Genomic DNA, 88,132 nt, shown 5'->3' with positions numbered 1-88,132 from the left:
CAAGTAGCAGTCCTTACGCAGTTGGCAGATCCGTATTACGCGTTGCACGCGTCCGCGAGGAACGAAGGGCTATGCCCGCATAGTGACAACCACCAGCTTCGCTGGTGGATGTGTTCATTGTATTTATCCCCAACGCACCTTGTTCATTCTCCCATGAATTGCTATAATAATACAAATAACACAATACATTGGGGAGGATTTCTACCATGGCAGAAACCAACACCAGCAGCATTGGCTTTGAAAAGCAGATCTGGGACGCCGCCTGTGTGCTGCGGGGCAATATCGACGCCTCGGAGTATAAATCCGTTGTCCTGGGCCTGATTTTCTTAAAATACATCTCCGACCGCTTCGAGGCCAAGTATCAGGAGCTTGTGGATGAGGGCGACGGCTTCGAGGAGGACAAGGACGAGTACACCGCCGAAAATATTTTCTTTGTGCCGGAAAATGCCCGGTGGCGTGTCATCGCTGGGGAGGCCCATACGCCGAGGATTGGCACCGTCATTGACGATGCCATGCGGGCCATTGAGCAGGAGAACAAGCGCCTCAAGGACATCCTGCCCAAGAATTTCGCCCGCCCGGAGCTGGACAAGCGCCGCCTGGGGGATGTGGTGGACCTGTTCACCAACATTCAGATGGTGGAGCACGGCGACAGCAAGGACATCCTGGGCCGCACCTATGAATACTGCCTGTCCAAATTTGCCGAGCAGGAGGGCAAGCTGGCCGGGGAATTTTATACCCCAGCCTGCGTGGTCAAAACCCTGGTGGAAATCTTGCAGCCCTACAACGGCCGGGTGTACGACCCCTGCTGCGGCAGCGGCGGTATGTTTGTGCAGTCGGCCAAGTTCGTGGAGAACCACGGCGGCAACATCAACAAGATTTCCGTCTTTGGTCAAGACTCCAACCCCACCACCTGGAAAATGGCCCAGATGAACCTGGCCATCCGGGGCATTGAGGCCGACCTGGGCAAGTTCAGCGCCGATACCTTCTTCAATGACGCCCACCCCCAGCTGAAGGCTGACTTCATCATGGCCAATCCGCCCTTCAACCTGTCCGGCTGGGGGCAGGACAAGCTGCTGGACGATGTGCGCTGGCAGTACGGCACACCTCCTGCGGGCAACGCCAACTTTGCCTGGCTCCAGCACATGATCTGGCACCTGGCCCCCAACGGCCGCATGGGCATGGTGCTGGCCAACGGTTCCCTGTCCTCCCAGAGCGGCGGGGAGGGAGAGATTCGCAAGAACATCATCAACGCCGATCTGGTGGACTGCATCGTGGCCATGCCTTCCCAGCTGTTCTACACCACTCAGATCCCCGTCTCCCTATGGTTTTTGGCGAAAAACAAGAAGCAGAAGGGAAAGACCCTGTTCATTGATGCCCGGAAGATGGGCACTATGGTCACCCGCAAGCTGCGGGAGCTGACCGACGGGGATATTCAGAAGCTGGCGGACACCTATAACGCCTATGTGGACGGCACCCTGGAGGAGGTCAAGGGCTTCTGCGCCGTGGTTACCACCGAGGAGATCGCCAAGCAGGATTATATTCTGACCCCGGGCCGGTATGTGGGCATTGAGGAGCAGGAGGACGACGAGGAGCCCTTCGAGGAGAAGATGGGGCGGCTGACCCGGGAGCTGTCGGAGCTGTTCCAGAAGTCCCATGAGCTGGAGGCGCAGATTAAGGAGCGACTGGGGGCGATTGGGTATGAAGTGTAATATTTGGAAAGACTGCCCCAAAGTTCCGATCACAGAGCTTTTATCCTTTGTTGTAGATAATCGTGGTAAAACGGTTCCTACTGCGCCTTATGGGCACAAATTGATTGCAACAAATTGTGTAACAAATAACACTCTTTTTCCGGTTTACGAAAAGGTCCGATATTTGAGTGATAAAACCTATAATACATGGTTTAGAGCTCATCCCATTCCTGGGGATATCTTATTTGTTAATAAAGGAACCCCCGGACGGGTGTGTATGGTACCAGATCCAGTCGATTTTTGTATTGCACAAGATATGATTGCGTTAAGAGCGGATGCCACAAAAATCTACAATAAATATCTGTTTGCCGTTTTGAGAAGCAGAGAGATTCAGCAGCAAATATATAATACTAATGTCGGAGACGTTATTCCCCATTTTAAAAAGCAATTTTTGGATCAACTTTTAATTCCTGTTCCGAATTTTTCAATTCAAAAAGATATTGGAGATTGTTATTACCTTTTTAGCTACAAAATTGAACTGAACAACAAGATTAACGAGAATCTATATGCTCAAGCAAAGACTATCTTTTATGAGAGTTTTATTAACATTGACACTATTCCTGACGGATGGAAGAAAGGCAATCTTTTGGATATTGCCGATTACTTAAACGGTCTTGCAATGCAAAAGTACCGCCCGAAAGAGGATGAAGATGGTATTCCGGTATTAAAGATTAAAGAACTGCGCCAAGGCTCTTGCGATAGCAGCAGTGAACTGTGTTCTCTAAATATCAAACCTGAATATATCATCAAAGACGGCGATGTTATCTTCTCTTGGTCGGGCAGCCTTCTTGTCGATATTTGGTGTGGGGGAACTTGCGGATTAAATCAGCACTTATTCAAAGTAACGTCTGATACCTATGATAAATGGTTTTACTACCTATGGACGGCACATCATCTTGACAGGTTTATTGCTGTTGCTGCTGATAAAGCAACTACTATGGGACACATCAAACGTGGGGAACTGGCCAAAGCAGAAGTTCTTATTCCGTCTGAAGAAGACTACAAGAAAATTAGTGCAGTCATGAATCCCATAGTTGAACTTATCATTGCCAACCGAATTGAGAACCGAAAACTTGCTGAACTTAGAGACGAACTTCTTCCCAAACTCATGTCTGGTGATATCGATTTAACAAGAATTGAGGAAATGTGATGGAAAAAGATATTATACAAAAGGAAATAGAAAAGGCCAAAAATGCGAAATGCTTTTTTGCCGAGCTGGCATTGGCGTTGACCATACCAAGTGTATGTAGTCGTTATGGACTGGATGATGAGGAGTTAAAGAACCAATGGGAATCTAAAAGATATCCAGATTGGTATGATAAATATGTGTACCCTGAATATGAGTTTTTAACTGGGCAGGAATGTTATGCAGTCCGATGTGCGATCTTACACAATGGAGATATAGATTTATACAGTCAATCTATACTGCGACATGAAAGCAAGGTCAATAACTATAGGCTTATGATTCCTGAGTACGGAGATAATTTTTGCCTGCAGTATGAAGAAAATTCTCAGTTACAGGACAGACCGTTTTGTGCAGCAGGATTAGCTATGAAAATTTTAGATGGATATAAGCAATTTAAAATAGAGCACCCAGAGTTTAAATACCCATTGGATAGTTATGTTTTCGAACAGCAATAAACTATTTTAGGTTTGAAAGCGCCCCACCAATAGAATATCGACTAATTCCTGTAGAGTGAGTGTAAACATATTGGATGTGATTACTTGAAGAAGTTCATCAAAGGAAAATGGTTTCCTGTAATAGTAGCAATAGCTATACTTGTCTTGGCGGCTGGTGTAGTATTGACAATGGTGCTATTCGGTTGGCGTTTTACCTATGCTCCAGAGTTGGAAAACAGTTGGGTTGCTATCTCTGCTGTGGCTGCTTGGGCTGGAGCAATTGGAACAGTCGCCGCCGTGTTTAGCGCCATTCATGTGGCAAATCAGCAAAATAAAATAGCATTATTCGAAAAAAGATATAAAATATTTCAATTATATGACTCGTGCAAGATATTTTCTGAACTGCTCCAATCTCTTAAAGGCAAAAATGGTTTGAATTCAAATGATATACAAGTGTTATTTTTAGCTGTGTTTTGTGGTATTCCTATGGGAGAAAAAATAAATGATTTTCGTTTTCTTCATACACAGTACATTATGATGCTAGAACAGCTCAAGCAATCACAATTCTTGTTTGAAAAAGAGATTGAGTTATATTTACAAATAATAGCTGGTGCCCTGCAAAGGCTAATCAAATCCATTTGCCATTCAGCACCAGAAAGTGAACTAGAGAGCGTTGTACAATCCTTTATTGTTTTATTTCAGGATGAGAATTCCGAGATAATGCTGAAGAAGATGATGAATAAATTGACCTTACAATGAGGTGATCCTATGCCCTTCACCGAATCCAACTATGAAAACGCCGTGTTGCAGCTGTTTACCCAGACCCTGGGCTATTCCTACGCCTATGGCCCGGATATCGAGCGGGACTACCACTCCCCCCTGTATGAGGATGAGCTGCTGCCCGCCCTTCGGGCCGTCAACCCCACCCTGCCCAAGGCGGCGCTGGACGACGCGGTGTATAAGCTGAAAAACTTTGAGTCCGGCACCCTCTTGCAGAAAAACATGGTCTTTACCGACTATCTGCAAAACGGCGTGCCGGTGAAGTTCGTGGTGAAGGGCGAGGAGCGCTCCGGCCTGGTCTATCTGGTGGACTACCAGCACCCGGAGCGCAACCAGTTTACTGCCGTCAACCAGTGGACGGTGATGGAAAACAGCGAAAAGCGGGCCGATGTGGTGCTCTTTGTCAACGGCCTGCCCCTGGTGGTGGTGGAATTAAAATCCCCCTCCCGGGAGGAAACGGATGCCTCCGCCGCCTACCGACAGCTGCGCAATTATATGTATGAGATCCCGTCCTTGTTCATCTATAACCAGGTCTGCGTCATGAGCGACCTGACGACCTCCAAGGCGGGCACCATCACCTCCGGCGAGGACCGCTTCATGGAGTGGAAAACCAAGGACGGCAGCTATGAGAATACCCAGGCTGCCCAGTTTGACACCTTCTTTGAGGGCATTTTTGAGAAAGAGCGGTTCCTGGATATTCTCCAGAATTTTATCTGCTTCAATGTGGACGGGGCCAACACCTTTAAGATTCTGGCGGGCTATCACCAGTATTTCGCCGTAAAGAAGGCCATTGCATCCACCAAGCACGCCACCGTCACCGACGGCAAAGGCGGCGTGTTCTGGCACACCCAGGGCAGCGGCAAGTCGTTGTCCATGGTGTTCTATGCCCACTATTTGCAGCAGGCTCTGGAGAGCCCCACCATTGTGGTGATCACCGACCGCAACGACCTGGACAACCAGCTCTATGGACAGTTCTCCCGCTGCAAGGACTTCCTGCGCCAGACGCCCCAACAGGCCGAGAGCCGGCAGAACCTGCAGGAGCTGCTGGCGGGCCGTCAGGCCAACGGCATCATTTTTACCACCATGCAGAAGTTTGAGGAGACCGGGGAGCCTCTGTCAGAGCGCCGGAATATTGTGGTCATGGCGGACGAGGCTCACCGGGGGCAGTACGGTCTGACGGAAAAGGTGGTCACCAAGCAAAACGAAAGGGGAGAGCTGGAGGTCAAGACCTCCATCGGTACCGCCCGCATCATCCGGGACAGCTTGCCCAACGCTACATACATCGGTTTTACTGGTACGCCCATTTCCGCCAAGGATCGCAGTACCCGGGAAGTGTTCGGTGACTATATCGACATCTACGATATGACCCAGGCAGTAGAGGATGGCGCTACCCGCCCGGTCTACTATGAGAGCCGGGTTATCCATCTGAAACTGGATGAGGCAACCCTGCACCGGATTGACGTTGAATATGAGATTATGGCCCAAAATGCCGATCCCTATGTGATTGAGAAGAGCAAAAAGGAACTGGGTCAGATGGAAGCGATTTTGGGCGCTGACCAGACCATCGCCTCTTTGGTGGACGACATTCTGAACCACTACGAGAATTACCGGGCCGATCTGCTCACCGGTAAGGCCATGATCGTGGCTTACTCCCGCCCCATTGCCATGAAAATCTACCGGCGTATTCTGGAACTTCGCCCCGACTGGACAGAAAAGGTGGGCGTGGTCATGACTCAGGGCAACAACGATCCGGAGGAGTGGCGGGAGATCATCGGCAACAAGGCCCACAAAGAGGACTTGGCCCGGAAATTCAAGGACAACGATTCCCCCATGAAAATCGCCATCGTGGTGGATATGTGGCTCACCGGCTTTGATGTGCCGTCCCTGGCCACCATGTATGTGTATAAGCCCATGTCCGGCCACAACCTGATGCAGGCCATCGCCCGGGTCAACCGGGTTTTTAGGGACAAGGAGGGCGGCCTGGTGGTGGACTACGTAGGTATCGCCGCTGCCTTGAAACAGGCCATGAATGACTACACCGTGCGGGACAAAAAGAACTACGGTGACCCGGACGTGAGCAAAGCGGCCTATCCCAAGTTTTTGGAGAAGCTGGAGATATGCCGGGATCTGTTCCACGGCTTTGACTACACCGCATTTTTGACCGGGGATGATCTGGAGAAGGCCCGGATGATCAGCGGCGGCGTCAACTTCCTGCTGGGTAAGTCGGTGGCTGAGCATGACCTGCCCGACAAGGAAAAGACCCAGAATGTCTACATTAAGGAGGCTCTGCTGCTCAAGCAGGCTCTTTCTCTATGCGGTAGTCTGGTGGACAGCAAGACTCGGATGGAAGCGGCCTACTTTGAAGCGGTGCGAACCATGCTTGTCCGTTTGGCCACCGGTGGTACGGGAAAGAAATTTACTTTGCCGGAGGTCAACCAGCGGATCAACGAGCTGCTGAAACACAGCATCAAGAGCGAAGGAGTCATCAATCTGTTCTCCGATGTTGATACGGAGTTTTCCTTGTTTGATCCTAAGTTCCTGGAAGAGATCTCCCGCATGAAGGAGAAGAACCTGGCGGTGGAGCTGCTGAAAAAGTTGATTGCCGAGCAGGTCTCCGTCTACCGGCGCACCAATGTGGTGAAATCGGAAAAGTTCTCTGAGATCATCCAAAGTGCCATGAACCGCTATCTTAACGGGATGCTGACCAATGAGGAGGTCATTGAGGAACTTCTGAAGCTGGCAAAGGACATTGCTGCTGCCAATGCGGAGGGAGAGAATCTGGGTTTGTCCGCTGAGGAGTTGGCTTTCTATGATGCGCTAGCCAAGCCCCAGGCTATCAAAGATTTTTATGAGCATGACGAGTTGATTGCCATCACAAAAGAGCTGACTGATCTGCTGCGGAAAAACCGCACCATCGACTGGCAGAAGAAAGAGAGTGCCAGAGCTGGTATGCGCCGTTTGGTGAAGCGCCTGCTGAAAAAGCACAAGTACCCGCCGGAGGGAATGGAGGATGCGGTAAAGACGGTCATGAGCCAGTGTGAGATGTGGACGGATCAGGGGGCTTGACTATAAATACGGGTTATAGCAATAATGGGAAGTTAATTTTCTATGAAGATAACTCTGTGGATTTCGATAATAGTCCTATATATCCCATAGTATTTGGACGCATCATTCAAATTTGCACTTTCCGATCTGAAACACCCCCAGAACATCATTAATAAACTGATAAGGGAGAAATTATTAATGGACAATACTAATACCGCAAATGAGGAGAAAAAAACAGATGAGATTAAGCAGGCTTTCTTATCCAGCGCCATTTCCGATATTTCGGCCTATATACAATTAGCTGATACTAAAGTATCTATAATTATGGCTGCTGCTGTTGCTCTCATCGTTGGGCTTTTTGCTTGCTACGAACCTATCGGAAAGCTCATTGCTTCGGTGAAACCTTGTAGTTGGCAAGGGGTGGCTCTTTTTGTTTTGGCTGCCTTACTTGCTGTAAGTACCATCAGTATGTTTGTGTTTGGTATCTTGACAATTCGAAGCCATGTATCAAAAATTGGGTATAAATCGAAATGGTTCTTGCCTCAATCTACGAAGGAATATTCGTTCGATGCGTATAAGGCAGATGTCCTTTCCATGAGCGATGAGGATGTCATCGTAAATATGGCAGCTGAACTTTACAAGTTAAATGATATTAACCGGCAAAAACAAGCCACTAACAAGTGGGCCTTACGTTCTTTTTCTGCGTCCTTAATAATTATTGCGGCTATCGCCGTGTTATTTCTCTTATCTGCATTATAAGGAGGGCTACCATGGCTGTTGATATTTCCGCTATTTACCAAAGTACTTTGGAACATTTTAACCAAGCACGCAATAATATTCGGAACACGAGAGTATTGTTTGAGCATAGTGCTGCCGCTATTTCAGACGTGATCCCTGGTTTTGAAGCAGATAAACTCGAATTTGGATCATACGACAAGGAAAACTATGCTGTTCTATTTGTGGATATGAGGCGATCTACGATGCGTGCGCAGCAAGTAGGCCCGGAAAAGACGTTCCTAACAATGCACGTCTTTCTCACGGCACTATTAGAAGTCGTCAAACACTATCAAGGGAAAGTAATTGATATTATGGGTGACGGGCTAATGGTTTTTTGGGGAGGGAAAGCCGCACGTGAAAAAGATAACATGGTGAAAACACTGGCAGTACAAAATGCTGGTTTATGTGGAAGAGATATGCTTGCTGTTCGTGAGGACGTAATTAATCGTATTATTCAAGAAGAAAATCTTGGTCCGGACATTAGCATCGGAGTGGGCGTTACATTCGACAGTGTAATCGTGACTAAAATTGGAATTGCTGATTCGTATGATGTTAAAGCGTTTGGAGATTGCATAAACGTAGCATCTCATTACGCAAACGAAACTGAAAACAAGGTGAAAGTTTCTAAAAAAGTAAAAAACGAATGGCCTTCCAGCAAGGGTGGGAGAATACATTTTACTTCAATAGGGAATGGTGAGGCATTTTATCTGGAGTCAAATCATTAACCGCAGGAGGCCCCATATGAGTGAAGACAAAATCAAGAAAACAGAGGTTGACCTGCTGTCAACGGCTATTAGTAGGATTATTTCGTCCGAAGTGCTTCAAAGTATTATGTCTAACCAATTGCCGTTAACAAACGATCTTACTGACTCCAATAAGATTTACTGTGGGAAAGCATCCATTCTTTTTGTTGATATGCGTGAATCAACAAAACTTCCTGAAAAATTCAACGCCGATCAACTTGTAAAAATATACAGAAGTTATATTCGCACTATTGTGCAGGCGATTCGCTATTCTGGTGGCGTTGTGAGAGATTTCATGGGAGACGGAGTCCTTGCTGTATTTATCGATAGTGAGGATGGAAAATCAGAAGATAAAGCCGTTCACGCAGCGAGATATATTACAACTGCGGTCGATAAACTGCTGAATCCAGCCCTGGATCAGGCAATTAAGCATAGGATTTCCTGTGGGGTAGGTATACATACCGGTAAAATTACTTTATCAAAAGTTGGTATGAAAGGAAAAGAACAGCAGGAGAATGCGGAAAACGAGTTTGGTATTGCTTGGATTGGCAACAGCACAAATCTTGCCTGCAAATTTAGCGGAGCCGTAGGAAATGGAACGATATTTATTAGTCCCTCAACATACTCTGCACTCACGGATATTGATGGTAAACAGGAGTGGAAATGGATTGAAATTGCCAAGGGCAACAATATTCTAAATGGGTATATAGCAAAGCAGTATTACTTACAACTTGACGATGATATTGCACCCTGTGTTGCAGAGGAATGTAAGCCGGTTTTGGGTTTAGTTGATGAGTTAAAGATGCAATATCAAAACCAACTTGCCGAACTTACAAAAAAATCTGAGGAGTTAGGGAAAAAAGAGCAATTTCTTTCTGAAAAAGAAAGCCAATTAAGCAGAACAACGGCAGAGGTAAATAAAAAAGCAAAAGAGCTTATCGCTAAAGAAAAATTACTTAATGTACAGGCGTACCATTTTTATCTTGATGTGTTGGGGAGCGGACATTGTAAGGCTGCTTATGTTGTAGAAATGGGGCAAGACTTCTGGGAAGACAATTTAGATGAACTTATTCTTGCAGGAGCTCAGATAGGCAAAGATGAGCATACGGTAAAGCAAGAAATCAGCTATGCAATGGTCAGTATTTATGAAAGCTTGAAAAAATATGATAAGGCATATGATTTTTTGGTTGAGCAAGCCACTGGGTATTCTTGGTTGTTGCTATCTACGGTACAAAATATTGTTCCTAAAGTAGGATACTGTGAGCGATTGAAAACGGCTTTATACCAACGTCTTGTAAAAAATGATTTACCTCTTGAGGAAAGAGAGGAATTTACTAAAATTAAAGACTGGCTTGTTTTTGTATATAAGAAATAAAAAGAACAGATTTATTTTTGCTTTTGTTCATTATTAACTTCCCATTATGTCCATACTGAAAAGTATTTTCTTGTACGACAAAAGGATAGGAGAGACAACAATTCATGTTGCCTCTCCTGTGAAAGGTAGCTTAAAAGTTATTGTATAAATGCTGTTTGATCCAGCGCAGCAAATCTTCCTCTTTTGCGGAACCGTCAGCGATGGCAATAAACAAATCCGCCAGTTCGCCTTGCTGTAGCTGGAGGATATAGCCGTTCCATTTGAGTAGAAGCTGTACCACCATAGCCCCGATGCGCTTGTTTCCGTCTAGAAACGCATGATTGGCTGCCAGTCCAAAGCCGATCCTGGCGATCTTCTCAAGATCAGTGGGAAATAGTTCCTTTCCGCCAAAGGATTGGAGCGGTGCGGAAACTGCAGACTCCAGAATGCTCCTGTCCCGCAGTCCATCCAAACCGCCGCTTTTTTCGATCACACGGGCGTGGATGGCAATCACATCATCTGCCGTGATCCAAATCATTCCGCCATCCTCTTGTAATCCTGGGCAAAATCGCTCAAGATATCGTCTGCATCGGCCAGCATCTGGGACCGGGTTACTGTTGTGGGCGCTGGAGTGTCCAATTTAACGGGGAAGGGCATGCCGTTGGCTCGGACAAAGGCATTTGCAAAGATATTAAAGGCGGTAGATGTGGTCATACCCAGATTAGCACAAATTTCGGTCATTTTTGCCTTGGTTTGACTGTCCATCCGAAACGTCATATTGGTGTCCATGTATCGTACCTCCTTGCACTACGATTATAGTGCAATTTGTGTGCGTTGTCAATTGGCTGGATATCAATAGGACGATCAGTCCTGTACCATTGATCTACTGTGCGGTTCTCAGGAAGTTAAATCAGGAGATGTCAGTGATCTGGCTTCATAACAAAAATTTAGCGCATTAGCTTGACAGAGAATTGTTTATGATGTATTCTTAGACTATCAATTCATTGATTGCAATCTGTGATTGAAATTTGATTGTGCACAGTTTGAAATGAATTGGGAATGAAGATAATACGCTCTCTCAAGATACCATGACAGCCAAAACTAAACTAAATTTGTTTTAGTTGTTGTTTCGGTTGAGGAGTGGGAATGATTTCAGAGGCCCGGAAAAGCCCGTGATTACTGGGTTTTTCAAGACTTGATGCCCTCTGTGGCAACGATTTGGCAACAGTTTTCATTATTCCAAAGATAAAGAGCTACCTGATTTGTGAAAGTCAGGTAGCTCTTTTCGTTTTACTCATCTTTGTCAGGCTGCTTCTTCAATTCATCCACCAGCAGATCGCTGAGGCTCTGGGAGGGGACAACCTTGTGCCAGTGGCCTGTAGTATCAAACTCCGGGTAGCGGTAACGCCAGCGGTCGTAGTCCTCTTTGCTGATCTCCCCCGACTGCAACTTAATCGCCTGTTTGCCCCAGGCACAGAGCATCTCATGGAGTCTGGCCGCGTCTTTACCTTGGAACACGTCCACTCGAAGATGTATTTCTCCGTCGCATTCGCAGATTTTTAGGCCGTAGCGGTCCTCCAGGGTAAAGAGTGTGTGCATAAGCCCCACATAGGAATCAATGTCCGGTACGGCCAGCGCATGGGGGGAGACATCCAATATCTGTGCCAGCGCGGCAGTCAGGTCCGCTTTGGGTGTCCGCGACCCGTTCTCATATTGGGCAAGGCGGACATCGGCGGACTTCTCCGGGAAGCCCAGCGCCATACCAAGATATTTCTGTGTCATGCCCCGCAGGGTACGGAAAAAGTGAATGCGCTCTCCAATCGCCATAACGGCCAACTCCTATCTAGATTCTTGATAGATTCAGCATAGCAGAAATGTTTAGGATAGTCAAGAAAATTTTAAACAAATTTATTTAATATTTTTTTACAAGCCGCTTGACTTTAACTGTTATGCTTAGTACAATGAGAGTAGTATAAGCAAATAAATTTAAGTCACGGAAATTTTACAAATTGGACGCCCTCAAAACGGCGAAAAAATGTCCGTTGTAAAGTGAAAGGGGGAATTTCAAACACTGAAAAACTGAATGACCGTCCGACAGATACTTTCTCCGGGGAAGCAGGCGACAATATGAGCGTGCCAAGGAGAAGAACAAACGGCACAGCGCCGGGAAGGGTTGCCTGCCAGAGTCTGAAGGGTGAAACGGCAAACAAGAAACGATTACAGCAAGGAAAGGAAGGTATTTTTGTGTATGGCAGAAAAACAGTCGTTTATGCGAGTCGATGAAGTGGCGCAGGAATTGGGCGTTTCCAAGTCCTATGCTTACAAGATCGTACAGAAACTCAATGCGGAACTGAAAAGCCTTGGTTACTTGACCATATCCGGCAGAGTGAACCGAAAGTTCTTCTATGAGAAGATGTGCTACGGCGAAAAGGAAGGGAGGGGTATCTGATGGCGGTCTATAAGGAAGAAAAGACCAACACCTGGCGGGCGGTCTACCGCTATACAGACTGGAACGGCGAGCGCAAGCAGACCCAGAAGCGGGGCTTCAAGACCAAGCGGGAGGCACAGGCATGGGAGCGGGAACAGCTCAATAAGGCCAGTGCCGACCTGGACATGACCTTCAAGAGCTTCGTGGACCTCTATACGGCGGACATGAAAACCCGGCTCAAGGAGAACACCTGGGCCACCAAGGAGCATATCATCTGCACCAAGCTAAGGTGGAAAGAGAACAGGCGCGGCTGGCGGAGCTGCAAACAGAAAAATCGGAGGTTCAGGCGGAGATCGGCCAGCTTCGGACAGATAAGGCCGAAGCCGAGAAGGCGGCCAAAGAAGCGCAGACGGAACTCCGCCTATTAGCGCCTAAACTAAAACACATGGAGAAATTGGCGGCCGAGTATTCCTCCGACCCGGAGGACCTGCTACCGCTCCCTGATCGTATGGAGTCCGCCAAATCCTACCGGGAGAAAAAGTCCAAACCGCTGTTGGAGAAAATCGTCAAGGTGGTGCGCTCCGTTTACCGGGCTTATCTGGATGTCTGCCAGAAATTTGAGTTGTTGCAGCGCAAATATGATACGGAGGTTCCGTATTTAAAAAAGCAGTTGGCCGAGGTCAGGGACGAAAACGCGGAATTGCAGGAAACCGCCAGAGACTATGACCGGCTGTGCCGGGCCTATGGGCCGGAGCGGGTAGCCGAAACGGTGGCCGCTGTTAAGCGGCAGGAACAGGCGGAAAAAGAGCAGAAACGCAGTCAAACGCGGCGGTATAACCGGGATGAGCGGTAATCCCGTGTAGACCTGTGAAAATAGGATTTTTGGGGATAGAGGCATCTGAATCCTACTAAATATATTAACAATGCATACGACAAGAGTGAAAACGATGCCGCAGGATATGATCTTGTAAAATAGCGCTAAGCTGGCGAGGTAAAATGAGATGATGGGTTATAGTAACTATGACCTGCATCCGTGGCAACACAATGGCAACAAAAAATCAGATAGCCCTTACTATCTGAATAATGAAAAGAATACCAATAATCTGAACTAAATCTCATAAACAAATCTGTTTAGAAAACTTCTGACAGGAGCGAGTGGAAATGAGCCAACAAAGCCGGCAAAGCATTGCGTCGCAATGCTTTGCCGGCTTTTATAATGCGATATGGAGGTAAAGTGGAAATCTGGCAGAAGAATCCGACAAAGCAGATGAAACGCAGCCTGCAATGTGATATAATATGGTCCGTTAAGCAGGGGCGATATGGGGACCGCTGTTTCCCTGATTTTTGCCATGCTCTACTCTTTCTGTTAAAGGATGAAACCGTATGATTCAATATGATCCTCAACGCCGTACCATCACGCTGCACACCCGCAGCACCAGCTATCAGATGAAGATCGATGCCACCGGCGTGCTGCTTCACACCTATTATGGTGAGAAACTGCGAAAGGGAGATCTTTCCCGGCTGATTTGCCCCGAGGACCGGGGCTTCTCTCCCAACCCGGACGAGGTAGGGATGGATCGCACTTGGTCGCTGGATACTCAGCCCCAGGAGTATTCTTCCAGCGGTGTGGGTGACTTCCGGCAGCCTGCCCTGGAGGCCGACCTAGCGGATGGCAGCCACATTGTGGACCTGCGCTACGTCAGCCACACGGTTGCCGAGGGCAAGTATGCGCTGGAGGGTTTGCCCGCCTTCTACGGTGAGGGTGTGACCGCCCAGACGCTGACCGTGGAGCTCCAGGACAAGTGCAGCGGCCTGACGGTGGAGCTGCTGTATGGCGTTCTGGAGGAGTACGATATGATCACCCGGGCCGTCCGGGTGCGCAATAACGGGGCCGCCCCCATCCGGCTGACTCGGGTAACCTCCGCCTGCCTGGATTTCCCCGTTGGCAATCACGATTTCATTACCCTGGGCGGTGCCTATGCCCGGGAGCGCGAGCCGGTACGGACTGCCCTGACCCAGGGTGTCCACACCGCGGGCAGCGTCCGTGGTTCCTCCAGCCACCAGCAGAACCCCTTCCTGGTACTGTGCGATCCGGATACTACCGAGGATACCGGCCGCTGCTGGGCCATGGCTCTGGTGTACTCCGGCAATTTCTTGGCCTCGGTGGAGCACACCCAGTTCCATGAGACCCGGATGACCATGGGGATCCATCCGTTCCACTTCTGCTGGCAGCTGGCGCCCGGCGAGACCTTCACCGCGCCGGAGGCCGCTATGGTGTTCACCCGGCAGGGTCTGGGCCATATGAGCCGCCTGTTCCACCGGGCCATCCGCCTCAATCTGTGCAGGGGCCCCTGGAAGGACGCCCGCCGTCCCATCCTCATCAACAACTGGGAGGCCACTCTCTTCGACTTCGATGCGGACAAGATCTATTCCATTGCCCGGGCTGCCAGCAAGGTAGGCGTGGAAATGATGGTGATGGACGATGGCTGGTTTGGCCAGCGCAACGACGATTTTGGCGGACTGGGAGACTGGAACGTTAACCAGGAGAAGCTGCCCGGCGGACTGGCACCTCTGGCGGAGCGCATCAAGGGCCTGGGTATGAAGTTCGGCATCTGGGTGGAGCCGGAGATGGTCAATGAGAATTCCGACCTCTATCGGGCCCACCCTGACTGGGCCTTCCAGGCCCCCGGCCGTCCTGTCACCCGGGGCCGGTACCAGCTGGTGCTGGACCTCACCCGTGCCGAGGTGCGGCAGTATATTCTGGACAATCTGCGGACCATGCTCAAGAGCGCTGACATCTCCTATGTCAAGTGGGACATGAACCGCAGCCTCACCGATGTGTGGAGCGCTGGTCTGCCCGCTGAGCGCCAGGGCGAGGTGTACCACCGCTTTGTGCTGGGCGTATATGAGATCCTGGAGGCCCTCCATCAGGAGTTCCCCAATCTGCTCATTGAGGGTTGCTCCGGCGGTGGCGGCCGGTTCGACTGCGGGATGCTCTACTATACCCCCCAGATCTGGTGCTCCGACAACACCGACGCCATGGACCGGCTGCGTATCCAGTACGGTACCTCCTACTGCTACCCCTGCTGTACCATGGGTGCCCATGTGTCCGCTGTACCCAACGGCCTGACCCACCGGTCCACTCCCCTCCATACCCGGGGCGTGGTGGCCGCTGCCGGTACCTTCGGCTATGAGCTGGACCTGAATGAGCTGTCTCAGGAGGAACTGGAGGAGGTGGCGGTCCAGATCGACGCCTTCCGGTCCTACTGGGATGTGGTGATGCGGGGGGACTATTACCGCCTGACCGACCCCTTCCGGCATGAAAGTTTCTGTGCCTGGATGCACGTCTCACCCGACCGGGAGCGGGCGGTAGTCAGTGTGGTCCAGACCCAGCGCCACGCCAATCCGGTGCGCCCCCTGCTGCGGATGAAAGGCTTGGACCCGGACAAGGACTATCTGGTGGAGGGTAAGGTATACGGAGGCGACGAGCTGATGTACGCGGGACTGGCCCTCCCGTTCCTGGACGAGTGCCAGGCGGTACAGTATCAGATCAAAGCGGTATAAAAAAGAGGATCTGCTGCATTGTGCAGCAGATCCTCTTTTTTCATTGGTTACTCCAGCACCCAGGCGGCGGCCTGCCAGGGCTGGAACTCCAGCGTCCCGGGGACGGCGGGCGCTTCATCCCAGTTGGCGATGAGCAGGCGGCTCTTCCGGCCCGCCAGCTCTTCCGGCAGGGCGAAGGCCGCCGACTGGCCGGACAGGTTGCACACGGTGAGCAGGGTCTTGCCCTCCAGGGTGCGCAGGTAGGCAAACAGCTGGGGATGGTCCGGCAGGATCAGCTTGTAGCTGCCGTACACGATGAGCTCGCTGTCCGGGGAATTGCGGCGCAGGGCGATGAGCTTCTGGTAGTAGCGGAACACGGAGTCCGCCCGGCCCAGCTGTTCCTTGGCGTTGATCTCCCGGTAGTTGGGATTGACCATGATCCAGGGATCGCCGGTGGTAAATCCGGCGTTGGGGGAGTCGTCCCACTGGAAGGGGGTGCGGGCGTTGTCCCGGCTCTTGTAAGCGATGGCCTCCAGCAGTTCCTCCGGCTGAAAGACGCCTCGGGCGGTGAGGTCATGGTAGGCGTTGATGGACTCCAGGTCCCGGTAGTTCTCAATGGGCCCAAAGGGCACGTTGGTCATGCCCAGCTCCTCCCCCTGATAGACGTAGGGGGTGCCCTGCATCAGGTGGAGGCAGGTGGCGATGCACTTGGCCGACAGTTCCCGATACCGGGGGGAGTCGTCTCCCAGCCGGGAGACGATGCGGGGCTGATCGTGATTGCAGAAGTAGAGGCTGTTCCAGGCCACGTCCTCCAGCTCGTTCTGCCACCGGGACAGCAGCTTCTTGAGGGCTACCAGATCGATCTTTCGGGTACTCCATTTGCCGGTGACCGCGTCGCCGCCGTCCAGGTCTACGTGCTCGAACTGGAATACCATGTTCAGCTCGGTGCCCTGGGCGTTGGCGTACTGCTTGGCCTGGTCGATGGTTACACCGGCGCACTCACCCACGGTGAGCAGGTCATACTTGGAGAGTACCTTCCGGCGCATCTCCTGCAAATACTCGTGGACGTGGGGGCCGTTGCAGCAGCCCAGATTGCAGGAGGCATAGGGGGCGCCGCCGGTGGGCATATCGGGCAGACCCTCCCGCTTGGAGATCATGGAGATCACGTCCATGCGGAAACCGTCGATACCCTTGTCGCACCACCAGGTCATCATGTCAAAGACGGCGTTACGCACCGCTGGATTATCCCAGTTCAGGTCGGGCTGCTTGGGGGAAAAGCAGTGGAGGTAGTACATATCGGTGGCGTCATCATAGGTCCAGGCGGAGCCGGAGAAGGCGGAGCCCCAGTTGTTGGGCTCTTTACCCGCCTTGCCCTCCCGCCAGATGTAGAAGTCCCGCTTGGCGTTGTCACGGGATTGGCGGCTCTCCACAAACCAGGCGTGCTCGTCAGAGGTGTGGTTGACCACCAGATCCATAACGATCTTGATTCCCCGGGCGTGGGCCTCGGCCAGCAGGCGGTCAAAGTCGGCCATGGTGCCGAACTCCTCCATAATGGCCTGATAGTCGCTGATGTCGTAGCCATTGTCGTCGTTGGGAGAGCGGTAGACGGGGGAGAGCCAGATCACATTGGCGCCCAGCTCCTTGATGTAGTCCAGTTTGCTGGTGATGCCGGGCAGGTCGCCGATCCCGTCGCCGTTGGAGTCACAGAAGCTGCGGGGATAGATCTGATAGATAACGCTCTCTTTCCACCATGTTTTGTTCATGACCAATCACTCCTCCGTGTGCAGGTACCAGGCAAAGCCGTAGGGGTAGAGCTTTACCTGCCTGAGATCATCAAAGGTCCCGCCGTAGATCAGCTCCTCAAAGGGACCCTGGTCAGCGTTGGAGACGGTGACAAATTCCTGGCTGAAATTGAAGAAGGCGATGAGCTTGCGGCCCTGGTACCACCGGCCGATGCCCAGCACCCGGCTGTCCCCGGTGTCAAAGGTCCACATCTCCGCCCGGGCGTCGAAGGCGGGCTCTGCTGCCCGCAGCTCCTCCAGACGCCGCAGGCCGATGAACTGCTTGCCCTGGCGGGTGGTGGGATCGTGGCGCATCTTGGCCAGGTCCCACTGGAAGTCGCCCCGGTGGATGTAGCGGCTGTCGTCCCACTTCTCGCCGTCGTGGTGGTAGGAGTAATCGTTGAGCTGCCCCACTTCGTCCCCGCTGTACAGCACGGGGATGCCGCTCTGGGTGAGCATCCAGGCGTGGAGCATCAGGTCGCAGGAGATTGCCCGCTCCAGCTTGAAGGGGTCACGCTCATAGTCGGCGGCCTCCACTCCGCACAGGGAGGCGGTGGTGCCGCACAGCCGGGCGTCGCCCAGCCGGGGATCGTCGTTGTAGAGTTCGCCCCGGCTGTTGCTGCCGGGCAGCTTACCGGTAAAGAAATCATTGAGATACTTCTTGTGGGCGACCTCGTCGGTGCCGAAGTGCTCCTTCAGCCAGGGGTAGTCCAGGCCCCAGCCGATGTCGTCGTGGCAGCGCAGATAGTTGAGGAAGAGAAAGTCCCGGGGCAGGGCGCACACCGCGTCCACCTGGTGGCGCAGCAGGGACACATCGGCGGTGGCCAGGGTGTGCCAGGTGGTGGCCATGGTGGTCACGTTGTAGAGCATATGGCATTCCGGTTTGTCGGTGGAGCCGAAGTAGGGAGCCACTTTGGCTGGCTCCATGACCACTTCGCCCAGCAGCAGCACGCTGGGGCAGACGATCTCGCACACCATGCGCATCATCCGTACCAGGGTGTGGACCTGGGGCAGGTTGCGGCAGTCGGTGCCCAGCTGCTTCCAGATGTAGGGCACCGCGTCCAGCCGGATCACGTCGATACCACGGTTGGCCAGGTAGAGCAGGTTCTCGGTCATGTCGTTAAATACCATGGGGTTGGCGTAGTTCAGGTCCCACTGGTAGGGGTAGAAGTTGGTCATGACCACCTGCTTGCAGTCGTCCAGCCAGGTAAAGCTGCCGGGGGCGGTAGTGGGGAAGACCTGGGGCACTGTCTTTTCGAACTCCCGGGGGATATCCCAGCTGTCATAGAAGAAATAGCGCTCCCGATAGCCAGGCTCACCGGCCCGGGCCTTTTTGGCCCACTCGTGGTCCTCGCTGGTGTGATTCATGACGAAATCCAGACAGAGGCTGATGCCGTCCTTCCGGCAGGAATCCGCCAGATGCTCCAGGTCGGCCATGGTGCCCAGCTCGGGCTGTACCTTCCGGAAGTTGGAGACGGCGTAGCCGCCGTCGCTGCGGCCCTTGGGGCTCTCCAGCAGGGGCATCAGATGGAGATAGTTGACCCCGCACTCCTTCAGATAGGGCAGCTTCTCAGCCACCCCATTGAGGGTGCCGGCAAAGGCGTTGGTGTAGAGCATCATGCCCAGCAGCTCCCGGCGGCGGTACCAGTTGGGGTCGGCTTCCCGCTGGGCGTCCTGCACCCGCAGGTCCGCCTTGCGGTCCTCCCAGCTCCGGCGGAGCATCTGGGTGAAGTAGTCAAAGGCGCCCAAATCGCCGTGGTACAGCTCGCAGTAGAGCCACTTCAATTCATCGTAGTGCCGGGCCAGACGGTGCTCAAAGACGGAGGAATCTTCTCCGATCCCCACCTGGGCGGGGGTCAGGGGCGCTGCCGCCTTAGTTTTCTTTTTGGGTTTGGACGCCTTGGGGGCGGTTGTCTCCGCCGCCTGCTGGATCAGCCGGTCGGTCTGTCCGGCAGTGGTCGGGGCGGCTTCCTTGGTCTGCTTACGCTTCATGGGCGTTGTCTCCTTCCTCCAGCTCCGCCATGGTGGGCATGGCGGGAATGGCTCCGCTGCGGGAGCAGGTCTTGGAGGCCGCCCGGTTGGCAAAGGCAAGGATGGCTTCCAGTTCCGGGGCAGTCAGGCCCTCCAGAGGCTTTTCACCCCGGCGTACCAGACGGCTGAGCACCGCGCCCAGGAAGGTGTCCCCGGCGCCGTTGGTATCGGCCACAGTGGTGGCTACGCCGGGCACCAGGCCGGTCCGGCCCTGCCAGCGGTAAAAAGCGCCCTTGTCGCCCAGGGTCACAAGGATCAAGCGAATCCCTTCAGCCTCCAGCCGATGGGTTCCCTCTTCGGGGGCGTCGGTGCCGGTGATGAGAGGCAGCTCCTCGTCGGACAGCTTGAGCACGTCCACCAGGGGCAGGGGCTTCTTCATCCATTCTACCGCCTCCGCCTGGCTGTTCCACAGGGCGTCTCTGTAGTTGGGATCGTAGCTTACCAGCACACCGGCCTCCCGGGCTCTCTGTGCGGCAAAGAGGGTGGCCTCCCGGGCGGGACCGGCGGTCAGGCTGACCGAGCCAAAGTGGAGCACTTTGCTTCCGGCGATCAGCCCAGTGTCCACCTCTTCCGGCTTCAGGTTGCAGTCTGCCCCCCGCACAAAGCGGAAGGAGCGCTCGCCGGTGTCGGACACGGCCACCACAGCCATGGTGGTGGCAGCATCGTCGGTCCGCAGGCCAGACACGTCTACCTGGTTCTCAGTCAGTACCCGGGTCAGGTAGGCGCCGAATCCGTCCTGGCCCACCTTTCCGATAAACGCGGTATTGGCCCCCAGCCGGGCGGCAGCCACTGCTACGTTGGCAGGGGCGCCGCCGGGATTGGCGGCAAACAGCGGTACCTTTTGTTCATTGACCCCGGTCTGGGTCAGGTCGATCAATACTTCTCCAATGGCGGTAATATCCATCATGGACAATCCTTCCCTTTCTCCTTGAAATAGGTCCTCAGCCGTCCTCCCTGAGGGTAAGCAGCTGCTCCACCGGACCTTCCAGCCGGTCCTTCAGGCCGTATACCACATGGCTGACCACATAACGGCCGCCGTCCACAAATATCTCGATCAGATGGTCGTCTACAAATATATCCAGCTGGCAGCAATCCTCGCCCAGCGCCGGAGTCTGGGCGGTGGTCCGATAGTTGGGCAGATGGGGGAATACCTGGCTGCGGTCAGTGACGATCCGGCCGTCCTCCAGCGCAATCCGGTAGCCGCACACGTCCAGCACGTCCCCGGACCGAAGGGTGGTTTTCAGGCGGAAGGGACGGTTCCGCACCGCCTGGTCCCAGCTGCCGTCCACAGGACGGAAAAGCCCTTCTACATTGGGATGGGGGACAAAGCAAAGCTTGCCCTGCCGCAGCTCCAGTACCCGGGGCAGGCTCATCATGCCATTCCAGGGGCCCCGGCCGTCCCCAGGGTCCTCTGCCGCCTGGGGCATCCGCATCCAGGCGATGAGCACCCGACGGCCCTCCTGATCCACAGCGGTCTGGGGGGCATAGAGATCCAGACCATAATCTACAAACTGCATCGGCCCCTTGAGGGCCAGGGTGCAGGTCCGGTGGTCGAAGTCCGCCAGTCCCCACATGGCGTGGTGGGCATATTCAATCTCCGGTTGGGTGACGCCCATGGGGGAGCCCAGAAGCACAAATTCCTCCCCCAGCCGGACCAGATCGGGGCACTCCAGCATGGTGCGGAACTCCGGAGAGGAGTACTGGTTCACATAGTCCCAGTGTAGAGCGTCCCGGCTGCGGTAAAAGAGAGCCTTGCCCTGTTCCTTGCGGAAGGTGCTGCCCAGAATCATGTAATACTGTCCATCCTTTTCCCACACCTTGGGGTCTCTGGTGTCCTTGGGGTCACCGATGGATTCGTCGGTCAGTACCGGGATGATCTGCTGCTTGGCCCCCATGTTGTCAAAGGTCCGGCCGTCGTCGGAGATTACCATGGCCTGACTGGTCACAAATGCGTCGTTGGGGGGAATGTGGATATCCTCCTCGTTCTGCTGGAGGTAGCGCACGGCGGAGTAGTACAGATACAGCTTTCCGTCCCGTTCCAGAGCACTGCCCGAAAAAACGCCGTTCTGATCGTAGCTCTTGGTGGGATAGAGGGCTACCCCCAGGTGCTCCCAATGGACCAGGTCGCGGCTTACCGCGTGGCCCCAGTGCATGGTGCCCCACCGGGGGGCATAGGGGAAGTGTTGATAAAAAAGGTGGTACTCACCTCGATAATAAATAAAGCCGTTGGGATCGTTGATCCAGTTTCCCGGCGCTTTCAAATGCAGGGTATCTTTCCGCATGGGTGTGCTTTTTCTCCTTTCCCTGTAGCCCCTGAGGGCAATGCTGAAAGCCAGTATAACCGAAATTCTACCACAAGGGCAAGAGACCCTTGTGGTAGAATTGAACGGGTTTTGTTATTTGACTGCGCCGGAAACAACGCCGCCGATGATCTGCTTCTGGAGGATCACATAGAGGATGAGAATGGGGATAACGCACAGCAGCAGGCCGGCCATGATGGTGCCGTAGTCGGCGGAATAAGTACCGTAGAAGCTGTAGGTGGACAGGGGCAGAGTGAGCAGCTCCTTGTCGGTCAGCACCAGGGAGGGCAGCAGGTAGTCGTTCCAGAAAGCCAGGGAGTTGAGGATCACCATGGTGGCGATGATGGGCTTGAGCAAGGGGAAGACGATCTTGAAGAAGGTTTGCCGGTGGGTGCAGCCGTCGATGTAGGCCGCTTCCTCCAGGGCGATGGGGATATTGCCCTTGATAAAGCCGTGGAACATGAACACCGACATGGCCATGGAGAAGCCGGTGTGCATGAAGATCAGGGTGATGCGGTGGTTGAGCACGTTGAGGGTGCCGCCGTAGATGCTCACCAGGGGGATCATGATGGCCTGGAAGGGGATGATCATGGAGGCCACCATCAGGGCAAACGCGATCTTGGAGATCATATTGTTGCGGCGGACGATGTAGTAGGCCAGCATGGAGGACAGCAGGGTGACCAGCACGGTGGCCGAAACGGTGACGATGAGGGAGTTCTTAAAGGCATTGAGGAAGTCCATCTGGGTAAAGGCCTTCACAAAGTTGTCGAAGGACAGGCCCTTGATGGTAAACAGCCAGGAGAAGGGGTCGGTGATGATATCCCGCTTTTCCTTCAGGGAGTTAATGACCACCATGATGAAGGGGAACATATAGGCGATGAAGATGATGATCATGCCGGTCATGGCCAGCGCGTTGGCGACCTTGCGCTTGGTGCCGCCGATGGTCGAATTATTCATTACGCATCCACCTCACGTTTCTTGGTCAGGTACACCTGGATACCGCTGATGATGGCCACGATCACAAACAGGATCAGAGCCTCGGCCTGGCCCACGCCGAACTGACGGGAGGTAAAGGCCTTCTCGTAGACGTGCATGGCGGCCATCTCGGTGGTGCCGTAGGGGGCGCCGGCGGTCAGGGACAGGTTGACATCGTACACCATAAAGGCGCGGGACAGGGTGAGGAACAGGCAGATGGTGATGGAGGACATCATCAGGGGCAGGATGATGTGGCGCAGCTTGGTCCAGCCGGTGGCGCCGTCAATGCTGGCGGCCTCCATCACGTCCTTGTTCAGGCCCATAAAGCCGGCCACATAAATGAGGATCATATAGCCGGACAGCTGCCAAACGGAGACGAACACCAGGGCCACAAAGGCCAGGGTGGGGTCGGACAGCCAGGAGGCGCCGAAGAGCTCCCAGCCGGTGGCCTCGCCGATGCCCACGAACACGCGGGAGAACACGAACTGCCAGATGTAGCCCAGCACCAGGCCGCCGATCAGGTTGGGGGTGAAGAAGCCGGCCCGGAAGAAGTTCTGGCCCTTAAAGCCACGGGTCAGCAGGTAGGCGATGGCAAAGGCCAGAATGTTGACCACCACTACCACGACCACCACATATTTGAAGGTCAGCAGCAGGGAGGACCAGAACTGGCTGTCTTTCAGTACGCTGAGGAAGTTGGCGCCGCCGATGAAGTTCTTTGTATCAGAGACGCCGTTCCAGTCGGTCAGGGTCAGGTAAATACCGTAGATAAAGGGGATGATTACCACTGCCGCGAAACAGAACAGGCCGGGCAGGGCAAATCCGCAGAAATCTTTTCCTCCGCTTTTTCTTTTCATCCTAGCTCCTCCTTATTGCTGCTCGTCCCAGTAGGCCACGATGGAATCGATCAGCTCCGCCCGGTCGCTTCTGTCGGCCAGATACTTCTGCAGGGCGGCGCCCAGGACGGACCAGTGGTCGTTGGGGACAATGGCGGACGCGTTGAAGGCCTTGCCCTCATGCACCCGGCTGTAGATATCCCGGCTCAGGGGATCGGAAGGCTCATAGGGGTTGTTCTGGAAGGGGGGGATGATCTTACAGGTCTTGACCAGCATCTGCTGGCCGATCTCGCTGAACACGATCCAGTTCAAAAACTCCTTGGCCGCGGCCTGCTCCTTCTCCGTGGCCACAATGCCGTCCAGCATGATCTGCTTGGAGGGAGAGGCCTGGATCTGCTGGTTGACAAAGTCGTCGGGGTCGTTGTTCATGAAGTAAGGCAGGAAGCCGTACTCGTCGTCCTCCTCGGCGTCGGCCTCGGCCAGGTTGGGCCAGGCCCAGTTGCCATTGAACCAGAAAGCCGTCTTGCCGTCGGCCAGGTCAATGGCCATCTCGTCATAGTCGGCGCCCAGGGGGTCCCGGTAGGCCACGTTGTACTTCTTCAGGATGTCAAACATATCCAGGAACTGGGACATACGGTCATAGGTGGTCAGATCCAGCTGACCGCCCTTAATGAGGTTGATACACTCGGCAGCGCCGTCGGAGGTGCCGTCGTAGGTCTCGTAGATGTACTGCAGGTGATGGGCGCCCAGGGACCAGTCCTCCATAGCCAGGGAGATGGGGTGCTCCATGCCGGCTTCCACCAGCCGGTCCAGCAGGGCCACAAAGTCGTCCTGGGTCCGGATGGTGGTGGGATCAAAGGGCTCGCCCAGAGTCTCCTCGATGACTTCCTTGTGGTAGATGATGCCGCGGCCCTCAATACAGAGCGGGAAGCTGTACACTTTGCCGTTGATTTCAGTGGTATAGCCCTCTGCCTCGGCGATCCAGGGCTGGTCGGACAGGTCAGCCGCCTTTTCCTCAGCCAGGGCGATGACGTCAGTGGTGTCCAAAATGGACAGCGTGGGGGGATTACCGGAGTTGTACAGGCTGACTACTTTGGTATAGGGGGAGTCGCCGTCAGTGACGGGCATGACTTCCACGTGTACACCGGACTTTTCCTCGAAGGCCGCCGCCATTTCCACCAGAGCGGTCTGGATCTCGGCCTTGGAGTTGAGCAGGGTGATGTTGGTGCCGCTCAGGGACGGGTCGTACTCAAAGGTGTCCACCGACATATCGATGGGCTCCACCGCTTCCACCGCGTTGGGGTCGTCCGGATCGCTGGCAAAGCCGAACCGGCATCCCGACAGCATTCCAGCCATCAGGGAAGCCGAAAGACCCAACGCAATGAATTTGGTCAATGCGTGTTTCTTCATTGTCTCTCCTCCTGTTTCCTCTTTTTTTCTTTGAATTTGTGACGAAAGAATATAAAAACCGGTTATGTAACCGGTAATGGAACCGGTTATTCTTAAATAATATTACTCCTTGTGATGAGCTTCCGTCAATGCTTTTCCCCCGCTGGAAATATTTTTGTAAAATCCGCCTCATTTCCAGTGCTTGAAATTATGCACAATTACACCCAGCTTCCCCGAGACCAAGGGATTGCATCCATTTCTTCTCTTTGCTATAATAAAATTCAATCAATTCCGAGAAGAAATCGCGCATTTATCTTCAAGGTTTTACCAGCCGTGTGTTCTGTCTGCGCCAAAGCAGATTGGTACATGACCTCGGCAGATTGAAGGGCTTGATATGGAAGAGAAAAAAAGAGTGACCTTTGACGACATTGCCAGATATACCAATTTTTCCAAGACAACCATATCCAGATATTTTAACGACCCGGATTCTTTGACGGAGAAAAGCCAGCAAATCATTTCCGATGCACTGGAGAAGCTGGATTACCATGAGAACCGGGTGGCCCGCATTCTGGCCATGGGAAAGACGGAATTCATCGGCGTCATCGTCCCCGAGTTTTACCACCGCTTTTATTCAGAGGTGCTCAACCAGATTCTGGCCACTTACGAGACCTTTGGCTATAAATTCCTGGTGTTTATCGGCAACAATAATAAGGAGAGCGAGCGCCGGTACATCAAAGAGCTGCTCTCCTATCAGATCGAGGGCATGATTGTATTGAGCCACACCCTCTCCTCCCAGGAGTTGGCTCAGTTTCAGATCCCGGTGGTGGCCATCGAGCGGGAGGACCAGTTCGTGTGCAGCGTGAATACCGACAATGAGGCGGGAGGACGGCAGGCGGCTGCCCTGCTGGAGGAGCAGCAGTGTGATATTCTCATCCATATCAACTCCCCTACAGATCCCCGCATCCCTGCCTACGGGCGCATCCGGGGGTTTGAGGATTATTGCCAGACCAACGGTCTGGCTCATGAGGTGATTCTGCGGGAGCTGGACCGGTCCTATGAAGAGGACCAGGCCATCCTGCAGGACATTCTGAGGGAATGGGACAAGAAATACGCCCGCAAGAAAATCGGTGTGTTTATGGCCAACGATACTACGGCCAACACCCTGCTGAACCTGATTATCCGGCGGTATGGTTATCTGCCCAAGGAGTATTGCATCGTTGGGTTTGATAACTCGCCCACGTCCAGAGAGGCCATTATTCCGCTCAGTACAGTTGGGCAGCAGGTGGACCGGCTGGCCCATGAGGCGGTCCAGCTGTTGGTGGACCAAATCAAGGTCCGCAAACAGGGAAAGCCGCTGGCGGAGTCGGCCCCCGTCCATAAAATTGTCCCTCCTGTCCTGTTCCGGCGGGCCACCGCCGGAGGCGTGGATGTAATCTGAGGGCTGAACGATAAAAACCGGCGGACTGCTGTAACAGCAGTCCGCCGGTTTTTTATCGCACGTTCTGGCCGGAACTTCCGGGGCGGCAAGAGACAGTCGAAATGTTCCGCTGAATGAAGGGAAAGGAATGGAAGCAGCAGACGAAGAGGAACTGTCTGATATTTGCCGCAGCGGGGAGGCAGTTCCGGGGGCACAGCGTCAATATTCCATGACGATATTGCCTTCCAGATCGACGATCACACGTTGTTCATCCTGGGTTTCCGCCTTGGCATAGCCGTCGGAATAATAGGCGCTCACATCCTGGATACCCTTGTCGTAGGGGACATACAGGATCTCCATATCCTCATTGACAGCAACAGTGGCGTAGTCCTCAGTGCCGCCAATGCCGGTGATGTTGCCCTGATCATCCTTGAGGACGGGCGCCGGACCCACATAGACCCCGTTCTTGATGGCCAGGGAGCCGTCCATGTGGGAGTGCTCGTAGGCGTCGGTGGGGAAGAAGGTCTCGCCTTCGGCGTTGATGAAGTTGAAGTCGGTACCGCCCCGGCTGGAGAGGTGGGAGGAGACCTCCACCCAGTCGGTGTTGTTGAAGTTGCTGGTGATGGTGGAATAGTGGCTGTCGGCTACATCAAAGACCACGTTGCCGCTCTTGTCGATGAGTTGGTTTTCCACCACCGCGATGCCGTTGTCGGCGAAGGGACCGCCCCGGGAGCTCAGGCCCCGGATGACGATATTGCCTTCCACATCCATGTAGCCGTACTCAGAGTACCCCTTCGGGGTGTTCTTGAAATCAAAGCTCACCATGCCATTGGATACCTGGACCAGATAGTAGTCCTCCTGGGGTTCAATGACATACTCAAACTGATCGTTGATGACGGCCTTGTTGTCCACCACGGCGTAACCGTCGTCGGAAAAGGCGGTGAAGCTCTCTTCCTCCCGGGGCTCAAAGACGATCTCCCCGTCCTCCAGGTAGAAGTAGCCGGTGCCCAGTTTGGTGCCGTCGGCCTCACATACCGTCCCCACGGCGATGCCGTTGGCGGAGAAGGCCAGCTCGTCAAAAAAGCGCATGAAGATATAGTCCGAGACAAAGTTGCCCTCCCGGTCAATGAGGCGGAACTCGTCGCTGTTGCTGCCGGTGCGCACAAAGGCGGTACCGTTGACTTGGAAATCACGGGCAAAGGTATACTGAGGCTCGATTACCCATGTCCCCTGGAGATTTTTGTAGCCGTATTTTCCTGTCTCGCTGTCCTTGGCGGGGGTCATGCCGTACTGGAACAGGGCGTCGGGATCGTAGGTGTCGGTGTAGGAGGCGTTGCCGCCGGCCGGCTCCGATCCGCTGGCGGAGCCGGAGGGGGACTGGCCGGAGGACTGTCCGCAGGCGGAGGCCAGCAGAAGCAGGCTGCTCAGCGCTGTCAGTGCAAAAACTTTTCCGGTTGTGCGCTTCATAGTGTCAGATCTCCTTTTCAGATAGGGTGGCTTACTCCAGAAATTGGGGTAGCTTTTTCAGGGCTCGCTGGGCCCGTTTTTTGACCCGCTCGTAGTCGATATTCAAGCGAATGGCAATTTCTCTGATGGTGTGTCCTTCAAAGTATTTCAGCTGCAAGATCTCACGGTCCAGTTCGGGGAGCCGGGCCAGCGCCTGACGGAAGTGCTCCTGTTGTTCCCAGACTGCGATGGGATCATCAGGTGGGTCTGCCGACTGTGCTGCCAGCCATTGCTGCTGATTTTGCCTCCAGCGCCGAATGGCTTTGCGCTCGGAGATGGCCGTCAGATAGGCTCGCAGACTTCCTTTTTCCGGATCGAACTGCTTTCTTTGCAGATAAAAGTCAGAAAAGGTATCCTGCACGCAAATATGAATATCCTCGTCGCAATCCAGCTTTTGAGCGGCGGCAAAGCGAACCGGCTCCCCGTAGCGCTTCCACAGCAGGTCCATACCTGCAATGGGATCAGCATCCAACAGTTCCAGCAGCTGTCGATCGTCCAAGTGTGTCCCTCCCTTCCACATACTAATTGCAGGCAAAAGGGAAAAAGGGGACAGATGGACAAAAGATTGGGAAAAATCCGCCTCCTTCCAATGGGGGAGGAGGCGGATCTGATAGAGGTACTATGGAATGGTGACGGGGATATCGAAGGGGTGGTTCCAGCGTAAGACAGGATCGGTAAAGGTAAGGTCTGTGGCATAGAGGCCGGGTGCGTGGCGCAGCAGCAGGCTGGTCAGCCGGGGTTCACCCTCCTCAAAGACATATTGTCGCTCGCAGGCGCCGGAAAAGTAGGCCTCGTCGGTCAAAAAGAGCTGAAGACCCACATCTACCAGGGTATAGTCCTCCATGTCGGAGTGGAGGGAGAGGTCCAGCCGGGATACCAGAGGGGCCTCCTGGGGCTGGTTGATTCCGCCGGAGGGGTAAGTGATGACGGCGGCGGCAAACTGCTCCAGGATGGACGGGTCGGTCCCTATCCCGGTGATGGATGACAGCTCGATCCGGCCTGAGAAGCAGGTATAGACCGGTCCCACAGGCAGAACCTGCCCCTGCTGCTGGGGCAGGGGAATGGCCATATGCCAGCTTTCCGGCGCCGTCAGGTAGAGGTAGGGGACATGGAGGGTGTAATCCCCGGCGGGGATGTCTCCAAAGTTCCAGTCACTGGCGTCGTTCTGCCGTCCGGGCTGATATTCTCCCTCATATACGGTGCCGTCGGCGGCCGTCAGGGTAATGGGCGCGTCCGTGGCGCCCAGAGCAGTCAATGGGCTGCGGGTCAGCGTGCTGGTGGGAATCATATATTTGTCGGAGGAGGCGGGGGACAAATTAAGAACCACTGCGCCGTCGGTCCGGCGTGGCGTGGCGGTAAGGCTGTAGTTTCCCGATGTGCCGGTATAGGAAGGCCGCTCCGGTTCCGGCTGTACCGTCATGGAAATGGTGAAGGGGTGGTTCCAGCGGTAACAGAGTTTTTCCGCAGGCAGAGAGAGGGTGGCCTGATCCAGCCCGTTCAGTGTGCCTACCACATAGCCTCGGAACTGGGTATATTGCCCGTCCGAATCATAGACCGGCTCTGTCCATAGACCGGCCTCCACATTGTGGTAGGTCGTATTGTTCAGTATCACAGTGCCGGCCCCGTCCTCCAATACCGGAATGGCTGCCGGGACACGCTCCGGGTCCTCTCCCTCCCAGGTGGCCTCCGTAGCCCACCAGGTGTAGCCAGCCTCGTCATAGGAGTGGGAAATGGTGCTACAGTAGGCGGTGACGTCGTCAATGGAGAAGGGGCGATCCAGAGTCAGCGTACCGCCGGGCAGGGAGAGGGAGGCCGGTGCTCCGTCAGAAGCAGAGAGGGACAGCTGTACCGTGGGGGAGTCTGTACCGGCGGCTGGATATTGATAGACATAGGGGACGTTGAGCACATAATCCCCCGGCTCAGCAGGGCCGAAATACCAGTCCAGATAGGTATCGCCATTGAAGGTAGAATAAGAGGCGGGCTCGCCCTCCAGTACGGTGCCGTCCGGCGCGGTAACGGTGATAGGCAACTGAGGTCCTCCGTAGTCGCTCCAGATCCCTTTGGTCAGGGAGGGAGAGGTCTTGAATGGGCCGGTGTTCAGCGGGTGGATGGAGACCACCAGCTCCCCATTTTCAAGCCGGGGCACCGCCAGCAGGCCGCCGTCGGCCTCAGTCACCGAGTAGAATCCGGCCTGCTCCAGGGCAGTTTCCTCCGCGGCCACCAGGGTGATGGGCAGGTCGGTACCATCCAGGGTCAGAATCAGCTCCAGGGAGGAGGCGGAGGACTGCGGCAGATCTCCCTCATAGATCAGCCGCAGGGAGTAAGCTCCGAGAACGTCCAGCCCGTTCTGGCTGATGGAGATGGGCTGGAGGTTATCCAGGCCGCTGAGAGAGATATCCAGAGGCGTGAGGTAGGGACTGGTTTGGCCGTACAGGCTCAGATCGGCCAGGAAGGAGCCGTTCTGCCAATAGGCGTCCTCCAGATGGATCTCGTACAGCTCACCCTGAATGACAGCGCTTTGCTCCAGAATGTAGGTGCCGGCCTGAGGATCGGAGTCAACGCCGTAGCCGGACACGAAGCCGAAGTGGCGCAGGATCATGTAGGCGCAGGCAGCCAGCGCGGCCAGGATGAGGGCCACCAGCAGACCCAGGGACAGCGCCCGCAGCAGCTTTTTCAGACTGCGCTGCTGCCGCTTTTTCACCGTCTCATAGGGCAGGCCCAGGGAGGCGGCGATCTCACGGGCCGTCAGTCCGCCGTAATATTTCAGGTGGATGATCTGTTGGTCTACCGGGTCCAGCTCCGACAGGGCCCGCTCCAGTTCATCCTGCTGTTCTATATGTGCGAAGGGGTCCGCTGGTTCCTCCGGCGGTGGTGAGGAGGAACGCTCCCAACGGCAATTTTCCTGGTACCGGCGGATGGCACACCGCCGGGCGATGACGGCCAGGTATCCTTTCAGGGTGCCCTTGCTGGGATCAAAGTGGTCCCTCTGTAAGTAGAATTCCGAGAAGGTCTCGTTGACACACTCCTTGATATCTTCGGCACTTTGAAGATAGGTGCGGCATACTGACCAAAGCAGGCCGCTGTACCCTTCGATCAAGTCCGCCATGCCCTGCTCCGGATCCCGGTCCAGAAGGACCAGCAGCTTCCGGTCCTGCTCCATGAACACATCGCCCCTTTTCCTGAGAAGCTTTATTTATGTATTATCTCATAAGCTGGAAAATGGGACAAGTGCTGGAAATCAGAGCGCAAAAAATAAAAAGACCTGCCATCCGCAAAATGCGGATGGCAGGTCTTTTTAGAAAGCTTACAGATAGCTCTTCAGCTTCTCCACCATGTCGGTGTGCTCCCAGGGCAGATCGATGTCGGTACGGCCGAAGTGACCGTAAGCGGCAGTCTGCTCGTAGATGGGACGGCGCAGGTCCAGCTTCTCGATGATCTTGGCCGGACGCATATCAAAGCACTCGTTGACGATAGCGGACAGCTTCTCCTCGGAGAGGACGCCGGTGCCGTAGGTGTCCACCAGCACGCTGACGGGGTGAGCCACGCCGATGGCGTAGGCCAGCTCGATCTGGCACTTGCGGCACAGGCCGGCAGCCACCAGGTTCTTGGCGATGTAGCGGGCCATGTAGGCAGCGGAGCGGTCCACCTTGGTGGGGTCCTTGCCGGAGAAGCAGCCGCCGCCGTGGGCAGCGGAACCGCCGTAGGTGTCCACGATGATCTTACGGCCGGTGAGGCCGGTGTCGCCCACAGGGCCGCCCACCACGAAGCGGCCGGTGGGGTTGACGTAGAACTTGGTGTCCTTGGTGATGTACTGAGCGGGGATGATGGGCTTGATGATCTCCTCCACCACGGCCTCACGCAGGTCCTTCAGAGCGATATCGGGGTCGTGCTGGGTGGACACCACGATGGCGGGGCAGGAGAGCACCTTGCCGTTGTCGTCGTACTCCACGGTGACCTGGCTCTTGCCGTCGGGGCGGAGCCACTTCAGCTTGCCGGCCTTGCGCACGTCGGTGAGCTGGCGGGACAGCTTGTGGGCCATGGAGATGGGGGCGGGCATCAGCTCGGGGGTCTCATCGCAGGCATAGCCGAACATCATGCCCTGGTCACCGGCGCCGATGAGGTCGGCGGCGTCGGTGCCGCCCTCCTGGTGCTCAAAGGACTGGTTGACGCCCATGGCGATGTCGGGGGACTGCTCGTCAATGGCGGTCATAACGGCGCAGGAGCGATAGTCAAAGCCGTAGGCGGGATCGGTGTAGCCGATGCGCTGCACGGTGCGGCGGACAATGGAGGGAATGTCGGTGTAGTGGCTGGTGGTGATCTCGCCCATTACGGTGACGATGCCGGTGGTGGTGAAGGTCTCACAGGCCACATGGGCGGTGGGGTCGGCGGCCAGGATGTCGTCCAGGACAGCGTCGGAGATCTGGTCGCACACTTTGTCGGGGTGACCCTCGGTAACGGACTCCGAGGTAAACAGACGGTTTGCCATTGGTAATTACCTTCCTTTCTAAGCTGGAGCAAAAACGCGCTCCGCCGGACGGCGGAGCGCATTGGGCTCTTCCATCCTCATCTTTCGATTTCCTCGCCGGATTTGGCACCTTGCAGCAAAGCAGGTTGCCGGGCTTCATCGGGCCGTTCCCTCCACCACTCTCGATAAGGCTATTCAATTGACTGTGGGTATTTTATCGACTTTTTCCCACTTTTTCAATAGACAAAAACCGGGCTTTGTATAGAGTTAGAAGAACTTGCTTCCTCAGGCCTTCCAGCCATTGAGATAGTCCACCTGCTCCGGGGTGAGCTTGTCGATGGCAAAACCCATGGCGGCCAGCTTGACCCGGCCGATCTCGTCGTCGATCTCGGCGGGCACCTGATAGAGCTTCTTCTCCAGGGTGTCCTGATGCTTGAGAAGCCACTCCAGAGCCAGGGCCTGGACGGAGAAGGACATATCCATGATCTCGGCGGGGTGGCCGTTGCCGGCAGCCAGGTTGACCAGGCGGCCCTCGCCGATGACGTTGAGCACCCGGCCGTCGGGCAGGGTGAAGCCCTCAATGTTATCCCGGCGCAGTTCACGCTTGACAGCCATTTCGGCCAGTCCCTTCACATCCACCTCGCAGTCGAAGTGACCGGCGTTGGTGAGGATGGCGTTGTGCTTCATAACGGCAAAGTGGCGGGGAGTGATGACGTCCTTGCAGCCGGTGACGGTGACAAAGACATCGCCGTACTTGGCGGCCTCATCCATGGGCATGACCCGGAAACCGTTCATGGTGGCGTCCAGTGCCTTGAAGGGGTCCACCTCGGTGACAATGACGTTGGCGCCCAGACCGGCGGCCCGCATGGCCACGCCCTTGCCGCACCAGCCGTAGCCGGCCACCACCACGGTCTTGCCGGCCACCACCAGGTTGGAGGTATGCATGATGGCGTCCCACACGGACTGACCGGTGCCGTACTTGTTGTCATAGTAGTGCTTGGCCTTGGCGTCGTTGACCGCCATCATGGGGCAGGGCAGGATGCCCTCCCGCTCCCGGGCCTTGAGGCGCAGAATGCCGGTGGTGGTCTCTTCGCAGCCGCCGATGAGGTTTTCGCCCAGATCGGCGCACTTGCCGCCCAGCAGATCCACCAGATCACCGCCGTCATCGATGATGAGATGAGGCTTGAACTTCAGGGTCTCAATGAGCAGATTCTCATAGTCCTCCCCCATAGCGCCGTGGATGCCGAAGGTCTCTACGCCCATATCGGCCAGACCGGCGGCTACGTCGTCCTGAGTGGACAGGGGGTTGGAGCCGGTCAGATGTACCTGAGCGCCGCCCTTGGCCAGCACATAGCCCAGATTGGCAGTTTTGGCCTCCAGATGGACGGATACGGCCACCCGCAGACCGGCAAAGGGCTTCTCCTTTTCAAAACGGGCTTCGATGCCGCCCAGAGCGGGCATAAAGTCCCGCACCCAGTTGATTTTGCGGCGTCCAGAGGGGGCCAGGGAAGGATCTTTTACAATACTCATGTCATTAACCTCCTTGGGGGGGCGCTGAGGGGCTGGGCCCGTCCCAGAAATCAAGGGTAAGCAGGGGCTTGGTTTTCCGGAAAGCCTGGACCCGCTGGTGCAGGTCCAGCAGCTGCGCCTGGGTGGGTGAGGTTGGCCCGCCGTAAGCGGGGCAGGTAAAGAACCAGCAGAACTTGGCTCCGCTGCCGATGATCCGATCGTAGTACTCCTCAGTGGCTACCCGATCCGCATTTTCCGCCGTACAGCGGCAGGCCACGCCAAAGGGGAGCCTGTGCGTCCGCAGCAGTACGGAGGCACGCTCGGCGTCCAGCGGGTCCACATCCACCTGAATGGCGGGGAAGAGGTTGCGTACCCGCAGCAAATCCTCACACAGTGAGGGGGTAATGGAGGTGGGCGGTGTAAACACGGCGAATACACAGTCGGTGTGCTTGTTGCACAGAGCAATGATCTCCTCCTGGCGGGCCAGGGGATTGCCGCCGCTGAAAATAAACAGGTGGCAGCCTCTGGCCTTGCGGGCCTCCAGCTCCTCATCCAAACTGTCGAACTCCATGGAGGGGCGCACGCCGAAAATGGAGGCGCCGCAGCCGGTGCAGTCCATGGTGCAGGGGAAGGAGGGGTCAATGATCACCGACCAGGGTGCCTCGGACTGCCCAAGTTGACCGGACTCTTTTTTTGCCGGCCAATCCAGCAGGTGGCCGTGAATGATAAAGTTTTCAAAGATCTTTTTCAGGATACTATTATCAATATCGGTATACATACTGCGGATCAACTGGTGCCAGTTGTTGTCCGGGTCGGTCATAACCTGGTGGAACAACGCCTGATAGGGAGGAGAGAGTCGTTCCCCAGCGTATTTGTCCAGCCACTCCATCAGCCTGGGGAGGTTGGCATCCGGGTCGCGATCCAGATAATCCAAGGCTTTGGAGATGCCAAACGCCTTGAGCCGGGCCGGAATGCTCATTGATGTATACCCTCCTTTCGCCCTGTAGTAAGAAGAAGGCCCGTCCCCCAAAAAGGGCAGGGGACAGCCTGTCCATAATAATCTATAGCATATCATACCGGTTTGACGTCCGCAATGCCATAGACAAAATGGGAATCCTGTCAATATTTCCGACAGAAGGAGCGGAATGTCTATGAAAGCAGCGGATTTCCATTCTGACGATATACAACAGCCCATTCCTGTGGTATACTAAATAGAATCATTACGGATAGCCTGCAAACGAGGAGTGAGCCTATGCGCACCGGTCTTATCACATTCCATTTTGCTCATCACTACGGCGCTCAGCTCCAGGCCCTGGCCACCATGAAGGCCATTCAGCGCCTGGGGCATGAGTGCCAGATCATTGATTACCGCCTGCCCCATACCACCCGCACCAATCAGCTGTTCAAGAAGAGCACCTCTGTGCGGGATATGGCGTCAGACGCCCATACCGCCCTCCATTACGCCGCCTTCCAGCGCCGGTTCCAGCGCTTTGAGGCCTTTGTGGCGGAGGAGATGGAGCTGTCTCCCCAGCGGTATACCGATTTCAGACAACTTCAGGACGCGCCTCCGGCCTACGATGTCTATGTGTCGGGCAGCGATCAGATCTGGAATCCTTACATTTTCCAGACCAAGCAGTTTGACCCCGCCTTCCTGCTGGACTTTGTGCAGGAGGGCCGCCGCATTGCCTATGCCCCCAGCCTGGGCGTGCCCCAACTGCCGGAGGACAAGGCAGCGGAGCTGAAGCGCTTTCTGGCACCCTTCTCCGCCCTGTCGGTCCGTGAGAAGCGGGGCCAGGTGCTGGTGCGTCAGGCAGCCGGCCGGGAGGCCCGGGTAGTGCTGGACCCCACCCTGCTGCTGAACGGCGAGGACTGGGGCAAGCTGGCCGCGGCCCCCAGACACCAGGGGCCTTACATCCTGTGTTACTTTGTCTCCGATCCCGGAGAGGCGGCCCCCTATGCCCAGGCGCTGTCCAGACAGACGGGGTGGCCCATCGTCCAGCTGGCGGGAGCCCGCCGGAAGATCGACGGGGCCAAGGAGATCGTCTTTGACGCCGGCCCCCGGGAGTTCCTGGGCCTGTTCCAGCACGCCGCCGCAGTGGTGACCAACTCCTTCCACGGGGCGGCCTTCTCCCTCCAGTTCAAGAAGGATTTCTTCACCTCCATGTCCCCCAAGGAGCGGCGGGAGCCCACCTTCTCCCGGATCTACAGCCTGCTCTCCCGGCTGGGGTGCGCCGACCGCATCATCGGTCTGGATACTACTGCGCCCATCGACGCCAAGATGGACTATGACCAGGTTTACGAAAAGCTGGAGGCCGCCCGGGCGGACTCCCTGGCCTATCTGAAAGCGGCGGTGGAGGGCACCGCTCTTCCGGAGGAAATGGGCGCGGCCCAGGAGCGGGCCAAGCCCAATCTGTGCAAGGCGGAGGACTGCACCGGCTGCACCGCCTGTGCCGCTGTCTGCCCGGTTGGGGCCATTGAGATGAAACCCGACCATGAGGGCTTCCTGCGGCCTGTGGTGGGGGAGAAGTGCATCCTCTGCCGCAAGTGTGAAAACGCCTGTCCCGCCCTGACTGAGCCGGTAAAGGGCCCCGATCCCAACTGCGCCCACGGGGTGTGGAACAAAAATGACGAGGTGCGCTCGGGCAGCTCCTCCGGCGGCGTGTTCTCTCTGCTGGCCGGCCATGTACTGGACCAGGGAGGCGTGGTGTACGGCGCTGCCTTTGACGGCTACATGGCAGTGCGCCATACCTGTGCCGCCTCCATGGAGGAAGTGGCCGCCATGCGGGGCTCCAAGTATGTTCAGAGCGATCTTGGGGAAACCTTCCATCAGGTGAAAGAACAGCTGGAGGCGGGTAAGCCGGTGCTCTTTACCGGCCTTGCCTGCCAGGTGGACGGTCTGAAGCATTACCTGGGCCGGGATTACGACAACTTGCTCACCTGCGATCTGGTGTGTAACGGCGTACCCTCTCCGGCGGTGTTCCAGGCCTATCTGAAAAAGCTGGGGATGGAGCACGGCGCGCCGGTCACCGGGCTGCGGTTCCGGGACAAGGCCCACGGCTGGTCCCACTCCCATATGACGGTCCGCTTTGCCGACGGAGGCAGCACCACTACCCCCCTCCATCGTACCACCTTTGGCCGGGGCTTCGGGATGCAGCTCTTCCTGCGGCCGGTATGTGCCAAGTGCCGGTATACCAGCGCCAGCCGTCCGGCGGACCTGACTCTGGGTGACTTCTGGGGCCTTGACCCCAAGCTGAAGCTGCCCACTGACCGGGAGAAGGGTGTTTCTCTGGTTCTGGTCAACAGCGCCAAGGGACAGAAGGTCTTTGACGCTCTGGCGGACAAGCTGGGCCAGGTGGAGCGGCCTCTGGCCGAGGCTGTGGCGGGCAATCCCCGGCTGGCCTCTCCTCTGACCCACAACGCCAAGCGTGGGGCCTTCTTCGCTGCCTTTGCCGCCATGCCCTTTGAGCAGGTGGAGCAGAAATACCTGACCCCGCCTCCGCTGCCTTACCGGGCGGCGGCCAAGGTTCTCACCCCCAAGATGAAAGAGAAGATCCGCAAGATCCTGAAATAACGGATGGAAAGTTTACAAATTGTTTGGGAATTTTCTCCCTGGCCCTGCTAAACTGGGCACATTGAAGATGGGGCGGGTATTCCGCCCATCGGGAGGTAATGATCTTTGAGTGTGATTCAACGCTGGCTGGACCGGTTCTGTTATAAGCATCCCCGGTTCGGTATCCCCAACCTGATGCTGGTGGTGGTCATCGGCAATGTTCTGGTGTGGCTGCTGGATCAGTTCAGTCAGGGCTTTTCCCTGTCGTCCGCCCTGTGCTTTGCGCCCTACTATATCATCCACAAAGGCGAGATCTGGCGGTTGCTCACCTTTATCTTTGTGCCTACGACCAGTAATCTCTTTTTCCTGGCCATCTCCCTGTATTTCTACTACTGGATCGGCTCCATCCTGGAGCGGCAGTGGGGCGTGACCAAGTTTACGGTGTTCTACCTGCTTGGGGTGGTGCTTAATATCATTGCGGGCTTCCTGGTCTATCTGTTTATCCCTCTGCCCGTGGAGACCGCCACTATGCACTACGTCAACCTGTCCATGTTCTTCTCCTTTGCCACCCTGTACGGGGAAATGCAGGTACTGCTTTTCTTCGTGATTCCGGTAAAGGTCAAATGGCTGGCCTGGCTGGACGCCGCTCTCTTTGCCTACGACATCATTTACAACCTGGTGCAGCTCCCCACGGTCGGGATGTTTGCACTGGCGGGCATCGTGGCTCCCATCGTGGCCATCCTCAACTACCTGATCTTCTTCTGGGACGACCTGATGGCCAGCCTGGGACGGGTGAAGCGGCAGACGGCCCACCGCCATTCCCGCCAGACCGTCAACTTCAAGCAGGCTACCAAGCACGCCCAGCAAACCAAGGGTTATATCCACAAGTGCGCCGTCTGCGGCAAGACCGACACCGACTACCCCGACGAGGAGTTCCGGTACTGCTCCAAGTGCAACGGCTACTACTGCTACTGCTCAGAGCATATCCACAACCACGTTCATATCGAATAAAAGATACGCAAAGGGCTCCCATCGGAATGTTCCGATGGGAGCCCTTTTTCATGCCGTTTTACCGCTTGCTGAGCCGGAGCACCAGAGCGGCGCGGTCGTCCGCCGCGCCGGCCTGCTGATCGCTCTCGTCAATAAGCTCCTGGGCCAGTTCCCGGGGGCTCTGGCCGTCAAAGGCGGCCAGCTTGTCCCGTACCCACTGGTCGGGCTGTCCGCCGGTGACTCCGTCGCTGATAAGCAGTACGCAGTCTCCCGCCTCCAGTTTTAGGTGGGTTACATCGGGGGCGCCGCCCTCGCCGCCCGCCAGCCCGGCGGGGAGGGCGCAGCCGGTAACCCGGCTGACGGCGGTCCCTTTTTTTACATAGCTGGGGGCCGCGCCGTATTTGTAGATGTCGCCTTCGCCGGTGAAAAGATCCACCCGCAAAAGGTCGATGGTGGTGAAGCCGATTTCATCCTCACCCCGGAGGGCCAGGGCGGAGCTGAGAGTCCGCAGGGCATTTTCCGGCCGCACGCCCGCCCGGAGGAACTGCTCCAGTAGCCGCACCGCCAGGGTGCTCTCCCGCTGGGCCAGCCGTCCGGAACCCATGCCGTCGCACAGCAGCACATAGAGGGCGCCGTCGTCGTGTTTAAACCAGGCCCCCGTATCACCCGACACGGTTTGCCCGTCCTTCTTTCGGGCGGCCACCCCGGCCACCGCCATCAGCGGCTCGCTTTGCACCAGCACCAGCCTGTCCCGGCGGCCCTCCTCCACCAGCCGGAGGGGGAAGTTCATCAGCTTGGCCAGCTTGTCCACCTGGCTGCTCTGCCGCAGGGGAGAGAGCCCGGCCCCCTCCAGCTCTACCCGTAAGTGGCCCGCTTCGTCGTAATACACGGCTAGCTCGCACTCCACGCCCTGGGCGGTGAGATATTGCCTCAGCCGCTTTTCCCGCAGCGGGTCGGGGATGAGCTCGGCGCTCAGCTCCGCCGCCGCCGTGCCCAGCACCTCAGCCAGCTCGCCGTACTGCCGGCAGACCGCCGCCCGATTCTCCCGCAGACGGCTCTGGTACTGCCGCCGGTAGAGCAGTCCTGCCAGCTCCTCGTTGACGGCGGTGAGGAAGTCGGCAAACTTCATGCAGCGGTTGGAGAAATAAGCGGGGAAGTCGCCCCCCTCGCCCCGGCCCCGCTCCAGCATGGCGGGCAGGGCGTCGTTGAGGGCGTTGTAGGTGGACACATAATCCCGCTGCCAGCAGGAGGTCTGGAGCGGGCAGCGCTTGCACACCCGGTCCGCCGCCCGGTCAAAGATAGCGGCAGTGTCGTTATCGTTGGGACGTCCGGTGTGGAGGGTACCCCGCATGGATTCGTACAGACTCTTGAAGGCGGCGGCGGTGTCCTCCATCCGGCCCTTTACATAGGCCATGGCTCGCTCCTGAGTGCCGTGTTTGGGCTCCCGGGCCACCAGGGCGCCCACCTGCCGCAGCAGCTTGTCCGGCAGCAGGAGAAAGACTACCGAGGCGGCAAACACCTCATAGAGCAGAGGAATGTGCAGTCCGTCCTTCCAGGTCCACAATACCGCCAGAGCGTTGGACAGTACATAGGCCAGGGTGGCGGCCAGCTTGCCCTGGCGGTGGAACACGCCGGTCATCACCCCGGACAGGGCGTAGGCCATGGCGTAAAAGGGCATCCCACCGGTGGACAGGTCCATACCCAGACCAACCGCCACGCCGGCGGTGGCGCCGATGCTGACGCCTCCCTTGTAGGCCACCGCCATCACCGCCACCGCGGCGGCAAAGCGGCCTACCGACAGATCCCCCAGCAGGGTCAGCTTGGACAGGGTGAGCAGCAGGGTACCTAACAGCAGCAGCAGGCTGATGGTCTGCCGGGCGGTCAGCCCCTCCTCCTCCCGCTTTTCGGTCCAGGGGGTGAAGGCAATGCGGTAGAAGTATACCGACGCCCCACACAACAGCAGTTCAGTGCCGAAGAAGATCAAACTTTCCGGCGTCCAGCCTTGGTCGGACAGGTAGATGAAGCCGGTAGCCCCGTCGATGGCGGCGGCGGCCAGCGGCATAAACCAGCTCTTCCGGTAGGCCCCTACGTCAAAGAAGGCGAAGGCCACCGAAAAGACCAGCACACAGGCCGCCGCGTACCGCAGGCCCTCCACAAAGCCCTCCATGGTCAGGTAGCCGAAGCAGGCCCCCAGCAGGGCGCAGAAGCCGTCCAGCCCGGAGCCGGAGGCTCCCACCAGTCCCAGTCCAAAGGGGGCGTACCCCCCGAAGATTTCCGCCCCCGCCAGCAGGGCCCCCAGCAAAAAGCGGATGACGCATTCGGCAAAGCGCACCAGCGCCGGGGCACGGAATACCACCTTTCCCGTCTCCCGGGCCTCCTCCCGCAGCCGCGCCGCCTTGGTTTTCAGCTTCTCTTTTGTTGCCATGGTCCCTGTCTCCTTTGCTTTGGGGCGTATTTGCCCTTCCGGTATCAGAGACAGTGTAACCCATAAGCTGGAAAAATATGGTCGGAACACGGCGCGGTTTTGGGTTTGGTCTGTGTTGGTTGAAACCAGATGCTCGTTTTTTGTGTTAAGATAGGTGAAAGCGCTTTCAAGTGTGGAGGTGAGCGGATGGAGGAAGGAGAACTGATCCGGCGGATGAAGCGGGGTGACCCTGCCGCTCTGGAGGCTTTGATGGACCGGGACATGGCCTTTGCCTGCGGAGTGGCCTCCTCCATTCTGCGGGACGCCCCCAGGGATGTGGAGGAGGTGGTGTCCGATTCCTTCCTGGCCCTGTGGAATAACGCCCACAAGCTGGTGCCCGGCCGGGTGCGGGGCTATCTCAGTGCGATTGTCCGCAACAGAGCCAAAAACCGCCTGCGGGAACTGGGGAAGGAGCTGCCTCTGGAGGAGGATCTTCTGGACCTGGAGCCCTCCGGCGATCCGGGGCCCCGGCAATCTCTTTGATTCTTTTTTACCATTGAAAGCGCCCCCCCCTGGACGAGGGGCAGAAGGCCCTGCTGGACGAGATGGGTACCACCGATCTGGCCCCCTCCACCAGCAACGGCATTACCATTACCCCGCTGGCCTCGGTGGCCGATGCGTACAACTGTTACCTCCGCCTGCGGGTGGAGGCCCCGGAGGGCACGGTCCTGCCCGATATGGGTACTCAGGAGGATCATGTGTTCCTGGATGTGGACCTGCGGGACACCGCCACCGGCGAAAGACTGGACTGGGGAGTGCAGAAAGCGCGGTTCCTGCCTGACAGCACCCCTGGGGACAATGTGGTGGAGCTGGTCTTTATCCTCTATGGCCGGCCGGGCGGTGTAAACTGGAACGATGGCGTATCCAAGACGCTGTATCTCACCGATCTGGCGCTTATCCCTAGGGAGGGTACCTCTGGAGAGGAGCCTATGATTCTGGAGGGAACGTGGAGCTTTGCACTGGATCATCTCTACCGGAGCAAGATTCTGGAGGTAGACCCAGCCGGGGCTGTCCGCCTGGACACAGAGACCCAGACTATGGTCACGCTGGAATCGCTGACCCTCTCCCCGCTGTCGGTCAGCTTCACCCTCTCCTATCCGCAGGACGCGGGATCCTTTGTCCACTATGAATTAACGCTAGTCTGTAAGGATGGTTCCACCGTCACCATCAACGGGGCAAACGGATATGGCGATCCAGGTCCGGATGGACCAGGAGGACGAGATTACTTCTACGGCGTCTCGGCCTTTGATATCCCCATCCCGCTGGAGCGGATCGACCACATCCAGTTTGGGGACTGCTCCATTTTCCTGCCGGACACAACGCAATAGGCAAAAAAGGTCCCGGACCAGCGGCCCGGGACCTTTTTTATTTACTTCACCACAATATCTACATAGGCGGAGGTGGTGGCGTCCAGCACTGCCATATAGCCGCACCGGAATTCCAGCCAGTCGCCCACCTGCACCTGGCCGCCGCAGTCCTCCACGTCCACGATCAAATGGTCGGAACTGGCTCCAATCATCTCCGCCCCCGGCAGGGTGGGGGTGAGGGCGGCCCAGGCTACGTCCTGTTTTCCGGCGGCGCAGATGGCCCGCAGGCGCACACCACGGTCAGGATACTCCGGGGTGTCCCCCTTGCCATCCCGGCCCAGCTCACCGATGGGTACCGAAGGCTTGCGCCGCAGCTCTACCACCTGGGCCTTGAACAGGAAGGCATCCTGATGATAGCCGTCCAGGAACCGGTTGCCGGTGGTGTCCTCGCCGAAAAGTACCGCTTCACCCACCCGCAGCTGATTGATTCCGGCGGGCATAACGCCGTCCTCCAGCAGCTTGAGGGCGCAGGTGCCTCCTGCCGACAGCACCGAGATGGAGCAGCCGTAGGTCCTGTTGAGGTAGTCCCGCAGCTCCACCAGAATGGCGGTGTTGTCCACCGAGGGCAGCACACTGCCGTAGCACCCCACGTTGGTGCCTAACCCCACTAATTTCACACCGGGGCAGTCCAGAATCTGGGGTACGATCTCGTCCAGCTGCTCCCGGCCGAACACCCCCTCCCGCAGATCTCCCACGTCAATCATCAGGATGATGGGGTGGACCTTGCCCTGCCGGAGGGCGGCCTCCGATACTGCCCGGATCACCTCGATCTGGCTCTGGAGACTCCAGTCTGCCCAGCGGACCACCTCCTCGGCCTCCAGGATAGCGGGGATACGGATGAGCAGGTACTTGAGGCCGGGGATAGCCTCCTTGGCGGCCATGATATTCTTCATCCGGCTGTCGGCAAAGGAGGTGATGCCCCCTGCCATGGCCGCCCGAATCACCTCCGGCCGGGCCGAGAAGCCTTTGGTGGCAAAGACCAGCTCCACCCCCTTGGATGCACAGAAATCATGGAGCTTTTTGGCGTTTTCGGTCACTTTTTTTGTGTTGATCTCCAGGATAGGCGCATACATGACACGTTCCTCCTTTGATGATCCTCTGTCCCCATCATACCGGTTCCAACTCTTTCTGGCAAGAAAATTTTTCCCGCCCCTTGACAACTGCGTATCTATGTGTTATTACTGTATATGTCAAGTATATACAGTATGACAACGAGGTGCACCATGGATATCATCATCAGCAACTCCGGCGGCGTGCCCATTTACGACCAGATCACCCGGCAGATGAAGGGCCTCATCCTCCGGGGAGAGCTGGCCGAGGGGGAGGCCCTTCCCTCCATGCGGCTGCTGGCCAAGGAACTGCGTATTTCTGTCATCACCACCAAACGAGCCTATGAAGAGCTGGAGCGGGACGGCTTCATCACCACCGTGCCGGGGAAGGGGTGCTTTGTAGCCCCACGAAACCTGGAGCTGGTCCATGAGGAGACCCTCCGCCGGGCGGAGGAGCATCTCTCCCAAGCGGTGGACATCGCCAAGACCGGCGGCGTCACCCTGGCGGAGCTGACCGAGACCCTCAGCCTTCTGTATGGAGAGGAAACAGTATGAGCAATGCATTGGAAGTATGCCATCTCACTAAGGATTACGGCTCCTTCAAGCTGGACGACGTGTCCTTCACTGTGCCCGGCGGCACCATTATGGGTCTGATCGGGGAGAACGGGGCAGGGAAGTCCACCACCATCAAATGTATTCTGAACCTGATCCACCGGGACGGCGGGGAGATCTCCGTCTTTGGGCTGGACGCTGTCCGTGACGAGCGGGCAGTAAAGAGTCAGGTGGGGGTGGTACTGGACGAGTCCCTCTTCCACGATACCCTCAACCCGGTCCAGATTGGCAAGATCCTGTCCAAACTCTATCCCAACTGGGATGGAACGTGCTACGGGAGCTATCTGCGGAAATTTGAGCTGCCGGAGAAAAAGACCGTCAAGACCTTTTCCCGGGGCATGAAAATGAAGCTGGCTATTGCGGCTGCCTTTGCAGCCAAACCCAGGCTGCTGATCCTGGACGAGGCCACCTCCGGCCTGGACCCGGTGGTGCGGGATGAGATTCTGGATGAGTTTCTCAACTTTATTCAGGACGAGGAGCATTCTATCCTCATTTCCAGCCATATCACCAGCGACTTGGAGAAGGCCGCGGACTATGTAACCTATCTCCACAAGGGGCGGGTGGTTCTGTCCGGCGCCAAGGACGAACTGCTGGACTCCTACGGCAAGCTGGTGTGCAGCCGCGCCGATCTGGAGCGGGTGGACCGGTCCCTGCTGGCGGGCAGCCGGGTGGGACAGTTCGGGTGCGAGGCCCTGGTAAAGGACCGGTACGCCTTTGCCCGCCGCTATCCGGGCCTAACGGTGGACCCCGCTACCCTGGAGGATATCATGGTCTTTACCGGAAAGGGGGATGCCCAATGACCGGGCTGATCTATAAGGATATTGTGGCTTTGCGCAAGCAGCTTTCCACCCTGCTGCTCTTTCTCGTCGTGTACGGAGGCTTCTGCGTGACCGGGGTGTTTGATTTCTCCATCTTGGGGGCTCTGGTAGCCGTATTCGGTCTCACCATTCCCGTGTCCTCGGTGGCACTGGACGATGCCGCCCATTGGGACCGGTACGCGGTGGCCACCTCCGCCGGACGGCGGGGGGTGGTGGCCGGGAAATATGTGTTCACCCTGTTGGTAATCGTGGTCAGTGTGGCGGTGGCGGCGGGCCTGATGGTGTGCCTTTCCTTGGCCGGACTGACCGAGACAACGCTGGATGATCTGGTACTCATTGCCCTGTCCTGCGGCGTGCTTACGCTGGTGTTGGACGCCATCATTCTGCCCTTCCTGCTCAAGTATGGGGCGGAGAAGGCCAGAGTGATCAGCATGATCACCTTTGTAGTGATTTTTGGCGGCGCTGTGCTGCTTGGGGGACTGGACAAGAACCAGATCACTCTGCCCACGCCTCCGGCGTGGCTGCTGACCGCCCTGCCCGTCCTCTTGGGATTGCTGGCTATTGGCGGCTACCTGATCTCCTATTTTATCGCACAGGGGATCTACGCCAAAAAGGAATTTTGAAGATACGGATATAAAAATGGGCCCGCTGCGCTATGCAGCGGGCCCAAATTGATTCTGTGCAGATTACATCCGTACAAACTGGTTCCGGTCCGGATCGTACTGGCAATCCAGCACGGCCAGCTTCTGGGAGATCTCGTCCTTATCTGCCTGGAGATCGTCGCACAGGGCGTCCAGGGAGGGATAGAAGTCCCGCAGTTTGGTGTTGACATAACTGAGCAGAATCATGGGATCTTGGGGAAACATGAAAAATGTGCCTACTTTCTGTGTCTAAAATACTTCAAAGTGGGGGTGATTTACAGCCCCAGCTTCTCGGCCGCCCCACACGACCCTGTCGTGTGGGGACCCTGTTATTTTATCTGCGCGGGGCAAGTGAATTGTCCCGGCATCAAGGTTTTGCCTTTGGCAAAACGCTTGGAACGCCGCACTTGCGGCGGGGCTAAACGACGTCCGCTAGGACAACTAGATGACTTACAGTCCCAGCTTCTCGGCCACAAAGTCGTCCACTTTGGCGAGAGCGTCGTCCAGCTTGAGGACGTCGGAGCCGCCGCCCATGGCACTGTCGGGCTTGCCGCCGCCCTTGCCGCCGCAGCAGCAGCACACCTGCTTCACCAGGTCACCGGCCTTGATGCCCTTGGCCACGGCGTCCTTGCCGCACACGGACAGGAAGGTGATCTTGCCGTCCTTCACGCTGGACAGAACGGCTACTACGCTGGAGTCCTTATCCCGCAGGAAATCGCCCATCTTGCGCAGACGGTCGGCATCGGCATCGTTGAGGGTGGCGGTAAGCACCTTCAGGCCGCCCACGTCCTTGGCGCCCATCAGGAAGTTGCCAGCCTGATTGATGGCTTCTTTGGCCTTGAAGCCCTCCACCATGTGGCGCAGCTCGCGCAGTTCGCTGATGGTCTGCTCGGCCTTCTCCCGCAGATCGCTGGGCTTGGCCTTGAGCACGGCAGCGGCCTCAAACAGCTTCTGCTGGTTCTGGTTCATAATCTTCAGGGACTGAGCGCCGGTGGTGGCCTCAATACGGCGGACGCCGGAGGCCACGGAGAACTCGCTCTCGATGTGGAACACGCCCACCTTGGCGGTGTTGTCCAGGTGGGTGCCGCCGCAGAACTCCACGGAGTAGCCCTCGCCCATGTCCACCACGCGGACGGTGTCGCCGTACTTCTCACCGAACAGGGCGATGGCGCCCTTCTTTTTGGCCTCCTCGATGGGCAGCACGTCGGTGTGGACGTCGTAGCCCTCCAGCACGGCCTCGTTGACCATGGCAGACACCTGGCCCAGCTCCTCGGCAGTCATAGCGGAGAAGTGGGTGAAGTCGAAGCGCAGCCGGTCGGGCTCTACCAGAGAACCGGCCTGATGGACGTGGTCGCCCAGCACGGTACGCAGGGCCTTGTCCAGCAGGTGGGTAGCGGAGTGAGCGCGCATGATGGCTTTCCGGCGGGACACGTCGATGGAGGCAGTGACAGTGTCGCCCAGCTTGAGGGTGCCCTCGGTCAGCTTGCCGTAGTGCATATACTTGCCGCCCTTGTTCTTCTGCACGTCGGTGACCTGGAACTGAGCGCCGCCAGCGGTGGTGATGGTGCCATGGTCGGCCACCTGGCCGCCCATCTCGGCGTAGAAGGGGGTCTTATCCAGCACCACGATGCCCTCCACGCCGGGCATCAGCTCTTCGGCCTGCTCGTTCTCCACCACCAGAGCCACAACCTTGGCGTCGTCAATGGCAGTGTTCTCGTAGCCCACAAACTCCGTCTCGGGCACGTCTTTGCCGAACTCCACGCCGGCCCAGCCCAGATCGCCCAGAGCCTCGCGGGCCTTACGGGCGCGCTCCTTCTGCTCCTGCATCAGCTTCTGGAAGGCGGCCTGATCCACGGTCATGCCCTGCTCCTCCACCATCTCGATGGTCAGGTCGATGGGGAAGCCGTAGGTGTCGTACAGCTTGAAGGCGTCAGCGCCGGAGAACACGGTCTCGCCGCCGGCCTTGTGGCCCTCCAGCATATCGTTGAAGATCTTCAGGCCGCCGTCGATGGTGCGGGCGAAGTTCTCCTCCTCAGTGCGGATGACCTTGGTAATATAGTCCTGGCGCTCCCGAAGCTCGGGGTAGTGGCCCTCGTTCTCGTGAATAACGGTGTCGCACACCTCATACAGGAAGGGATCGTTGACGCCCAGCAGCTTGCCGTGGCGGGCGGCCCGGCGGAGCAGGCGGCGGAGGACGTAGCCCCGGCCCTCGTTGGAGGGGAGCACGCCGTCGCAGATCATAAAGGTGGCGGAGCGGATGTGGTCGGTGATAACGCGAAGAGACACGTCCTTGGCGGCGGTCTCGCCGTAGTGGGCGTGGGTGATCTCGCTCACCTTGTTGGTGATGTTCATGACGGTGTCCACGTCAAACAGGGAGGCCACATCCTGGCACACGCAGGCCAGACGCTCCAGGCCCATGCCGGTGTCGATGTTCTTCTGCTTGAGCTCGGTGTAGTGGTTCTCGCCGTCGTTGTCGAACTGGGAGAACACTACGTTCCACACCTCAATATAGCGGTCGCAGTCGCAGCCCACGGTGCAGCCGGGCTTGCCGCAGCCCCACTGCTCGCCGCGGTCGTAGTAGATCTCGGAGCAGGGGCCGCAGGGACCGGAGCCGTGCTCCCAGAAGTTATCCTCCTTGCCGAACTTGAAGATGCGGTCGGCGGGGATGCCGATCTCCTCGTTCCAGATGCGGAAAGCCTCGTCGTCGGCGGGGGTGGTCTCATTGCCGGCGAACACAGAGGGGTAGAGGCGGTTGGGGTCCAGGCCCACCCACTCGGGGGAGGTCAGGAACTCCCAGGCCCAGTGAATGGCCTCCTTCTTGAAGTAATCACCGAAGGAGAAGTTGCCCAGCATCTCGAAGTAGGTGCCGTGACGGGCGGTGTGACCGATGTTCTCAATGTCGCCGGTGCGGATGCACTTCTGGCAGGTGGTCACACGGTGGCGGGGGGGCTCCTGCTCGCCGGTGAAGAAGGGCTTCATGGGCGCCATGCCGCTGTTGATGAGCAGCAGGGAGGCGTCGTTCTGGGGAATCAGGGAAAAGCTGGGCAGGCGCAGGTGTCCCTTGGTCTCAAAGAAGGACAGGAACATCTCGCGCAGTTCGTTCAGACCGAACTTCTTGGGCATATGATTCAATCTCCTCTGCAAAAAAATAAGCCCCGCCCCCATGTCAGGGGCGGAGCAATGTTCACTCCACGGTACCACCCTGATCTGCGCCCAAAGAGCGCATCTCATTGCATCCGGTAACGGGGATGAATCGTCCCGGTCCTCCCGGGCCGCTCAGAAGTGGCGCGCAGGCTCGTGTCGCGGAGGGCTCTCACCGTCCCCTCTCGCTCGTCGCGGCGTGGTCTGCTTGGCTTCGTCATTGCGCTTCAACTGCCTTATTCTATCACATTTTTCGCCGTTGTCAACCGCCTTTTCGGGGAGAACCGGCGCCGAGCGGTCAGAGAAAGGATTCCAGGCAGTAGAGCCGGTTCCGTTCCGCGTCCCAGAAGAAGATGATTTCGCTGTTGTCCGACTTGGCGCGATACCAGTTGGAACAAGCGTCGTAGTCGGGGCGGTACTCAGCCGGGACCTCAATCTCGTCCAGCCAGGTTTCGGCGGCCTGGGTGAGGCTGTCGCAGTAGATGGTCTCCCGGTCCACGCTGGCCCAGGCGAACATCTGGTCAATGAAATCCTCGTACTGATAGGAGAATATATGGTATCGGATACCGTCCCCCAGAAAACTGGGGCCGGAATCCTTTTCATAGCATGGAACGGGACGGGCCCAAAAAGGAATGGAGATCCCCCAGTTCAGGCGCAGCGCCAGGGTGTAACTGGAGAGAACCCTCCAGCCGATGGCTCCGGCCACAAGGAGGAGACAGGCGACGGTCAATAGAATGTGTTTTCTTTTCATAGCGGACCTCTTTTCCAGGGGGCGTATCAGTTGCGGACCGTGCGGACAGGGCGGGGCAGCAGAGACCCCAGAAAGAAGAGCAGCGGCGGCAGCAGACCGGCCAGAAACATGGAAAAATACCAGGTGAAGCCGAAGGTGCTCCAGGCGGTAAGATCTGCATTCTGCCCCAGGGCGGCCAGCATGAACACAAAGGAGGGGCACGCCAAAAAGTAGGTGCTTGTCAGCATCCAGAAGCCTATGCCGGAGAGAAGGGAAGGACAGATAAGCAGAAGCCACCCTCCAAAGGCCCAGCCCCAGGCAAGCAGGGCGGGCCAAAGAACAGCCTTTACGCCCTCTTTCGGTGTGGGCCGGTTCCAGCTGCGGACGGCAGCCATGATCCACCCGGCGGGAAGATAGAGGACCATCATCCACAGTGCCTGAAGCGGTGAGGAAACGGATGCAAACACTTGGGGCCCTAAGAACAACAGCGGAGCGCAGAGGGCAGTGATCACAAAATGTCCCGCTGCAAATCCCCCCAACCGGGAGGCAGGTGACGGAGTCATAAGAATCGCTCCTTTCGAGGCCATCCTACCATGCGGGAAACTGAAAGTCAATATAAATTTATTGAAAAACGATAAAATGAAGGGACGACAAAGCCGGGCGTGCCTTGAGGCACGCCCGGCGGAGATTCTTATTCGCCTTCGTAGGCCCGGCGGTAGATCTCGATGATCTGGGCCTTGGTGGCCTTGCGGGGATTGGTGAGGCAGCAGACGTCCTTCATGGCGTTTTCCGCCATAATCTCAAAGTCCTCCGGCTTGACCCCCAACTGCTTCAGATCAGAGGGGATACCCACCTGGCGGCTGATGGTGCGGATGGCCTGGATGGCCTTGGCCGCGGAATCCCCGGTGGACAGGCCGTCGATCTGTTCCCCCATGGCCTGGGCCAGATCCCGGAAGCGATTCAGGTTGCCGATGAGATTGAACTCCTCCACATAGGGCAGCAGGATGGCGTTGCATACGCCGTGAGGCAGGTTGTAGTAGCCGCCCAGCTGGTGGGCCATGGCGTGGACGTAGCCCAGAGAGGCGTTATTGAAGGCGATGCCTGCCAGATACTGGGCGTAGGCCATCTTGTCCCGGGCCTTCATGTAGTCGCCGTTGGCCACTGCCTTGGGCAGGTACTGGTAGATCATCTTCACCGCCATCAGGGCGGCGGAGTCGGTGAGCACGTTGGCGGCGGTGGAGACATAGGCCTCAATGGCGTGGGTCATGGCGTCCATACCGGTGGCGGCGGTGAGGGAAGCGGGCATCCCCTTCATGAGGACCGGGTCGTTGACGGCGATCTTGGGGGTGACTCGCCAGTCCACAATGGCCATTTTCACCTTGCGGGTGGTGTCGGTGATGATGCAGAAGCGGGTGATCTCAGAGGCGGTGCCGGCGGTGGTATTGATGGCCATCAGGGGAACCACGTCCTTGGAGGCCTTGTCCACGCCCTCGTAGTCGTGGATGGTGCCGCCGTTGCTGGCCACCAGGCCGATGCCCTTGGCGCAGTCGTGGGAGGAGCCGCCGCCCAGAGAAATAATGGAGTCGCAGCCGTTCTGCTGGAAGAAGGTCACGCCTGCCTCCACGTTCTTGTCGGTGGGGTTGGGCTCGGCTCCGTCAAAGACCACCGACCGGATGCCAGAGCCGGACAGGATCTCCTGGATGGAGGCGGCCATGCCGGACTGGGCCAGGAACTTGTCGGTGACGATCATGGCGTGACTGACGTTCAGGCTGCTCATCAGCGCGCCGATCTCATTGACGGCTCCTTCACCGAACACATTGCGGGTGGGCAGGAAGTAGTAAGTGGACATAGCAGATTTCCTCCTTGTGCCGGGCGCCTGCGCCCAAATGATTGACGCAAGTATAATCTGCCAGATGAAAGCTGTCAATAAGTTTTAAAAAGTTTATTTTTTAACGAAATATCGTTATATTTGTAACGTATATGTTAAAAATATGACAATAACATTTTAAAACGAAACCGATTGGTTTAGATTTGAAAATGTGGAAAACTGAGAACCATTTTCTCCTTGTTGTGACAATAACAACAATCTGTTTCCAACACGAAATAGGCGGCCCGCCTGCCGGTCAGAACCGGTAGAGGTAGAGATAGGTTTCGTTGTAGTCCTCCTTGCCGTGGGCGGTGATGGCCACCCGGTCCTCGTCGAACCAGCTCAGAGAGCCCTCCTGCAGGGCGTCGTAGTTTTCCCGGTCCAGCAGGGTGAACACGCCTTTTTCCAGGTCCATCACCCCCAGGCTGGAAATTCCCAGCCCGTCGGCCTGGCCGTCATAGCTGGCAAACAGGACCTTGGTGCCGGAAGCATTGGCGATCAAGGTGGCGTTCTCCTGCTGGGACAACGAGAAATCCTCCACAATGGTGGTCCCGCCGGTAACCAGGTCCAGCACCGATACCGTGCCGTCCTCCGCCACATAAATGCCCCGTCCGCCGCCAAAGAAGAACTGAAAGCCGTAAGGGTTCTCCTCCCGGGACTGGTAGACCGGCAGCTGGGAAAAGGTGCGTTTCAGTTGGCCGTTCTCCGGCTGCCAGGTCCAGACATCGTAGCAGTCCCCCTCCGACCCGGAGAGGGTCAGCAGGATCAGGGCGCCGTCCTGACCAAACCAGGCGCTGAATACCTCCAGGCCGGTGAGCTCGTCCAGGGCGGTGGTGGTCTTGGCTGCCCGGTCACAGTAGAACCAGCCCGTGCGGTCGCTGGACAGGATGGCGGCGGACAGATCGTCCGTCCACCGCACATCGGTTAGGGGGGCGGCCTTTTCCCAGCCGGTGCCGCCCAGCAGGTCGGTGACTTCACCGGTTTCCAGGTCCAGCAGCACTGGGTACTGCCGGTAGTCCATTTGGCTGCCCTGGCTGAGACGGAGGATGACGCTGTCGGCGGAGCCGGGGATGGCGATGGTATTACAGTCGTAGTCCAGGGCATAGCCGGCGGTGCCGTTGCAGTAGCAGGAGATGGACCCCTCATACTCGCACCAGTAGACGGTGTCGGTATAAGTCACGCCCTCCCAGGTGGTGGAAAATTCGGTGGTGCAGGTCTCCAGGGGGACCAGCTGATCCCCTTCCGCCGCCCAGTAGTGGAAGTCCAGGAGAGAACCGTCATCGGCTCGTTCCGCCTGAAACAGGGTGCCGACGCCGTAGTCATAACCCGCCCCCGCATTGGGGAGACGGATATACTGGGCCTCCACCAGATCGTCAATGGTGGTCTGGGTCATTTCCGGCTCCTCCGGCGCCTCGCCCACAGGGCCGGGCACCTGCTCGGTTTCCTCAAGGTGGAAGAAGGTGAGCACCGCCGCCCGCAGTTGGGGGCTTACCGCTATAGCCACCATAAAGGTGCAGGCGATGGCGGCCGCCGCCGCAAGAGCTTTGCCAGCCAGCCTGCGGGGGTGGGCCTGCCGCCTGGGGGGCAGATTCAGTTGCCCTTTGATGCGCTCCTCCAGCTCGGGGGCGGGGTTCAGCTGGTCCATTGCGTTGCGATAATTCCGGGTGTTCATACGCTTCCCTCCCATCCGGTGTCCAGTTCCAGTTTCAGCAGCTCCCGGCCTCGCTTTAGCCGCATTTTGACCGCCGACTGGCTCAGCTTCAGGATCTCGGCCACCTCCGCCACCGAGTAGCCCTCGTAGTAGTGGAGGTGAATGGGGCCCTTGTAGGTCTCGGGCAGGGCCAGAATGGTCTCCAGCACCGCCCGATCCGGCCCTGACCGCACAGGGCAGCTCTCATCCAGGGCCACTGTCTGCCGCCGCCAAAAAGTTTTCAGCTGGTCCCGGCACAGATTGGCGGTCACCCGCAGCAGCCAGCGCTTTTCGTGTTCCCCGTCGGCAAAGGCGGGGGCCTTGTACAGCAGCTTGAGAAAGACCTCCTGAGTCACATCCTCGGCGTCCGCCGGGCGGCCCAGATAGACCATGGCCAGCCGGTAAACCGAAGTACCATGGGCGGAATAGGCGGCTTCAAACCGGCGGATCAAAGGGTCGTTTTCTTTCATCGTACCGCCTCCTTTCACCCATATAACGACTGGGCGAGGGCTCAGGTCACAAAAAAGTCCAGGCGAACTTCGCCTGGACTTTTTATATCAGGAATTTTCCCGGCAGGCCCGAAGGATGGACAGGGGGGGCACCGGACGGGGCAGCTTCATGCGGAATATCATCTGGGGGGTGCGGGGCTCGGTGAGGGGCCAGCCGTTTTCGTCCTCCATGGCACCGGCGGCAAAGGGGGTGGCGGACACGTTGGGGCCCACCAGCTCCAGCGTGTCCCCCACGGCAAACTTGTTGCGCAGGGACAGGGTGGCGTTGCCCTCGGAATCGCAGGCGGTGACGATGGCCACCACCTGCCACTCCCGGACATAGCGGGCGTCGCCGGTGTACTGGCCGGGCTGGCCGAAGTAGAAGCCGGTGGAGTAGGGGCGGTGGCTCACTTTCTCCACCTCTTCCCGCCACACCGGGTCCAGAGGACGGCCCTCCGCCGCCGCGTCGATGGCGTGGCGGTAGGCGGCGGTGACGGCGGCGGCGTAGTAGGCGCTCTTGGCCCGGCCCTCTACCTTGAGGGAGTTGAGCCCGGCCTCCATCAGCTCCGGAATATGGTCGATCATGCACATATCCCGGGAGTTCATGATATAGGCGCCCCCTTCGTCCTCGCCGATGGGGAAGTATTCCCCGGGGCGCTTCTCCTCCATCAGGGCGTACTTGTAGCGGCAGGGCTGGGCACAGGCGCCCCGGTTGGCGTCCCGCCCGGTCATATAGTTGGAGAGCAGACACCGGCCGGAGTAGCTGACGCACATGGCCCCGTGGACAAAGGCCTCGATCTCCAGTTCCTTGGGGGCTTTGGCCCGAATCTCCCGGATCTCGTCCAGAGACAGCTCCCGGGCCAGAATCACCCGGCTGGCCCCCAGCTCATACCAGGCCCGGGCGGCCTGATAGTTGGAGATGCTGGCCTGGGTGGAGATATGGGCCTTGACCTTGGGGGCGTGCTTTTTCAGCAGGGAGAGCACCCCCACGTCGGCCACGATGGCGGCGTCCACCCCCAGGTCCTGGAGGTACTCCAGCCACTGGGGCAGCCGGGCTACCTCGTCGTTGCGGGGCATGGTGTTGCAGGTGACGTGGATGGACACGCCCTTGCTGTGGCACAGCTCCACCGCCTGGCGCATCTCGTCCGGAGTGAAGTTGCCGGCAAAGGCCCGCATACCGAAATCGTTGCCCGCCAGATAGACCGCGTCCGCCCCGTAGGCCAGGGACATTTTCAGCCGTTCCATGTCCCCGGCGGGGGAGAGCAGTTCGATTTGTTTAGTCATTCTTGTACAGCTCCTGGCTCTTGAGGAAAGATTGGTGCTCACTGCTGGAGCGGAAGAAGTGGTGTACCCCGTCGTCGCCCAGGGCGTAGTAGTAGTAATTGGTGGAGTCGGGGTTCACCGCCGCCTTCAGGGCGTCCACACCGGGACAGGAGATGGCGGTGGGGGGAAGCCCCTTGTGGGTATAGGTGTTATAGGGGGTATCCGCCTGGGTGTTTACTTGGGTGCCTCCGGTGACATACAGGATGGTGGCATCGATGTTCAGATAGCCCGCCGTCTCGCTGGTGGGCTTGTTGAGACGGTTGTAGATCACCGAGGAGATCTTGCCCTGATCGGTGCCGTCGGTCTCCTTCTCAATCATGGAGGCGATGATGACGGCGTCGTTGACGCTCATGCCCTTGTCCGTCATGGTCTGGCGCATCTCATCGGTGAAGATCTCGTCAAAGCGAAGGATCATCTTGTTGAGCACGCTCACCGGGTCCTCGCCCATATAGAACTCGTAAGTGTCGGGGAAGAGGTAGCCCTCCAGACGCTTGGCGTCTCCCAGAGGCAGCACGCCCTGGAGGAAGGAGAACTTGAAGTCGTAGTTGGCGGCAGTCTCGGTCAGATCCTCCACCGTGGCCACGCCTGCCTTCTCCAGCATTTCGAAGATCTGGGCCTCGGTGGTGCCCTCCGGGATGGTCACCGTGGTGGTGAGCCGGTTGGCGGAACTGGAGCCCATGCTGCTGATGAGGGCACGGTAGTCCATATCAGTGTTCAGCTCATAGCTGCCCGGGGTGATCTTGGCGTCGTCGTCTCCGGCCTGGCCCGAGACGTGGGTAAAGCTGCAGAAGAGCTTGAATACAAATTTGTATTCGATCAGGCCCGCATCCTTCAGCTTGTCGGCCACCTGATCCACCGTGTCGCCCTCCTTGATCTCCACCACGGCGGTGAGGGGGGCCTTGTTCAGGGCGAGAATGTCGTTGGCCCACATCCAGCTGACCCCCGCCAGCAGGACGGAGGCGCCCAGCACGCATACCACATAGATCAGAATACCCCATGAGCCCAGACGTTTGCGCTTCTTGCGGGGCCGGGGCTGAGTCTGATGCTCCGGGTCGGAGGAGGAGCGGCCGGACGGGCGGTTAGACGGACGGCTGGAAGGGCGGCTGGAAGGTGCCAGGCGCTTTCCACCGTGATTGGCGTGGGAAGGGGGCTCCCGGCGGCCCTCGTTGCGATAATCTTCCTGAGACATAGGTTCAACTCCTAATCGAATGAAAAACAGTAGCTTGCCGGAACCAGGATCTCCGCCCCTGCATAGAATAGGTCAGTTCAAGCAAGTGAGGTGAGACGACAATGTGTTTCGGCAATAACGGTTTTGGCGGCAGCAGCTGCCTGTGGATCATCCTGATCATCATCCTGCTGTGCTGCTGCTGCGGCGGCGGGAACAGCTGCGGCAACAGCTGCGGCTGCAACAACAACTGCGGTTGCAACGACGGCTGCTGCTAAGCCGTACGTACCGCGGGGAAGCGGGGCCTCAGGCCCCGCTTTTCTCCTATCCCGGTGCGGACGGGCCGTACAGGCTGGTTTCAGTGATCACCAGATCCACCCCCAGGTCGTGGGGGAGACGGGGAATGGCCTCCATCAGCAGTCCATCCCGGCACAGCGCGGCAGTGACGCCGGAAAATCCGGCCAGCCAGCGGTCGTAATACCCGCCGCCACGTCCAAGACGGCCGCCGGAGCGGTCAAAGGCCAGTCCAGGCACCAGAACCAGATCGATCTGGTCCGGTGGGATGAGGGGACAGTCCAGGCCCGGCTCCAGCATTCCGTAGGGATGGCGGATGAGGGTACTGTCCCTTTGGACGAGCCTGGCCTCCATTTGGTTCCCCGGCAGGCACCTGGGCAGACACACCTGCTTTCCTATATCCCACAGGGGTGACAGCAGCCGGACGGTGTCCGGTTCGGTGTCCATGCCGTGGTAGAGCAGGACGGTCCGGGCGGACTCTATCTGAGGCAGGGCCAGAAAACGGCGAAACAGGACTTCATCTCCGGCAATCCGCGCCTGAGATGACAGCGTGGCCAGCCAGTCCAGTGCCTGACGGCGCAGGCGGGCCTTCTCAGCCGTGATAGTGGACGGCATCCTTTACCTGGGCAGCAGCGGCAGGCCCCTTCAGAATCTCTACCAGCTTCAGGCCGAAGGGGAAGGCGGAACCGGCGGCCTCGCCGGTGACGATGTGGCCATCCACCACGACGGAGCAACCCTTCTGCACCACAGCGGAACCCATCAGATCCTCCATACCGGGGTAACACACCGCGTTGCGGCGGTCCAGCATCCCCAGGTTGGCCAGAATGGTGGGAGCAGCACAGATGGCGGCCAGCCAGCAGCCGTGATCATAGCAGCGCTGGATGAGGGCCTGAGCCCGCATATCACCGCTGATGGCCTCTACGCCGCCCAGTCCGCCGGGAAGCATGAGCATCCGCAGCTGGTCGGGCTCCAGTTGGTCCAGCGTGGTGTCCGCCGTGACAGTGATCCCGTGGCTGCCGGTGACCTGAAGTCCGTCCAGGCCCACCAGAGCTACCTTGACACCAGCCCGACGCAGCAGGTCGGCGGGGACCAGAGCTTCGCTCTCTTCAAACCCGTTACCCAGTAAAATAGCTACCATTCAACAGCACCTCATTTTATGATTTGGGCCACCATAGCCCAGATGTCTTGGTGGATTTCTTCCGTGGAGCGCAGACGTCCTGTCTGGTCCACGCAGGGGACCTTGTGCCAGCCCAGGCAGTCAGCCGCCCGCAGAGCGGTGCGGCGGCACAGGGCCAGATAATCGGTATCTACTTCGTGAATATCGCCTTTGGTATGGGTGGCCGCCTCCCGGCTGCGCAGCAGCTCCACGGCCCGTTCTGTGGGCATATCCAGATAGATCACCTGGTCGGGGAAGGGCAGTCCCAATTTGCTACATTCAAAGTCAAAGAGCCAATGAAAGAACTCCTCCCACTGGTCCTCAGGTAGCTTGCTGGCCTGGTGGACGGCGTTGGAGGTGGTGTACCGGTCAGAGAGTACCAGCCCGCCGTTCCGGTAGTAGTCTCCCCACACCTTCTTCCAAGATGCGTACCGATCCACCGCGTAGAAGGTGGAGGCGGCATAGGGATTTACGTCAGAGGGATGGGAGCCAAACTCACCGCCCAGATACATCCGCAGCAGGGCGGAAGAGGGCTCCTGATACTGGGGAAAGACCAGACGGCGGAAGGAGATATCCTCCTGCTCCAGCCGCTGACACAGCAGCTTGAACTGGGTGGATTTGCCGGAGCCGTCGGTTCCTTCAAACACAATCAGCTTTCCTGCCATGTCAGCGCCTCCTGATCCGGGCGCCTACGGCATACCACAGCACCAGAGGGAGCTTGGCCATGCGCCCGATGCGCTTGGGCTCCTTGATGAGCCGGTGGAGCCACTCCAGCCCCAGCTTTTGAAAGGCCTTGGGAGCCCGTTCCACCACGCCGGCAAAGACGTCCAGGGAGCCGCCCAGGCCGATCATCAGGTGCGCGCCGGTAGCGGGACCGTTCTGTACCATCCAGAACTCCTGCTTGGGCGCGCCCAGACAGACAAAGACCACATCTGCGGCGGCGGCGCGGATTTCCTCCACCACCGGACCGTCCTCCTTGAAGTAGCCGTCGTGGGTACCGCAGACAATAAGTCCGGGATAGGTACTCTTCAGGTTGGCAGCGGCCAGCTCGGCCACGCCGGGTTTGGCGCCCAGCAGAAAGAGCCGCTTTCCGTGTTCCGCCATCCATGCCACCAGCCGCTGGGCAAAATCGATGCCCGGCACTTTGCTTTTCAGGGGGCGGCCCAGAATCTTGGCGGAGTAGATCACACCGATGCCGTCGGCCAGCACCAGGTCAGCCCCCAGCAGGGCCTGCTTGAATTCGGGGTTTTTCCGGGCGGCCAGGATAAATTCCGGGTTGGGGGTCACAGCATAGTGAAAGCCGTCCGCTTCCACCAGCCCGGAGCCAGTCTGTACCGCCTCATCCAACGTCAGGTCGTCGAAGCCGACGCCCAAAACATCTGTCCTCAAAATGAATTGCCTCCGATTGGATCAAGTCCACAATTTCACACCATTCTACCATAGCGGAAGAGAAAAGTCCATGCGGAAACAGGGAGAAAGGAGGGTGGAAATGATAAAGTTTCTGTGAAGAAAGCCGGAAAAGCGCCCTTCGCACAGCGAAGGGCGCTTTGGCTCAGATCAGGGAGGGAAGCAGATTCAGCTTGCACAGCAGAGTGCAGGTCAGGGCGGCAGCCTCCTCCCGGGTGGTGACTCCGGCGGGATCGATCTCACTGGGGGCGGCCCAAAGCAGGCCGTCCTCATCCTGTGCCAGCAGCCATACCGACTCCCAGGACCAGGAGGAATAGTTCTGATACTCGGCGGACGCCGCCTCCGGACGATTCTGCCAGGTCTGGATCAGATCCAGATCAAGTTTCCTGCCCAGGCGGGACAGAATGGTGATAAACTGCTCGTGGCTCACAGGATCGTTGGGGGCGAAGCGGCCGCCGCCTACGCCGTTTACCAGTCCCATGGAGGCCAGGGCATTGACGGAGGGACCGTACCAGTCGTCCATGGACACGTCGGTAAAGGCGCTCTCCCCGGTAGGAACCTTGCAGTTCAGGGCCTGGGCCAGCAGGGTACAGAGTTGTCCCCGGGTCAGAGCTTCCGCGGGACGATAGGTGCCGTCTCCCGCGCCCAGTACCACGCCGTAGGTGGCCAGCAGGCCGATTTCATCGGCATAGGGGGACTGATCGGTGTCGGAGAACCCCCGATGATGATAGCCGCTGAGGCCGCAGGCGGCGGCCAGATCGGCGGCGGTGGTGGCCTCCCAGCCATCACCGGTGCCTGTCCGCAGCAGGACTCCGTCGGGCAGAGCCTCCAGCAGCGCGGTAAAGGCAGCCTGGTAGGAGGTGGAGCAGGCTTGTTCCAAATCGATGTACCAGGCACCGTTCAGATCAATGCGCGCCGTACCGGAGGTGTCTCCCTGGGGCTCGGGACTGGAGAGAAGCACGGCGGCCTCGTCCGCCAGGGACGGATTCAGCAGCAGGTGCGGCATGACGCCGATGGTGTCGTTGCTGGTACCGGCAGGCCCGAAAAAGCGATAGGCGGTCATTTTCAGAGCATCGCCCTCGGAGAAAAAGGCAGGAAAGAGGGTGCTGTCCAACAGGATCTGAGCGACTCCTTTTCCGTAGGTGCGGTCTCCCACCAGCAGGCCGGAGCCGGTGTCCCGAATGGCGGAGGCAAACAGCTCGGAGGCGCTGGCCGAATAGAAGTTGGTCAGGACGATGAGCGGTTCATCGGTGATCTGGGCGCTCTGACTGCCCTGGGCGTTGATGGAGCCGTCGCTGGCCCGCATATAAACCAGCTGATCGTTGGGACCAGCAAAATAGCTGATGGTGTTGAGGGCGGCGGTCACTTCTCCGCCGCCGTTGTTGCGCAGGTCCATGATCCAGTGGTCGGCCTGACTGCCATAGGTTTCCAAACCTTCCTGCACATGACCGGCGGTTTCAGGACCAAAGGCGTCGCAGGCCACATAGCCGATGTGGTCCTCCCAAAGTTCAGTATAGGCGGTGGGCACCACAAAGGCGCAGCGGGTCAGGGTGACGGTGTGGGCCTGGCCGTCCCGCAGATAAGTCAGCTGGAAGGAGGTCCCCACCTCGCCGCCCAGCAGAGCGGAGGCCTGCTCCAGGCTGATTTTCATACAAGACTGGCCATCGATGGCGGTAATTACGTCTCCTGCCAGCAGACCACCCGCCTCTGCGGCGGAGCCGGGGATCACGCGGGTTACCAGCAGACCATCGTCAGCCAGCTGAATGGAAACGCCGGCGCCTACCAGCTCAGAGTCGGAGAGAGAGGCGTGAAAGGCGGCATACTCTTCGGCGGTAAAATATTCGGTGTAGGGGTCTCCGAGGGCCTGGATAATCCCGTTCATATCCGTTTGCTCAAATACCTGGTCGGGAAGAGGGTCCAGGTAGTACCAGTTCAGCAGCGTCAGAGCCTGCGAGGGATTGAGCGCCTGGGCAGCGGTTGTCAGCAAAAGGCTTGCGGCCAGCCCGACGGCCGGCAGGCGAAAGCGAAGTTTCATAGTACGCCTCCCGTAATATTATGTAACCCCATTTTAGAGCAAAGCGGGGGCGGGCGCAAGGCCCGTCCCCACTTTGTAGCAATTTGTCATTTTTCCTCCAGACTGCGGAACAATGCGGGCCCCTGGCGCACAAGTGCAAGGAAGGAGAGGACGGCCGCAGCGGCCAGAATAACGGCGTATACCAGCAGCAAACCCACGCTGCCCAGAGGCTCCAGAAGAAAGAACCACAGCAGGAAAAGAAGCAGGACCAGAACCATGGGCAGGAAGGTGGACAGCATGGCGGAGGCCGACTGCTTGACCACCACGGCGTCGTTGACCGCGTCCAGCTTGGGAAAGTGGAGGTTGATCCACAGCCCGAAGGGGGCGCACATCAGGGCAAAGAGTAATCCGTCAACCAGCAGGAGTACCCACTCCGCCGGAGCTAGGGCAAAGGCCAGACAGAGCATGAGCCACCCCACTGCCAGACAGGGTAGGATGACCAGCAGCTGGAAGGCCACCTTCATGCCCAGAATGGTGGTCACCGGAACGGGGGCGCACTGGAGCAGCCAGAGCTGTTTGCCCTCCAGGCTGATGGAGGAACCGGTGATGGCAACGGTGGACAGGCAGAACGTAACGCCTGCCAGCAGCAGCGGAGCCAGAGCTAGGCCGCCAGCCATCTCTAAAAATTGTGCGATGGATTCCCGGTAGATCAGAGCGGCCACCCCAGCCCCCGGCAGCAGAAGCAGACCGATACCGGTGTTGAATACATAGCTGGGTGTGCCGAACCACCGGCGGGCTTCCTTTCGCAGCAGAGCCCCTAGCTGGCCGGAGGAGGACAGCTTGCCCAGCTTGTAATCCGAGCGGGTCCGGTGGGTGGACAGCCGGGTGATGATGGCCTTATACTGCCAGGCCAACAGCCACACTACCACCAGGAAGGGGACCAGGCACAGGGCCCACAGAGCCGCCAGCTGGAGCAGATTTCCGCCGCTCACCCCCTCTGCCAGCAGCAGGAAGGGCCGGCCCCAGCCCTGGAAGAAGGATAGAATGGCGGGAACGGCGGTCTCCACGTTGTTGATGGAGCTGCTCAGCCAGAAGGAACCTACCAGAATCAGAGCCAGTAGGAGCAGCTGGAGCAGGGTAGAGGCCAGGGCCTTCCGGGAAAACCGGCCGGACAGCCAGGCCAGCACAAAGCCTATAATGAGGGTGAGCAGGGTGGGCAGCAGGTTCAGAAAGAGGGCGGAAACCAGCAGCAGCGGGAGCACCGCCCAACCCCCCGGCCCGCCGTACCACAGGTAGATCACCCCGGCGGGGAGGAGCACGAACACGGTGGATACCAGGTTCTCCAGATAGAGGGCCAGGGTACGGGAGAGCATGAGGGTAAAGGGGGAAATGGGCAGGGAGAGCATCAGGTCGTTGTCCTTGGCTCCATATACCACGCCCTGGGCTGCAAAGAGGGAGAAAAAGAAACCCAGCAGGACCGCCACCAGGGACATGAGCACCAGCAGCAGGGGCAGGGCCCCCACCGCCGCCAGCTGTCCGGCCAGCAGAGAGCTGTACACCCCGGAGATATAGAGCGACAACCCGGCCAGAAGGGCCAGGGCGCCTATGCCGGAGAAGGAGCGCTTTTTCCGGCCCACCCGTATGGCGGAGAGCAGGGCCCGGAAATTCAGCTTCAGCAGGGCGAGGAATTTAGCCATGCCCGTCTCCCTCCAGTTCCAGGAATACGTCCTCCAGGGTGGAGTCTCCCACCAGTTCAGCGGTATTGCCCATGCGGATCAGCTTGCCCTGCTTGATGATAGCCACCCGATGACACAGCTTCTCCGCCACCTCCAGCACATGGGTGGAGAAGAACACCGCGCTGCCGGCCGCGCACAGCTCCGCCCAGAACTGCTTGAGCAGGTGGGCCGCCGACGGGTCCAGGCCCACAAAGGGTTCGTCCAAAATGAGCAGCTTGGGCTGGCGGATGAGGGCGGAGATGAGAGCCAGCTTCTGCTTCATGCCGTGGGAATAGCTGCCGATGGGGCTGCCCAGATTGCCGGTGAGTTGGAAAGCGTCGCCGTACTTGGCGATGAGATTCTGACGGGTATCCCCGGAGATTTCGTATAGATCGGCGATGAAATTGAGAAACTGGATGCCGGTGAGAAATTCATAGAGGTCGGGGTTGTCGGGCAGGAAGGCGGTGACCTTCTTGGCAGCCAGGGCGTCGGTGCGGACGTTGTGCCCGTCAATGGTGATGGTGCCCTCTGTAAAGTCCATGACGCCGGCTACCGCCCGGAGGGTGGTAGTCTTGCCCGCACCGTTGTGGCCAATGAACCCGAAGATCTCACCGGGAGCCACATGGAGGCTCAGGTCGTCCACCGCCCGCTTGTGACCGGGATAGCTCTTGGAAAAGTGTTCGATGTGCAGCATGGGTTATCCCTCCACGATTTTGACGGCGGTGCCGTAGGCGGTGATCTCAGCCGCGCCCTGCATGATGGAGGCGGAGGTATAGCGTACGCCCACCACGGCGTCGGCCCCCATGGCCTCGGCATCATCCACCATGCGCTTGGTGGCGATCTGACGGGCCTCGGTGAGCATTTTGGTATAGCTCTCGATCTCGCCGCCCACCAGGGTCTTCATACCGGCCATAAAGTCCTTGCCGAAGTGCTTGGACTGGACCACGCTGCCCTTGGCGATACCCAGGGCCTGGATCTCTTTGCCGGGGATATACTCAATATTTAGAAGCAGCATTTTCTTCTCCTCCTTGGATCTGCTTGATGCGCTGGATCAGAGCCAGCAGGACCCCGACGATGAACACAGCCGGGATCAGGGTGAGTACCACCACTACCGGCAGCGGGGGCGCGTCGGTGGGGAAGGCCACAGCGACCCACACCACCAGGGCCATGACGCCCCCCATCAGGACCACGAACAGTAGGGCGCATACCACCGGCGGGATGTAGTGGGACACAGTATCTTTCTTATGGATGTTCACAAAGCGGGTCCCCTCTCCTTCCATACGGTCCATTTCCAACAGCCACCGGTCCGCGTCCAGGTCGGCCAGCTGCTGGCCGGCGTCGGCCAATGTCTGGCACAGGGTCCGGATGGTGGCCAGGTTGGCCTGCTCCCGTTCCAACTGAATGATGTGACGGCGCAGGCCGTCGTCCAGGGTCAGGATGCCCTGCTGCATTTTCCGGATCTCTTCCATAGGTACGTCCAGCTTCCGCAGCAGCTTGATCTTACGCAGGGCCTCCACGTCGGCGTCGGTGTAGTCCCGGTAACCGTTGTCCGCATTGCGCCCGGGGTTCAGCAGCCCCTCTTTTTCATAAAAGCGGATGTTGCGCTTGGTGACGCCCACAAGCTGCTCCACCTCGTTGATCTTCATGCCGCTCACCTCCGACGCAAAAAGGTATACCCTCCACCGGGTGGAAAGTCAAGAAAAAAATATTCCATTGTACATATTCCCGTGGCTGGCGGACATAATGGAGGAAAAGGAGGCGCGTACCATGGACATGACCAACGAGGAGTACAGCCGCTATGTGGCTGGGATGGCCAAGCCCTCTCCCCTGTGGAAGGATCTGATCTGGGCCTTTCTGGTGGGCGGTTTGATCTGCACCCTGGGACAGGGGCTGAGCGACCTGTACCAGAGCTGGGGATTGGATAAGACCGACGCAGGGACAGCGGTGTCCGTCACGCTGATTTTCCTTTCCGCCTTTTTCACCGCCCTGGGGTGGTTTGATAAGCTGGCCCAGCACGCTGGAGCGGGTACTCTGGTACCCATCACCGGCTTTGCCAATGCGGTGGCCTCTCCCGCTCTGGAGTTCAAAAGCGAGGGACTGGTGCTGGGGGTAGGCGCCAGGATGTTTATCATCGCCGGGCCGGTGATTGTCTATGGCCTGGTGGCCAGTGTGATCTATGGTGTGATTCTGGTACTGCTGGGTGCCTGATTGCTATAAACAGAAAACGCGGAGCACGGTTTTGCCGTGCTCCGCGTCTTTTCATTGGGTTAAGCCTGAAGCAGCTGGGTCAGCTCACCCATGGCGGCCGTCTCTTCAGCCACCTGTTGGGCCAGAAGCTGCTGCTGCTGGGACAGAGCGTCATTGTAGAGGGCAATCTCCTCATCAAAGGAGGGGGCATCCTCCATGCTCTTGGCCAGCAGAGACATCGTGGCGGGATAGGTTTCCGCCAGGATGGAGCCCTTGCCGGTACCCCAGAACAGGTTGCCCGGGTTGGAGTCCTCCAGCAGAGCCTCCTTGGACCGGGCGTTGGTCTCCAGGCTGAAATTATAGTAGCCGTACTCGGTGCCGCCGTTGATCATCCAGGCCAGATCCAGCGCGCCGGTGCCCTCCTCGTTGCCCAGGACTCCCTGCGCCAGGGCGTCGACCACGCCGGAGATCAGAGCGATATTCTCCTGATAGGCCTGATGCTTGATGAGGATGGTGGATGTGGAAGCGATGCCGATGAAGTGGTCCTGGACAAAGCGGAAGGCCTCCAGGGTCTTGGCATTCAGTGCCCGGCCCTCGGCCCGGATGGCATCCAGGTCCTCCTGACTGGCTCCTTCGGACAGAGCCTGCTGATAGCGGCTGTTGACAGCGGCGATTTCCTGGTTCCACCCGTCGGCAGCTGTCCGCAGCGTCTCCAGGGCGGTGGTGTAGGCCTCGCCGTCGCCGCCGGCGGCGGCCACCAGATCGGCGTCCAGAGCCTCCGCCAGATCGTCGCAGGTGGCGGTCAGGTCCAGCTCCAGGGCGGGCGTCTGATCCAGGTAGATGGCCAGCGTACCGAAGGTGTTCAGATTGGTGTGCATCACGTCGGCACTGTAGGTATCCCGGTCGTCGGCGGCGGTGTGGTAGCGCTGCTGAATCCAACCCTCCTCGCCGTCCTGGGTGCCGGGGATGTTGATGAAGTAAGGTACGCCGGAGGCCCGGTAGGAGACGCCGTCCTCCATGGTGTTGGTGTCCACCGACTGGCCGCTGATGCCGCCGGGGTACACGTTGTTAACAGGCTGGGTCAAAAGACCGGATTCTTCCACAAAGGACTGGGTCAATGTGGAAAACTCGGGGACGCAGCTGATCTGTCCCTCCTCCATGCCGTCGTAGAAGGCGGGCAGCTCAAAGTTCAGCAGAGCGATGGTCTTGCCGGCCCACTCGGGATGGGCGGTGTTGATCATTTCCCAGGCGCCGGTGGTCCAGTCAAACTGGGTGCCTGAGGCGCCCCACTCCTCGGAGCCGTGGGCGATGAAGCGGATGTCGTTTTCCGGCTGGTAACCGGAATCCACCATGGCTTTGGCCATGGCCAGCACCAGGCCGATGGCGCAGCTGTCGTCCTGGAAGCCGTTGAAGTAGACGTCATAGTGGCCGGCCACCAGGATCTGCTGCTCAGAGCTGCGGCCCTTCAGGGTGCCCACCACATTGTAGCTGGTTCCCTGCTCCGGCTCCATGACGTTGTCCACCATCAGGGTAGCGGTGTCGTGTCCCGCGGCCAGAGCCTCCGCCAGCTGGAGATACTGGTTCTTGCTGATGCTGACGCAGGGGATCACATCCTTGGAGCAAACGTCCTGCATATTGATCATGTCGTCGGAATAGGTGGCGTAGCCGCCCACATCGTAGGTGACGATGGCGCTGGCGCCGTGGAGAGCGGCCTCATTCATATACTGGTCGATCCAGGCCACATTCCACTGGTCCACGCCCACCAGAGCGATCTTGCCTTCCACGTCCACCCCCTCGTACTCGGCGGCGGTACCGGTGCCCACATCCACCAGCTGGGCGGTAATGCCGTCAGCGTCCGTGCCGTTGGTGGCGTAGGAGGCGGGCATGATCTGGATGTCGGTGTCGGCGATGGTGAGAGAGGCGTCGTTGAACTGCCACTTATCCACGGTGACAGGCACCTTCTCCACCGTCAGGCCGATGGACTCCATCTCGGCGGCGATGTAGTCGGCGGCAGCGTGCTCGGCATCGGAACCGGCGGTGCGCCAGCCCAGTTCGTTGGACAGATAGGCGGGATCGTAGGCCAGGGTCTCGGCGATCTGGTAGGCGTATTCCTGGTCTACCTGTTCCAGATAGGCGGATACCAGGGCCTGAGTATCCTGTCCGGCAGAGGGCTCCGGCTGCTCATCCGGTTGGGAGCAGGCGGTCAGGGACAGCAGCAGAGCTGCTGCGGCGGTTGCGGCAATCAGGCGTTTCCTCATCTTTTTTTCTCTCCTCCAAACGTGTGGAGCGGAAAGGCAGCAAAAAAGCCATGGCGCAGATACACACCATGGCTGGAACACAAAGAGAGTTATAGTTCGCCTGTTACGGGGGCCCGTACCGTGCAGTCCGATTCATCACTCTTATTGACCGTTCACAAGTTGATGTGCGTATCTACGCATCGGTTATGAAGTAACCAACTTATAAAACTTGAGCCTTTCCGCTCAATCAATAAGGCAACAAAGTTGCCAATCCGTACCCGCGGTACGGTCCCCGGCTCTTCGACGGGTTTTCGGCATTTGACCCGGCCGTCCGTGTAGCCTTGATCCTTGTGAAAGGATGGTCAGGACGTGCATTCGCACAGGCGTTCAAAAACGAACATACAATTTATACCACAGGTCAATGCAGGTGTCAATCCTGAATTTCGGGTAAGTGGGATGGATCCGGGTATGTGTAAATATACTGGAAGCCAATAAGAGAGAAGATAAGAAATTGTGAAAAACGAATAAAAAAGACTTGACAAACGGCAGACCAAATAGTATACTAAAGCCAGAAAGAAAGAGGTGAACCCAATGGGCTAGTAAAGTCCAAATCATCAAAGCCTCAACGCAGAAGGAAAAGGAACGGTTCGTTTTAGGCAACACGTGTTCCCAACAAACTCATTGAAGCGAGGAGACCCGGAAACCTCAGATGCGAAGTTCGCTGAAGACGGAAATCAGGGTAGTACGTTGCAGGAGACAGTGATCCAGGCGAATCCCAAAACCGAGTCCTTCCCAATGCGTGGCAAATCTGTAGAAAGTAGAGGTAGACCAAGTGATTGAACCCCAGGTCGAAAAGTAGCCCCCCGGTCACGATGGATGGCCGGGGGGTTGTGCTGTTCCTGGGCAAAAATGCGGCAAACCTCTCAACATAAAAAGTCCCCCCGGCACTGCCGGGGGGACTTTTCACATTTTGGGGAAGTTAGCGCAGCACGGCGCCCAGTTCCTTCTCCAAAGCTTCCAGAATAGACTTCACGTCGGCATCGGCCTCCTCGCTGGTGAGGGAGCGGTCGTCGGCCCGGAGGACCAGGTTGAAGGCCACAGACTTCTTGCCTTCGTCCACGCCCTTGCCGCGGTAGATGTCGAAGAGCTTGCACTCCTTCAGCAGGCCCTTGGCTCCCTTGCGGATGCAGGCCTCCAGAGCGCCCACGGTCACCGCCTCGTCGCACACCACAGCGATGTCGCGGGTGAGGTTGGGGAACTTGGGCAGAGGTACATACTCGGGATCGGCGCCCTTGGCGGCCATCAGTGCGTTCAGCTCCAGCTCAGCGCAGTAGAACTGGGCGTCCACGCCGTAGTTCTGCGCCACCAGGGGATGGACCTGGCCCAGCACACCGATGCGCTGGTCACCGGCGTACACATCGGCCACCCGGCCGGGGTGATAGGAGGGATTGGTCTCGCTGGGGACCTCGAAGTGGACATCCTCGGCCCGCAGATCCTTGAGAATGGCCTCCAAACAGCCCTTGAGGGCGTAGAAGTCCATATCGCTGCCATAGGCGCCCATGGACAGCACCTTGTTCTCCACGGCCAGGCCGTCCTCGCCGCCGGGGAGGTAAATGCGGCCCACTTCGTAAAGGCGGACGTTCTGGTTGCGGTAGTTGTAGTTCCGGGTCAGGATCTCCAGCATGGAGGGCAGTACGGTGGTACGCATGATGGAGGTATCCTCGCCCAGGGGGTTGAGGATCTTGAAGGACTGGCGGCGGGCATCGTCGGCGTCCCAGCGGATCTTATCGTAGCAGGTGGGGGAGATAAAGGAGTAGGTGATGATCTCGTCATAGCCCATGGCCCGGCACAGGGAGCCCAGCCGGCGCTCCAGCTGCTCCTCCGCAGAGAAGCCGCCCAGGGTGGTCTGGCCCCGCATGAGGGTGACAGGGATGTTGTTGTAGCCGTGGAACCGGGCCACCTCCTCGGCCAGGTCGGCCATGCCGATCACGTCGCCCCGCCAGGAGGGCACGGTGACCTGATCGCCCTCCACCTGGAAGTCCAGCTTCTTCAGGATGGACACCATCTCGCTCTCGGCGATGTTGGTGCCCAGCAGGCCGTTGATCTTCTCGGGCTCCAGCTTGAGGACACGGGGCTGGGGCACATAGTTGAGGATGTCGATGGTGCCGTCCAGCACCTCGCCGGCGCCCAGCAGCTCCACCAGCTCGCAGGCACGGTTGACGGCGGGCAGGGTGTTCAGGGGGTCCAGACCCTTCTCGAATTTGGCGGAAGCCTCGGTACGCATACCCAGGGCCAGAGCACCCTTGCGGATGCAGGTGCCGTCGAAGCAGGCGGACTCAAAGACCACGTCCACAGTGTCGTCCACGATCTCGCTGTTCTCGCCGCCCATGATGCCGGCAAGACCCACGGCCCGATGTTCATCGGCAATGACCAGGTGGTTGGCGTTGAGCTTGCGCACCTGGCCGTCCAGAGTGGTGAGCTCTTCGCCCTCTTCTGCACGGCGAACGATGATCTTGCCGCCCTTCACATAGCGGTAGTCAAAGGCGTGCATGGGCTGGCCGTACTCCAGCATGACGTAGTTGGTGATGTCCACGATGTTGTTGATGGGACGCACGCCCATGGAGCGCAGCCGCTCCCGCATCCACTTGGGGGAGGGGGCGATCTTCACGTTGCGCACCATCCGGGCGGTGTACCGGGGGCACAGGTCGCTGGCGGGGGTCTCCACGTCCAGCAGCTCCATCAGGCTGCCGTTTCCGCCGCCCTTGACCACAGGCTCGTGGAGGGTAAGGGGGGCGTCAAAGGTGGCGGCGGCCTCCCGGGCCAGACCGATGACGGACAGGCAGTCGGGGCGGTTGGGGGTGATCTCAAACTCCACCACATGGTCGTCCAGACCAATGACCGGCTTGATGTCGTCGCCGGGCTTGCAGTCCTCGTTCAGCACAAAAATGCCGTCGGGGATGCAGTGGGGGAACTCGGCCTGCTGGGCATGGAGATCCTCCAGGGTGCAAATGGTATTGCTCTTGGTGTTGTAGGCCACCAGGTCCTCCTCGTGGAGGTTGGGGCAGGTGGTGGAGACGGTAGCAGTGCCGTCGCCGGTATCCAGAACGATGTCATAGGCGGAATAGCCGATGGTGGTGACGCCGGTCACCTTGGCGCACACCACGGGACCATAGACTTTGTGGCCGGGCTGGATGTCGGCAGGGATGGAGGGCTTGTCTTTATCCAGGGGGTGATAGTCACCCAGAATGGCGGCGGGGGTAATGACGCCGTAGGGGAAGTCGCGGGTATCCAGACCCAGCTCAGCCAGGCCGCAGAACATACCGTTGGACACCGCGCCCCGCAGCTTGCCCTTCTGGATCTTCACGCCGCCGGGCAGGGTGGACTTGTGGAGGGCCACCGGCATCAGGTCACCGGGATGGATATTCCAGGCGCCGGTGACGATCTGGATGGGCTCCTCCTGAGCCACGTCCACCTGGCAGATCCACATATGGTCGGAATCGGGGTGGCGCTCCATGGACAGCAGGCGGCCCACCACCACATTGGAGATCTCCTCTCCCAGGTCGTGAGTCAGCTCCACCTTGGAGCCGGACAGGGTCATGGCCTCGGCAAATTCCTTGTCGGAGGCAGTCACAGTGACAAATTCATTCAGCCATTTTCTGCTCAGATTCATTGTTCCTACACTCCTTTCTTAGAATTGCTCCAGGAACCGCACGTCGTTTTCGAAGATCAGCCGCAGGTCGGCGATCTTGAACCGGCGCATGGCGGTACGCTCCAGGCCAATGCCGAAGGCCCAGCCGGAGTACACATTGGGGTCGATGCCGCTCATCTCCAGCACGCGGGGGTGGATCATGCCCGCGCCCAGCAGCTCGATCCAGCCCTCGCCTTTACAGGTGGGGCAGCCCACGCCGCCGCACTTGTGGCACTGCACGTCCATCTCGCAGGAGGGCTCGGTGAAGGGGAAATGGTGGGGACGGAACCGGGTCTTGGTACCCTTGCCGTACAGCTGCTCCACCACGGTATTTAGGGTGCCCTTCAGGTCGGCCATGGTGACACCCTTGTCGATGACCATGCCCTCCACCTGATGGAACATGGGGGAGTGGGTGGCGTCCACCTCGTCCTTGCGGTACACCCGGCCGGGTGCGATGATGCGGATGGGCAGCTCCATGGTGTCCATGGCCCGGACCTGCATGGGGGAGGTCTGGGAGCGGAGCATCACACGGCTATCCTCATCAAAGTAGAAGGTATCCGACCAGTCACGGGAGGGGTGGCCCTCCTCGGCGTTGAGGCGGTCAAAGTTCAGCTTGGCCAGCTCCACCTCGGGGCCGTCCAGCACAGTGAAGCCCATGCCGATGAAGATCTCCTTGATCTCATCCAGGGCGATATACATGGGGTGGCGGTGGCCGGCCTTAACAGCCTTGCCGGGGACAGTGATGTCCAGGGCCTCAGCCTTCAGCCGGTCCTCCAGGGCCTTGGCCTCCAGCTCCTTACCCTTGGCCTCCAGGGCGCTCTCCAGGGCGGCGCGGACCTCGTTGGCCAGCTGACCCATGGCGGGGCGCTCCTCGGCGGACAGCTTGCCCATCATTTTCAGAACGGCGGTAAGCTCGCCCTTCTTACCCAGGTACTTCACCCGCAGGGCGTCCAGCTCCTGGGCGTTGCCGGCGCCGTCCAGTGCGGCCAGCGCTTCCCGGCGTATGGTATCCAGTGTTTCCTTCATATTCGCAGCTCCTTTTGCAGTGATACGATTTGTAAACAAAAAAGCCTTCCATCCCAATCTATTGGGACGAAAGGCAAACCTTCCGCGGTACCACCCGCAATTCCCGCACGCAGCGGGCACTTTGGCCCCGATAACGTGGGGCAAATCCGTCCCTGTCTCCAGGGCCGCTCCAGGACGAACCGAACGGGCCAACCCCACATCCGCTTTCAGCCGGTGACGGACGCTCTCTGCTGGGCGGGGAACCGCTCTTTTTCCCTTCTTCGCAAGTAAGATTATTTATAGCACAGTTTGACAGAAAGTGCAAGATTAAAATTGACGAGGCGGGATGGACAGCATATAATGGGGCTGCCTGAACGAAAGAACCAAGGAACAGGAGTGTGTATGAATATGTGGATCGCCACAGCACAGCAGATGCGGGAAACCGACCGGATCGCCATTCAGGAGCGGGGAATTCCCTCCACCGACCTGATGGAGCGGGCGGCGGCGGCCTTGGCTGAGGAGGTCATGAGCCTGGCGGGGGACTGCGCCGGACGGGTGGTGTGCTTCTGCGGGCCGGGCAACAACGGCGGCGACGGCGTGGCCTGCGCCCGGCAGCTGCTGGAGGCGGGATTTGAAGTGCGATGTGTCCTGGTGGGCAGCCATGAGAAGATGACCCAGGATACCCGAGCCATGGAGGCGAAACTGGCGGCGGCAGGAGGAAAGCTGGAACCCTTCCAGCCTGATGATGCTGAGTTTGCCGCCTGGTGCCTGGAGGCCAATGTGATGGTGGACGCCCTCTTCGGCATCGGGCTGAACAGCGATATACGGGGGGATGCCCTTACCGCCGTCCATATGATGAACACCTGCGATATCCCGGTGGTGTCCGCCGATATCCCCAGCGGAGTAGAGACCGACACCGGCCGGGTGCTGGGGGAGGCGGTACACGCCGCCCGCACTGTTACCTTCACCCTGCCCAAAGCGGGCCACTATGTAGGGAAAGGCGGACTGTGTACCGGCAAGCTGACGGTAGCCGATATTGGGATTCCCAAAGATTTGGTGGATGCTCTGGACTGCCCGGTAAGTACCGTGGAGGCGGCCGATGTACGCCTGCCCCGCCGGCCTCTGGACGCCCATAAGGGGGACTTTGGGCGATGCGCCATTCTGGGAGGCTGTGTGGGCTATACCGGCGCTCCGGTGCTGGCTGCCCAGGCGGCAGTGCGCTCCGGCGCGGGGCTGGTGTCGGTGGGAGTGCCTACCCCCATCTGGGCGGTAGCAGCAGCCAAGCTGGACGAGGCTATGCCCTACCCCCTGCCGGCAGGCAAGGAGGGGCAGCTGTCTCTGGAGGCTGGAGAAGTGATCCATCATAAGCTGGCGGGCTGCGGTGTGTGCCTCATCGGCCCTGGCCTGGGCCGGGGCAATGGTGTGGCGGCTGTGGTACGCCACCTGCTGCATGAGATCCATATCCCCGTGATCCTGGATGCCGACGGCATAAACGCCCTGGAAGGACATATAGATGTACTGGACGCCCGGCAGGGCCTTCACACGGTGCTTACCCCCCATGACGGGGAGTTTGCCCGGCTGGGAGGCGATCTGTCCGACGGGGACCGGCTGGGAGCGGCCCGGCGCTTTGCCATGGAGCATACCTGCTGTCTGGTGCTCAAGGGCCACCGCACCATCACCGCTTTCCCGGACGGTACCGCCTACATCAACACCACCGGCAACCCCGGTATGGCCAAGGGAGGCAGCGGCGACGTGCTGGCGGGAGTGATCCTCTCCCTGCTGGGACAGGGCCTGCCCGCCCGGCAGGCGGTGCCCATGGCGGTGTGGCTCCACGGCGCGGCCGGTGATCTGTGCGCCCAGGAGATTGGGGAGTACGGCATGACGCCTACCGACGTGGTGGCGGCGCTGCCCCGGGTGATCAAGGAATCTGTGGAATAAGCATGGAACAAAGGGGGAGACGGAGTGCGCCGCCGGTTTGGTTTGTGCGTACTGACGATAACCCTGTGCCTGGCTCTGGCTGCCTGCGGCGGCGGGGCTACCGGCGCAGAGCAGCTGGCCCTGGACATCCGGGGCGAATATCTGGCCATGGAGGGCTGTACCGCCCAATTAACTGTGGCCGCTGACTATGGACAGCGGGTCTATGAGTACGGCCTGGATCTGGAGTACCGGTGGGAAGGGGAGAGTGTGCTCACCGTCACCAGCCCGGACGCCGTGGCCGGAGTGACCGCCCGGCTGAAGGACGGCAGCGGGTATCTGGAATATGACGGCGTGTGGGTAGAGACCGGCCCCCTGGATGAAAGCGGCATGAGTCCCATGGAGGCGGTACCCGTCTTACTGCGCTATGCCACCGAGGGTTTTATCGCCGAGTGTGCCATGGAGGAGACCGGAGAGGGGCAGGTTCTGCGGGTGATCTGCCGGGACCCGGAGGCCAAGGCAGGGGAGGGCCAGGAGTGCTCCCTCTGGTTTGATCCGGACAGCCACGCCCTCCTTCGGGGAGAGTTGTCCCAGGATGGCTTTACCGTGATCCAGTGCGTCTTTTCCGGCTTTGCAACGATGGAATAAATACAGCGGGGTGCTGCCTGGCAGCACCCCGCTGTATTAAAATGCGGTGGTATCGTTGTCCTCAGAGTCGGCCTGAGCGGCTTCCTGCTCCAGGTCGTCCAGCTCTGCCAGACGGCGGCGCAGCTCTTCCCGCTGCTGGGCATTCATCTGGCTGACGTGCCGGTCGAACTGCTCCTCCCGGCGGCGCTGGGCCTCCTCCTGACATTTGCGCTGGAGCTCGGCGCCGTGCTTGCGGCCTTCCTCCACCGCGGCGGCGCCCTTTTCCACCAGGAACTTGCCGGCCTTACCCATCTGCTCGGCAGCCAGAGCTACCAGGCCTACGCTGGCCAGGCCTACATCGGCAAATACCTTTCCTACATCTTCCATCATGGAACAAACCTCCTTAGATCCCGCCTGATACAGGCGGCGGGAGCATGGTGCGAAAACTGTTTCTATGCCTATAGTATATCCGGAAGCAGGAAAAATGTCTTGGAAATTGTATGAACATTAGATGAAAAATCCATGAAAGAGCGTTCGGTTCGGGGTTGTGACCGGCGGGGCGGCGTAGTATAATAAGGACCAATGAACTGTCCTTTGGCAGCTTTGCTGTGTCAGCCGCCCGGCGGCGGGCATTTTGTATCTCAAGGTAAAGAGGAAATCAGATGAAACAAACGCAGACAAGAACATGGACGGAGATCGACCTGTCCAATCTGGAACATAATTATCGGGCGCTGCGGGCCATGCTGCCCCAAGGCTGCCGGTTTCTGGGCGTGGTGAAGGCGGACGCCTATGGCCACGGCGCGGTACAGGTAGCCCGGCGGCTGGAGACGCTGGGCGCGGAATATCTGGCAGTGGCCTGCCTGGACGAGGCTCTGGAGCTGCGCCAGGCTGGAATCACCACCCCTATCCTGATTCTGGGTTATACGCCCACCGATCGGGCGGAAGCTCTGCTGGACAATGGCATCACCCAGACGGTCTATGATGTGGAGATGGCCCGCGCCCTATCCAACGCGGCAGCTGCTGCGGGCAAGACCCTGAAGATCCATGTGAAGGCGGATACCGGGATGTCCCGGCTGGGCTGGCTGTGCGGCGGGGAGGATCAGAGCGCCGCTGTGGAGGCCATTGCCCAGGTGTGCGCTCTGCCCGGCCTGGAGGCGGAGGGCATCTATACCCACTTTGCCAATGCCGACGGGGATGAGGACTATACCATGCTCCAGTTTACCCGTTTTCTGGATCTGTTGGAGGCGCTGAAGGAGCGGGGGATCACCTTTGCCATCCGCCACTGCGCCGCCAGTGCTGCCGCCCTGAAGTTCCCCTGCACCCACCTGGACATGGTCCGGCCTGGCATCGCCCTGTACGGACACTATCCAGATCCCTCCTGCGAGGGGCTGGACGGCCCCGGACTGCGGCCGGTGATGACACTCAAGACCCGGGTGGCCTCGGTAAAGACTGTGCCTGCCGGTACGCCGGTGAGCTACGGCTGCACCCATGTGCTGGACCGGGAGACCAAACTGGCCGCTCTTACCATCGGTTATGCCGACGGTCTGCCCCGGCTGTGCTCTGACAAGCTGGAGGTGCTGATTGGCGGCCAGCGGGCTCCCGTTGTGGGCCGGATCTGTATGGATATGTGTATGGCGGACGTCACCGGGCTGGACGTGGCGCCGGGAGATGAGGTGGAGGTGTTCGGCGAGCACCTGCCCATTGAGGATGTGGCTGCTCTGGCGGGCACCATCCAGTATGAGCTGCTGTGCGCTGTGTCCCCCCGGGTCCACCGGGCCTACCTGGACTGAGGCACCGGCTGTCCGGCAGACGCATACAATGGGCCGGGGGAGAAAGGCCCGGCCAGGCGGCGGAGGACCGGCCTGCCCCGCGAAATTTTGCAGGACGGGTATAATTCCCGCCGCCCCGTGGGAGAATCATAGTGACCGCGTTACATAGGCCTGCGGCCCTGTGACGCTGGTGACTATTTTCCGGCGGAGTGTGAGCTTTTGTGGACAACAGCGTAAAACGCGGAGACATTTTTTATGCCGATCTGAGCCCTGTGGTGGGCAGCGAGCAGGGAGGCGTGCGGCCGGTACTCATCGTGCAGAACGACACCGGCAACCGGCACAGCCCCACCGTGATCGCGGCGGCCATCACGTCCCAGACCGGCAAGGCCCGTCTGCCCACCCACATCGAGCTCTCAGCCAACACCTACGGTCTCCCCAAGGAGTCGGTGGTGCTGCTGGAACAGATCCGGACGCTGGACAAAAGGCGGCTGAGAGAGCACATGGGTCGGCTGGACGAAGCGCAGATGCAGCGGGTGGACAACGCCATCGCGGTCAGCTTTGGCCTGCACACAGGAACCATGGTTTAAAGACAAGAGGGGAGCCGTCCCCGAGGGCGGCTCCCCGTCAGACAGGAGGTACATATGAAGCAGAGAAAAGGGCTGGTCCGGCTGATCTCCGGCGGCTTGGTTACATTGGCGCTGGTAGGGGTGGCGGTGGCCGCCGGGCAGCAGGGCAGCAAGAACGATCCCCTGGTCACCCTCAGTTATCTGGAGGATCAGGCCATCCCCGCCATTCTGGAGCAGGTGGACGGCAAAGTGGCGGACAAGCAGTCTGAGTTGGAGAAAAAGCTGTCCGGTGTGGTGGACGGCTATGTGGATGAGGTGGAAAAAGCCCTCAGCGGCAGTTCTGGCTCCACTTCCGCCGGCGGTGTGTTCCAGATTGTCAACCTGAAGGCAGGACAGACTGTGGTGGGCACCGCGGCCTGCGAATTTCTGCTGCGGACCGGCACGGCAGTCTGTGTGTCCGATACAGCCCCCGGCCTCATCGACACCACTGACGGCTCGGCCCTGGCCGGCGGGAAAAACCTGACCACCAACCACCTGTATCTGGCAACCATCGATGGCCGGGGGGTCAAGGCCTCCACTGATGTGACTATCATGGTCCGGGGTGGCTATACCATTAAATAATAATGTATATAGAGATAAAAAATGTGGACGGCAGCGCCGTCCACATTTTTTATTCAGATCAGGGTGGGAATCAGATGGGCCAGAGCTTGGGCCAGTTTGGCGTGGCTCTCCCGGGTCAGGTGCATATAGTCCACCGTATTGTAGGCAAGATTCAGGGTATTGGCGTCCAGAAAGGCGCAGCCGGTCAGCTGGGCCACGGCCTCATATTCCGCCGCCAGCCCCCGGGTCTTTTCCACACAGCCGGGCCCCATCTCATCGGCCACCGGGGAGGTATAGACCCCCTCCTCGATGGATTTGGGTGCGATGATGAGAATGTTGGGCTTGCCGTCCGGCCAGCAGTCCAGGGCCTGAGCGGCCCGGACCAGCCGTTCCATACCCCGGCCGATGGTGTAGGCGTTGGTCCCGAAGCGTTCCTTGGAATCGTTGGTACCCAGCATGATTACCAGCAGATCCACCGGCTTATGGCTTTTCAGGCAGGAATAGAGGCAGGACAGGGCGGACAGGCCCTCCTCCACCGGGTCGTCAAACACGGTGGTGCGGCCGGACAAACCCTCCTCCACCACCAGGTATCCATCTCCCAAGGCCTGCTGCAGCCGGCAGGTCCAACGCTCCTCCTCATTGAAGCGGAAGCAGGAACCGTCGGCGCAGTCGGCAGGATCGGGGCAGTAGCCATGGGTGTTGGAGTCTCCCAGACAGACGATGTGGCGCCGCATTTACTTGATCTCGGGCAGGGAGGCGGCGGCCACGGACTGACCCACACGGCGGGCCTTCTCGTCCGGCATGGTGGGGTTGATCTTGGAGGCGATATCAGGATACTCGTCGGCCAGCACACTCTTGCAGGTATCCAGCAGCAGGTCGCCGCCCTTGCCGGACATAACGCGGCCCAGCAGCAGCACGTGCTTGAAGCCGTAGAAGTGATAGTACAGAGCCAGAGAGTGGGCCAGATATACGCCGATGGAGCGGTACACCGCGGCGGCGCCGGGGTTGCCCTCCTCCATAGCCTTCTGCACCACCTTCAGCTTCTCGGCGGGGGAGAGGGCGGGGTCCAGCTCAATGCCGCCGGCGGGGGCCAGCTTGATGACACCGTCCTGAGAGAAATACTTCACGCCGCAGCCGATGTCGCCGGACCACTCGTCCTCCATGGCGCCGGGGTTGGCGTCCACGGGGGCGAAGGCCAGCTCGTTGAGCCAGCCGGTGATATTGCCGTTCTGGTCCACATAGCCCACGGCCTCGCTGGTGCCCATGGCAATGCCCATAATGTTGTTCTCTTCCAGGCTCATGGCACCGGCCAGAGCGGACACGTCGCCGTCGTTGGCCACCACATAGGGCACATCGCCAAAGGTGTCCTTAATGGCGCGGATGTAGATGTCCTTCACCTTGGCGTCAAAGTCCTCCTTGGGCACCTTCAGGAACAGGGAGGCCACCATGGTGCGGTTCTCGATGTAGATACCAGCGGAGGAGACGCCCACCGCGTCCACCCGGGGCATATGCTGGGCGGCGGACTTGAGGGCGGACACGATGCCCTCATAGTGGTAGTCGGGGTCGGCAGTGACCTTGGGATACCAGACCACTTCCTCGCTGAACACGGGCTCGCCATCGATGACGGCGGACACCTTCCGGTCGGAGCCGCCGGCGTCGAAGCCAATGCGGCAGCCGCCCAGGTGACGGCCCACAGCCTGAGGATTGCTCTTCTCGGCGGGCACCTGGTCACAGTACACGACCTCAAAAGGCTTCTCATACACATTGGACATGAAGTCGGCGTCGAAGGAGCGCTTGCCGCCCACGCAGTAGGTGGCCTTCATGGACTCGAAGATCTCCTTGTCGCCGCTGATGTAGACCTTGAAACCGCCCATATACCACAGCATGGTCTTGATGAGCCGGTCCACATAGTAGCGGTCGGCCTCAGCCATGTCGGGGGTACCGTGGATGAAGGTCTTGTAGACGGCCACCTCGCCGCCGGCCCGCTCTACAGCCAGATCCAGAGGTTTTTTGGCGTCCTTCAGGAAGGCGGTGAAGAATTTGCCCAGGGGGAGGAAACCGGGGTCCAGTTCGGGGACGTGTTTGACAGGAACTTCAATGCCAAGATGTTTCATGAGACATCCTCCTTAACATATATGGGAAACAGAAAGCTCGTTATATGTATAGGCTACCAGTTTTTTTAAATCTGTCAAGCATATTTTCAGGATTCTGAAAATTATTTTCTTCCCAGGCCTTGACGGGGGATGGACCGACGGGTATGATGGAACCAACGGGGGATCATCTCCCAACAATGGAAAGGTGGGAATTGCGATTATGGATATCACTGCACGTCTGCAGGATCATCAGAAATGGATTAAGGAGGAGCTGGAACGGAGCGTCAACTTCTGGCTGAAAAACGGCATGGACCCGGTGAACGGAGGCGTCTATACCTGCCTGGATCGGGAAGGCAAGATTTTCTCCACCGACAAGAGCGTCTGGATGCAGGGCCGCTGCGCCTGGATGTTCGCCTACCTGTGCCACACCTATGGGGTGAAGGACGAGTGGCTGGCCGCCAGCAAGAGCTGCCTGGACTTTATGGAGCGCTGCTGCATCAACCGGGAGGCAGGCAACCGGATGTACTTCACCGTGACCGGTGACGGCAAGCCCCTGCGTCAGCGCCGCTATTGTTTCTCCGAGGGGTTCTACGCCATCGCCAACGCCGAATATTATGGTGTTACCGGGGACAAGGAGTGCCTGGAGCGTGCCCGCGCTGCCTATGAGCTGATCTGGAATCTGAATCAGGGCCTGATCAAGGACCCCACCGGACTGGGCCCCAAGACCATTCCTGAGACCCGTTCCGGCCGCGCTCTGGCCAACCCCATGATCTACCTGAACATCACCTCCGTGCTGCGCCGGGTGGACCCCGAGCAGGCTGAGCTGTATAACCAGCGGGCCGCTCAGTGTGTGGACGAGATCTTCCGCTACCACTATAAGCCCGAGCTGGGCTGCACTCTGGAGAGCGTGGGTCCCAACGGCGAGTTCCGGGGCGATGTGACCGAGGGCCGTGTGGTCAATCCCGGCCACGATATCGAGTGCTCCTGGTTCCTGATGGAGGACGCCAACCTGCGGGGCAACAAGGAACAGCACGCCACCGCCATCAAGATCTTTGACCAGGCCATCAATGCTGGCTGGGACAAGGAGTACGGCGGACTGCTCTACTTTATTGACTGCCTGGGCCGTCCCCCCGAGGCCTACGAGCACGACATGAAGCTGTGGTGGCCTCACGACGAGATCCTCATCGCCTCTATGATGATCTATCGTGATACCGGCGACGAGAAGTATCTGGAGTGGTTTGAAAAGACCCTGGATTACTGCAAGAAATACTTCTCTGATCCTGAGTACGGCGACTGGTACGGCTACCTGCGCCGGGACGGCAAGCCCACCGAGCCTCCCTGCAAGGGTTCCACCTTCAAAGGTCCCTTCCACCTGCCTCGGATGCTCATCATGTGCGATCAGATGATCGGCCAGATCCTGGAGCGGAATTGAGAGGGCGGCAATGCCGTTAGTAAATGTCTTTGAACGGATCAACAGCGAGTACTACCAGCTGACCAGCGCGGAGAAAAAGGTGGCCGACTACGCCGTTATCCACCAGCAGCAGACCCAGTTTATGTCCATCTCGGAGCTGGCGGAGGAGGCCGGCGTGGCCGAGGCCACCATCTCCCGTTTCTGCAAACGGCTGGGTTACAAGGGCTACAGCGCTTTTAAGCTGGCCATTGCCAACGCTACTGCCGGCCGGATGGATCACAGTGCCGCAGAGGCGGGAGAGCTGGAGGAAGAGGACAGCGTGGAGGGAATGTGCCGCGCTGTTTATCGCAGCGATTCCGAGGCCCTGGCCCAGACTCTGGAGCTGATCCAGGCGGATGCGGTGCGCAAGGCGGCGGATATGATCGTCTCCGCCGGCCGGGTACTGTGCATGGGCCAGGGAGGATCCATGATCCTTTCCCAGGAGTGTGCCCACCTGTTCAGCACCATTCAGCTGAATTTTACAGCGGTCATGGACTCCCATCTTCAGGCGATTGCCGCCTCTCAGCTGACCCCAGGCGATCTGGTCATCTATTTCTCCTACTCCGGCTCCACCAAAGAGCTGATGAAGAACCTCCAGATCATCCGGGACCGGAAAGCCCGGATCATCCTGGTTACCCGGTTCCCCAAGTCTCCCGGCGCCGCCTATGCCGACATTGTGCTTCAGTGCGGTTCCCGGGAGGGCCCCCTCCAGGGCGGTTCCGTAGCTGCCCGTATTGCCCAGCTCTATCTGATGGATGTACTCTTCCATGAGGTATGCCGCCGGGATCGGGAGGGCTGCCGTGCCAGACAGGAACTGGTGGCTGAAGTGTTGTCAGACAAACACATTTGACCGTCAACAGTGGAATTTGAAAAAAATTTGCAGACACCGCAAAAGAAGAAAGAAAATGTGCAATTCGCTATTGACAAATCTTGTGTTGAACTGTACAATCTACACAACGGGTTACCACTGAGTAATCACGAAAATTATCAAAAATGAGGAGGATGAATGATGAAGAAGAAACGTATTCTTGCGCTCATGCTGGCTGCCTCCATGTCTCTGGGCCTGGCTGCCTGCGGCGGCGGCGGCACTAGCGAATCCCCCGCCGGCAACACCGACACCCCGTCCGGCAACACTCCCTCCGGCTCCGGCGAAACTGTGGAGCTGACCATCTGGACCTACCCCATCGGCAAGTTTGGTGACTATGACACCATGCAGGCTCTGATCGATGAGTACACCGCCGCCAACCCCGGCGTGTCCATCAAGTTCGAGCTGCTGGACTACACCAACGGTGATACTCAGGTTACCTCCGCTATCACCAGCGGCACTGCTCCTGACATCATCATGGAGGGTCCCGAGCGTCTGGTGACCAACTGGGGCGCCAACAACCTGATGGTGGACCTGTCCGACCTGTGGACCGAAGAGGCCACTGCCGACATCGCCGCCACCAGCGAGGCTGTTGTGAATGCCTGCCAGCTGGACGGCAAGTACTATGAGTATCCTCTGTGCATGACCACCCACTGCATGGCCATCAACTATGAGGTCTTTGAGCAGGCTGGTGCTCTGCAGTACATCGACGAGGAGACCCGCACCTGGACTACTGACAACTTCGTGAAGGCCATGGAGGCCGTCCGCGACTCCGGTCTGGTGGCCGTGCCCGGTATCGTTTACTGCGGCGGCCAGGGCGGCGACCAGGGCACCCGCGCCCTCGTCAACAACCTGTACTCCGGCACCTACACCAATGCCGACCACACTGAGTACACCGCAAACTCTCCTGAGAACGTGAAGGCTCTGGAGCTCATCAAGTCCATGGTGGACAATGGCTCTCTGAACGCCAACGCCGGCTTCCAGGCTGCTGACGAGCTGCAGCAGTTTGCCAACGGCACCGCTGCTGTGACCTTCTGCTGGAACGCTTCCAACAAGGCTCAGTACGCTTCTCAGGTTGCTTTCACCCCCTATGCCATGGCTTTCCCCTCTGACGACGGCGTGCCCGAGCTGTGCGGCGGCATCTGGGGCTTCGGTATCTTTGACAACGGCGACGACGCCAAGATCGAGGCTGCCAAGGACTTCATCCGCTACATCTGCGACGATCCCGAGCAGTCCAAGGAGAGCGTGCAGCTGACCGGTTTCTTCCCCGTCCGTGCTTCTCTGGGCAACGTGTACGAGGGTACCGACACCGAGGCTGATGCCGCTGAGTTCCTGACCCTGATGCCTTACATGGGCGACTACTACAACGTCATCGGCGGCTGGACCGAGCAGCGCACCAACTGGTGGAATATGCTCCAGAAGATCCTGACCGGCGGCGTGGATGCTCAGACTGCTGCTGACGAGTTTGTCAGCGCCAGCAACGCTGCCATCGGCTAAGCGGCGCAAGTATGATCTGACGCACTTTCTGTGCCCGCTCCCTGTGAGGGGGCGGGCACAGTTGCTTTTCCAAAATGATTTGGAGAGGTGTGCAAATAAGTTCGAAAAGAGGGGAGAATCTCATGGCACAAAACGCCGTAGCAACGGTCGCGAAGAAGCCCAAGAAGGAGAAACGGTCCCAGTTCTCCGGCATGAGCAAGGCCCTGGTCCGGCGGGAGACTATTTCCGCCTACCTGTTCTTGCTGCCCAGCCTGATCTTCTTCATCGGCTTCGTGGTAATTCCAATGATCATGTGCGTGGTGTTCAGCTTGCAGGAAATGGGCCTGGACAGCTCCGCCACCAAGTTTATTGGGTTTGCCAACTATGTCAAGATGGCACAGGACCCCGTCTTCTGGAAGGGATTCCTGAACACCGTCATCATCGTGGTGGTAGCGGTGCCCGCCGTTACCGCATTTTCCCTGTGGGTCAGCTCTGCCATCTATCAGATGAAGGCAGTGACCCGCTCCTTCTTCCGCTGCGTGTTCTACCTGCCCGTGGTTACCGGTACTGTGGCAGTTACCGTGGTGTGGAAGTGGATGTTCAACCCCTATAACGGTCTGCTGAACCAGATCTTTGGTACCACCGGCTATGACTGGCTGGGTAATTCGGCCACCGCCATCTGGTGTATCATCCTGATCCTGTTCACCACCTCCATTGGCCAGCCCATCGTGCTGTATGTGGCCGCTCTGGGCAACGTGGACCAGTCTCTGGTGGAGGCTGCTCAGGTGGACGGCGCCACCAAGCTCCAGGTGTTCTGGAAGATCAAGTGGCCCCAGATCATGCCCACCACCCTGTACATCCTGGTCATCACCACCATCAACTCCTTCCAGTGCTTCGCACTGATCCAGTTGCTGACCTCCGGTGGACCTAACCATGCCACCGACACCATTATGTACTACATCTTCCAGATGGCGTACAACAACCAGAACTTCGGCTACGCCAACGCTATGGGCGTGGTCCTGGCCATCATCATCGCGATCTTCTCTGCCATCCAGTTCAAGTTCGCGAAGACCGACAACGGTTAAGGGGGTGAGAAGATGAATAACGCGAAAAGCAAGCTGTCTGGTACTTCCACCGGCTATAAGGTGATCACCGTCGTGATCCTGATCCTTCTGGCGATTTTCTTCATCTTCCCGCTGTACTGGATCGTCACCGGCTCCTTCAAGGACGCCATGACCATCAACGCACGTACACCTCAGTGGTTCCCCCTGAGTCCTACTCTGGAGAACTATGCCAAGCTGTTCAAGAATCCCGCCGGCCAGTGGCTGCTCAACACCATCATCATGGCTGTGGGCGCGCTGGTGCTCACCTGCCTCACCGCCGCTCTGGCCGGCTACGCTCTGGCTAAGAAGCGGTTCTATGGCCGGGCCCTCCTCTTCACCATCATCATCTGCGCCATGGCTCTGCCCAAGCAGGTTATCGTCATCCCCCTGCTGCGCGAGATGAACCTCCTGCACCTGGCGGATACCCTGTGGGCCGTTATCCTGCCCACCGTAGGCTGGCCCTTCGGCGTGTTCCTGATGAAACAGTTCTCCGAGACCATACCCAATGAGATCCTGGAGGCCGCCCGGGTGGACGGCGCCGGGGAGCTGCGCACCTTCTTCAGCGTGGTATTCCCCATGATTAAGCCCGGTATCGGTGCTCTGGCTATCTTTACCTTCGTTAACTCCTGGAACGACTACTTCCTCCAGCTGATCATGCTGACCAGCCGTGTCAACTGGACCATCTCTCTGGGTATTGCCCGCCTGCAGGGCGAGATGTCCAGCGACTTCGGCCTCATCATGGCTGGCGCCACCCTGGCCGCCATCCCCATCGTGGCCGTGTTCATCGCCTTCCAGAAGTACTTCACCCAGGGCATCGCCATGGGCGCGGTCAAGGGCTGATCCCGCTGACCGGACACTGCTCCGCCGGTACATTCATTTTACCCTGCGGTGTGCGTATTTAAGGGTTGATTTATCCTCCAAGTTCGTTTATTATCGTTTTGAGAGAAGGAATATTGAAATGAGCGATCTGAAAAAATACCAGGGCGTGATTCCGGCCTTTTACGCCTGCTATGATGAGGCCGGCAACATTTCTCCCGACGAGGTCCGCGCCCTGACCCGCTACCTGATTGGCAAGGGTGTCAACGGTCTGTATGTGGGCGGCTCCTCCGGTGAGTGCATCTACCAGAGCGTGGCTGAGCGCAAGGTGGTACTGGAGAACGTGATGGCCGAGGCCAAGGGCAAGGTGGTCGTCATTGCCCACGTTGCCTGCAACAACACCGCCGACAGCATGGAGCTGGCTGCTCATGCTGAGAGCCTGGGTGTGGATGCTATTGCCGCCATTCCCCCCATCTACTTCCACCTGCCCGAGTATGGCATCGCCGGCTACTGGAACGACATCTCTTCTGCCGCTCCCAACACCGACTTCATCATCTACAACATTCCCCAGCTGGCCGGTGTGGCCCTGACTCCCTCTCTGCTGGCTGAGATGCAGAAGAATCCCCGGGTCATCGGCGTGAAGAACTCCTCCATGCCTGTTCAGGACATCCAGATGTGGAAGGATGCCGGGGTCATCGTGTTCAACGGTCCCGACGAGCAGTATGTGTCCGGTCTGGCCATGGGCGCCTGCGCCGGCATCGGCGGCACCTATGCCGTTATGCCCGAGCTCTTCCTGAAGGTGTATGAGCACTTCCAGAAGGGCGAGATGGAGCCTGCCCGCCAGATTCAGAACGATATCTGCCGCATCATCTATAAGATGTGCTCCGCTCACGGCAACCTGTATGCCGTGATGAAGGCCATCCTGGCCAAGAACGGCGTGAACTGCGGCTCCGTCCGTAAGCCTATGCCCGGCCTGATCGACAGCGATGCCGCCGTGGTGGACGAGGCTTATGCCATGATCACCGCTGCCATTGCCAAATACTGCTGATCCCAGATCAAGTTCCGGGGCGGGCGGTGACCCGCCCGCCCCACTTTGATATGAAAGGCTAGGAGTTACATTATTATGCGTATTTATCAATCGGAAGACTATCAGGCCATGAGCCGCCGGGCGGCCAATATCATCTCCGCCCAGGTTATCTACAAGCCCGACTGTGTGCTGGGTCTCGCCACCGGCGGTACCCCCGTGGGCACCTATAAGCAGCTGGTGGACTGGTACAAGAAGGGCGACCTGTCCTTTGCCGAGGTTCGCTCCGTCAACCTGGACGAGTACCTGGGCCTTTCTCCCCACCATGAGCAGAGCTACCGCTATTTTATGCAGGATAACCTGTTCGACCACATTGATATCAAGCCGGAGAACACCCATGTGCTCAACGGTCTGGCCAAGAATCCCGAGGCCGAGTGCGAGGCTTACAACAAGCTGATCCGGGATCTGGGCGGTATTGACCTGCAGCTGCTGGGTATGGGCCACAACGGCCACATTGCCTTCAACGAGCCGGGCGACGACTTCGGCCTGGAGACTCATCTGGTGGACCTGACCGAGAGCACCATCGAGGCTAACAAGCGCTTCTTTGAGAGCCGGGACGAGGTGCCCCGCCACGCTCTGAGCATGGGCATCAAGAACATCATGAATGCCCGCCGCATCCTGATTATCGTCAGCGGCGAGGAGAAGGCCGACATCGTGAAGGAGGCCTTTACCGGCCCCGTCACCAAGGACGTGCCTGCTTCCGTGCTCCAGCTCCATCCCGACGTAACCCTGGTGGGCGATAAGGCTGCCCTCCATAAGCTTGTGGAAGCAGGTGTTCCCGTATGCGGATAACCGGCGGCCAGGTTTTTGACCTGCAGGAGGGATTTGTCAAGCGGGACGTCTGCTTTGACGGCCGGCTTCTTTCCAACTCCAGCAGCGATGGCAAGACCTATGATGCCACCGGCTGCTATGTGATCCCCGGTCTGACCGATGTACATTTTCATGGCTGTAAAGGCCACGACTTCTCTGATGCTGATCCCGAGGGACTGGAGATCATGGCCCAGTATGAGCTGTCCCGGGGCGTGACCCAGATCTGCCCCGCCGGCATGACTCTGCTGGAGGATCAGCTCACCAAGGTCTGCCAGGTGGCAGCCGCCCATAAGGCTGCCGACAAGCCCGGCGCCGCCCTGTGCGGCATTAACCTGGAGGGGCCCTTCCTCTCCATGGCCAAAAAGGGCGCACAGAACGGTGACTGGCTCCATGCACCCGACGTGGAGATGCTCCGCCGCCTTATTGCTGCCTCTCAGGGCCTGGTAAAACTGGTGTCCCTGGCTCCCGAGGAGCCCGGTGCCATGGAGTTTATCGAGGCTATGGAGAGTGAGGTTACCATCTCCCTGGCCCACACCACTGCAGACTATGACACTGCTATGGAAGCCTTCCGGCTGGGCGCCCGGCAGGTGACCCACCTGTTTAATGCCATGCCGGCCTTTACCCACCGGGCTCCCGGTGTGGTGGGCGCGGCTCTGGACACTCCGCTGTGCAATGTGGAATTGATCTGTGATGGCGTTCACATCCATCCCTCTGTGGTGCGGGCGGTGTTCAAGATGTTCGGCGCCAAGCGTGTCATCCTGATTTCCGATACCATGCGGGCCGCCGGTATGCCTGACGGCGATTATACTCTGGGCGGCCAGGCCGTCAAGGTAAAGGGCAAGTATGCTACCCTGGAGGACGGCACCCTGGCCGGTTCTGTTACCGATCTGATGAATTGTATGAAGACCGCCGTGTCTTTTGGCATCCCTCTGGCGGATGCCGTGCGGGCTGCTGCGGTCAATCCTGCCAAGGCTATCGGCATTTTCAGCCGGGCCGGCAGCCTGGAGCCCGGCAAGCGGGCCAATGTGGTTGTTCTGGATGAGAATCTGGAACTGAAAGATGTATTCTTCCGCGGCGAATTAGTCCGCGGCTGAATAGAGCGCACCCCCAAATACAG

Annotated in this window: 77 protein-coding genes and 1 riboswitch; of the genes, 35 read left to right on the top strand and 42 right to left on the bottom strand. The window is 58.4% G+C overall.

The genetic code is table 11. The annotated features are described in order from the left end of the window. Positions 1 to 206 precede the first annotated feature (206 nt). The 8 genes from B5E56_RS01435 (at position 207) to B5E56_RS01400 (ending at position 10,088) form a co-directional block, all read left to right on the top strand. On the top strand, positions 207 to 1,709 hold the full coding sequence (locus B5E56_RS01435; RefSeq protein ID WP_087388022.1) for a type I restriction-modification system subunit M: 1,503 nt from the start codon (positions 207 to 209) through the stop codon (positions 1,707 to 1,709). Beyond that, on the top strand, positions 1,699 to 2,898 hold the full coding sequence (locus tag B5E56_RS01430) for a restriction endonuclease subunit S (RefSeq protein ID WP_087388020.1): 1,200 nt from the start codon (positions 1,699 to 1,701) through the stop codon (positions 2,896 to 2,898). The genes B5E56_RS01435 and B5E56_RS01430 overlap by 11 nt, the downstream gene beginning before the upstream one ends. Further along, positions 2,898 to 3,389, top strand: a complete 492-nt coding sequence (locus B5E56_RS01425; protein WP_087388018.1) for a hypothetical protein — start codon at positions 2,898 to 2,900, stop codon at positions 3,387 to 3,389. The genes B5E56_RS01430 and B5E56_RS01425 overlap by 1 nt, the downstream gene beginning before the upstream one ends. Before the next feature lie 84 nt (positions 3,390 to 3,473). Continuing rightward, positions 3,474 to 4,127, top strand: a complete 654-nt coding sequence (locus B5E56_RS01420) for a hypothetical protein (protein ID WP_087388016.1) — start codon at positions 3,474 to 3,476, stop codon at positions 4,125 to 4,127. 9 nt (positions 4,128 to 4,136) lie between these two features. Next, complete coding sequence (locus tag B5E56_RS01415) at positions 4,137 to 7,214, top strand: type I restriction endonuclease subunit R (protein WP_087388014.1); 3,078 nt, start codon at positions 4,137 to 4,139, stop codon at positions 7,212 to 7,214. Positions 7,215 to 7,391: 177 nt separating this feature from the next. Continuing rightward, a complete protein-coding gene (locus tag B5E56_RS01410) occupies positions 7,392 to 7,952 on the top strand; it encodes a hypothetical protein (protein WP_087388012.1) in 561 nt (186 codons plus the stop codon). An 11-nt stretch (positions 7,953 to 7,963) separates the two neighbouring features. Further along, positions 7,964 to 8,695 carry an adenylate/guanylate cyclase domain-containing protein gene (locus tag B5E56_RS01405; protein ID WP_087388009.1) on the top strand — a complete coding sequence of 244 codons (732 nt, stop codon included), beginning with the start codon at positions 7,964 to 7,966 and terminating at the stop codon, positions 8,693 to 8,695. A gap of 16 nt (positions 8,696 to 8,711) precedes the next feature. After that, entirely contained in the window at positions 8,712 to 10,088 is a 1,377-nt protein-coding gene (locus B5E56_RS01400) for an adenylate/guanylate cyclase domain-containing protein (RefSeq protein ID WP_158098635.1), read from the top strand. A 130-nt stretch (positions 10,089 to 10,218) separates the two neighbouring features. Here the strand turns inward: B5E56_RS01400 and B5E56_RS01395 are convergent, their stop codons facing one another. The 3 genes from B5E56_RS01395 to B5E56_RS01385 all read right to left on the bottom strand — a co-directional run bounded on the left by B5E56_RS01395 (position 10,219) and on the right by B5E56_RS01385 (position 11,894). Next, positions 10,219 to 10,605 carry a type II toxin-antitoxin system death-on-curing family toxin gene (locus B5E56_RS01395; RefSeq protein ID WP_087388005.1) on the bottom strand — a complete coding sequence of 129 codons (387 nt, stop codon included), beginning with the start codon at positions 10,603 to 10,605 and terminating at the stop codon, positions 10,219 to 10,221. Further along, positions 10,602 to 10,856 (bottom strand): type II toxin-antitoxin system RelB/DinJ family antitoxin, encoded by a 255-nt coding sequence (locus tag B5E56_RS01390; protein ID WP_087388003.1) that lies wholly within the window; start codon positions 10,854 to 10,856, stop codon positions 10,602 to 10,604. The genes B5E56_RS01395 and B5E56_RS01390 overlap by 4 nt, the downstream gene beginning before the upstream one ends. A 501-nt stretch (positions 10,857 to 11,357) precedes the next feature. Further along, positions 11,358 to 11,894 carry a helix-turn-helix domain-containing protein gene (locus B5E56_RS01385; RefSeq protein WP_087388002.1) on the bottom strand — a complete coding sequence of 179 codons (537 nt, stop codon included), beginning with the start codon at positions 11,892 to 11,894 and terminating at the stop codon, positions 11,358 to 11,360. Between the two features lie 421 nt (positions 11,895 to 12,315). On the opposite strand from B5E56_RS01385, the gene B5E56_RS01380 reads away from it, so the two are divergent. From B5E56_RS01380 to B5E56_RS01365, 4 genes are all read left to right on the top strand, one after another. Beyond that, the gene (locus B5E56_RS01380; protein ID WP_087189600.1) at positions 12,316 to 12,516 is read left to right on the top strand and encodes a DNA-binding protein; all 201 of its coding nucleotides are present in this window, start codon (positions 12,316 to 12,318) and stop codon (positions 12,514 to 12,516) included. Next, complete coding sequence (locus B5E56_RS01375; protein ID WP_343214217.1) at positions 12,516 to 12,923, top strand: Arm DNA-binding domain-containing protein; 408 nt, start codon at positions 12,516 to 12,518, stop codon at positions 12,921 to 12,923. Before B5E56_RS01380 ends, B5E56_RS01375 begins: the two co-directional genes overlap by 1 nt. A gap of 17 nt (positions 12,924 to 12,940) precedes the next feature. Further along, positions 12,941 to 13,348: a hypothetical protein gene (locus tag B5E56_RS01370; RefSeq protein ID WP_087388000.1), complete on the top strand. Its 408-nt coding sequence runs from the start codon at positions 12,941 to 12,943 to the stop codon at positions 13,346 to 13,348. 530 nt (positions 13,349 to 13,878) lie between these two features. After that, complete coding sequence (locus B5E56_RS01365; RefSeq protein ID WP_087387998.1) at positions 13,879 to 16,059, top strand: alpha-galactosidase; 2,181 nt, start codon at positions 13,879 to 13,881, stop codon at positions 16,057 to 16,059. Positions 16,060 to 16,106: 47 nt separating this feature from the next. Here B5E56_RS01365 and B5E56_RS01360 read toward each other — a convergent pair whose 3' ends face one another. The 7 genes from B5E56_RS01360 to B5E56_RS01330 all read right to left on the bottom strand — a co-directional run bounded on the left by B5E56_RS01360 (position 16,107) and on the right by B5E56_RS01330 (position 25,368). Continuing rightward, positions 16,107 to 17,801: a glycoside hydrolase family 13 protein gene (locus B5E56_RS01360; protein WP_087387996.1), complete on the bottom strand. Its 1,695-nt coding sequence runs from the start codon at positions 17,799 to 17,801 to the stop codon at positions 16,107 to 16,109. Positions 17,802 to 17,807: 6 nt separating this feature from the next. Next, a complete protein-coding gene (locus B5E56_RS01355) occupies positions 17,808 to 19,811 on the bottom strand; it encodes an alpha-amylase family protein (protein WP_164496865.1) in 2,004 nt (667 codons plus the stop codon). Then, entirely contained in the window at positions 19,801 to 20,757 is a 957-nt protein-coding gene (locus tag B5E56_RS01350; RefSeq protein ID WP_206404947.1) for a carbohydrate kinase family protein, read from the bottom strand. The genes B5E56_RS01355 and B5E56_RS01350 overlap by 11 nt, the downstream gene beginning before the upstream one ends. A gap of 34 nt (positions 20,758 to 20,791) precedes the next feature. Next, positions 20,792 to 22,132 carry a glycoside hydrolase family 32 protein gene (locus tag B5E56_RS01345; RefSeq protein ID WP_087387992.1) on the bottom strand — a complete coding sequence of 447 codons (1,341 nt, stop codon included), beginning with the start codon at positions 22,130 to 22,132 and terminating at the stop codon, positions 20,792 to 20,794. A 114-nt stretch (positions 22,133 to 22,246) separates the two neighbouring features. After that, positions 22,247 to 23,107: a carbohydrate ABC transporter permease gene (locus B5E56_RS01340; RefSeq protein ID WP_087387990.1), complete on the bottom strand. Its 861-nt coding sequence runs from the start codon at positions 23,105 to 23,107 to the stop codon at positions 22,247 to 22,249. Beyond that, on the bottom strand, positions 23,107 to 23,979 hold the full coding sequence (locus B5E56_RS01335) for a carbohydrate ABC transporter permease (RefSeq protein WP_087188255.1): 873 nt from the start codon (positions 23,977 to 23,979) through the stop codon (positions 23,107 to 23,109). The genes B5E56_RS01340 and B5E56_RS01335 overlap by 1 nt, the downstream gene beginning before the upstream one ends. Positions 23,980 to 23,991: 12 nt before the next feature. Next, positions 23,992 to 25,368 (bottom strand): ABC transporter substrate-binding protein, encoded by a 1,377-nt coding sequence (locus B5E56_RS01330; protein WP_087387988.1) that lies wholly within the window; start codon positions 25,366 to 25,368, stop codon positions 23,992 to 23,994. A gap of 373 nt (positions 25,369 to 25,741) precedes the next feature. Here B5E56_RS01330 and B5E56_RS01325 point away from each other — a divergent pair, with 373 nt between their 5' ends. Continuing rightward, positions 25,742 to 26,785, top strand: coding sequence for a LacI family DNA-binding transcriptional regulator (locus tag B5E56_RS01325; protein WP_087188257.1), 1,044 nt, complete (start codon positions 25,742 to 25,744; stop codon positions 26,783 to 26,785). Between the two features lie 198 nt (positions 26,786 to 26,983). Here B5E56_RS01325 and B5E56_RS01320 read toward each other — a convergent pair whose 3' ends face one another. From B5E56_RS01320 to B5E56_RS01295, 6 genes are all read right to left on the bottom strand, one after another. Next, positions 26,984 to 28,231, bottom strand: coding sequence for a WG repeat-containing protein (locus B5E56_RS01320; RefSeq protein ID WP_087387986.1), 1,248 nt, complete (start codon positions 28,229 to 28,231; stop codon positions 26,984 to 26,986). Between the two features lie 31 nt (positions 28,232 to 28,262). Next, positions 28,263 to 28,769, bottom strand: coding sequence for an RNA polymerase sigma factor (locus B5E56_RS01315; protein WP_158098634.1), 507 nt, complete (start codon positions 28,767 to 28,769; stop codon positions 28,263 to 28,265). Between the two features lie 120 nt (positions 28,770 to 28,889). Continuing rightward, entirely contained in the window at positions 28,890 to 31,430 is a 2,541-nt protein-coding gene (locus B5E56_RS01310; protein ID WP_143383108.1) for an RNA polymerase sigma factor, read from the bottom strand. Between the two features lie 144 nt (positions 31,431 to 31,574). Then, on the bottom strand, positions 31,575 to 32,756 hold the full coding sequence (gene metK / locus B5E56_RS01305) for a methionine adenosyltransferase (protein WP_087387980.1): 1,182 nt from the start codon (positions 32,754 to 32,756) through the stop codon (positions 31,575 to 31,577). Between the two features lie 74 nt (positions 32,757 to 32,830). Next, positions 32,831 to 32,927, bottom strand: a riboswitch (SAM riboswitch). A 93-nt stretch (positions 32,928 to 33,020) separates the two neighbouring features. Beyond that, the gene (locus B5E56_RS01300) at positions 33,021 to 34,265 is read right to left on the bottom strand and encodes an adenosylhomocysteinase (RefSeq protein WP_087387978.1); all 1,245 of its coding nucleotides are present in this window, start codon (positions 34,263 to 34,265) and stop codon (positions 33,021 to 33,023) included. 4 nt (positions 34,266 to 34,269) lie between these two features. Beyond that, positions 34,270 to 35,223 (bottom strand): radical SAM protein, encoded by a 954-nt coding sequence (locus tag B5E56_RS01295; RefSeq protein ID WP_087387976.1) that lies wholly within the window; start codon positions 35,221 to 35,223, stop codon positions 34,270 to 34,272. A gap of 273 nt (positions 35,224 to 35,496) precedes the next feature. On the opposite strand from B5E56_RS01295, the gene B5E56_RS01290 reads away from it, so the two are divergent. Continuing rightward, on the top strand, positions 35,497 to 37,815 hold the full coding sequence (locus B5E56_RS01290) for a polysaccharide pyruvyl transferase family protein (RefSeq protein ID WP_087387974.1): 2,319 nt from the start codon (positions 35,497 to 35,499) through the stop codon (positions 37,813 to 37,815). 111 nt (positions 37,816 to 37,926) lie between these two features. Then, positions 37,927 to 38,805, top strand: a complete 879-nt coding sequence (locus tag B5E56_RS01285; RefSeq protein WP_242958717.1) for a rhomboid family intramembrane serine protease — start codon at positions 37,927 to 37,929, stop codon at positions 38,803 to 38,805. Positions 38,806 to 38,863: 58 nt separating this feature from the next. Here B5E56_RS01285 and B5E56_RS01280 read toward each other — a convergent pair whose 3' ends face one another. Continuing rightward, entirely contained in the window at positions 38,864 to 41,209 is a 2,346-nt protein-coding gene (locus tag B5E56_RS01280; protein ID WP_087387972.1) for a SpoIIE family protein phosphatase, read from the bottom strand. Positions 41,210 to 41,395: 186 nt separating this feature from the next. Here B5E56_RS01280 and B5E56_RS01275 point away from each other — a divergent pair, with 186 nt between their 5' ends. Continuing rightward, on the top strand, positions 41,396 to 41,731 hold the full coding sequence (locus B5E56_RS01275) for an RNA polymerase sigma factor (protein WP_087387970.1): 336 nt from the start codon (positions 41,396 to 41,398) through the stop codon (positions 41,729 to 41,731). 62 nt (positions 41,732 to 41,793) lie between these two features. Continuing rightward, a complete protein-coding gene (locus B5E56_RS01270; RefSeq protein WP_087387968.1) occupies positions 41,794 to 42,576 on the top strand; it encodes a hypothetical protein in 783 nt (260 codons plus the stop codon). 41 nt (positions 42,577 to 42,617) lie between these two features. Here B5E56_RS01270 and B5E56_RS01265 read toward each other — a convergent pair whose 3' ends face one another. Beyond that, positions 42,618 to 43,688 carry an alanine racemase gene (locus B5E56_RS01265; RefSeq protein WP_087387966.1) on the bottom strand — a complete coding sequence of 357 codons (1,071 nt, stop codon included), beginning with the start codon at positions 43,686 to 43,688 and terminating at the stop codon, positions 42,618 to 42,620. Between the two features lie 150 nt (positions 43,689 to 43,838). On the opposite strand from B5E56_RS01265, the gene B5E56_RS01260 reads away from it, so the two are divergent. From B5E56_RS01260 to B5E56_RS01250, 3 genes are read left to right on the top strand one after another with little or no spacing between them, the layout of a single operon-like run. After that, a complete protein-coding gene (locus B5E56_RS01260; protein WP_087188269.1) occupies positions 43,839 to 44,219 on the top strand; it encodes a GntR family transcriptional regulator in 381 nt (126 codons plus the stop codon). After that, positions 44,216 to 45,076, top strand: a complete 861-nt coding sequence (locus B5E56_RS01255; RefSeq protein ID WP_087387964.1) for an ABC transporter ATP-binding protein — start codon at positions 44,216 to 44,218, stop codon at positions 45,074 to 45,076. The genes B5E56_RS01260 and B5E56_RS01255 overlap by 4 nt, the downstream gene beginning before the upstream one ends. Continuing rightward, the gene (locus B5E56_RS01250) at positions 45,073 to 45,717 is read left to right on the top strand and encodes an ABC-2 transporter permease (RefSeq protein WP_087387962.1); all 645 of its coding nucleotides are present in this window, start codon (positions 45,073 to 45,075) and stop codon (positions 45,715 to 45,717) included. The genes B5E56_RS01255 and B5E56_RS01250 overlap by 4 nt, the downstream gene beginning before the upstream one ends. 63 nt (positions 45,718 to 45,780) lie before the next feature. Here B5E56_RS01250 and B5E56_RS01245 read toward each other — a convergent pair whose 3' ends face one another. The 9 genes from B5E56_RS01245 to mltG all read right to left on the bottom strand — a co-directional run bounded on the left by B5E56_RS01245 (position 45,781) and on the right by mltG (position 56,163). Further along, complete coding sequence (locus B5E56_RS01245; RefSeq protein WP_087268852.1) at positions 45,781 to 45,960, bottom strand: DUF4250 domain-containing protein; 180 nt, start codon at positions 45,958 to 45,960, stop codon at positions 45,781 to 45,783. A 225-nt stretch (positions 45,961 to 46,185) separates the two neighbouring features. Next, positions 46,186 to 48,858, bottom strand: a complete 2,673-nt coding sequence (gene alaS, locus B5E56_RS01240) for an alanine--tRNA ligase (protein ID WP_087387960.1) — start codon at positions 48,856 to 48,858, stop codon at positions 46,186 to 46,188. Positions 48,859 to 49,174: 316 nt separating this feature from the next. Continuing rightward, complete coding sequence (locus B5E56_RS01235; protein WP_087387958.1) at positions 49,175 to 49,627, bottom strand: hypothetical protein; 453 nt, start codon at positions 49,625 to 49,627, stop codon at positions 49,175 to 49,177. Positions 49,628 to 49,653: 26 nt separating this feature from the next. Continuing rightward, positions 49,654 to 50,034, bottom strand: a complete 381-nt coding sequence (locus B5E56_RS01230) for a hypothetical protein (RefSeq protein ID WP_143383107.1) — start codon at positions 50,032 to 50,034, stop codon at positions 49,654 to 49,656. Positions 50,035 to 50,297: 263 nt separating this feature from the next. Further along, the gene (locus tag B5E56_RS01225) at positions 50,298 to 51,455 is read right to left on the bottom strand and encodes an iron-containing alcohol dehydrogenase (RefSeq protein WP_087387954.1); all 1,158 of its coding nucleotides are present in this window, start codon (positions 51,453 to 51,455) and stop codon (positions 50,298 to 50,300) included. A 274-nt stretch (positions 51,456 to 51,729) separates the two neighbouring features. Beyond that, the gene (locus tag B5E56_RS01220; protein ID WP_087387952.1) at positions 51,730 to 53,145 is read right to left on the bottom strand and encodes a hypothetical protein; all 1,416 of its coding nucleotides are present in this window, start codon (positions 53,143 to 53,145) and stop codon (positions 51,730 to 51,732) included. Then, positions 53,142 to 53,633, bottom strand: a complete 492-nt coding sequence (locus tag B5E56_RS01215) for an RNA polymerase sigma factor (RefSeq protein ID WP_087387950.1) — start codon at positions 53,631 to 53,633, stop codon at positions 53,142 to 53,144. Before B5E56_RS01215 ends, B5E56_RS01220 begins: the two co-directional genes overlap by 4 nt. Positions 53,634 to 53,720: 87 nt before the next feature. Further along, positions 53,721 to 54,935, bottom strand: a complete 1,215-nt coding sequence (locus B5E56_RS01210) for a peptidase U32 family protein (protein WP_087387948.1) — start codon at positions 54,933 to 54,935, stop codon at positions 53,721 to 53,723. Next, positions 54,928 to 56,163 (bottom strand): endolytic transglycosylase MltG, encoded by a 1,236-nt coding sequence (gene mltG / locus B5E56_RS01205; protein ID WP_087387946.1) that lies wholly within the window; start codon positions 56,161 to 56,163, stop codon positions 54,928 to 54,930. Before mltG ends, B5E56_RS01210 begins: the two co-directional genes overlap by 8 nt. Positions 56,164 to 56,264: 101 nt before the next feature. On the opposite strand from mltG, the gene B5E56_RS14685 reads away from it, so the two are divergent. Continuing rightward, on the top strand, positions 56,265 to 56,417 hold the full coding sequence (locus tag B5E56_RS14685) for a hypothetical protein (protein WP_164496864.1): 153 nt from the start codon (positions 56,265 to 56,267) through the stop codon (positions 56,415 to 56,417). A gap of 46 nt (positions 56,418 to 56,463) precedes the next feature. Here the strand turns inward: B5E56_RS14685 and B5E56_RS01200 are convergent, their stop codons facing one another. The 9 genes from B5E56_RS01200 to B5E56_RS01160 form a co-directional block, all read right to left on the bottom strand. Continuing rightward, the gene (locus B5E56_RS01200; RefSeq protein ID WP_087387944.1) at positions 56,464 to 57,048 is read right to left on the bottom strand and encodes a 5-formyltetrahydrofolate cyclo-ligase; all 585 of its coding nucleotides are present in this window, start codon (positions 57,046 to 57,048) and stop codon (positions 56,464 to 56,466) included. Further along, complete coding sequence (locus B5E56_RS01195) at positions 57,026 to 57,571, bottom strand: DJ-1 family glyoxalase III (RefSeq protein ID WP_087387942.1); 546 nt, start codon at positions 57,569 to 57,571, stop codon at positions 57,026 to 57,028. Before B5E56_RS01195 ends, B5E56_RS01200 begins: the two co-directional genes overlap by 23 nt. Positions 57,572 to 57,582: 11 nt before the next feature. Next, on the bottom strand, positions 57,583 to 58,254 hold the full coding sequence (locus B5E56_RS01190; RefSeq protein ID WP_087188279.1) for a dTMP kinase: 672 nt from the start codon (positions 58,252 to 58,254) through the stop codon (positions 57,583 to 57,585). A 1-nt stretch (position 58,255) separates the two neighbouring features. After that, the gene (locus B5E56_RS01185) at positions 58,256 to 58,978 is read right to left on the bottom strand and encodes a WecB/TagA/CpsF family glycosyltransferase (protein ID WP_087327918.1); all 723 of its coding nucleotides are present in this window, start codon (positions 58,976 to 58,978) and stop codon (positions 58,256 to 58,258) included. Positions 58,979 to 59,141: 163 nt separating this feature from the next. After that, positions 59,142 to 61,031: a S41 family peptidase gene (locus B5E56_RS01180; protein WP_087387940.1), complete on the bottom strand. Its 1,890-nt coding sequence runs from the start codon at positions 61,029 to 61,031 to the stop codon at positions 59,142 to 59,144. Positions 61,032 to 61,117: 86 nt separating this feature from the next. Beyond that, positions 61,118 to 62,707 (bottom strand): hypothetical protein, encoded by a 1,590-nt coding sequence (locus B5E56_RS01175; RefSeq protein ID WP_087387938.1) that lies wholly within the window; start codon positions 62,705 to 62,707, stop codon positions 61,118 to 61,120. Then, complete coding sequence (locus B5E56_RS01170) at positions 62,700 to 63,419, bottom strand: ABC transporter ATP-binding protein (RefSeq protein ID WP_087387936.1); 720 nt, start codon at positions 63,417 to 63,419, stop codon at positions 62,700 to 62,702. Before B5E56_RS01170 ends, B5E56_RS01175 begins: the two co-directional genes overlap by 8 nt. A gap of 3 nt (positions 63,420 to 63,422) precedes the next feature. Beyond that, positions 63,423 to 63,740, bottom strand: a complete 318-nt coding sequence (locus B5E56_RS01165) for a YbjQ family protein (RefSeq protein ID WP_087188284.1) — start codon at positions 63,738 to 63,740, stop codon at positions 63,423 to 63,425. Beyond that, the gene (locus B5E56_RS01160) at positions 63,721 to 64,371 is read right to left on the bottom strand and encodes a MerR family transcriptional regulator (protein ID WP_087387934.1); all 651 of its coding nucleotides are present in this window, start codon (positions 64,369 to 64,371) and stop codon (positions 63,721 to 63,723) included. Before B5E56_RS01160 ends, B5E56_RS01165 begins: the two co-directional genes overlap by 20 nt. 121 nt (positions 64,372 to 64,492) lie before the next feature. On the opposite strand from B5E56_RS01160, the gene spoVAC reads away from it, so the two are divergent. Next, positions 64,493 to 64,933, top strand: a complete 441-nt coding sequence (gene spoVAC / locus B5E56_RS01155; protein WP_087387932.1) for a stage V sporulation protein AC — start codon at positions 64,493 to 64,495, stop codon at positions 64,931 to 64,933. A 59-nt stretch (positions 64,934 to 64,992) separates the two neighbouring features. Here the strand turns inward: spoVAC and B5E56_RS01150 are convergent, their stop codons facing one another. The 3 genes from B5E56_RS01150 to pheS all read right to left on the bottom strand — a co-directional run bounded on the left by B5E56_RS01150 (position 64,993) and on the right by pheS (position 71,863). Further along, positions 64,993 to 67,170, bottom strand: coding sequence for a M28 family peptidase (locus tag B5E56_RS01150; protein ID WP_087387930.1), 2,178 nt, complete (start codon positions 67,168 to 67,170; stop codon positions 64,993 to 64,995). 958 nt (positions 67,171 to 68,128) lie between these two features. After that, a complete protein-coding gene (pheT, locus tag B5E56_RS01145) occupies positions 68,129 to 70,819 on the bottom strand; it encodes a phenylalanine--tRNA ligase subunit beta (RefSeq protein ID WP_087387928.1) in 2,691 nt (896 codons plus the stop codon). A gap of 18 nt (positions 70,820 to 70,837) precedes the next feature. After that, positions 70,838 to 71,863 carry a phenylalanine--tRNA ligase subunit alpha gene (gene pheS / locus B5E56_RS01140; protein ID WP_087387924.1) on the bottom strand — a complete coding sequence of 342 codons (1,026 nt, stop codon included), beginning with the start codon at positions 71,861 to 71,863 and terminating at the stop codon, positions 70,838 to 70,840. Positions 71,864 to 72,244: 381 nt separating this feature from the next. Here pheS and B5E56_RS01135 point away from each other — a divergent pair, with 381 nt between their 5' ends. Continuing rightward, the gene (locus B5E56_RS01135) at positions 72,245 to 73,780 is read left to right on the top strand and encodes an NAD(P)H-hydrate dehydratase (RefSeq protein WP_242958712.1); all 1,536 of its coding nucleotides are present in this window, start codon (positions 72,245 to 72,247) and stop codon (positions 73,778 to 73,780) included. A gap of 24 nt (positions 73,781 to 73,804) precedes the next feature. After that, the gene (locus tag B5E56_RS01130) at positions 73,805 to 74,404 is read left to right on the top strand and encodes a hypothetical protein (RefSeq protein ID WP_087387920.1); all 600 of its coding nucleotides are present in this window, start codon (positions 73,805 to 73,807) and stop codon (positions 74,402 to 74,404) included. Between the two features lie 36 nt (positions 74,405 to 74,440). On the opposite strand, the gene B5E56_RS01125 is transcribed toward B5E56_RS01130, so the two are convergent. Further along, complete coding sequence (locus B5E56_RS01125; RefSeq protein WP_087188292.1) at positions 74,441 to 74,773, bottom strand: hypothetical protein; 333 nt, start codon at positions 74,771 to 74,773, stop codon at positions 74,441 to 74,443. Between the two features lie 272 nt (positions 74,774 to 75,045). Between B5E56_RS01125 and alr the strand changes: the two genes are divergently transcribed. The 3 genes from alr to B5E56_RS01110 all read left to right on the top strand — a co-directional run bounded on the left by alr (position 75,046) and on the right by B5E56_RS01110 (position 77,339). Beyond that, a complete protein-coding gene (gene alr / locus B5E56_RS01120) occupies positions 75,046 to 76,173 on the top strand; it encodes an alanine racemase (protein WP_087387918.1) in 1,128 nt (375 codons plus the stop codon). A gap of 200 nt (positions 76,174 to 76,373) precedes the next feature. Further along, positions 76,374 to 76,739 (top strand): type II toxin-antitoxin system PemK/MazF family toxin, encoded by a 366-nt coding sequence (locus B5E56_RS01115; RefSeq protein WP_087188294.1) that lies wholly within the window; start codon positions 76,374 to 76,376, stop codon positions 76,737 to 76,739. Between the two features lie 54 nt (positions 76,740 to 76,793). Next, positions 76,794 to 77,339, top strand: coding sequence for a hypothetical protein (locus B5E56_RS01110; protein WP_087387916.1), 546 nt, complete (start codon positions 76,794 to 76,796; stop codon positions 77,337 to 77,339). A gap of 53 nt (positions 77,340 to 77,392) precedes the next feature. Here B5E56_RS01110 and B5E56_RS01105 read toward each other — a convergent pair whose 3' ends face one another. Further along, positions 77,393 to 78,052 (bottom strand): GDSL-type esterase/lipase family protein, encoded by a 660-nt coding sequence (locus tag B5E56_RS01105; RefSeq protein ID WP_087387914.1) that lies wholly within the window; start codon positions 78,050 to 78,052, stop codon positions 77,393 to 77,395. Continuing rightward, complete coding sequence (locus B5E56_RS01100; protein WP_087387912.1) at positions 78,053 to 79,432, bottom strand: ROK family protein; 1,380 nt, start codon at positions 79,430 to 79,432, stop codon at positions 78,053 to 78,055. 199 nt (positions 79,433 to 79,631) lie between these two features. Between B5E56_RS01100 and B5E56_RS01095 the strand changes: the two genes are divergently transcribed. The 8 genes from B5E56_RS01095 (at position 79,632) to nagA (ending at position 88,109) form a co-directional block, all read left to right on the top strand. Continuing rightward, on the top strand, positions 79,632 to 80,843 hold the full coding sequence (locus B5E56_RS01095) for an AGE family epimerase/isomerase (protein WP_087188298.1): 1,212 nt from the start codon (positions 79,632 to 79,634) through the stop codon (positions 80,841 to 80,843). 10 nt (positions 80,844 to 80,853) lie between these two features. Then, positions 80,854 to 81,711: a MurR/RpiR family transcriptional regulator gene (locus B5E56_RS01090; RefSeq protein ID WP_087188299.1), complete on the top strand. Its 858-nt coding sequence runs from the start codon at positions 80,854 to 80,856 to the stop codon at positions 81,709 to 81,711. 159 nt (positions 81,712 to 81,870) lie between these two features. Next, complete coding sequence (locus B5E56_RS01085; protein WP_087387910.1) at positions 81,871 to 83,223, top strand: extracellular solute-binding protein; 1,353 nt, start codon at positions 81,871 to 81,873, stop codon at positions 83,221 to 83,223. A 191-nt stretch (positions 83,224 to 83,414) separates the two neighbouring features. Next, on the top strand, positions 83,415 to 84,287 hold the full coding sequence (locus B5E56_RS01080; protein WP_343214219.1) for a carbohydrate ABC transporter permease: 873 nt from the start codon (positions 83,415 to 83,417) through the stop codon (positions 84,285 to 84,287). Positions 84,288 to 84,299: 12 nt separating this feature from the next. Next, on the top strand, positions 84,300 to 85,145 hold the full coding sequence (locus B5E56_RS01075; RefSeq protein WP_087387905.1) for a carbohydrate ABC transporter permease: 846 nt from the start codon (positions 84,300 to 84,302) through the stop codon (positions 85,143 to 85,145). Positions 85,146 to 85,263: 118 nt separating this feature from the next. Next, on the top strand, positions 85,264 to 86,169 hold the full coding sequence (locus B5E56_RS01070; protein ID WP_087188303.1) for a dihydrodipicolinate synthase family protein: 906 nt from the start codon (positions 85,264 to 85,266) through the stop codon (positions 86,167 to 86,169). A 75-nt stretch (positions 86,170 to 86,244) separates the two neighbouring features. Continuing rightward, positions 86,245 to 86,997 (top strand): glucosamine-6-phosphate deaminase, encoded by a 753-nt coding sequence (gene nagB / locus B5E56_RS01065; protein ID WP_087271979.1) that lies wholly within the window; start codon positions 86,245 to 86,247, stop codon positions 86,995 to 86,997. Then, a complete protein-coding gene (gene nagA / locus B5E56_RS01060; RefSeq protein ID WP_087188305.1) occupies positions 86,988 to 88,109 on the top strand; it encodes an N-acetylglucosamine-6-phosphate deacetylase in 1,122 nt (373 codons plus the stop codon). The genes nagB and nagA overlap by 10 nt, the downstream gene beginning before the upstream one ends. Positions 88,110 to 88,132 lie beyond the last annotated feature (23 nt).

Origin of the sequence: Flavonifractor sp. An112 (genome assembly GCF_002161085.1) — a bacterium.
Taxonomy (GTDB): Bacteria; Bacillota; Clostridia; order Oscillospirales; family Oscillospiraceae; genus Flavonifractor; species Flavonifractor avicola.
This window is presented reverse-complemented; position numbering and strand designations above follow the sequence as displayed.

What these genes read in the sequence shown, in the direction of transcription:
- B5E56_RS01400 (WP_158098635.1), top strand. Translation starts at nt 8,712, where the DNA reads ATGAGTGAAGACAAAATCAAGAAAACAGAGGTTGACCTGCTGTCAACG.
- B5E56_RS01415 (WP_087388014.1), top strand. Translation starts at nt 4,137, where the DNA reads ATGCCCTTCACCGAATCCAACTATGAAAACGCCGTGTTGCAGCTGTTT.
- B5E56_RS01325 (WP_087188257.1), top strand. Translation starts at nt 25,742, where the DNA reads ATGGAAGAGAAAAAAAGAGTGACCTTTGACGACATTGCCAGATATACC.
- B5E56_RS01160 (WP_087387934.1), bottom strand. Translation starts at nt 64,371, where the DNA reads ATGAAGATCAACGAGGTGGAGCAGCTTGTGGGCGTCACCAAGCGCAAC.
- B5E56_RS01295 (WP_087387976.1), bottom strand. Translation starts at nt 35,223, where the DNA reads ATGAGCATTCCGGCCCGGCTCAAGGCGTTTGGCATCTCCAAAGCCTTG.
- B5E56_RS01200 (WP_087387944.1), bottom strand. Translation starts at nt 57,048, where the DNA reads ATGCCGTCCACTATCACGGCTGAGAAGGCCCGCCTGCGCCGTCAGGCA.
- B5E56_RS01350 (WP_206404947.1), bottom strand. Translation starts at nt 20,757, where the DNA reads ATGATGGATATTACCGCCATTGGAGAAGTATTGATCGACCTGACCCAG.
- B5E56_RS01365 (WP_087387998.1), top strand. Translation starts at nt 13,879, where the DNA reads ATGATTCAATATGATCCTCAACGCCGTACCATCACGCTGCACACCCGC.
- B5E56_RS14685 (WP_164496864.1), top strand. Translation starts at nt 56,265, where the DNA reads ATGTGTTTCGGCAATAACGGTTTTGGCGGCAGCAGCTGCCTGTGGATC.
- B5E56_RS01385 (WP_087388002.1), bottom strand. Translation starts at nt 11,894, where the DNA reads ATGGCGATTGGAGAGCGCATTCACTTTTTCCGTACCCTGCGGGGCATG.
- B5E56_RS01330 (WP_087387988.1), bottom strand. Translation starts at nt 25,368, where the DNA reads ATGAAGAAACACGCATTGACCAAATTCATTGCGTTGGGTCTTTCGGCT.
- B5E56_RS01290 (WP_087387974.1), top strand. Translation starts at nt 35,497, where the DNA reads ATGCGCACCGGTCTTATCACATTCCATTTTGCTCATCACTACGGCGCT.
- B5E56_RS01100 (WP_087387912.1), bottom strand. Translation starts at nt 79,432, where the DNA reads ATGAAACATCTTGGCATTGAAGTTCCTGTCAAACACGTCCCCGAACTG.
- B5E56_RS01280 (WP_087387972.1), bottom strand. Translation starts at nt 41,209, where the DNA reads ATGGCAACAAAAGAGAAGCTGAAAACCAAGGCGGCGCGGCTGCGGGAG.
- B5E56_RS01395 (WP_087388005.1), bottom strand. Translation starts at nt 10,605, where the DNA reads ATGATTTGGATCACGGCAGATGATGTGATTGCCATCCACGCCCGTGTG.
- B5E56_RS01300 (WP_087387978.1), bottom strand. Translation starts at nt 34,265, where the DNA reads ATGAGTATTGTAAAAGATCCTTCCCTGGCCCCCTCTGGACGCCGCAAA.
- B5E56_RS01195 (WP_087387942.1), bottom strand. Translation starts at nt 57,571, where the DNA reads ATGGTAGCTATTTTACTGGGTAACGGGTTTGAAGAGAGCGAAGCTCTG.
- pheS (WP_087387924.1), bottom strand. Translation starts at nt 71,863, where the DNA reads ATGAAGGAAACACTGGATACCATACGCCGGGAAGCGCTGGCCGCACTG.
- B5E56_RS01355 (WP_164496865.1), bottom strand. Translation starts at nt 19,811, where the DNA reads ATGAAGCGTAAGCAGACCAAGGAAGCCGCCCCGACCACTGCCGGACAG.
- B5E56_RS01075 (WP_087387905.1), top strand. Translation starts at nt 84,300, where the DNA reads ATGAATAACGCGAAAAGCAAGCTGTCTGGTACTTCCACCGGCTATAAG.
- B5E56_RS01430 (WP_087388020.1), top strand. Translation starts at nt 1,699, where the DNA reads ATGAAGTGTAATATTTGGAAAGACTGCCCCAAAGTTCCGATCACAGAG.
- B5E56_RS01125 (WP_087188292.1), bottom strand. Translation starts at nt 74,773, where the DNA reads ATGATGGAAGATGTAGGAAAGGTATTTGCCGATGTAGGCCTGGCCAGC.
- B5E56_RS01435 (WP_087388022.1), top strand. Translation starts at nt 207, where the DNA reads ATGGCAGAAACCAACACCAGCAGCATTGGCTTTGAAAAGCAGATCTGG.
- B5E56_RS01190 (WP_087188279.1), bottom strand. Translation starts at nt 58,254, where the DNA reads ATGGCAGGAAAGCTGATTGTGTTTGAAGGAACCGACGGCTCCGGCAAA.
- B5E56_RS01080 (WP_343214219.1), top strand. Translation starts at nt 83,415, where the DNA reads ATGAGCAAGGCCCTGGTCCGGCGGGAGACTATTTCCGCCTACCTGTTC.
- B5E56_RS01320 (WP_087387986.1), bottom strand. Translation starts at nt 28,231, where the DNA reads ATGAAGCGCACAACCGGAAAAGTTTTTGCACTGACAGCGCTGAGCAGC.
- pheT (WP_087387928.1), bottom strand. Translation starts at nt 70,819, where the DNA reads ATGAATCTGAGCAGAAAATGGCTGAATGAATTTGTCACTGTGACTGCC.
- B5E56_RS01090 (WP_087188299.1), top strand. Translation starts at nt 80,854, where the DNA reads ATGCCGTTAGTAAATGTCTTTGAACGGATCAACAGCGAGTACTACCAG.
- B5E56_RS01390 (WP_087388003.1), bottom strand. Translation starts at nt 10,856, where the DNA reads ATGGACACCAATATGACGTTTCGGATGGACAGTCAAACCAAGGCAAAA.
- B5E56_RS01375 (WP_343214217.1), top strand. Translation starts at nt 12,516, where the DNA reads ATGGCGGTCTATAAGGAAGAAAAGACCAACACCTGGCGGGCGGTCTAC.
- metK (WP_087387980.1), bottom strand. Translation starts at nt 32,756, where the DNA reads ATGGCAAACCGTCTGTTTACCTCGGAGTCCGTTACCGAGGGTCACCCC.
- B5E56_RS01270 (WP_087387968.1), top strand. Translation starts at nt 41,794, where the DNA reads ATGGGTACCACCGATCTGGCCCCCTCCACCAGCAACGGCATTACCATT.
- B5E56_RS01175 (WP_087387938.1), bottom strand. Translation starts at nt 62,707, where the DNA reads ATGGCTAAATTCCTCGCCCTGCTGAAGCTGAATTTCCGGGCCCTGCTC.
- nagA (WP_087188305.1), top strand. Translation starts at nt 86,988, where the DNA reads ATGCGGATAACCGGCGGCCAGGTTTTTGACCTGCAGGAGGGATTTGTC.
- B5E56_RS01370 (WP_087388000.1), top strand. Translation starts at nt 12,941, where the DNA reads ATGGAGAAATTGGCGGCCGAGTATTCCTCCGACCCGGAGGACCTGCTA.
- B5E56_RS01210 (WP_087387948.1), bottom strand. Translation starts at nt 54,935, where the DNA reads ATGACTAAACAAATCGAACTGCTCTCCCCCGCCGGGGACATGGAACGG.
- B5E56_RS01310 (WP_143383108.1), bottom strand. Translation starts at nt 31,430, where the DNA reads ATGGAGCAGGACCGGAAGCTGCTGGTCCTTCTGGACCGGGATCCGGAG.
- B5E56_RS01405 (WP_087388009.1), top strand. Translation starts at nt 7,964, where the DNA reads ATGGCTGTTGATATTTCCGCTATTTACCAAAGTACTTTGGAACATTTT.
- B5E56_RS01425 (WP_087388018.1), top strand. Translation starts at nt 2,898, where the DNA reads ATGGAAAAAGATATTATACAAAAGGAAATAGAAAAGGCCAAAAATGCG.
- B5E56_RS01105 (WP_087387914.1), bottom strand. Translation starts at nt 78,052, where the DNA reads ATGCGGCGCCACATCGTCTGTCTGGGAGACTCCAACACCCATGGCTAC.
- B5E56_RS01410 (WP_087388012.1), top strand. Translation starts at nt 7,392, where the DNA reads ATGGACAATACTAATACCGCAAATGAGGAGAAAAAAACAGATGAGATT.
- alaS (WP_087387960.1), bottom strand. Translation starts at nt 48,858, where the DNA reads ATGCCCAAGAAGTTCGGTCTGAACGAACTGCGCGAGATGTTCCTGTCC.
- B5E56_RS01340 (WP_087387990.1), bottom strand. Translation starts at nt 23,107, where the DNA reads ATGAATAATTCGACCATCGGCGGCACCAAGCGCAAGGTCGCCAACGCG.
- B5E56_RS01250 (WP_087387962.1), top strand. Translation starts at nt 45,073, where the DNA reads ATGACCGGGCTGATCTATAAGGATATTGTGGCTTTGCGCAAGCAGCTT.
- B5E56_RS01095 (WP_087188298.1), top strand. Translation starts at nt 79,632, where the DNA reads ATGGATATCACTGCACGTCTGCAGGATCATCAGAAATGGATTAAGGAG.
- B5E56_RS01070 (WP_087188303.1), top strand. Translation starts at nt 85,264, where the DNA reads ATGAGCGATCTGAAAAAATACCAGGGCGTGATTCCGGCCTTTTACGCC.
- nagB (WP_087271979.1), top strand. Translation starts at nt 86,245, where the DNA reads ATGCGTATTTATCAATCGGAAGACTATCAGGCCATGAGCCGCCGGGCG.
- B5E56_RS01245 (WP_087268852.1), bottom strand. Translation starts at nt 45,960, where the DNA reads ATGTTTCCCCAAGATCCCATGATTCTGCTCAGTTATGTCAACACCAAA.
- B5E56_RS01360 (WP_087387996.1), bottom strand. Translation starts at nt 17,801, where the DNA reads ATGAACAAAACATGGTGGAAAGAGAGCGTTATCTATCAGATCTATCCC.
- B5E56_RS01220 (WP_087387952.1), bottom strand. Translation starts at nt 53,145, where the DNA reads ATGAACACCCGGAATTATCGCAACGCAATGGACCAGCTGAACCCCGCC.
- B5E56_RS01215 (WP_087387950.1), bottom strand. Translation starts at nt 53,633, where the DNA reads ATGAAAGAAAACGACCCTTTGATCCGCCGGTTTGAAGCCGCCTATTCC.
- B5E56_RS01225 (WP_087387954.1), bottom strand. Translation starts at nt 51,455, where the DNA reads ATGTCCACTTACTACTTCCTGCCCACCCGCAATGTGTTCGGTGAAGGA.
- B5E56_RS01180 (WP_087387940.1), bottom strand. Translation starts at nt 61,031, where the DNA reads ATGAAACTTCGCTTTCGCCTGCCGGCCGTCGGGCTGGCCGCAAGCCTT.
- B5E56_RS01275 (WP_087387970.1), top strand. Translation starts at nt 41,396, where the DNA reads ATGGAGGAAGGAGAACTGATCCGGCGGATGAAGCGGGGTGACCCTGCC.
- B5E56_RS01345 (WP_087387992.1), bottom strand. Translation starts at nt 22,132, where the DNA reads ATGCGGAAAGATACCCTGCATTTGAAAGCGCCGGGAAACTGGATCAAC.
- alr (WP_087387918.1), top strand. Translation starts at nt 75,046, where the DNA reads ATGAAACAAACGCAGACAAGAACATGGACGGAGATCGACCTGTCCAAT.
- mltG (WP_087387946.1), bottom strand. Translation starts at nt 56,163, where the DNA reads ATGTCTCAGGAAGATTATCGCAACGAGGGCCGCCGGGAGCCCCCTTCC.
- B5E56_RS01335 (WP_087188255.1), bottom strand. Translation starts at nt 23,979, where the DNA reads ATGAAAAGAAAAAGCGGAGGAAAAGATTTCTGCGGATTTGCCCTGCCC.
- B5E56_RS01170 (WP_087387936.1), bottom strand. Translation starts at nt 63,419, where the DNA reads ATGCTGCACATCGAACACTTTTCCAAGAGCTATCCCGGTCACAAGCGG.
- B5E56_RS01255 (WP_087387964.1), top strand. Translation starts at nt 44,216, where the DNA reads ATGAGCAATGCATTGGAAGTATGCCATCTCACTAAGGATTACGGCTCC.
- B5E56_RS01265 (WP_087387966.1), bottom strand. Translation starts at nt 43,688, where the DNA reads ATGTATGCGCCTATCCTGGAGATCAACACAAAAAAAGTGACCGAAAAC.
- B5E56_RS01260 (WP_087188269.1), top strand. Translation starts at nt 43,839, where the DNA reads ATGGATATCATCATCAGCAACTCCGGCGGCGTGCCCATTTACGACCAG.
- B5E56_RS01110 (WP_087387916.1), top strand. Translation starts at nt 76,794, where the DNA reads ATGAAGCAGAGAAAAGGGCTGGTCCGGCTGATCTCCGGCGGCTTGGTT.
- B5E56_RS01135 (WP_242958712.1), top strand. Translation starts at nt 72,245, where the DNA reads ATGAATATGTGGATCGCCACAGCACAGCAGATGCGGGAAACCGACCGG.
- B5E56_RS01085 (WP_087387910.1), top strand. Translation starts at nt 81,871, where the DNA reads ATGAAGAAGAAACGTATTCTTGCGCTCATGCTGGCTGCCTCCATGTCT.
- B5E56_RS01380 (WP_087189600.1), top strand. Translation starts at nt 12,316, where the DNA reads ATGGCAGAAAAACAGTCGTTTATGCGAGTCGATGAAGTGGCGCAGGAA.
- B5E56_RS01165 (WP_087188284.1), bottom strand. Translation starts at nt 63,740, where the DNA reads ATGCTGCTTCTAAATATTGAGTATATCCCCGGCAAAGAGATCCAGGCC.
- spoVAC (WP_087387932.1), top strand. Translation starts at nt 64,493, where the DNA reads ATGGACATGACCAACGAGGAGTACAGCCGCTATGTGGCTGGGATGGCC.
- B5E56_RS01235 (WP_087387958.1), bottom strand. Translation starts at nt 49,627, where the DNA reads ATGAAAAGAAAACACATTCTATTGACCGTCGCCTGTCTCCTCCTTGTG.
- B5E56_RS01230 (WP_143383107.1), bottom strand. Translation starts at nt 50,034, where the DNA reads ATGATGGTCCTCTATCTTCCCGCCGGGTGGATCATGGCTGCCGTCCGC.
- B5E56_RS01150 (WP_087387930.1), bottom strand. Translation starts at nt 67,170, where the DNA reads ATGAGGAAACGCCTGATTGCCGCAACCGCCGCAGCAGCTCTGCTGCTG.